This is a genomic window from Actinocorallia sp. API 0066 (assembly GCF_020991275.1).
Taxonomy (GTDB): Bacteria; Actinomycetota; Actinomycetes; order Streptosporangiales; family Streptosporangiaceae; genus Actinocorallia.
Window position 1 is genome coordinate 511,498 of record NZ_JAJLQY010000001.1, and the last position, 113,834, is coordinate 625,331.

The 113,834-nt window shown below is 71.4% G+C and carries 108 protein-coding genes, 2 tRNA genes and 2 pseudogenes (2 of these 112 only partly in view); 63 read left to right on the top strand and 49 right to left on the bottom strand.

All coding sequences use genetic code 11. The features are described 5' to 3' along the window. The 3 genes from LO762_RS02335 to LO762_RS02345 form a co-directional block, all read left to right on the top strand. On the top strand, positions 1-257 hold the final stretch of the coding sequence (locus tag LO762_RS02335; RefSeq protein ID WP_308103181.1) for a DNA-3-methyladenine glycosylase I. It extends 361 nt beyond the left edge of the window; 257 of the gene's 618 nt are visible here — the last part of the coding sequence; its start codon lies beyond the left edge, outside the window; the stop codon is at positions 255-257. Positions 258-378: 121 nt separating this feature from the next. Beyond that, the gene (locus tag LO762_RS02340; RefSeq protein ID WP_230611994.1) at positions 379-546 is read left to right on the top strand and encodes a DUF3117 domain-containing protein; all 168 of its coding nucleotides are present in this window, start codon (positions 379-381) and stop codon (positions 544-546) included. A gap of 125 nt (positions 547-671) precedes the next feature. Next, positions 672-2,060, top strand: coding sequence for a M17 family metallopeptidase (locus tag LO762_RS02345; RefSeq protein WP_230611995.1), 1,389 nt, complete (start codon positions 672-674; stop codon positions 2,058-2,060). Between the two features lie 19 nt (positions 2,061-2,079). Here the strand turns inward: LO762_RS02345 and LO762_RS02350 are convergent, their stop codons facing one another. After that, positions 2,080-2,721 carry a hypothetical protein gene (locus LO762_RS02350; RefSeq protein WP_230611996.1) on the bottom strand — a complete coding sequence of 214 codons (642 nt, stop codon included), beginning with the start codon at positions 2,719-2,721 and terminating at the stop codon, positions 2,080-2,082. Positions 2,722-2,725: 4 nt separating this feature from the next. Beyond that, positions 2,726-3,346 carry an O-methyltransferase gene (locus LO762_RS02355; protein WP_230611997.1) on the bottom strand — a complete coding sequence of 207 codons (621 nt, stop codon included), beginning with the start codon at positions 3,344-3,346 and terminating at the stop codon, positions 2,726-2,728. Positions 3,347-3,482: 136 nt separating this feature from the next. Here LO762_RS02355 and sigE point away from each other — a divergent pair, with 136 nt between their 5' ends. The 4 genes from sigE to LO762_RS02375 all read left to right on the top strand — a co-directional run bounded on the left by sigE (position 3,483) and on the right by LO762_RS02375 (position 6,782). After that, entirely contained in the window at positions 3,483-4,088 is a 606-nt protein-coding gene (gene sigE / locus LO762_RS02360; RefSeq protein ID WP_230612818.1) for an RNA polymerase sigma factor SigE, read from the top strand. Beyond that, positions 4,085-4,642 (top strand): anti-sigma factor, encoded by a 558-nt coding sequence (locus LO762_RS02365; protein WP_230611998.1) that lies wholly within the window; start codon positions 4,085-4,087, stop codon positions 4,640-4,642. The genes sigE and LO762_RS02365 overlap by 4 nt, the downstream gene beginning before the upstream one ends. An 84-nt stretch (positions 4,643-4,726) precedes the next feature. Further along, positions 4,727-6,328, top strand: coding sequence for a S1C family serine protease (locus LO762_RS02370; protein ID WP_230611999.1), 1,602 nt, complete (start codon positions 4,727-4,729; stop codon positions 6,326-6,328). Between the two features lie 106 nt (positions 6,329-6,434). After that, positions 6,435-6,782: a sec-independent translocase gene (locus LO762_RS02375; RefSeq protein WP_308103323.1), complete on the top strand. Its 348-nt coding sequence runs from the start codon at positions 6,435-6,437 to the stop codon at positions 6,780-6,782. A 67-nt stretch (positions 6,783-6,849) separates the two neighbouring features. On the opposite strand, the gene LO762_RS02380 is transcribed toward LO762_RS02375, so the two are convergent. After that, complete coding sequence (locus LO762_RS02380; protein WP_230612001.1) at positions 6,850-7,986, bottom strand: Mrp/NBP35 family ATP-binding protein; 1,137 nt, start codon at positions 7,984-7,986, stop codon at positions 6,850-6,852. 114 nt (positions 7,987-8,100) lie between these two features. Here LO762_RS02380 and LO762_RS02385 point away from each other — a divergent pair, with 114 nt between their 5' ends. After that, the gene (locus tag LO762_RS02385) at positions 8,101-8,583 is read left to right on the top strand and encodes a MarR family winged helix-turn-helix transcriptional regulator (RefSeq protein WP_230612002.1); all 483 of its coding nucleotides are present in this window, start codon (positions 8,101-8,103) and stop codon (positions 8,581-8,583) included. Here LO762_RS02385 and LO762_RS02390 read toward each other — a convergent pair. Genes LO762_RS02390 through LO762_RS02400 form a run of 3 tightly spaced genes read right to left on the bottom strand, consistent with a single transcriptional unit; the run spans position 8,559 to position 10,876 of the window. Further along, on the bottom strand, positions 8,559-9,062 hold the full coding sequence (locus LO762_RS02390; RefSeq protein ID WP_230612003.1) for a DUF1003 domain-containing protein: 504 nt from the start codon (positions 9,060-9,062) through the stop codon (positions 8,559-8,561). The two genes, LO762_RS02385 and LO762_RS02390, sit on opposite strands and share 25 nt — an antisense overlap. Continuing rightward, positions 9,059-10,327 carry a magnesium transporter MgtE N-terminal domain-containing protein gene (locus tag LO762_RS02395; RefSeq protein WP_230612004.1) on the bottom strand — a complete coding sequence of 423 codons (1,269 nt, stop codon included), beginning with the start codon at positions 10,325-10,327 and terminating at the stop codon, positions 9,059-9,061. The genes LO762_RS02390 and LO762_RS02395 overlap by 4 nt, the downstream gene beginning before the upstream one ends. Before the next feature lie 33 nt (positions 10,328-10,360). Beyond that, positions 10,361-10,876, bottom strand: coding sequence for a hypothetical protein (locus LO762_RS02400; RefSeq protein WP_230612005.1), 516 nt, complete (start codon positions 10,874-10,876; stop codon positions 10,361-10,363). 100 nt (positions 10,877-10,976) lie between these two features. Here LO762_RS02400 and LO762_RS02405 point away from each other — a divergent pair, with 100 nt between their 5' ends. Continuing rightward, positions 10,977-11,921 (top strand): CoA ester lyase, encoded by a 945-nt coding sequence (locus LO762_RS02405; protein ID WP_230612006.1) that lies wholly within the window; start codon positions 10,977-10,979, stop codon positions 11,919-11,921. A 55-nt stretch (positions 11,922-11,976) separates the two neighbouring features. Beyond that, positions 11,977-13,938, top strand: a complete 1,962-nt coding sequence (locus LO762_RS33320) for a type II CAAX prenyl endopeptidase Rce1 family protein (RefSeq protein ID WP_308103182.1) — start codon at positions 11,977-11,979, stop codon at positions 13,936-13,938. 4 nt (positions 13,939-13,942) lie between these two features. Here the strand turns inward: LO762_RS33320 and LO762_RS02415 are convergent, their stop codons facing one another. Next, on the bottom strand, positions 13,943-14,638 hold the full coding sequence (locus LO762_RS02415; protein ID WP_230612007.1) for a hypothetical protein: 696 nt from the start codon (positions 14,636-14,638) through the stop codon (positions 13,943-13,945). 43 nt (positions 14,639-14,681) lie between these two features. After that, complete coding sequence (locus tag LO762_RS02420; RefSeq protein WP_230612008.1) at positions 14,682-15,053, bottom strand: NUDIX hydrolase; 372 nt, start codon at positions 15,051-15,053, stop codon at positions 14,682-14,684. Positions 15,054-15,132: 79 nt separating this feature from the next. Here LO762_RS02420 and LO762_RS02425 point away from each other — a divergent pair, with 79 nt between their 5' ends. The 3 genes from LO762_RS02425 to LO762_RS02435 all read left to right on the top strand — a co-directional run bounded on the left by LO762_RS02425 (position 15,133) and on the right by LO762_RS02435 (position 17,466). Then, the gene (locus LO762_RS02425; RefSeq protein WP_255684512.1) at positions 15,133-15,786 is read left to right on the top strand and encodes a DUF6758 family protein; all 654 of its coding nucleotides are present in this window, start codon (positions 15,133-15,135) and stop codon (positions 15,784-15,786) included. Between the two features lie 87 nt (positions 15,787-15,873). Next, positions 15,874-16,572, top strand: coding sequence for an MBL fold metallo-hydrolase (locus tag LO762_RS33325; RefSeq protein ID WP_230612010.1), 699 nt, complete (start codon positions 15,874-15,876; stop codon positions 16,570-16,572). A 3-nt stretch (positions 16,573-16,575) separates the two neighbouring features. Further along, complete coding sequence (locus LO762_RS02435) at positions 16,576-17,466, top strand: PD-(D/E)XK nuclease family protein (RefSeq protein ID WP_230612011.1); 891 nt, start codon at positions 16,576-16,578, stop codon at positions 17,464-17,466. Here the strand turns inward: LO762_RS02435 and LO762_RS02440 are convergent. Further along, entirely contained in the window at positions 17,453-18,352 is a 900-nt protein-coding gene (locus LO762_RS02440) for an oxygenase MpaB family protein (protein WP_230612012.1), read from the bottom strand. The genes LO762_RS02435 and LO762_RS02440 overlap by 14 nt on opposite strands. Before the next feature lie 198 nt (positions 18,353-18,550). On the opposite strand from LO762_RS02440, the gene LO762_RS02445 reads away from it, so the two are divergent. Further along, complete coding sequence (locus LO762_RS02445) at positions 18,551-19,027, top strand: hypothetical protein (protein ID WP_230612013.1); 477 nt, start codon at positions 18,551-18,553, stop codon at positions 19,025-19,027. Positions 19,028-19,116: 89 nt separating this feature from the next. Here the strand turns inward: LO762_RS02445 and LO762_RS02450 are convergent, their stop codons facing one another. From LO762_RS02450 to LO762_RS02465, 4 genes are all read right to left on the bottom strand, one after another. After that, positions 19,117-19,989: an alpha/beta fold hydrolase gene (locus LO762_RS02450; RefSeq protein ID WP_230612014.1), complete on the bottom strand. Its 873-nt coding sequence runs from the start codon at positions 19,987-19,989 to the stop codon at positions 19,117-19,119. A gap of 125 nt (positions 19,990-20,114) precedes the next feature. Next, positions 20,115-21,656 carry a DEAD/DEAH box helicase gene (locus LO762_RS02455; RefSeq protein WP_230612015.1) on the bottom strand — a complete coding sequence of 514 codons (1,542 nt, stop codon included), beginning with the start codon at positions 21,654-21,656 and terminating at the stop codon, positions 20,115-20,117. A gap of 285 nt (positions 21,657-21,941) precedes the next feature. Then, positions 21,942-22,487, bottom strand: a complete 546-nt coding sequence (locus tag LO762_RS02460) for a TetR/AcrR family transcriptional regulator (RefSeq protein ID WP_230612016.1) — start codon at positions 22,485-22,487, stop codon at positions 21,942-21,944. Continuing rightward, positions 22,480-23,307, bottom strand: coding sequence for an alpha/beta fold hydrolase (locus tag LO762_RS02465; protein WP_230612017.1), 828 nt, complete (start codon positions 23,305-23,307; stop codon positions 22,480-22,482). The genes LO762_RS02460 and LO762_RS02465 overlap by 8 nt, the downstream gene beginning before the upstream one ends. Positions 23,308-23,486: 179 nt before the next feature. Between LO762_RS02465 and LO762_RS02470 the strand changes: the two genes are divergently transcribed. Continuing rightward, the gene (locus LO762_RS02470) at positions 23,487-25,163 is read left to right on the top strand and encodes a serine/threonine-protein kinase (protein ID WP_230612018.1); all 1,677 of its coding nucleotides are present in this window, start codon (positions 23,487-23,489) and stop codon (positions 25,161-25,163) included. 39 nt (positions 25,164-25,202) lie between these two features. On the opposite strand, the gene LO762_RS02475 is transcribed toward LO762_RS02470, so the two are convergent. The 5 genes from LO762_RS02475 to ligD (LO762_RS02495) form a co-directional block, all read right to left on the bottom strand. After that, the gene (locus tag LO762_RS02475) at positions 25,203-25,832 is read right to left on the bottom strand and encodes a TetR/AcrR family transcriptional regulator (protein ID WP_230612019.1); all 630 of its coding nucleotides are present in this window, start codon (positions 25,830-25,832) and stop codon (positions 25,203-25,205) included. Positions 25,833-26,015: 183 nt separating this feature from the next. Further along, entirely contained in the window at positions 26,016-26,183 is a 168-nt protein-coding gene (locus tag LO762_RS02480) for a hypothetical protein (protein ID WP_230612020.1), read from the bottom strand. A 24-nt stretch (positions 26,184-26,207) separates the two neighbouring features. Further along, on the bottom strand, positions 26,208-27,443 hold the full coding sequence (locus LO762_RS02485) for an FAD-dependent oxidoreductase (RefSeq protein ID WP_230612021.1): 1,236 nt from the start codon (positions 27,441-27,443) through the stop codon (positions 26,208-26,210). Positions 27,444-27,505: 62 nt separating this feature from the next. Further along, positions 27,506-28,360: a non-homologous end-joining DNA ligase gene (gene ligD / locus LO762_RS02490; protein WP_230612022.1), complete on the bottom strand. Its 855-nt coding sequence runs from the start codon at positions 28,358-28,360 to the stop codon at positions 27,506-27,508. Next, a complete protein-coding gene (gene ligD, locus LO762_RS02495; RefSeq protein WP_230612023.1) occupies positions 28,353-29,309 on the bottom strand; it encodes a non-homologous end-joining DNA ligase in 957 nt (318 codons plus the stop codon). The genes ligD (LO762_RS02490) and ligD (LO762_RS02495) overlap by 8 nt, the downstream gene beginning before the upstream one ends. Before the next feature lie 58 nt (positions 29,310-29,367). Between ligD (LO762_RS02495) and LO762_RS02500 the strand changes: the two genes are divergently transcribed. Beyond that, positions 29,368-30,240, top strand: a complete 873-nt coding sequence (locus tag LO762_RS02500; RefSeq protein WP_230612024.1) for a Ku protein — start codon at positions 29,368-29,370, stop codon at positions 30,238-30,240. 5 nt (positions 30,241-30,245) lie between these two features. Here LO762_RS02500 and LO762_RS02505 read toward each other — a convergent pair whose 3' ends face one another. Further along, entirely contained in the window at positions 30,246-30,974 is a 729-nt protein-coding gene (locus LO762_RS02505) for a TetR/AcrR family transcriptional regulator (RefSeq protein WP_230612025.1), read from the bottom strand. Positions 30,975-31,103: 129 nt separating this feature from the next. Here LO762_RS02505 and LO762_RS02510 point away from each other — a divergent pair, with 129 nt between their 5' ends. After that, positions 31,104-33,239 carry an MMPL family transporter gene (locus tag LO762_RS02510; RefSeq protein WP_230612026.1) on the top strand — a complete coding sequence of 712 codons (2,136 nt, stop codon included), beginning with the start codon at positions 31,104-31,106 and terminating at the stop codon, positions 33,237-33,239. Positions 33,240-33,442: 203 nt separating this feature from the next. Here the strand turns inward: LO762_RS02510 and LO762_RS02515 are convergent, their stop codons facing one another. Then, entirely contained in the window at positions 33,443-34,414 is a 972-nt protein-coding gene (locus LO762_RS02515; RefSeq protein WP_230612027.1) for a serine hydrolase, read from the bottom strand. A 37-nt stretch (positions 34,415-34,451) separates the two neighbouring features. Then, complete coding sequence (locus LO762_RS02520; RefSeq protein ID WP_230612028.1) at positions 34,452-34,805, bottom strand: MGMT family protein; 354 nt, start codon at positions 34,803-34,805, stop codon at positions 34,452-34,454. A 264-nt stretch (positions 34,806-35,069) separates the two neighbouring features. Between LO762_RS02520 and LO762_RS02525 the strand changes: the two genes are divergently transcribed. Continuing rightward, a complete protein-coding gene (locus tag LO762_RS02525) occupies positions 35,070-35,528 on the top strand; it encodes a hypothetical protein (protein ID WP_230612029.1) in 459 nt (152 codons plus the stop codon). Next, the gene (locus tag LO762_RS02530; RefSeq protein ID WP_308103184.1) at positions 35,525-35,848 is read left to right on the top strand and encodes a transcriptional regulator; all 324 of its coding nucleotides are present in this window, start codon (positions 35,525-35,527) and stop codon (positions 35,846-35,848) included. The genes LO762_RS02525 and LO762_RS02530 overlap by 4 nt, the downstream gene beginning before the upstream one ends. Positions 35,849-35,995: 147 nt before the next feature. Here LO762_RS02530 and moeZ read toward each other — a convergent pair whose 3' ends face one another. Together moeZ and LO762_RS02540 are read right to left on the bottom strand one after the other, a co-directional pair. Then, positions 35,996-37,177, bottom strand: a complete 1,182-nt coding sequence (gene moeZ, locus LO762_RS02535; protein WP_230612030.1) for an adenylyltransferase/sulfurtransferase MoeZ — start codon at positions 37,175-37,177, stop codon at positions 35,996-35,998. An 88-nt stretch (positions 37,178-37,265) separates the two neighbouring features. Next, positions 37,266-38,180 carry an ROK family protein gene (locus tag LO762_RS02540; RefSeq protein ID WP_230612031.1) on the bottom strand — a complete coding sequence of 305 codons (915 nt, stop codon included), beginning with the start codon at positions 38,178-38,180 and terminating at the stop codon, positions 37,266-37,268. Between the two features lie 609 nt (positions 38,181-38,789). Between LO762_RS02540 and LO762_RS02545 the strand changes: the two genes are divergently transcribed. The 3 genes from LO762_RS02545 (at position 38,790) to LO762_RS02555 (ending at position 44,178) form a co-directional block, all read left to right on the top strand. Next, the gene (locus tag LO762_RS02545) at positions 38,790-40,430 is read left to right on the top strand and encodes a serine/threonine-protein kinase (protein ID WP_230612032.1); all 1,641 of its coding nucleotides are present in this window, start codon (positions 38,790-38,792) and stop codon (positions 40,428-40,430) included. Positions 40,431-40,521: 91 nt separating this feature from the next. Further along, positions 40,522-43,677, top strand: coding sequence for an ATP-dependent helicase (locus LO762_RS02550; protein WP_374201522.1), 3,156 nt, complete (start codon positions 40,522-40,524; stop codon positions 43,675-43,677). A gap of 240 nt (positions 43,678-43,917) precedes the next feature. After that, the gene (locus tag LO762_RS02555) at positions 43,918-44,178 is read left to right on the top strand and encodes a glutaredoxin domain-containing protein (RefSeq protein WP_230612033.1); all 261 of its coding nucleotides are present in this window, start codon (positions 43,918-43,920) and stop codon (positions 44,176-44,178) included. A 39-nt stretch (positions 44,179-44,217) separates the two neighbouring features. Here the strand turns inward: LO762_RS02555 and nudC are convergent, their stop codons facing one another. After that, positions 44,218-45,120 (bottom strand): NAD(+) diphosphatase, encoded by a 903-nt coding sequence (gene nudC / locus LO762_RS02560; RefSeq protein ID WP_230612034.1) that lies wholly within the window; start codon positions 45,118-45,120, stop codon positions 44,218-44,220. Positions 45,121-45,182: 62 nt separating this feature from the next. Here nudC and LO762_RS02565 point away from each other — a divergent pair, with 62 nt between their 5' ends. After that, positions 45,183-45,461, top strand: a complete 279-nt coding sequence (locus LO762_RS02565; RefSeq protein WP_230612035.1) for a DUF4031 domain-containing protein — start codon at positions 45,183-45,185, stop codon at positions 45,459-45,461. Here LO762_RS02565 and LO762_RS02570 read toward each other — a convergent pair. Then, complete coding sequence (locus tag LO762_RS02570; RefSeq protein ID WP_230612036.1) at positions 45,379-46,032, bottom strand: HD domain-containing protein; 654 nt, start codon at positions 46,030-46,032, stop codon at positions 45,379-45,381. The two genes, LO762_RS02565 and LO762_RS02570, sit on opposite strands and share 83 nt — an antisense overlap. Before the next feature lie 96 nt (positions 46,033-46,128). On the opposite strand from LO762_RS02570, the gene LO762_RS02575 reads away from it, so the two are divergent. The 5 genes from LO762_RS02575 (at position 46,129) to LO762_RS02595 (ending at position 52,473) form a co-directional block, all read left to right on the top strand. Beyond that, complete coding sequence (locus tag LO762_RS02575) at positions 46,129-47,211, top strand: acetyl-CoA carboxylase biotin carboxylase subunit family protein (protein ID WP_230612037.1); 1,083 nt, start codon at positions 46,129-46,131, stop codon at positions 47,209-47,211. Continuing rightward, positions 47,204-48,595 carry an IucA/IucC family protein gene (locus LO762_RS02580; protein ID WP_230612038.1) on the top strand — a complete coding sequence of 464 codons (1,392 nt, stop codon included), beginning with the start codon at positions 47,204-47,206 and terminating at the stop codon, positions 48,593-48,595. Before LO762_RS02575 ends, LO762_RS02580 begins: the two co-directional genes overlap by 8 nt. Further along, a complete protein-coding gene (locus tag LO762_RS02585) occupies positions 48,586-50,100 on the top strand; it encodes an IucA/IucC family siderophore biosynthesis protein (RefSeq protein WP_230612039.1) in 1,515 nt (504 codons plus the stop codon). The genes LO762_RS02580 and LO762_RS02585 overlap by 10 nt, the downstream gene beginning before the upstream one ends. 90 nt (positions 50,101-50,190) lie before the next feature. Beyond that, entirely contained in the window at positions 50,191-51,831 is a 1,641-nt protein-coding gene (locus LO762_RS02590; protein ID WP_230612040.1) for an AMP-binding protein, read from the top strand. A 54-nt stretch (positions 51,832-51,885) separates the two neighbouring features. Further along, positions 51,886-52,473 carry a hypothetical protein gene (locus LO762_RS02595; RefSeq protein ID WP_230612041.1) on the top strand — a complete coding sequence of 196 codons (588 nt, stop codon included), beginning with the start codon at positions 51,886-51,888 and terminating at the stop codon, positions 52,471-52,473. Positions 52,474-52,925: 452 nt separating this feature from the next. Here LO762_RS02595 and LO762_RS02600 read toward each other — a convergent pair whose 3' ends face one another. The 3 genes from LO762_RS02600 to LO762_RS02610 form a co-directional block, all read right to left on the bottom strand. Further along, positions 52,926-53,240 (bottom strand): hypothetical protein, encoded by a 315-nt coding sequence (locus LO762_RS02600; RefSeq protein ID WP_230612042.1) that lies wholly within the window; start codon positions 53,238-53,240, stop codon positions 52,926-52,928. Between the two features lie 52 nt (positions 53,241-53,292). Beyond that, positions 53,293-53,784: a class I SAM-dependent methyltransferase gene (locus LO762_RS02605; RefSeq protein ID WP_230612043.1), complete on the bottom strand. Its 492-nt coding sequence runs from the start codon at positions 53,782-53,784 to the stop codon at positions 53,293-53,295. Positions 53,785-54,049: 265 nt separating this feature from the next. Next, positions 54,050-57,310, bottom strand: coding sequence for an ATP-dependent DNA helicase (locus LO762_RS02610; RefSeq protein ID WP_230612825.1), 3,261 nt, complete (start codon positions 57,308-57,310; stop codon positions 54,050-54,052). A 129-nt stretch (positions 57,311-57,439) separates the two neighbouring features. Between LO762_RS02610 and LO762_RS02615 the strand changes: the two genes are divergently transcribed. From LO762_RS02615 to LO762_RS02630, 4 genes are all read left to right on the top strand, one after another. Continuing rightward, positions 57,440-59,533 carry an ATP-dependent helicase gene (locus LO762_RS02615; RefSeq protein WP_230612044.1) on the top strand — a complete coding sequence of 698 codons (2,094 nt, stop codon included), beginning with the start codon at positions 57,440-57,442 and terminating at the stop codon, positions 59,531-59,533. A 37-nt stretch (positions 59,534-59,570) separates the two neighbouring features. Further along, positions 59,571-60,434, top strand: a complete 864-nt coding sequence (tesB, locus tag LO762_RS02620; protein WP_230612045.1) for an acyl-CoA thioesterase II — start codon at positions 59,571-59,573, stop codon at positions 60,432-60,434. A 547-nt stretch (positions 60,435-60,981) separates the two neighbouring features. Beyond that, positions 60,982-61,260, top strand: coding sequence for a WhiB family transcriptional regulator (locus LO762_RS02625; RefSeq protein ID WP_374201529.1), 279 nt, complete (start codon positions 60,982-60,984; stop codon positions 61,258-61,260). 98 nt (positions 61,261-61,358) lie between these two features. After that, entirely contained in the window at positions 61,359-61,556 is a 198-nt protein-coding gene (locus tag LO762_RS02630) for a hypothetical protein (protein WP_230612047.1), read from the top strand. A 124-nt stretch (positions 61,557-61,680) separates the two neighbouring features. Here LO762_RS02630 and LO762_RS02635 read toward each other — a convergent pair whose 3' ends face one another. Further along, entirely contained in the window at positions 61,681-63,036 is a 1,356-nt protein-coding gene (locus tag LO762_RS02635; protein ID WP_230612048.1) for an AarF/ABC1/UbiB kinase family protein, read from the bottom strand. A gap of 224 nt (positions 63,037-63,260) precedes the next feature. Between LO762_RS02635 and LO762_RS02640 the strand changes: the two genes are divergently transcribed. Next, a complete protein-coding gene (locus tag LO762_RS02640; protein WP_230612049.1) occupies positions 63,261-63,776 on the top strand; it encodes a M48 family metallopeptidase in 516 nt (171 codons plus the stop codon). 31 nt (positions 63,777-63,807) lie between these two features. Here the strand turns inward: LO762_RS02640 and LO762_RS02645 are convergent, their stop codons facing one another. Together LO762_RS02645 and LO762_RS02650 are read right to left on the bottom strand one after the other, a co-directional pair. Next, a complete protein-coding gene (locus tag LO762_RS02645) occupies positions 63,808-64,380 on the bottom strand; it encodes an NUDIX hydrolase (RefSeq protein ID WP_230612050.1) in 573 nt (190 codons plus the stop codon). After that, on the bottom strand, positions 64,377-65,735 hold the full coding sequence (locus tag LO762_RS02650; RefSeq protein ID WP_230612051.1) for a zinc-dependent metalloprotease: 1,359 nt from the start codon (positions 65,733-65,735) through the stop codon (positions 64,377-64,379). The genes LO762_RS02645 and LO762_RS02650 overlap by 4 nt, the downstream gene beginning before the upstream one ends. Positions 65,736-65,825: 90 nt before the next feature. On the opposite strand from LO762_RS02650, the gene LO762_RS02655 reads away from it, so the two are divergent. The 3 genes from LO762_RS02655 to LO762_RS02665 are packed head-to-tail and all read left to right on the top strand — an operon-like array spanning position 65,826 to position 68,450. Further along, complete coding sequence (locus LO762_RS02655; protein ID WP_230612052.1) at positions 65,826-66,884, top strand: NAD-dependent epimerase/dehydratase family protein; 1,059 nt, start codon at positions 65,826-65,828, stop codon at positions 66,882-66,884. Between the two features lie 15 nt (positions 66,885-66,899). Then, positions 66,900-67,340 carry a molybdenum cofactor biosynthesis protein MoaE gene (locus LO762_RS02660; protein WP_230612053.1) on the top strand — a complete coding sequence of 147 codons (441 nt, stop codon included), beginning with the start codon at positions 66,900-66,902 and terminating at the stop codon, positions 67,338-67,340. Positions 67,341-67,361: 21 nt separating this feature from the next. Continuing rightward, positions 67,362-68,450, top strand: coding sequence for a PDZ domain-containing protein (locus LO762_RS02665; RefSeq protein WP_230612054.1), 1,089 nt, complete (start codon positions 67,362-67,364; stop codon positions 68,448-68,450). Positions 68,451-68,477: 27 nt separating this feature from the next. On the opposite strand, the gene LO762_RS02670 is transcribed toward LO762_RS02665, so the two are convergent. Next, positions 68,478-68,966: a PPA1309 family protein gene (locus LO762_RS02670; RefSeq protein WP_230612055.1), complete on the bottom strand. Its 489-nt coding sequence runs from the start codon at positions 68,964-68,966 to the stop codon at positions 68,478-68,480. 176 nt (positions 68,967-69,142) lie between these two features. Here LO762_RS02670 and LO762_RS02675 point away from each other — a divergent pair, with 176 nt between their 5' ends. Next, entirely contained in the window at positions 69,143-72,004 is a 2,862-nt protein-coding gene (locus tag LO762_RS02675) for a UPF0182 family protein (RefSeq protein ID WP_230612056.1), read from the top strand. Positions 72,005-72,049: 45 nt separating this feature from the next. Then, a tRNA-Met gene (locus tag LO762_RS02680) sits at positions 72,050-72,123 on the top strand. Positions 72,124-72,632: 509 nt separating this feature from the next. Here the strand turns inward: LO762_RS02680 and LO762_RS02685 are convergent. Both LO762_RS02685 and LO762_RS02690 read right to left on the bottom strand, forming a co-directional pair. Next, positions 72,633-73,463, bottom strand: a complete 831-nt coding sequence (locus LO762_RS02685) for a siderophore-interacting protein (protein WP_230612057.1) — start codon at positions 73,461-73,463, stop codon at positions 72,633-72,635. A gap of 131 nt (positions 73,464-73,594) precedes the next feature. Continuing rightward, positions 73,595-74,029, bottom strand: a complete 435-nt coding sequence (locus LO762_RS02690) for a nitroreductase family deazaflavin-dependent oxidoreductase (protein ID WP_230612058.1) — start codon at positions 74,027-74,029, stop codon at positions 73,595-73,597. Between the two features lie 120 nt (positions 74,030-74,149). Here LO762_RS02690 and LO762_RS02695 point away from each other — a divergent pair, with 120 nt between their 5' ends. The 5 genes from LO762_RS02695 (at position 74,150) to LO762_RS02715 (ending at position 78,220) form a co-directional block, all read left to right on the top strand. Next, positions 74,150-74,287, top strand: a complete 138-nt coding sequence (locus LO762_RS02695; RefSeq protein WP_230612059.1) for a GPGG-motif small membrane protein — start codon at positions 74,150-74,152, stop codon at positions 74,285-74,287. A gap of 230 nt (positions 74,288-74,517) precedes the next feature. Further along, a complete protein-coding gene (locus tag LO762_RS02700) occupies positions 74,518-75,900 on the top strand; it encodes a glutamine synthetase family protein (protein WP_230612060.1) in 1,383 nt (460 codons plus the stop codon). Between the two features lie 17 nt (positions 75,901-75,917). Next, on the top strand, positions 75,918-77,282 hold the full coding sequence (locus LO762_RS02705; RefSeq protein WP_230612061.1) for an aldehyde dehydrogenase: 1,365 nt from the start codon (positions 75,918-75,920) through the stop codon (positions 77,280-77,282). Between the two features lie 15 nt (positions 77,283-77,297). After that, on the top strand, positions 77,298-78,062 hold the full coding sequence (locus LO762_RS02710; protein WP_230612062.1) for a 3-oxoacyl-ACP reductase: 765 nt from the start codon (positions 77,298-77,300) through the stop codon (positions 78,060-78,062). Positions 78,063-78,146: 84 nt separating this feature from the next. Beyond that, positions 78,147-78,220 (top strand) — tRNA-Met (locus LO762_RS02715). Between the two features lie 395 nt (positions 78,221-78,615). Here LO762_RS02715 and LO762_RS02720 read toward each other — a convergent pair. Together LO762_RS02720 and LO762_RS02725 are read right to left on the bottom strand one after the other, a co-directional pair. Then, on the bottom strand, positions 78,616-79,668 hold the full coding sequence (locus LO762_RS02720) for a glycoside hydrolase family protein (RefSeq protein ID WP_230612063.1): 1,053 nt from the start codon (positions 79,666-79,668) through the stop codon (positions 78,616-78,618). A 13-nt stretch (positions 79,669-79,681) separates the two neighbouring features. After that, positions 79,682-81,058 carry an MFS transporter gene (locus tag LO762_RS02725; protein ID WP_230612064.1) on the bottom strand — a complete coding sequence of 459 codons (1,377 nt, stop codon included), beginning with the start codon at positions 81,056-81,058 and terminating at the stop codon, positions 79,682-79,684. A 50-nt stretch (positions 81,059-81,108) separates the two neighbouring features. Here LO762_RS02725 and LO762_RS02730 point away from each other — a divergent pair, with 50 nt between their 5' ends. From LO762_RS02730 to LO762_RS02760, 7 genes are all read left to right on the top strand, one after another. Then, positions 81,109-82,191, top strand: a complete 1,083-nt coding sequence (locus LO762_RS02730; RefSeq protein ID WP_230612065.1) for a hypothetical protein — start codon at positions 81,109-81,111, stop codon at positions 82,189-82,191. Between the two features lie 381 nt (positions 82,192-82,572). Further along, a complete protein-coding gene (locus LO762_RS02735) occupies positions 82,573-83,799 on the top strand; it encodes a winged helix-turn-helix domain-containing protein (protein ID WP_230612066.1) in 1,227 nt (408 codons plus the stop codon). Positions 83,800-83,896: 97 nt separating this feature from the next. Beyond that, a complete protein-coding gene (locus LO762_RS02740) occupies positions 83,897-85,552 on the top strand; it encodes an AMP-binding protein (RefSeq protein ID WP_230612067.1) in 1,656 nt (551 codons plus the stop codon). Between the two features lie 153 nt (positions 85,553-85,705). Beyond that, positions 85,706-87,049 (top strand): cytochrome P450, encoded by a 1,344-nt coding sequence (locus tag LO762_RS02745; protein WP_230612068.1) that lies wholly within the window; start codon positions 85,706-85,708, stop codon positions 87,047-87,049. Beyond that, complete coding sequence (locus tag LO762_RS02750) at positions 87,046-87,831, top strand: SDR family oxidoreductase (RefSeq protein ID WP_230612069.1); 786 nt, start codon at positions 87,046-87,048, stop codon at positions 87,829-87,831. Before LO762_RS02745 ends, LO762_RS02750 begins: the two co-directional genes overlap by 4 nt. A gap of 284 nt (positions 87,832-88,115) precedes the next feature. Continuing rightward, positions 88,116-88,628 carry a hypothetical protein gene (locus LO762_RS02755; protein WP_230612070.1) on the top strand — a complete coding sequence of 171 codons (513 nt, stop codon included), beginning with the start codon at positions 88,116-88,118 and terminating at the stop codon, positions 88,626-88,628. Next, a complete protein-coding gene (locus tag LO762_RS02760; RefSeq protein ID WP_230612071.1) occupies positions 88,625-92,035 on the top strand; it encodes a polysaccharide deacetylase family protein in 3,411 nt (1,136 codons plus the stop codon). Before LO762_RS02755 ends, LO762_RS02760 begins: the two co-directional genes overlap by 4 nt. A 31-nt stretch (positions 92,036-92,066) precedes the next feature. Here the strand turns inward: LO762_RS02760 and LO762_RS02765 are convergent, their stop codons facing one another. From LO762_RS02765 to hisN, 3 genes are all read right to left on the bottom strand, one after another. Beyond that, positions 92,067-92,834 carry a VOC family protein gene (locus LO762_RS02765; RefSeq protein ID WP_230612072.1) on the bottom strand — a complete coding sequence of 256 codons (768 nt, stop codon included), beginning with the start codon at positions 92,832-92,834 and terminating at the stop codon, positions 92,067-92,069. 101 nt (positions 92,835-92,935) lie between these two features. Then, a complete protein-coding gene (locus LO762_RS02770) occupies positions 92,936-93,127 on the bottom strand; it encodes a hypothetical protein (protein WP_230612073.1) in 192 nt (63 codons plus the stop codon). 62 nt (positions 93,128-93,189) lie between these two features. After that, entirely contained in the window at positions 93,190-93,972 is a 783-nt protein-coding gene (gene hisN / locus LO762_RS02775) for a histidinol-phosphatase (RefSeq protein WP_230612074.1), read from the bottom strand. A gap of 153 nt (positions 93,973-94,125) precedes the next feature. Here hisN and LO762_RS02780 point away from each other — a divergent pair, with 153 nt between their 5' ends. Then, the gene (locus LO762_RS02780) at positions 94,126-94,983 is read left to right on the top strand and encodes a hypothetical protein (RefSeq protein WP_230612075.1); all 858 of its coding nucleotides are present in this window, start codon (positions 94,126-94,128) and stop codon (positions 94,981-94,983) included. 46 nt (positions 94,984-95,029) lie between these two features. Continuing rightward, positions 95,030-95,806 carry an MHYT domain-containing protein gene (locus tag LO762_RS02785; protein WP_230612076.1) on the top strand — a complete coding sequence of 259 codons (777 nt, stop codon included), beginning with the start codon at positions 95,030-95,032 and terminating at the stop codon, positions 95,804-95,806. Here the strand turns inward: LO762_RS02785 and rsgA are convergent. Both rsgA and aroA read right to left on the bottom strand, forming a co-directional pair. Then, on the bottom strand, positions 95,803-96,825 hold the full coding sequence (gene rsgA, locus LO762_RS02790; RefSeq protein ID WP_230612077.1) for a ribosome small subunit-dependent GTPase A: 1,023 nt from the start codon (positions 96,823-96,825) through the stop codon (positions 95,803-95,805). The genes LO762_RS02785 and rsgA overlap by 4 nt on opposite strands. Beyond that, a complete protein-coding gene (gene aroA / locus LO762_RS02795; RefSeq protein ID WP_230612078.1) occupies positions 96,798-98,075 on the bottom strand; it encodes a 3-phosphoshikimate 1-carboxyvinyltransferase in 1,278 nt (425 codons plus the stop codon). Before aroA ends, rsgA begins: the two co-directional genes overlap by 28 nt. Before the next feature lie 157 nt (positions 98,076-98,232). Here aroA and LO762_RS02800 point away from each other — a divergent pair, with 157 nt between their 5' ends. The 5 genes from LO762_RS02800 to LO762_RS02820 are packed head-to-tail and all read left to right on the top strand — an operon-like array spanning position 98,233 to position 104,732. Next, positions 98,233-99,615, top strand: coding sequence for a cytochrome ubiquinol oxidase subunit I (locus LO762_RS02800; protein ID WP_230612079.1), 1,383 nt, complete (start codon positions 98,233-98,235; stop codon positions 99,613-99,615). Between the two features lie 9 nt (positions 99,616-99,624). Next, entirely contained in the window at positions 99,625-100,650 is a 1,026-nt protein-coding gene (cydB, locus tag LO762_RS02805) for a cytochrome d ubiquinol oxidase subunit II (protein ID WP_230612080.1), read from the top strand. Next, positions 100,647-102,332, top strand: a complete 1,686-nt coding sequence (gene cydD / locus LO762_RS02810) for a thiol reductant ABC exporter subunit CydD (RefSeq protein ID WP_230612081.1) — start codon at positions 100,647-100,649, stop codon at positions 102,330-102,332. Before cydB ends, cydD begins: the two co-directional genes overlap by 4 nt. Beyond that, positions 102,329-103,957 (top strand): thiol reductant ABC exporter subunit CydC, encoded by a 1,629-nt coding sequence (cydC, locus tag LO762_RS02815; protein ID WP_230612082.1) that lies wholly within the window; start codon positions 102,329-102,331, stop codon positions 103,955-103,957. The genes cydD and cydC overlap by 4 nt, the downstream gene beginning before the upstream one ends. 10 nt (positions 103,958-103,967) lie before the next feature. Continuing rightward, positions 103,968-104,732, top strand: coding sequence for an SOS response-associated peptidase (locus tag LO762_RS02820; protein ID WP_230612083.1), 765 nt, complete (start codon positions 103,968-103,970; stop codon positions 104,730-104,732). 133 nt (positions 104,733-104,865) lie between these two features. On the opposite strand, the gene LO762_RS02825 is transcribed toward LO762_RS02820, so the two are convergent. Next, positions 104,866-105,186: a hypothetical protein gene (locus LO762_RS02825; protein WP_230612084.1), complete on the bottom strand. Its 321-nt coding sequence runs from the start codon at positions 105,184-105,186 to the stop codon at positions 104,866-104,868. 189 nt (positions 105,187-105,375) lie between these two features. Between LO762_RS02825 and LO762_RS02830 the strand changes: the two genes are divergently transcribed. The 3 genes from LO762_RS02830 to LO762_RS02840 all read left to right on the top strand — a co-directional run bounded on the left by LO762_RS02830 (position 105,376) and on the right by LO762_RS02840 (position 106,639). After that, positions 105,376-106,215: a helix-turn-helix transcriptional regulator gene (locus LO762_RS02830; protein ID WP_230612085.1), complete on the top strand. Its 840-nt coding sequence runs from the start codon at positions 105,376-105,378 to the stop codon at positions 106,213-106,215. Beyond that, on the top strand, positions 106,202-106,387 hold the full coding sequence (locus LO762_RS02835) for a DUF397 domain-containing protein (RefSeq protein WP_230612086.1): 186 nt from the start codon (positions 106,202-106,204) through the stop codon (positions 106,385-106,387). The genes LO762_RS02830 and LO762_RS02835 overlap by 14 nt, the downstream gene beginning before the upstream one ends. A 66-nt stretch (positions 106,388-106,453) precedes the next feature. Beyond that, a complete protein-coding gene (locus tag LO762_RS02840) occupies positions 106,454-106,639 on the top strand; it encodes a DUF397 domain-containing protein (protein WP_230612087.1) in 186 nt (61 codons plus the stop codon). A gap of 682 nt (positions 106,640-107,321) precedes the next feature. Here the strand turns inward: LO762_RS02840 and LO762_RS02845 are convergent. From LO762_RS02845 to LO762_RS02860, 4 genes and pseudogenes are all read right to left on the bottom strand, one after another. Beyond that, positions 107,322-108,098 (bottom strand): annotated as a pseudogene (locus LO762_RS02845) (helix-turn-helix domain-containing protein); the annotation flags it as partial. A gap of 18 nt (positions 108,099-108,116) precedes the next feature. Then, positions 108,117-108,646: pseudogene (locus LO762_RS33835) on the bottom strand (DUF6879 family protein). Further along, entirely contained in the window at positions 108,615-108,812 is a 198-nt protein-coding gene (locus LO762_RS02855; protein ID WP_230612089.1) for a hypothetical protein, read from the bottom strand. Before LO762_RS02855 ends, LO762_RS33835 begins: the two are co-directional and overlap by 32 nt. A 102-nt stretch (positions 108,813-108,914) precedes the next feature. After that, positions 108,915-109,088 carry a hypothetical protein gene (locus tag LO762_RS02860; RefSeq protein ID WP_230612090.1) on the bottom strand — a complete coding sequence of 58 codons (174 nt, stop codon included), beginning with the start codon at positions 109,086-109,088 and terminating at the stop codon, positions 108,915-108,917. Positions 109,089-109,103: 15 nt separating this feature from the next. On the opposite strand from LO762_RS02860, the gene LO762_RS02865 reads away from it, so the two are divergent. Further along, positions 109,104-109,778 carry a hypothetical protein gene (locus LO762_RS02865; protein ID WP_230612091.1) on the top strand — a complete coding sequence of 225 codons (675 nt, stop codon included), beginning with the start codon at positions 109,104-109,106 and terminating at the stop codon, positions 109,776-109,778. A gap of 3 nt (positions 109,779-109,781) precedes the next feature. Here the strand turns inward: LO762_RS02865 and LO762_RS02870 are convergent, their stop codons facing one another. Then, positions 109,782-110,234, bottom strand: coding sequence for a hypothetical protein (locus tag LO762_RS02870; protein WP_230612092.1), 453 nt, complete (start codon positions 110,232-110,234; stop codon positions 109,782-109,784). Positions 110,235-110,394: 160 nt separating this feature from the next. Continuing rightward, positions 110,395-110,967 carry a hypothetical protein gene (locus LO762_RS02875; RefSeq protein ID WP_230612093.1) on the bottom strand — a complete coding sequence of 191 codons (573 nt, stop codon included), beginning with the start codon at positions 110,965-110,967 and terminating at the stop codon, positions 110,395-110,397. 315 nt (positions 110,968-111,282) lie between these two features. Here LO762_RS02875 and LO762_RS02880 point away from each other — a divergent pair, with 315 nt between their 5' ends. Continuing rightward, complete coding sequence (locus LO762_RS02880; protein ID WP_230612094.1) at positions 111,283-111,852, top strand: hypothetical protein; 570 nt, start codon at positions 111,283-111,285, stop codon at positions 111,850-111,852. A 159-nt stretch (positions 111,853-112,011) separates the two neighbouring features. Next, on the top strand, positions 112,012-113,244 hold the full coding sequence (locus LO762_RS02885; protein ID WP_230612095.1) for a hypothetical protein: 1,233 nt from the start codon (positions 112,012-112,014) through the stop codon (positions 113,242-113,244). A 33-nt stretch (positions 113,245-113,277) separates the two neighbouring features. Here the strand turns inward: LO762_RS02885 and LO762_RS02890 are convergent, their stop codons facing one another. Beyond that, a protein-coding gene (locus tag LO762_RS02890) for an HD-GYP domain-containing protein (RefSeq protein WP_230612096.1) crosses the window boundary here: on the bottom strand, positions 113,278-113,834 show its final stretch. 748 nt of this gene lie beyond the right edge of the window; only the last 557 of its 1,305 coding nucleotides appear in the window; its start codon lies beyond the right edge, outside the window; its stop codon occupies positions 113,278-113,280.

Consider the following 113,834-nt stretch of genomic DNA (forward strand, 5'->3'; position numbering starts at 1 on the left):
AACTGCCCGGCGGGCTTTCCTCCCTCATCTGGCGATTCGCCGATCCGAAGGCGCCCGCGCCGAGGACTCCGGCCGATGTCCCGGCATGGACACAGGGCTCCAAGGATTTGGCGAAGGCTTTGCGTAAAGCTGGTTTCCGCTTTGTCGGACCCACCACCGCCTATGCGCTGATGCAGGCGTGCGGGCTGGTCAACGACCATCTGGAAGCCTGTCCGGCAAGGGCTTTCAGCGGTCCGGGAGCGATCGGCCGCGTCTGATCGTTACCACTTCGCGCCCGGAACACGGGATAATGTCAACTACTGAAAGACGCGGAGCTGGAGCGGCCAGGGCCTCCCGAGGCCCGAACGGCCCCTGGGCCGGGAAGGAAGGGATGCACGCATGGCGGCGATGAAGCCGCGGACAGGTGACGGTCCGCTCGAAGTTACCAAGGAGGGGCGCGGCATCGTCATGCGCGTGCCGCTGGAAGGCGGCGGCCGGCTCGTGGTGGAGCTGACCCCCGCCGAGGCCAAGGAGCTGGGCGACGCCCTCGGCGGCGTTGTCGGCTAGCCCCGCGACGCCTGATCGTCTCTAGCGGTCCCGGCCGCGCCCCCCTTTTCCGAGCGGGCCGCCCGGGACCCTTTGCTTGGGGCCCGTCCCGTCCGCCGAAGCGCTTTCCCAGGGAGGAACAAGCCTTGCCCGTCCTGACCGGTGTCCGTATCGCCGAGGGCCCGCTGTCGCGGGTGCCCGGCGCGCAGGTGCTCGCCGTCCCGCAGGGCGGTGATCCCGGCTTCGACACCGGGGCCGACCTCGCCGCGCTGCTGGAGTTCCACGAGGCCAAGGGGGAGGCGGGAGAGGTCGTCTCCGTCCCGGTCAGGGTGGAGGGCGAGTTCCGCGAGCTGCTGCTGTACGGGACGGGCGGCGGCACCCCCGCCGACCTGCGCAAGACCGGCGCGGCCCTGGCCGGACGCGCCAAGGGCAAGGACGTGCTCGCGGTGATCCCGCCGGAGGGCGATCTCGCCGCGTTCACGGAGGCGGTCCTGCTCGCGGGGTACGAGTACAGCCTGAAGACGGGCGACGGCAAGAAGCCCGTCAGGGAGGTCGTCCTGGTAGGGGCGGAGCCTTCGGCCAGGGGCGAGGTGTACGCCCGTGCCGCCGCTCTCGCCCGCGACCTGACGAACACCCCGGCCAGCGAGAAGGGCCCCGCCTGGCTCGCCGACCGTGCCGTCAGCGCCGCCGCGGAGTCCGGCCTGTCCGTCCGCGTCTGGGACGAGGGCGAGCTGCGTGAGCAGGGCTTCGGAGGGATCCTCGCGGTGGGCTCCGGCTCGCCACGCCCGCCCCGGCTGATCCAGCTCTCCTACGCACCGGAGGGCGCGACCCGGCACATCGTGCTGGTGGGCAAGGGCATCACCTTCGACACCGGCGGCATCTCGATCAAGCCGCCGAGCGCGATGACCACCATGAAGACCGACATGGCGGGCGGCGCCGTCGTCATCGGCGTGCTGTCGGCGCTGCGCGACCTGGGCGTCGGCGTGCGGGTCACCGGGCTCGTCGCGGCGGCCGAGAACATGCCGTCGGGCTCGGCGATGCGCCCGTCCGACGTGATCACGCACTACGGCGGCACCACCTCCGAGGTGCTGAACACCGACGCCGAAGGCCGCCTGGTGCTGGCCGACGCGCTCGCCTACGCCGACAGCGAGCTGGCCCCCGACGCCGTCGTGGACATCGCCACCCTCACCGGGGCCGCCAAGGTGGCGCTCGGCCTGAGGTACGGCGCCCTGTTCGCCACGGACGACGCGCTGGCGCGGGAGCTGGAGGCGGCGGCGAAGGGCGCGGACGAGCCGCTCTGGCGGATGCCGCTCACCGACGACTACCGGCAGGCGATCGTCTCCGACGTGGCCGACGTCGCCAACATCGAGAAGCGCGGCTTCGGCGGCGGCTCGATCATGGCCGCGCTGTTCCTGGAAAAGTTCGCGGGCTCACGGCCCTGGGCGCACCTGGACGTCGCGGGCCCCGCCCGCGCGGGTTCGGCGGCGACGGCTTACGGCGTCCGCCTTCTGCTGGACTGGCTCACCGAGTCCTGAAAGCGCGCGTCCCGCCGGTTCAGGAGTCCTCGGCGGGACGCGGCTTCTGCCGCACCACCTTGCGCCTCTTGGGCAGCCCGATCCTGCGGTCCTCGAACGGCGCGTCCGTGCGGCGGCGGACCTCCGCGATCACCTCGTCGGCCTTGACCGTCCACCCCGGCAGCGTCGCGACGTTCCACCGCAGCACCGGCACCCCGGGCAGCCCCTGGGTCTTGACCATGAGCATCTCCGCGCCCGCGGTGTGTCGGGCCTGCGGGCTCTCCTCGACCGGCAGGAACGCCAGCTGGTGCGCGAGGCCCCGGCCCGTCGGGACGCCCTGGCTCCACGCGCACACCGCCGCGATCTCGCTCCAGGGCAGCACCCTGTCCCCGGAGCGGGGGAGCGGCCACCGCGCCGGGATCCGCACCCCGTCGTCCTCCAGGACGAGCAGGGGACGCCGCCCCAGCAGATGCCCGAGGACGACCACGAGGACGGCCCCGAAGGCGACGATCCCGGTGGCGCCGAGGAGCAGGTACACGACGCCGCCGACGCTCCCGGGGTCGGTCAGCCCGCCCAGGAAGAACAGGACGGAGCAGCTCAGCAGGATGACGACTCCGAGGGCCTGCCCCGAGCCCTGAAGGGACGGACGGAGCCTTACCTCGGTGGGGGGAGTGGTGGTCACGGCGTCATCCTCGGAGCTTCTGGGCTATCAGGAGGCCGTCCCCGACGGGGAGCAGCAGGGGGATGAGCGTCTCGTCGTCGGCGATGAGGCGGACCACGGTGTCGACGCCGTGCGCGTCGGCGGGATCCGAGCAGGGCCGTAGGGCGTCGTCGAAAGCCACCACACCCCCGGGCCGCAGGAGGCGGAGCGCGGCGGACAGGTAGTCGGGGTACTCGCGCCGGACGGCGTCGCAGAAGACGAGGTCGTAGGCGGCGTCGGTGAGGCGGGGCAGCACGTCCAGGGCCCGGCCGCTGATCATCCGGGTGCGTCCGGCGGCGAATCCGGCGTCGGCGTAGGCCATCTTGGCCAGGCGCTGGTTCTCGGGTTCCACGTCCACGCTGGTGAGCACGCCCTGCGGGTGCATGCCGCGCAGGAGCCAGATGCCCGACACGCCGCATCCCGAGCCGATCTCCACCACGGTCCTGGCGTTGATCAGGGACGCGACAAGGCGGAGCGCCGCCCCGCCGCCGGGGCCCACCGGGTCGGCGGAGTACTCCTCGCCGACCCTTCTGGCCTCGCGCAGCGGCTCATCCTCCGGGGACAGCCAGTCCCCGTAGGTCCGCACCTCGTTGATGGCCGCCTCCAAGCCCTGACATCTACTCCGCGCTGAAGACGATAGCGCCGTCGGGGAACGAAGGCGCGTTCCGATGCGTTCTAAAAATCATCGGTCCGAGGGAGCACGGTTCCTTGGCGAAGCAGGGGAAAGGGTGATCTGGGACACCATGGCGGTCTCAGCGGTTCCGTACCAGGGTGCGGCGGGGAGGGAGATCGGCAGGGAGAACGCTCCCGCTGCCGAGTGGTCGCCCCCGTCGTGGGAACAGGTCGTGAAGGACCATTCCCTGCGCGTCTACCGGCTCGCCTACCGGCTCACGGGCAACCAGCACGACGCCGAGGACCTCACCCAGGAGGTCTTCGTCCGCGTCTTCCGTTCGCTCGCGAACTACACTCCGGGCACCTTCGAGGGCTGGCTGCACCGGATCACCACGAACCTCTTCCTCGACCAGGCGCGGCGCAAGCAGCGCATCAGGTTCGAGGGGCTCGCCGAGGACGCCGCCGACCGGCTGCCCGGACGTGAGAAGTCCCCCGCCCAGGTGTACGAGGACACCAACTTCGACAACGACGTGCAGGCCGCGCTGGACGCGCTCGCGCCGGACTACCGCGCCGCCGTCGTCCTGTGCGACATCGAGGGCCTGTCGTACGAGGAGATCGCGGCGACGCTCGGGGTGAAGATCGGCACCGTGCGCAGCCGCATCCACCGGGGCCGGGCGCAGTTGCGCGCCGCCCTCGCCCACCGCGCTCCCGCAGAGAAGAAGGGGTCCACTCTGTGAGCTGCCTCGGGGAACGTCTGACCGCGCTGGTCGACGGGGAACTCGACCATGACGAACGGGACCGGGCGCACGCGCACCTGGTGCTGTGCGCGACCTGCCGGGCCGAGGCCGAGGCGCTGCGCGCCGTCAAGCGCCGCCTGAGCGCCCTCGGTGGCACGGCTCCCAGCACCGACCTCATGGTCGGCCTGTACGCGCTCGGCCGGACGCCGTCCGCGCCGGTGCCCGCGCCCGATTTTCTGCAGGCCCTGATGATGACGGGCCAGAGCGACCTTCCGGACAGGTACCGCAGGCCGCGCGACACCCGTCCGGCCCGTAACCCGTCGCCGTTCGGCTCGGGCCCGTACGGGCAGGTGCGCCGCCGGGTGCCGCGGGCGCGTTCGCTGGTGGTGGGCGCCGCGGCGCTGGCCGCGCTCGGCGCGGGCACGGCCTCCAGTGTCGCCCCTACGGCGGCGCGGGTGCCGAACGTCACCCCTTCGTTCACGCAGCAGGTCTCGGGTAGCAACGGGCTGACCCAGGTGCGGCTTCCGCGCCGTCTCGACGAAGTCAAGCGCTGAGTACGGTTTAGGGTGCTTACGGCAAACACATGGTTCTTAGGCGACCATGAAGCCGTACATCTCAGGCTCGTCGAGGAGTGGGTCATGACGGAGGAAAAGGGGTCGCAGGGGGCAGAAGAGGAGATTCCGGCTGAGCCGGTGTTCTCTCCGCCGGACGCTCCCGCCGCGCCGTCTGACAAGCTCGTCGTCTCACGCGCGGCGGCAGCCGCCAACGCCCCCCATCCCACGATGGTCGACGGCGTCGCCGCCGTCCAGCGGCAGGACTCGCCGTGGTCCTCGGGGGCGCAGCGGCTGCCGGAGGCGGCGCCGCCGCAGTACCAGGAGCACCCCCCGCAGTACCAGGACAATCCGCCCCAGTACCAGGACGCGCCCCCGCCGCCGCCCGGGTACGGCGAGGCCCGTCCGGGCTTCGCCCCCGCGCAGCAGGGCGCCTACTGGCCGGGCACCCAGCCCGCCGCCCCGCCGCAGGGGCCGCCGCTGATCCCCGGCATGGCGCCCCCGCCCCCGCCGCCGCGTCCCGGCGGCCAGGCGGGACCGCCCGGCGGCCCCGGCGCGCCCAACTGGGCGCCCGTCCCGCCGACCCCGCCGTCGCGCAGGCGCGGCCCCGGGCTCGGCCTGTTCGCCATCGGCGCGCTGGTCATCGCGCTGTTGGCCGGATCCATCGGCGCGGGCGTCACCGTCCTGCTGACGGACTCCGGCGAGGCCCCGTCGACGGCCGCGCCGGTCTCGCTGGGCGGCGGCAACGAGCAGCAGCAGCCGCGCGACCCCAAGTCCGTCGCCGGAATCGCCCAGAAGGTCCTGCCCAGCGTGGTGACGATCAAGGTGAGCCTCGGCAACGGGCAGGGCGGCTCGGGCACCGGGTTCATCGTCAACGGCGGCTACATCATCACCAACAACCACGTGGTGGAGGCCGGCGGCGGCGGGACCCCGCGCATCAACGTCGTCTTCAGCGACGAGAAGGAGGTCAGCGCCACCGTCGTCGGCACCTCGCCGGAGAACGACGTCGCCGTCCTCAAGACCCAGGGCGCGCACGACCTGCCCGCACTGGAACTCGGCGACTCCGACGTGCTCGCCCCCGGCGACCCGGTGATCGCGATCGGCTCGCCGCTCGGCCTCACCGGCTCGGTGACGACCGGCATCATCTCCGCCAAGGACAGGGTCGTCCCCACCGGCGACGAGGGCGGCAACGACGGCGGCATGATCACCGCGCTCCAGACGGACGCGGCGATCAACCCCGGCAACTCCGGCGGCCCCCTGGTGAACGCGACCAACGGCAAGGTGATCGGGATGAACACCGCGATCGCCAGCCTCGGCCAGGGCTCGGAGACCGGCAGCATCGGCCTCGGCTTCGCCATCCCGATCAACAAGGTGCGCCAGGTCGCCGACGCGCTCATCGCGGGCAAGACGGTCAAGAAGACGATGATCGGCATCAGCATGAACACCCAGTACCAGGGTGACGGCGTGCAGATCCTCGACTCCCCGCAGGGCATCGTCAAGGACGGTCCGGCCGACAAGGCGGGCCTCAAGCCCGGCGACCTCATCCTGAAGGTCGGCGACAGGGCCGTCACCTCGACGGACGCGCTCGTCGCGATCATCTCCTCGCACGCCCCCGGCGACACCGTCAAGGTGACCTACCGTCGCGGCGGCCAGGAGACGACCATCGACGTCACACTCGGCCAGGGCTGATCCGGCCCGCTTCGGGCTGTCCCCGGGACGGCCCGGCGTGGATACTCTAAAGGGGCCGGGACGGCAGGAACCCGGCCCCCGCGGCATGGAGGCGCAGTTGTTCGATGTGGGTCTGTTCGAGGCGCTGGTGCTCGGCGTCATCGCCCTGGTGATCTTCGGAGACAAGCTGCCCACCTACGCCAAGGAGGCGGCGCGGGCGATGCGCCAACTCCGGCAGATGGCGCAGTCCGCGCAGAACGACCTCAAGGCGGGCCTCGGGCCCGAGTTCAACGACTTCGACCCGCGCGACCTCAACCCGAAGAACTTCGTGCGCAAGCACCTGTTCGAGGACGACGACCCGCTGGGCCTGAAGGACTTCGACAAGGACTTCGACGACGCGTCCTCCTACGCGAACGAGTCCTCCAAGCGGCTGCTGGCCGACGAGCGCCCCCCGTTCGACGCCGAAGCCACCTGAGCACAGCCATAACAGAACCGCCCGCCTCCCTCGGGGGAGACGGGCGGTTCTGTGCGTTCCCGGCGCGTCAGCGCCCGGCGGGCGTGACGCTGAGCTGCCTGCCGAGCAGGCCGCGGGTGCGCCCGGCCAGCGACTCGGCGATCCTCTTCAGCTCGGCCGCGGCCGGGGCGTCCGGGTCGGACAGCACCAGCGGCTTGCCCGCGTCGCCGCCCTCACGCAGCCGCACGTCCAGCGGGACCTGGCCGAGCAGCGGCACCCGGGCGCCGAGCGTCTTGGTGAGCTCGTCGGCGACGGTCTGGCCGCCGCCCTCACCGAAGATGTTCTGCCGCTCGCCGCAGTGGTCGCACAGCAGGTAGGACATGTTCTCGATGACGCCCGCCACCTGCTGGTGGGTCTGCGCGGCGATCGCGCCGGCCCGCTCGGCCACCTCGGCGGCGGCCTGCTGCGGCGTCGTCACCACCAGGATCTCCGCGTTCGGCAGGAGCTGCGCGACGGAGATCGCGATGTCGCCGGTGCCCGGAGGCAGGTCCATCAGCAGGACGTCGAGATCGCCCCAGTACACGTCGGCGAGGAACTGCTGGAGCGCGCGGTGCAGCATCGGGCCGCGCCACACGATCGGCTGGTTGCCCGGCGTGAACATGCCGACCGAGATCACCTTCACGTCATGCGCCACCGGCGGCATGATCATGTCCTCGACCTTGGTGGGCCTGTCGTCCACGCCCAGCATGCGCGGCACGGAGTGGCCGTAGATGTCGGCGTCCACCACGCCGACCTTGCGGCCGAGCGCGGCGAAGGCGGCGGCGAGGTTCACCGTCACCGAGGACTTGCCGACGCCGCCCTTGCCGCTGGCCACCGCGTAGACCTTGGTCAGCGAGCTGGGCTTGGCGAACGGGATCTCCTTGGCGGGCTGGCCGCCGCGGAGCGTCGTCTGGAGTTCCTTGCGCTGCTCGTCGCTCATCACGTCGAGCTCGACCCGGACGGACGTCGCACCGATCTTCGTGACGGCGTCCGTCACGTCCTTGGTGATCCTGTCGCGCATGGGGCATCCCGCGACCGTCAGGTAGACGCCTACGGTGACCGCGCCGTCCGCCGCGATGTCGATGCTCTTGACCATGCCGAGGTCGGTGATCGGACGACGGATCTCCGGGTCCTGGACCGTGGCGAGCGCCGCGGTCACCTGTTCAGTCGTCAAAGGGAGGGCCATGCGTCCATGGTATGGAACGTGCGGAGTGCGGGCGAACGCGGGGCGCGCCCGACCGTGTCGCAACCGCAACCGAAGGGCGGCTTGCCGGAGTCGTGCCCGTTTTACGATCACTACGTGACCGATGTCTCAACGCTCCCCGGCGCGACGATCTCCCCGCGCGACCTGGCCGTGTGGCGCACCCTGCTGCGGGCCCAGGTCCACATCTCGCGGCGGCTGCACCAGGACCTGGTGTCGGCCCACGACCTTGCGCTCGGCTCCTACGACGTGCTTCAGCAGCTCGCCGAGCAGCCCGACGGACGGCTGCGGATGAACGACCTCGCGGACAGGGTGCTGCTGTCGCGCAGCGGCCTGACCCGGCTCGCCGACCGACTCCAGCGCGAGGGACTGCTCCGCCGCGAGTCCTGCGCGAGCGACGCGCGCGGGCTGTTCGCGGTGATCACCCTGGCCGGACGCGAGCGGCTCCAGCGGGCCACCGCGACCCATCACCGCGGCGTGCGCGAGCACCTGATCGACAGGCTCGACGCCGCCGAGATGGCCCAGCTTCGGGCGATCCTGGACAAGCTGGCCCCCGACTATCCGGTGGCGTTGTCGGCCTGACGGTCTTCGGACCGGTCCAGTTCCCTGAGCAACTGCTGGATCTCCGAGCGGATGAAGTCGCGCGTGGCGACCTCGCCCAGGCCCATCCGCAGCCCGGCGATCTCCCGGGTGAGGTACTCGGTGTCGGCCATCGTCCGCTCCGTCTGGGCCCTGTCCTGCTCGCCTTGGACGCGGTCCCTGTCGTCCTGCCGGTTCTGCGCGAGCAGGATCAGCGGAGCCGCGTAGGACGCCTGGAGCGAGAGCATCAGGGTCAGGAAGATGAACGGGTACGAGTCGAACCGCCACGCCGCGGGCATCAGGACGTTCCACGCGATCCACACGGCGACGAACACCGTCATGTAGACGAGGAACCGGGCGGTCCCGAGGAACCGGGCGATCCGCTCGGCGGCGACGCCGAACGCCTCGGGGTCGTACCTGGGCCCGCGCAGGCTGCGCCGGGCCTCACGGGGCTGGTCGAGCCGGTAGCGGGGGGTCGTCATGACGGGCTCCGGTGGTCGGCCGACGCCTCGTCCTCCGCCATGAGGGACTCGCGCCAGTCGTCGGGCAGCAGATGGTCGAGCACGTCGTCGATGGTGACGGCGCCGAGCATGTGGCCGTCCTCGTCGACGACGGCGGCCGACACCAGGTTGTAGGTCGCCAGGATGCCTGAGACGGCCGCCAACGACATCGTCGGACGCAGCGGAGACAGCGCCCTGTCCACGATGCCGCCGATCATCGTCGAAGGCGGATCGCGCAGGAGTCGCTGGAAGTGGACGGTCCCCAGGTAGCGTCCGGTGGGCGTCTCGGTGGGGGGCCGCACGACGTACACCTGGGCGGCGAGCGCCGGGTTGAGGTCGGGGTTGCGGATCTGGGCGAGCGCCTCGGCCACGGTGGCGTCCGGCGGGAGGATCACCGCCTCGGTCGTCATGAGGCCGCCCGCGGTGTTGTCGGCGTACCGCAGCAGCCGTCTGACGGGCTCGGCCTCCTGCGGCTCCATAAGGGTGAGGAGTTGCTCACGCTGGTCGGGGGGGAGTTCACCCAGCAGGTCTGCGGCGTCGTCGGGGCCCATCACCTCAAGGACGTCGGCAGCCCTGTCCGCGTCGAGGCTGCCGAGGATCTCCACCTGGTCGTCCTCGGGGAGCTCCTCCAGGACGTCGGCGAGACGCTCGTCGTCGAGGGCGGCGGCCACCTCGCCCCTGCGCTTGGCGGGCAGCTCGTGCATGACGTTGGCGAGGTCGGCCGGTTTCATCCGCTCGAACGCGGCGATGAGCTGGACCGCGCCCTGCTGCTCGTCCGGCACCTCAAGGCCGTGGACCTCCTCCCAGTCGAAGACGAGGGTCTCGGACCTGAGCCTGCGCGGCCCCTTCGCGCGCCGGACGGCGACCTTGGTGATCTCCCAGTCCCGCGTGCGCATCGGCTCCATCGCGAGGTCCACCAGCAGGTACTCGACGTTCTCGGCGACGACCCTGCGGTCGAGCATCTCGCCGATCGCGAGGGTCTCGGCGGGGCGGCGGGCGAACCTGCGCATGTTGAGCTTGCCGTTGAAGATCACCGCGCGGGCGTCGAACGAGGAGATCCGGGTGATCGGCAGGAAGACCGGGCGCCCCGGCGGCACGTCGACGACGAGCCCGAGCACGCGCGGCCGTTCCAGGGACCGCAGCGCCACCACGACGTCGCGGACCCTGCCGACCTGGTCGCCGATCGGGTCGAACACGCCGACCCCGGCGAGCCTGGCCAGGAACACCCTGGACGGCCCCGAGTTCATGGTCCTCGTACTACCCACGGATGCCGGACGCGATCACCGGTCGGCGCGGCGGCGCTTGCCGCCCAGCATGAACGGACGCTTGGTCTTGCTCGTCGCGGGTGTCGGGACGGTCCGGACGGCGGGGGACTCGACGTACCCACCGGGAAGTTCGGGATATCTCCCGTTCGGGGTGAGCTTGAGGAGGTAGGACTCCCTCGCCCAGAAAGAAGGGCCCTTGTCCGGGGCGGCGTTGAGGCGCGCCTTGTACAGGTGCGGCGTCAACTCCTCCCACTCCGCCGAGTCCGGCTCGACCTCGCTTACGTCGGCCGTCCACGTGATGAGCCTTCCGCCCTTGTCCTTGCTGCGCACGGACACGTCGACGGTGGCGGCCTCGGGCAGGCCGGGAAGCGGCTGTTCGCCCTCGCCGCCGGTCAGGACGTATGCCGCGCCGTCCAGCCACACGAACCAGGCGGGGCGCGGCCGGGCGGGCGGCACGCCCACCCACACCAGCGAGGACTTCTTCATCGCCTCGTCGAGCAGCGCCTCGGCGTCCACCTGCGTCTCGGTCATGGGCCCATCATGGCGGGTGCGGGCCGCGCGGGGGAACGCGGGACCGCCGATCGGGCCCTGCCTTGGCCCGCGCCGGGCGGCGCTCGGTAGCCTCCGGTCCATGCAGCGATCGCGACGCACCACCCTCGCCGTGCCCGGGAGCAGCCAGAGGTTCATCGACAAGGCGCGCGGGCTGCCCGCCGACGAGATCTTCCTCGACCTCGAAGACGCGGTGGCGCCCGACGCGAAAGCCGACGCGCGTAAGCAGGTCGTGGAAGCGCTGCGCGAGGGCGGCTGGGACGGCAAGGTCAGGGTCGTCCGCGTCAACGCCCTCGACACCGAATGGACCTACCGCGACGTCATCGAAGTCGTCGAAGGGGCGGGTGACGCGCTCGACTGCGTGATGCTGCCGAAGGTCGGCGAACCCGCTGACGTCCAGTGGCTCGACAAGCTGCTTACCCAGATCGAGCGGGCCAACGGCCTTGAACCCGGCCGGATCGGCATCGAGGCGCAGATCGAGGACGCGCGCGGCCTCATCAACGTGGACGCCATCGCCGCCTCCTCACCCCGCCTGGAAACGCTCGTCTTCGGGCCCGGGGACTTCATGGCCTCCATCAACATGAAGACGCTCGTCGTAGGGGAGCAGCCTCCGGGCTACACCGAAGGCGACGCCTACCACTACATCTACATGCGCATCCTCATGGCGTGCCGCGCCTACGGGCTCCAGGCGATCGACGGGCCTTACTTCAACGTGCGCGACACCGAGGCGTTCATCCGGGCGGCCCGGCGTACTGCGGCGCTCGGCTATGACGGCAAGTGGGTGCTGCACCCGTCGCAGATCGAGGCCGGGAACGACGTGTTCTCGCCGTCCCAGGAGGACTACGACCACGCCGAGCTGATCCTTGAGGCGTACGACTACTACACGACGGTCGAGCGGCGCGGCGCGGCGATGCTCGGCGACGAGATGATCGACGAGGCGTCGCGCAAGATGGCCCTCGTGATCGCCGCCAAGGGCCGGGCCGCCGGACTCGCCAGGACGCGGGCGTTCGAGCGTCCCGGCACCTGAGGGACGGCGCGGTGATCGTTCCGGTTACGCTGCTGGAATGGAGCCACCCGAGGACGTGAGACCCGCAGCAGGCGCCCCGGACGACGAGCCGGCGCCCGACGCGGCCACGTCCTGGGTCCCCGTGGACGCGCGCCCCTCCTTCGGCCCCCCCGAACCACAGGCCACCTGGCCCGCCGAACACACCTACCCCCTCCGCCACGTGGAGCAGCCACCCCCACCCCCCGGCACCGCCCCCGAATCCCCCGGCTACACCCTGCCCACACCCCCCACCCCCGCCACCCCCGGCTACCGCCTCCCCGCCCCCACCCCCACCTTCGCCCCCGTCCAACCACCCCCCTACACCCCCGGCACCCCCAGCCCCTACACCCCACCCCTGGGCCACCCCGGCTGGAGTTCGGTACCGCCGGGCGTCCAGGGCCCGCCCTACGCCCAACCTCCCACCGCCGAAAACGCGCTACCCGGCCCCGCCCAGCCCGGCTACGGCCCGGTGCCTCCCAGCTCGCATGGTTCGCCTTACGAGCAGCCGCCCACCGGCGAACACGCGCCGCCAGGCCCAGGGCAGCCCGCCTGGGGTCCGGTACCGCCGGGCGTTCAGGGCCCGCCCTACGCCCAACCCCCCACCGGCGAACACGCGCTACCGGAGCAGGGCCAGGTGCGCCCCGGCTTCGAGGGGTCGCCTTATCGGCAGCCGCCCACCGGCGAACACGTGCCACCCGCTTATGGGCAGCCTGGCTACGGTCAGCCGCCTACTGGCGAACATGTGCTGCCCGGTTACCGACAGCCCGGCTACGGGCCGGTGCCTTCCGGTGTCTCGGGGTCTCCGTACGGTCAGCCGCCTACCGGTGAACATGTGCTGCCCGGTTATGGGCAGGCGGGTTATGGGACGGGGGCGTATGGGGGGCCGGGGCCCTACGGGGGTGTGCCTTATGCGGGTGGGCCGGGGTATGTGGTGGCGGGGTATGGGCGGCGGGAGCCTTGGGTGGTGGAACCCGAGGCGGGGGTGCCGTTCCATCGGATGGACCGGACTCGGGTGCATCGGTGGTGGCGGCCGCTCCTCGGGACGCTGGCGCTGGCCGGGTTGATCTTCTTTGCCGCGATCATGGTTTTTGTCCTGTGGGCGGCGGGGCACTGGGCCGTCACCGGGGAGCAGCCCAAGCTCGGCGCCGACGGGAACCAGCTGTTCGGCGGCGTTGTGGAGGACCTCGCGGCCCAGCTGGTGATGATCGGGGTCTGGACACCGCTGGTGCTGCTCGTCGTCTGGGGCGTCGCGCGGCGGCCCGCGGGCGGCGTCGTGTCGGTGCTCGGCCGGATGCGCTGGAAGTGGCTCGCGGTGTGCGTGCTGCCCGCGCTGGGCTACGTGGTGCTCTCCTACGCGCTGCTGGTGCTCGTCAGCGCGGTGTTCGGCGCGGACGAACCCGCGGCCGGGCAGGGCGGCTGGGTCGGCTGGTCCGCCCTCATCGCCCCGCTCGTCGTGATCATCCTGTTCGTGCCGTTCCAGTCGGCGGCCGAGGAGTTCGTCTTCCGTGGCTGGCTGCTCCAGGCGATCGGCGGATGCACCCTCGTCCGTCCGGACGGCACCTACCGCAACGGGTTCACCCGCGCGCTGGGCGCCGCCTTCGGGACGCCGTGGCCCGCGATCGTCATCAGCAGCGCGGTCTTCGTCGCCGGGCACGGGTACACCGGCTGGGCGATGCTCGACATCGGCCTGTGGGCCGTCACGTGCGGCTGGCTGACGGTGAAGACGGGCGGCCTGGAGGCGAGCATCGCGCTGCACGTGCTCAACAACCTCGTGGCCTTCGGCGTCCCCGCCGTCATGGGCCAGCTTGACGACGCGCTGGTGCAGGGCGGCGCGCCCGCTTACATCCTGCTCGCCGATCTGCCGCCGCTGGTGTTCTTCGCCGTCGTCGTGCTGTGGCTGCGGCGCAGGATGGACGTCGCGACGCTGACGCCCGGCCCGGCCGGGGAGCCGCCTGCCGACGAGCGTGCGGCCCCCGCCCTACAGCCGTCGGAAGGCTGACCGTTCAGGGGCGCGGCGGTTGCTGGTCGCCGACCCCGAAGACCTGGGTCCACTCGCCGGCGGGCGGCTGCTGCGGCGCGCCGCCCTGCCCGTACTGGGGCTGTCCGTACTGCGGCTGCTGGCCGTAGCCGGGCTGCGCGGGCGGCTGGCCGTACTGCGGCTGGCCCGGCTGCGCGAAAGGCTGCTGGCCGTAGGCGGGCTGCTGAGGCGGCAGGCCCTGCGGCTGGCCGAAGGCGGGCGCCGCCTGCTGGCCGAAGGGCTGGCCGCCCGGCTGCGGCGCCGCGCCCGCGTACTGCGCGTGCCACTGCTGGACGCCCTGCACCTTGAGCGCGAACTGCGGGTCCTTCATGCCGAGCGAGTTGACCGGCGCCCAGGCGCGGCGGCTCGTGCCGTCGGTGAACCTCAGCGTGACGCGGTCGGCGAACCAGAACTTGCCGGACTCGATCGCGGCGATCCGCGCCCACGGGTAGCTGTGCTTCTGCCAGCCGTTCATCGTGATGCCCTGCGGGGAGACGTCCAGCCCGAACTTCGCGAACTGGAGGTAGTAGGCGACGAACACACCGGAGATCAGGAGGAAGAAGACCCCGAGGCTCGGCGCGTTGACGGTGAACTGGAGCAGGCCGAGGATGACGTAGACCCCGGCGAGGATCAGGTAGACCTTCCGCTGTGCGGGCTCCATCCGCAATTCGAGTTGCTGCATGGGTGGTGCCCCCTCGGGTGGACGCTCGGCTGGGCGTCCGATTTTACCCCTCGATGACCCGCCAGAGCCGGAGCGCGTCCAGGAGGCCGTCGGTCAGTGGCAGGTCGGGCAGTTCCTCGGGGCGAGCCCACCGCACGTCGGCGGCGTCGTCGCCCGCGCGCGGTTCGCCCGCGATGACGGTCGCCGCGTAGTCGTGGACGTCGTAGGGCCCGATCACGACGGATCCGAGCAACCGGCCCACCGCGACGACCAGCCCCGTCTCCTCGGCGACCTCGCGGACGACGGCGTCGTCGTCGCTCTCGCCCGGTTCGACGCGTCCGCCGGGAATCGACCACAGCCCCTCGCCCGGCGGCCTGCCCCGTCGGATGAGGAGGAGCGCGCCGTCCCGCTGGATCACCGCCCCCACGCACCGCATACCCCCACGATAAGACTTTCCACGGGCCATATCCCCCCTTTCTTGACTTGTCGCCGTCGAACGGCGACGGTGGGTAATCATGAGTTCTGACCCTGCGCCTCGGTCCCGGGCGGTGTGCCCGCGGTGCGGAGGACCCGTGGCCGCGTCCCCGGACGGGGAGTGGGGCTGCTCGCTGCACGGGCCCGTGCTCCCGCTCGACCCGCCCTGCCCGCCGAGCACGGAGGGCCTCCAGGAGGCGCTGAGAGGCGCGCGGGTGCCGTTCTGGCTGCCCTGGCCCCTCCCGTCCGGCTGGCTCGTCACAGGCTTTCTGAGGGCCGGGGACGAGCGTTCCGGCGTGCGCGGGTCGGGCGTCGCGGTGTCCGGGCCCGGCCTCGCCGCGGGCCCCGCCGACATGCTGCTCGTCGCCGAGGAGGTCGGGGTGGGCCTGGGCGCCCACTACGCGGGCCTGCCCGGCCTCGACCCCGGCCCCGCGGCCGACGACGGCCCCCCGCACGCCAAGGTCACCGCCGACGGACGTCCGGTGCCGTTGTGGGCCGTGCCGGGGCCGTCCGACAGGGCCGTCTACGCGGGCGAGGCGATGGGCCGCTGGCTGTGGGCCGTGCTCTGGCCCGCCGACGCCGGAGTGATGCTCCTCGACCACCTCCAGCTCATCGACCTACGCGCGCCCGGCATGGACCTCGACCTCCCGTATGGGGCTCCGTGTCCCTGGCTGGCACCCTCAGGTGACGCCTGAGGCGGGTGTGCGGAACGCGCGCGAAGACGTCCGGGCCGGTGCGGGGAGACCGTGCGTTTCCGGGCGAAGGGGGGATAGGCTTCCCGGGTGACTGCGCGCATTGAACATGTGGTGACCAGCGGACCGGTGACCGTTGACGACGAGGTCCGCACCGTCGAGGCCAACACCTGGATCGTTGGCGACGAGGAGGCGGTGATCGTCATCGACCCGGCCAACGACGCCGAGGCCGTCCTCAAAGCCGTCGACGGGCGCGAGGTCATGGCCGTGGTGTGCACCCACGGCTGGGAGAACGTGCTGTCCACGGTCCTTGAGGTCTCCGCCGACGAGGAGCGCGGCGACGCGCCGATCATGCTGCACCGGGCCGACCGCCCCCAGTGGCGCGCCTACTTCCGCAAGCTCGCGCAGGAGACCGAGGACGACGACCTGCGCTCGCTGGAGCCGGACCAGTACCTGGAGGAGGGCGGCGCGTTCGAGATCGCCGACCTCCAGCTCGAGGTGCTGCACACCCCCGGCTTCACCCCCGGCAGCATCGCGCTGTACGGCGAGGGCGAGGGCGTGCTCTTCACGGGTAACACCCTGTGGCGGGGCCGTCCGGGCGCTTACGGCGACGACTACCCCGAGCTGCACACCCAGCTGAACTCCATCAGCGCCCAGTTCGGCCAGCTCCCGCGCGAGACCCGCGTGCTGCCCGGGCAGGGCCCGGAGACCACGGTGGGCGAGGAGTCCGACCGCTGGGAGTCCTGGTACGACCTGGCCAGGACCGAGGCCGAGTTCGACGAGTCCTGACGGGTGGAGCAGCTCGGCCTGGAGGGCATGCCCCGGCGGCTGTACCCCTGCACCCCGTCCCGGCTGAACACCTGGCTCGACTGCCCGCGGCGGTACCGGATGACGTATCTGGACCGTCCGCAGCCCGTCAAGGGGCCGCCCTGGGCGCACAACAGCATGGGCGCCGCGGTGCACAACGCCCTGGCGGGCTACTGGCGGCTGCCGGTGGCCGAGCGCACCCCCGAGGCGGCGGGCGCGCTACTGGCGCGTGGTTGGCTCACGGACGGCTTCCGTGACGCCGAGCAGGCCCGCCGGTGGCGCGACCGTGCGCGCGCGATGGTCGAGGAGTACGCGTCGGGGCTCGACCCCCACCAGGAGCCGGCGGGGGTCGAGCGGACGGTCGCGACCCGCACCGACGTGATCGCCGTGTCCGGCCGGATAGACAGGCTGGACGAGCGCGGCGGCGCCCTCGCCGTCGTCGATTACAAGACGGGCCGTCGCCCCCTCACGTCCGACGACGCGCGCGGCTCGCTGGCCCTCGCGCTGTACGCCGTGGCCGCCTCGCGGGTGCTGCGGCGGCCGTGCCGGACGGTCGAGCTGCACCACCTGCCTACGGGCACGGTCGCCGCGTGGGACCACACCGAGGAGTCTCTCGGCAGGCACCTGCGCCGCGCCGAGCGGGTGGCCACCGAGTGCGCGGACGCCGACGAGGCGTACAGGACGGCCATCCCCGCGCCGCGCAGGTCGCCGGAGGGCGGCGTCGAGCACGTCGGGCACGACGAGGTGTTCCCGCCCGCGCCGGGGCCGCTGTGCGCCTGGTGCGACTACTCCCGGCACTGCCCGGAGGGACGGGAGGTCGCGCCGCGCAAGGAGCCGTGGGCGGCCGTGGAGGACACGCCCGTCACGCCGGGGTGAGCTGCGGCCAGCGCCTCGGGTCGCGCAGGCCGATGAGCCCCTTGGACAGGTCGTAGCCTTCGGCCGCGAGGTTCTGCCGGGTGCGCTCCAGCATGTCGCGGGTCGGCTTCATGAACGCGTAGTCGTGGACGCTCTCGGGCAGCGAGTTCAGGGCGAGCCGGAAGGAGCGCAGGGCTGCCGTCACCATCGGCTGCGGCACCTCCGGCAGGGTTCCGTACATCTCCCGCGCCCACTTGGGCAGCGTGTAGTAGCAGAGCGCCCCGAAGGGGAAGTAGGCGGGCTTGCCGGGGGCGAGGAACTTCAGGTTCTCCGGGAGCTTCGGCCACACCAGGAACCTCGCCGTCTCCAGGGCCTCACGGGTGGCGCGTAGGGCGGGCCGCATGTCCTGGAAGTACTCCTCCATCTCCTTGACGCTGCCGGGCACGTCCTCGGCGTGCAGGCCGACGAACGTCGCGGTCTGGCGCTGCTCGTCCAGGTAGCGGTCGGCCATCGCGTCGGTGAGGGGCAGGCCCGCCCTACGCGCGACTTCGAGGTAGGAGTACACCTCCGCGCAGTGCACCCACAGCAGCAGTTCCGGCTGGTCCAGCCGCTCGACCTTGCCCGTGTCGTGGTTGTGGATGCGCAGGCTGCGGTGGATGCCTCGGACCCGCTTGGCGAGCGCGTCTATCTCCTCCCGACTCCCGAACGTCGCCACCCCCACAAAGTCGGCGGTGCGCTGGAGCCGCCCGAAGGGGTCCTCCTGGAAGTTGCTGTTCTGCCACACCCCCCACATCGCCATCGGATGCAGCGCCTGCAACATCAGGCTCCGCACCCCACCCACCCACATCGCCCTGTCGATGTGCACCCGCCACGTCACACTCTCCGGAGCCGCCACCGAAGCCGCCATCCCACACCTCCATGAGACAAAGTCCAGTAAGTGTATCCTTACCCCCCTTCCCAGCGACAGCCCCACCCCGAGTGCCGTGTCCCGCCTGAGTTGACGCAGTCACGGCTTTCCCGACGTATTCACCGTTCGTCCCGCCTCGCCTGACGCGTGATCGCTACCGTGTCGGTCTGTGGAGTCACGGTCGACGGGAGGTCCGCGGTGAGCGAGATCATGGTCAGCAAGACGCACATCGACGCCCTGCTCACGGCAGCGCTCAGGTGGAGTGATCCCGCGGACCCCTATGGCCCGCTCGGAGCGCTCTCGTTCTTTCGGGAAGACGGGGGATCGGTCTACCTGACAGCGGAGAACGCCCACGAGCTGGGCCGTGCGCTCCTGCTCTACCACTTCGACATGTGTGACTGGGACGAAGGCAGGGAGGAGGCCGAGGCGTACACGTTCGAGGCGCTGCCCGGGAAGCCCGACCCGGTCGTGATCTTGCGCGGGATCGAGTTCTACGAGTATCAGACCGCGCCGGAGGTGGTGGAGGAGTGGTCGGAGACCACCACCTACAAGTTCCTGACCGCGTTGCGATTCGCGGCGATCGGCCAGCTTCCCGACATCCGGCGGGTTCCCTGGGGGCTGGACGAGCGTGACGTCTTTCTGGAATGGGCGGCTCGGGCACGGCCGAACGGGTGAGTTCCGCATCCCAGAAGGTGAGGCGGGACGCGACACGCGCGAAGGCCCCGCGCCGTTGGGTGAGGGGCGGGGCCTGGGGGTGTGTTGGGTTAGCGGCGTTCGGCAGAGTTCCAGAAGTCGGTGAGGGCGTGGGCGGTGGTTTCGGGGGCCTCCCAGGCGGGGGAGTGGGCGGCGCCGGGGATGACGACGCGGACGGCGTCGAGGCGGTCGGCCATGGCGGCCTGGACTCGGGGGTCCCAGGCGTCGTCGTCCTCGCCGAACAGGACCATCAGGGGGAGGTCGGCGTCGTCGCAGACCTTGCAGAGGTCCTCGACCTTGTCGGGCGCCGACAGCAGCTCGCCCGCCATCTCGATGAGGCCGCGCGGGCAGGTGCGCACCGAGCGCTCGCGCAGGAACGCGATGACGGGCCCCGGACGGCCCGCGGCGATCGCGTCCGGGCCCAGCTTGATGTCCCAGATGTCGGACATGCTGAGCACGGCGAGCGCGTCCCGCAGCGCGGCGGCCCGCTCGGCCGACGGCCCCGAGATCGCGCCCGGACCCGACGACATGAGCGTGTAGGAGGCGACGGCCGTGGGCTCGGCCAGGACCGTCTCACGGGTCACGAGGCCGCCGAAGGAGTGCCCGACGAGGTGCACGGGCTCCGGGCCGAGTTCGGCCGCCACGGACCTGACGTCGGCGCCCAGGGCGGCCAGCCGGTAGGACTCGGGGTGGTCCGGGCTGCCCGGCGACTCGTACTGGCCGCGCAGGTCCATCGCGACGACCCTGCGGCCCGCCCGGGTCAGCGTCTGCAGAATGCCGAGGAAATCCTCTTTACTCCCGGTGTATCCCGGGACGAGCAGGGCGGGACACCGTTCGGGCTCACCCACCGGGAGCGCTTCGAGCACGGCGAACACGCCGCGCGCCGTGCGAAGCGTCGTACGGCGCACGACGGGGGGCAGGTCCAGAAACCGGGGCGTACTCACGGTGATTCAACCTACCAACCTGCCGGTGTCTTGGGCTGCCCCGCGCGGGACGGGCGTGCGGCGCCCGTCCGGGCGGAAGCCCCGCCGCCGCCCGGAGCGGGCGGCCTGCGGGAGCCGGGGAAGGGTCAGGAGTTCTCCGACACCTGGCCCTCGGCGGCGGTGCGGCGCGTGCGGGTCCTGCGGCGGCGGGGCCGCTTGGCCTCGCCGGACTCGGCGTGCGCCTCGGCGGCGACCTCGGCCTTGGCCTCGGGCGGCGCCGTGGGAGCCTCGCCGGACGCGGACCGCTCCACGCCCACACCCCTGCGGGTGCGCGTCCTGGTGCGGGTGCGCTCCCGGCGCGGGCGGGCGGGCCGTTCGGCGCGCTCGGCGTTGCCCCGCGGGGTGCGGTTGCGGCCGGTCTCGCCGATGTCCTCGAGGGCCTCGGCGTTCAGGCCCTCGCGCTCGCGCTGCTCCTTGGGCAGGGTCCCCTTGACGGTCCTGGGGATGTCCAGCGCCTCGTACAGGTGGTCGGACGTGGAGTACGTCTCCGCGGGGTCGGCGAACTCCAGGCCGAGCGCCTTGTTGATCAGCTTCCAGCGCTGCAGGTCGTTCCAGTCCACGAGGGTGACGGCGATGCCCTCGCGCCCCGCCCGGCCGGTGCGGCCGATCCGGTGCACGTAGGCCTTCTCGTCCTCGGGGCACTCGTAGTTGACCACGTGTGTCACGTCGTCGACGTCGAGGCCGCGGGCCGCGACGTCGGTGGCGATCAGCACGTCGATCTTGCCGTGCCGGAACGCGCGCAGGGCGCGTTCGCGCTGGCCCTGCCCGAGGTCGCCGTGGACGGCCGCGACGGCGAAGCCGCGCTCGGTCATGTCAGTGGCGACCCTGTCGCAGGTGCGCTTGGTCTGGCAGAACACCATGGTCAGGCCACGGCCGTCGGCCTGGAGGATGCGCGAGAGCATCTCCGGCTTGTCCATCTGGTGGGCCTGCCACACGTGCTGGATGACCTTGGGCTGTGCCTCGGACTCGGCGTGCGCCTCGGCCCGCACGTTGGTCGGCCGGGACATGTAGCGCCGCGACAGGCTGAGGATCTCGCCCGGCATCGTCGCGGAGAACAGCATGGTCTGGCGCCGCTCGGGCACCTTGGCGATGATCCGCTCGATGTCGGGCAGGAAGCCCAGGTCGAGCATGCGGTCCGCCTCGTCCAGCACCAGGACCGAGACCTGTGAGAGGTCGAGGTGGCGCTGCTTGACGAGGTCGAGCATCCGGCCCGGGGTGCCCACGACGACGTCGACGCCGTCCCGGAGCGCCTCGATCTGGGGCTCGTAAGCGCGTCCGCCGTAGACGGACAGGACCCGGCTGCCGAGCTTGCCGCCCGCCAGCGTCAGGTCGTCGTGCACCTGGATCGCCAGCTCGCGGGTCGGGACCACGACGAGGCCCTGCGGGGCCTTGCCGCCGTGGGTGATCCGCTGGAGCAGCGGGATGCCGAAGGCGAGGGTCTTGCCGGTGCCCGTACGGGCCTGGCCGATGATGTCCTGTCCGCCGAGCCCGATGGGCAGCGCCAGGGACTGGATGGGGAAGGGCGTGGTGATGCCCTCGGTCGCGAGGGCGTCGGCTATCTCGGGGATGACCCCGAGTTCGGTGAAGGTAGTCAGGGCTTTCAGCCTCCGTAGTAGGACGGCGGTCAATCACCCCGGAAGCACCGTCGATGCGCGGCGCTGCAAAGGCCATGGTTTCCGGCCGCGCGCACGCGCGGGAGGGACCAGCCGTCAGTCTTCGTTTTGTGCGACCGCGTACGCGGGGTGGCGCCGGATTCGCCGGAGCAGGCGTCCGAGGAGGACGTCGGCCATCGGCGGCGACGGGGCGCGCGGTCACACTCCGCAACACAGTGTACCTCTTGCCCCGTGCTCCCCGCCATAGCAGAAAATCACCCCGCCGCGACGGAGATTCCGCTCTCAACTGGTCACTTAACGCTAAGGCAGGCCGTTGATGATCATCTCGGCCAGGAGGGCAAAGCTCTCATCGCTCTTTTCGGGAAGGCCGAAACCGCCCGAGGTCTCCAGGACCCCGAACCCGTGGACGGCGGCGCGCAGGCACCGCGTCGCGTGCACCGCGTCCGAGCCCTCCAGGCCGCGCGACCGGAGGGCGGCGTAGAAGACGCCCACCAGGCGCTCCGCGGCTTCGGCGAGGCCGGGTCCCGGCTGCTGGGCCATGGCGGCGTACCGGTGCGGGTGCTCGCGGATGTAGTCCCGGTAGGCGTGCAGGAGGGCGCGCACGCCGTCGTCGCCGGAGCGGCCCAGGAGGGCCGCCTCGCCGCGCGCCGCCAGCTCGCCCATCACGCGGACGGAGATCAGGACCTTCAGTTCGGCGAGGTTGCGCACGTGCTTGTAGAGGGACGGGGTGGCCACCCCCGCACGTCCGGCGACGGCGGCGAGGGTGAGCGCCTCAGGGCCCTGCTCGTCCAGGAGGCCGAGGGCGACGTCGACGACGGCCTCGGCCGACAGGCCCGCCCTAGGCATCGGCGCGGCGCTTCAGGAGGCGCAGGATCGCGGCGGTGGTCTCCTGCGGGTGCTGGGCGTGCGGGTAGTGCCCCGAGCCCTCGATCACGACGGCCTCGCCCTGCGGGAGGAGGGCGGCGAGGTCGGCGGCCTCGGCGCGCGGGTCGGGGAAGTCGGGGTCCAGGGCGCCCATGACGACGAGCGCGGGGACGGGCACCTTCGACAGGGCCGCGCCGGACTCGGCGGGCGAGGACAGCATCATCTGCGCGAAGGCGTGCATCCGTCCCTTCTCGCCCATCTTCGCGGTGAGCGCCGCGATCTCGGCGGCGTGGTCGGCCTGGCGGGCGCCGGGGTAGGCGTGGTCGAGGTAGCGGCGCCAGATCCGGGTGCTGCGCAGGAGCGTCGCGCCGAAGATCAGCGCGATGCCCTTGGTGAAGCGCCAGCCGATGTCGCGCAGCCTGATCACCGGTGCCCGGGTGCCGGGCCCGATCTGGACGATCGCCGCGACCTCCGCCGGCGCGGCGACGGCCGCCAGGGCCGCCGAGCCCGCCGCGAAGGAGTGCCCGACGAGCACGGCGGGGCCGCCGCCCAGGTGGCGGACCAGGGCGAGGAGGTCGGCCGCGGTGTCGGCGCGGGTGTGGGAGGCGAAGCCGGTGTCGGACTCGCCGTGGCCGCGCAGGTCCGCCGCGGCGACGCGGTGTCCGGCCGCCACCAGCGGGGGGATCATGTGCCGGAACGCCTGCCGCCGGTCTCCGATGCCGTGGCAGAGCACCACAAGGGGGCCCTCGCCGGTGACCTCGTAGGAGATCCGTCCGCCTTCGACGCTGAGGTACTCGGTCATGTCCGCCTCCCTGGCTAAGTCCATTAGCTATAAAGCTAACCGCATTAGCTAGGAGGGTCAACCCCCGACCTACGCACACAGCTCCAGGAGGGTCAACCGCCCATCTCGGCACACAGGTATCGGATTTTCTGGACAATGGACCCCGGCAAGATCCCTACACCCCCCATCCGAGGACGACCATGAGCTGGCAGGTGCCCGGTTACGACGAGATCCGCGAGCTGGGCAGCGGGGCCCACGGGCGCGTCGTGCTCGCGGTGGACAAGATGACGGGGGCGACACGGGCGGTCAAGTACGTCACCCGCAGGCCCGACCTGCTGAAGGCCGAGGCCGAGACCCTCGCGGCCGTCGACGACCCGCACGTCGCGAGGGTCCACCAGGTCCTCGACGGCCCAGGTGACGCCGCCGCCGTCGTCATGGACGCGGTCGAAGGCCACAGCCTCAGGGAGGTGCTCGACGAGCACGGGGCGCTGGAGCCCGCGGCGGCGCTCCTCGTCCTGAAGGGCTCCCTGCTCGGCCTGGGCGCGGCGCACGCGGCGGGGATCGTGCACCGCGACTACAAGCCCGCCAACGTCGTGGTGCAGCCGGACGGCGTCAGCAAACTCGTCGATTTCGGCATCGCCGTCCCGGACGGGGAGACGGGCCGCGCAGGCACGCCGTCCTACATGGCGCCGGAGCAGTGGACCGGAGGCCCGGCCTCACCCGCCACCGACGTGTACGCCGCCACCTGCGTGTTCTTCGAGTGCGTGACGGGCCTGAAACCCTTCGAGGCCGACTCCCTCGCGGACCTCCAGCAGCAGCACCAGAGCACCGCGCCTCCCGTCGAGCGGATGCCGCAGTACCTACGCGAGCTGACCTTGCGCGGCCTCGCGAAGTTCCCCGCCCAGCGCCCGGCCGACGCCCCCGCCTTCATCAGGCAGTTGGAGAAGGTCGCCCGCAAGGCGTACGGACGGCACTGGGAGCGGCGCGGCGTAGCCGCGCTCACGGCCGCGACGGCGGGCCTGGGCGGCGGCCTCCTGCTCGGCGCGGGCGGCGCGACGACGGGCACCGGCACCGCGACGACGTTCGCCAGCCAGATCGGCAGCCGCGGCCTGCTCGGCAAGATCGGCGTCATGCCCGCGGTGATCGTGACGACGGCCGCCGTCATCGCCGCGATCACGGGCGTCGCCGTCTACTCCGCCTCCGGGGACGAACCAAGGCCGCAGGCCGTCTACACCCCGCCCCCGGCGCCCGCGCCCGTCCGGGTCCGGCTCGTCCAGGAGGACACCACGACCGAGCGGGTCACCATCGCCACCGTGACGGGGATCGCCGACCCGATCGTGGCCCAGCGGGTCAACGCGACGCTCAGGGACCCGGTGGACGCGCACCTGGCCGAGGCGCGGCGGCAGCGGACGGGCGAGGACGTCCTGAAGCTCGACGCCAGGGTCGGCCTCCAGTCCAAGGACCTTCTTTCGGTCGCCTACGAGTACTCGATCGACCCGGCCGACCCGGTGAACGGCAACTGGGTGAAGAACTTCTGGACCCGGTTCTCGGTCACCGTCGACCTGCGCAGCGGCGCCCTCCTGGACGCCGCCGACATGTTCCCCGCGTCGTCGCTGCCCGCGCTCGCCGAGCGGCTCACCCGGGCCGCCGACGACCAGGCCGCCTCCTGCCTCGTTGAGGCGCCGCTGCGGCTGGAGCCGGATTCGGTGACGCGGGTGCTGCGACCGGTGCTGCTGAAGACCGGGCTGCGCGCCGACCTGTACCTCGGCACGGAGGAACACTCCCAGGCGTGCCGGATCATCTCCGTCAGGGTGTCCTACAAGGCCGTCGAAAGCCTCATGACGCCCTGGGTGCTGCGCTCGGCCCGGTTCCGCTGAGGTCCGCCCGCGCGGGCCTCAGCGGGACGCTCGGCGGGCTCAGGCGGGCTCGCCGCTGCGCGGGAAGCCGGAGATGCCGCGCCACGCCAGCCGGGCGATGACGTTCTCGGCGGTCTCCTTGGGGATCGACTTGTTCTGCGAGAGCCAGTACCTGGCGCTCACCTCGGCCATGCCGACCAGGCCGATGCCCAGCAGGTACGCCTCGTCGACCGACGCCTTGGTGTCCTCCTGGATGACCTTCGCGATCATCTCGGCGCACTTGTGGTTGGCGCGCTCTACACGCGCGCGCACCTGGGCGACGTTGCGCAGGTCGGACTCGAAGACGAGGCGGTACGCCTCGCCGTCGCCCGCGACGAAGTCGTAGAACGCCTGCATGCTCGCCTGGACGCGCATCTTGTTGTCGGTGGTGGAGGCCAGCGCGTCGCGCACCGTCGTGACCAGGGCCTCGGCGTGCTCGTCGAGCAGCGCCAGGTAGAGCTCGAGCTTGCCGGGGAAGTGCTGGTAGAGCACCGGCTTGCTCACTCCGGCACGCTCCGCGATCTCGTCCATCGCCGCTGCGTGGTAGCCCTGCGCCACGAAGACCTCTTGCGCGGCGCCGAGCAGCTGCCGCCTGCGGGCCATCCGCGGCAGCCGGGTGCCCCGGGGTCGGGCGTCCGGAGTTGCGGTCACGACCATGCTCCTCTTGGTACTGGAACAAACTTGAGCGGCCTTGGTGTGCCGCTGCCCAATCCCATCATCCTACGCGCCGGTAACCTTGTGGGTCACCTATCTGCAATGCTCGCGATGGCCTCCTGTGTCCCACCGGCACCCCGTCAAGGCGTGCGTCAGGACGACGGGAGAGGGCGGCGCGGCTCATCCGGCGGGATATTCGTCCTCGTCGATCTCCACTTCGATGCGCTGTTCCTGCGCGTCGGCGGGGTCGGCCTCCAGGGGGACGGGGCCCTCCTGCTCCTGCTCTTCCTCCTGCAGCTCCGCCGCCTCGTCCTCAGGCGTCGCGTCGAAGATCCGAGGGTCCGGCATCTGTGCCTCCCGTGCGTCGCGTGGTCATCGGGCGAGCTCCCGGAGCGAGGGCTCTATGGCTTCACCGTACGTCGGAACCGCGCGGACCACGTCGGCGAGGGCGGCCACCGGCAGCTCCGCCCTGATCGCCAGGGCGATCTCGGCCATCCAGTCGGGGGCGCCCGGCCCGACGGCGGCGGCGCCCGCGAGCACCCCGCGCCTGGCGTCGGCGTACAGCTCGACCCGGCCGACGACGCCGGGCGACAGCGCGGCCCGCACCGTCGCCGACAGGTCGCGGCCCGCGGTCGTCAGCGCCTCCGACGGCGCCGCGCCGGCCGCCCACACCGGCGGGCTCGTCTGGACGGTCCTGGGCAGCGCCCGGTAGTCGGCGGTGCGGTCCAGGCCGAGCAGGTTGTCCAGGACGACCCGGGACTGCTCCAGGGAGGCGTGGCGGTGCCCGGTGACGCTCCCGGCCGCCCAGACGCCGTCCAGGACCCGGCAGCGCACGTCGGCCTCCAGGGTGGTCACCCCGAGGTGTTCGAGGCCGAGGCCGGACGTCCGGGGGCGGCGCCCGGCCGCGAGGAGGAGGCGGTCGGCGATGAGATCGGTGCCGTCCGACAGGAGGAGCCGCACCCCGAGGTCGGTCAGGTCGGCCTGCGCCGGGCGGACGTCGGTGAGCACCCGCACCCCGGTGCGTCGGAGGATCTCGGCCAGGAGTTCGCCGGTGAAGGGCGCCTCGCGCGGCAGGAGGCGGGGCTCGTCCGTGACGAGCGTGACGTGGCTGCCGTAGGTGGCGTAGATCTGAGCCAGCTCACACCCTTCCGGGTCGTCCCCGAGGACCACGAGACGGCGCGGGACGCCCGCCTGGGCGAGCGCCTCGCCCGTCGTCCACGTGGGGACGTCGAGGAGGCCGGGCACGACGGGGAGCAGCGGTTCGCTCCCGGTGGCCACCACGAGGTCGCGGCAGCCGTGCGCGGCGGCGTCCTCGGGGCCGAAGACCCGGACCACGCCGGGGCCCGCGACCTGGCCGATGCCGTCCAGGACGGTCACCCCGGCGGGCATCCGGGGCGGGTGCCCGGCGAGGTCCCGCAGCGCCACCGCGCGCGACCACGGGTCGCCCCGCTCGGCCGCCTGCTGGAGCGCGGCGCCGCGCTCCCGGATGCGGTCGCCGCCGACCGCCCGGCACTCCACGAGCCCGACCGCCCGGCCCGCCTCGGCGAGTCCCGCCGCGATGCGGGAGCCCGAGGTGCCGCCGCCGAGCACGATCACGTCGAAGTCCATGCGGGTAATGGTGGCGGAGCGTGACAGGCCGTGTGCGGGTTTTCCGTAACAGTGGGTGTGTTCTAGGGGTCGAGGAGCGGGGCGAGGAGATCGCCCATGTCATCCACCCTGCGCAGGACGTCTTCGGCGGTGTAGCGGACGTGCTCTCCCGTCTCGACCTCCGCCCAGGTGAGGGGGGCGGAGACGTAAGGCTCGGGCGCGGCCCGCAGGGAGTAGGGCGCGACGGTCGTCTTCGACATGCTGTTCTGCGACCAGTCGACGAAGACCTTCGCCTTGCGCAGGCTCCGGTCCATCCTGCTGACGACGAGCCCGGGGTGCGCCTCGGCGAGGCGTTCCGCGGCCCGTTTGGCGTAGGCGCTGGTGTCCTCGACGGCGCCCTCCTTGACGGGGACGTAGAGGTGGAGGCCCTTCTTGCCGCTGTTCTTGGGGTAGGCGTCCAGGCCGTCCTCTGCGATGACGTCGCGCAGCAGGAGGGCGACCTCGCAGGCTTCGGTGAAGGTGGCGGGCTCTCCCGGGTCCAGGTCGAAGACGACGAGATCGGGCCCGTGGCCTATCCGCCACTGGGGGACGTGCAGTTCCAGGGCGGCAAGGTTGGCGCACCACACGAGCGTCGCAAGGTCGTCGATCACTACGAAGTCGACGCTTTCGGCGCGTCCGCCGGGCGTGAGGACGTTCTCCGTGCGCACCCACTCCGGGGTGCCCCTGGGCGCGTTCTTCTCGAAGAAGCGAAGGCCGTCCACCCCCTCGGGGAAGCGGAGGCGGGTCGCGCACCTGTCGCGCAGGTGCGGGAGGAGGACGGGCGAGATCCTCGTGTAGTAGTCGATCACCTCGCCCTTGGTGAAGTGCGGGTAGAGCGGCTTGTCGAGGTTGGACAGGCTCAGTTGCCTACCCTCGATCGTGACGGGGACCCTACTCAAGGACGACCTCCTCGGGGTTCTTGTCCGAGCGCAGACCTCGCCACGAAGGGTGCCGCAGCCTGCCGTCCCCGGTCCACTCGCCGAAGGCGACCTCGCCGACGATCAGCGGCTCCACCCAGTGCGCCTCCAGGGTGACGGCCCGGGGGATCTCCCCCTGACAGGGCGTCTTGGAGCGCTCCAGGGGTTTCAGGAGAAGGGCGAGGTCGTCGAGGAAGGCGTCGGTGAAGCCGGTGCCCACGTGGCCCACGTAGCGCAGCTCCCCGTCGATGTGGACGCCGCAGAGCAGCGACCCCACGGCGCCGTGCCTGCGGCCCTGGCCCGGCCGCCACCCGACGATGACGACCTCCTGGGTCCGCACGTTCTTGACCTTGCGCCACGCGGTGCTCCGGCGGCCCGGCGTGTACCGGGAGTCCAGCCGCTTGGCGACGAGGCCCTCCAGGTTCTCCTCGGCCGTGTAGGCGAGCAGCTCGGCCACCTGGTCGCGGTCCTCGGCCGGCAGGTGCGGGGGCACCTCGACGGGCCCGGCGGCCAGCTCCAGCCCCTCCAGGGCCTTCCTGCGCTCGACGTACGGCAGGTCGAGGAGCGACGTCTCGTCGAGCCGGAGGAGGTCGAACACGACGTATCTGATGGGCACCGCGCGCAGCAGCGCCTGCGTGGGGGCGCGCACGTGCATGCGGCGCTGGAGCTTGGCGAAGGACGGCTTGCCGTCGTCGAAGGCGACGATCTCGCCGTCGAGGATCGCCTCGTGCCCGAGCAGGAGGTCGGCGAGCACGCCGAGCTCGGGGTAGGTCGCGGTGATGGGGGTGCCGCGCCGTCCGTACACCAGGACCCTGCCGGGGGTGACGTGCGCCAACGCGCGGACGCCGTCCCACTTGAGTTCCAGGGCCCAGTGGTCGAGGTCGTCCGGCAGTTCTCCGGGGGTGGCGAGCATGGGCTCCAGGACGTCCACGGGATGTTCGTACCCAAACGTCCGAATCGAACGCCTTGCTCTGGGTAGGTGCCCGGTTATGCGGAGTATCTGGAAGGGTGCTATCTCGTTCGGGCTGGTCACCATCCCGGTGAAGCTCTACGCGGCCACCGAGCAGCGCGACGTGAGCTTCCACCAGGTGCACCGCGAGGACGGCGGCCGGATCAAGTACAAGAGGGTCTGCCAGATCGACGGCGAAGAGGTCGCCTACGCGGACATCGCCAAAGGCTTCGACCTGCCTTCGGGGGAGATGGTGGTCCTCACCGATGAGGACTTCGCGGAGCTTCCGCTGACGACGTCGCGCCGCATCGACGTCCTCCAGTTCACGCCCCTGGACCAGGTGGATCCGATCTACTTCAACAAGAGCTACTACCTGGAGCCCGACGGCCTCGGGGCCAAGCCTTACGTCCTGCTGAGGGACGCGTTGGAGGAGTCGGGCCAGGTCGCCGTCGTGAAGGTGGCGCTGCGCTCACGGGAGGCGCTGGCCACCCTGCGCGTCCGGGACGGCGTGTTCGTCCTGGAGACGATGCTCTGGCCGGACGAGGTGCGCGCCGCCGACTTCCCGTTCCAGCACGAGGACGTCGAGGTACGTCCGCAGGAGCTGAAGATGGCCTCCTCGCTGATCGACTCGATGCAGGCGGACTTCGACCCTTCGGAGTACAAGGACGCCTACCGGGAGGCGTTGCAGGCGATGATCGAGGCCAAGGCGGAAGGGCGCGAGGTCGTCCAGCCGGAGGAGCCCGCCGAGCAGGCCGCGGCGACCGATCTGCTGGCCGCCCTACGGGCCAGTGTCGAGGCCGCCAAGAAGAGCCGTACCAAGACGGCCGCGGGCGCCGCCACCACGACGGCCAAGAAGACGACGACGGCCAAGAAGCCCGCCACGCGCAAGCCGCCCCGTCGCAAGAGCGCCTGACGTCACTACCCGTCAGGCGGGTCCGCGAAGGGGTCGGGGCACAGGCCGAGCCGCGCGGCGATCTCCACCACGCCGAGCTCGAAGAACGGCTCGATGTCGGTGAGCGCGAAGTCGAGGTGCCCGAAGACCTCAAGGCTGACCGCGCCGTGCAGGCGCACCCAGCACTGCAGGAAGACGAGGAGGCAGCCCAACGGGAGGTCTGCCTGGATGCGCTCCCGGTAGTCGGCGAGCTGGTCGCGCACCTCGGCCGGGATCTGGTCGTCGGCGGGCACGGGGAAGGGGTGCTTCTCCCACAGGTCGCGGAAGAGGTTGAGGAACGTCATGCCGAAGCGGCGTCCGCACTCGGCCGCGAAGTCCACCTGCTCGGCCTGCCCTACGCCGGGCACGGGCGTGGCGAACAGCAGCGCGTACTCCTTGGCGTGCGCGTGGGCCCAGCCGCGGAAGGCACGGCACGCCGCGTCGAACTTGGCGTACATGTTGTGGTCGGGCACCTCGGCGAGCGCGTCGACGAGCCCGTCGGTGAGGTCGTTGAAGAGCGCGCCCACGACGTGCCTGAGGAGGTCGCCGTGGCTGGGGAAGTAGCGGTAGAGCGCGGGGGCCGTCATGCCCATCTCGCGGGCGATGGCGCGCAGCGAGACGGCGTCGGGGCCGTCCTTGACGAGCAGGCGCCGCGCGGTCTCGGTGATCTCCATGATCGTGGCGGCCCTGACCCGCTCCCGCCTGCCGAGATTCATCCGTTCTGCTCCCTGTGACCTGTATCGCACTTGACCGTACCGCAGTGGGGATGCGATGTTAACACCGTATACGCAGTAAACGCTGTTAGCGAAAGTGACTATTAGTCACACTATGAGGGGATCCGCTGGATGTTCGAGACCTGGGGGCGGCTCGTCTACCGACGACGCAAGCCCATCCTCTGGCTCTCCTTGGCCGCCGTGGTGTTCTTCGGCGTCTGGGGGACCGGGGTGTTCGGCGCGCTGACCACGGCGGGCGGGTTCGACACCCCCGGCAGCGAGAGTTACAAGGCGGCCGAGATCCTCGACGAGGAGTTCGGCCGCGGCGAGCCCGACGTGATCGTGCTCTACCGGGGCGCAGCCGACGACGTCGCCACCGAAGCCGCCGTGACGCTCTCCCTCGACGCCCTGCCCAAGGACAAGGTGGCTGACGTGGCCACCTATTGGAGCACCGGATCGCCGCAGTTCCGCAGCGAAGACGGGAAGTCCACCTACGCCGTCCTGACGCTCACCGGGGAGACACCACAGGAGCGGACCGACCAGTTCCTGGCGATAGAGCCCGCCCTGCGCGACGCCGGGGCCGTGGACGTCAAACTCGGCGGACAGGTCGTCGTGGAGGACTCCATCAACACGCAGGTGTCCGAGGACATCGCGGTGGCCGACGCCATCTCCCTGCCCGTGTTGCTCATCCTCCTCCTCGTCATCTTCGGCGGACTCGTGGCGGCGTCCCTGCCCCTCGTCATCGGTGGCATCGCCATCCTGGGGTCCTTCACCGCCCTGCACGTGCTCACGTACGTCACCGAGGTATCGGTCTTCTCCGTCTCCATCACCACGTTCCTCGGCCTCGGCCTCGCCATCGACTACGGCCTCTTTATGGTCTGGCGCTTCCGCGAGGAACTCACCCGCGCCGACGGCGACGCGGAGACCGCGACCGTCAGGACCATGAACACCGCGGGCCGCACCGTCCTCGTCTCCGGCGTCACCGTCGCGGTGTCCCTCGCCGGACTCCTGGTGTTCGAGCAGAACTTCCTGCGCTCGATGGGCATGGGCGGCATCGCCACCGTCCTCGTCGCGATGGCCGCCGCCGTGGTCGTGCTGCCCGCCCTCATGGCCGTCCTCGGCCCGCGCGTGCACAACCGGCGTACCCGCAAGCGCGGCCCGGCCACAGGCGAGCCCGGCCGCCGCTGGCTCGCCGTCGGCAACGCCGTCATGAGGCGGCCGATCGTGGTCACCGTCTCGATCGTCGCGGTGCTGCTCGTCCTCGGCGCGCCGTTCCTGCGGATCACCTGGGGCGGCGTGGACACCCGCGTGCTGCCCGAGGGCACCGAGGCGCGCGTCGTCACCGAGGCGCTCCAGTCGGACTTCGCCGCCCCGAACGCCGTCAACCCCGTCGAGGTGGTCGTGCGCGGCGCGGGAGGCGAGGCACAGGCTTACCTCGCCCGGCTCAAGGACGTGCCCGGCGTGACCGGAGGCGAGATCGCGCGGACGTCCGGGGACATCACCCACATCCAGCTCACCTACGCCGGAGAGGCTTACGGCGACGAGGCGCGCGCCATCGTCGACCGTGTACGCGACGTGCCCTCACCGGGGACGACCTACGTCGGCGGCGCGGCAGCCATCCTCGAGGACCAGCTGGCGAGCCTCGGAGACCGGCTGCCCCTCCTCGTCGGCATCGTCGGCGTCGCGACGTTCATCCTCTTGTTCCTCGCCTTCGGTTCGGTCGTCCTGCCGCTCAAGGCGATCCTCATGAACCTGTTGTCGCTGACCGCGACGTTCGGCGCGATCGTGCTGATCTTCCAGGACGGCAACCTGTCGGGCTTCCTCGACTTCACCGTCACCGGGGACGTCGCGCCCGCGATGCCGATTCTTATGCTCGCGCTGCTGTTCGGCATCTCGATGGACTACGAGGTGTTCCTCCTGTCGCGCATCCGCGAGCAGTACGACATCACCGGGGACAACACGCTCGCCGTCGCGACCGGCCTCCAGCGCACCGGCTCGATCATCACCAGCGCGGCGCTGCTGTTCCTCATCGTGGTGGGCGCGTTCGCCACGTCCGGCATCACGTTCATGAAGCTGACCGGTGTCGGCATGGTCATCGCGATCATCGTGGACGCGACCATCATCAGGGCGCTGCTCGTCCCGGCCACCATGCGCCTGCTGGGCGAGGCCAACTGGTGGGTCCCCAAGCCCCTCGCCGGGATCTACCGCAAGTACGGCATCCGCGAGGAGGACGAACCCAAGGCCGAACGCGAACCCGCCCCCGTCTGACCCTCCAAGGCAGCGCCCCCCGGGAGCCACCTCGCCTTACAGCCCGAGCACAGCCCGGGGGCGGGCGCTCCCGACGAAGTCGGGAGTTGCCAAGCGCCCGCCTCCGGGCCAATCGAGCACAGCCCGGGGGCGCTCCCCGACGAAGTCGGGCCCGTAAGAGCGCCCTCGGGCTTATCGAACACAGTCCGGACGTGTCGACCGCCCTACGGCGCGTCCGGGCCCGTGGTCGTTGTCGGGCCCTGTGGGGGGACGGCGACGAGGGGGCCTGCGGCGTCCGAGGCGGCGGTCGTCGCGCGGAAGGCGTCGGCGACCCTCGCGACCAGGTGCTGGGCCGTCGTGATGCCGTAGCCGTGCGACGGGTTGTGCCTGGTCATCACCGCGACGAGCAGGTCGTGCCCGTGGCCCTCGATCCTGCCGACGCTGTTGACGGCCCAGCGTTCGCCGTCGCGGGCGTGCGTCATCCAGCCGTTCTTCACGTACAGCGCGTCGCCGTCCAGGGCGCCCGCCTCCAGGCCCCAGCGCTGGTCCTCCTGCACTGCTCCCATCTGCGCGAGGAGGAACGCCCGGTTCCGCTCGTTCAGGGGTCCGGTGAACAGGCGCTGGAGAAGCCGTACCCGGTCGGCGGGCGTTGTTGTGGTGAGGCTCCAGCACAGGAGGTCGAGGCACGACGCGTCGATCGCGGTGGTGCTCCGCAGGCCGAACGAGCGGCGGTTCGCCGTGTTGACCCCGGTCGCGCTGCCCGCCCGGACGAAGCTCCGGTCGGCGGCCTCGTTGTCGGAGTCGCGGATCATGATCTTCACGTCGTCCCGCTCGGCCGCCGAAAGGCCCTGGCCCGCCTTCTGGCGGCGCAGCAGGAGCGTCATGGCGATGTCCAGCTTGGCGACGCTCGCGGTGACGAACTCCTCGTTCGCCCGGAACGCGTAGCGGGCGCCCGTCACCCGGTCCACCGCCATGATCCCGGCGGCGCTCACCCGGCCGGCGAGGTACTTGCTGAGCGCGCGGTCGAGCGCCGCCTTGTCGAGCCTCGCGGGCGGCGGTGCCGTCGCGGTGGGGGCGGGGGCGGGCGCCGCGACGTCCGGCGGCACCGGTTTGGAACGGTCCGGGCGGTCGGCGGCGCAGACCGCGAGGAGCGCGACGGAGAGGACGGCGGCGGCCGCGCGCCGGAGTGTGCTCATGTTCGCGTCCTCACCGGGATCCTGCCGACGGCGGCCGCTACGCCTCGCCGGGGAGTGGTCCGTGCCAGCGCGCGCGCCGCAGGTCAACCCTGTCGTCGCCGCGCAGCGGAGTGCCCTCGCGAGCGTACGCGGCGCGGGCGCGTGCCTCGTGTCCCGGCAGCATCCTGCCGTCCGCGCGGATCACCCGCCACCACGGCGCGGCGCCGCCCTCGGTGGCCATCACCCTGCCGACCTGGCGCGGCCCGCCGACGCCCAGGTACTCGGCGATGTCGCCGTAGGTCATGACCCGGCCGGGCGGGATGCGCTCGACCACGGAGAGGACAAGATCGGCGTAGTCGGAGTGCCCGGCATGGCCGCCGTTTCCGTCGTCTCCAGCGTCGTGCTCGCGCATGTCCGCATCCTGCCACGCGGCACCGCGTCCGCGCCGCCCGTGCCGTCCGCCCGGCCCCGGCTCCGGCTCCGGCTCCGGTTTCGGCTCCGCACTGTCCCGCGCGGCAAGCCGTTTCCGTGTGGCAAGCTGATGCCGTGCGGAAAGTACTTGACGACTTGGAAAGTGAGATGTAGTTTCCGCAGTGGAAAGTGAATGTGGCTCCGGCCGGAGCCCCGGCGGGTGGGTTCCCGCCGGGCCCGGCGTCCCCCTGTGGAGGTGCGTGTGATGAGCGAGTTGTCGCCGGACGAGGCGTTGGCGCAGATCGGGCGGACGCAGCAGCGCGCCTACGCGCGGCAGCAGTTGCCGCTGTGGTACCCGGCGGGCTTCGCCGCGCTGATGACGGTCACCCAGATCGGCCTCGACGCCGAGATCGGCGTGTTGTTCTTCCTGGCGGGACTCGGCGGCATCGCCGGGATGGGCGCGATGATGGCGGCGCTCGGCGCCTGGGCGCGGGTGCGCTGGGCGAAGCAGACCTGGACGCGGTCCGCCCTGGCCGCCTACGCCGGGTGGGCGCTCGTCGCCGTCGTGCTGGCGTTCGGCACCCACAACCTCGTGTTCGACGGGTTCGAGGCGCCCTGGCGCAAGCTCGCCGCGGGCGGCGTCGTCGTGGTGTACTTCCTACTCACCACCCGTCCGGCCGAGGCGCTGATCCTGCGGCTGAGCAGGGGGAAGGTGGTCGCGTGAGCACGCTCGACCCGGTGATCCACGCGCCGGTCCGGCTTCAGGTCATGTCGCTGCTGGCCGCCGCCACCGAGGCGGAGTTCTCCTTCGTCCGCGACTCGGTCGAGGTGAGCGACTCGGTGCTGTCCAAGCACTCGGCCGCGCTGGAGAGCGCGGGCTACGTGCACATCCGCAAGGGCCACGTCGGCAAGCGCTCCCGCACCTGGCTGTCCCTCACCCCCGAGGGCCGCGCCGCCTTCCGCGCCTACGTGGAAACGCTCCAGCGCATCGTCGGCCACCCCCTCACCGAGGCCGCGGGCCCCGGCGACGCCGCCGTCCCTTGAAGAGCACGGGTCGGCTGGCCGTGGCGGGCGGGGCGGGTGGGGTTTGGTCTGCGGGTGGGGGTTCGGGGAAGGCGAAGGCCCCGCGGAAGGGGTTCCGCGGGGCCCGGGTGGCCGGTGGGGCCGGGTGGTGTTACGGCGCCAGTGGCGTCAGTAGGACGGGAGGCTCGGGTCGATCTGGCGGACCCAGGCCAGTACGCCGCCGCCCACGTGCACGGCGTCGGCGAACCCGGCGTTCTTCACCACGGCGAGGGCCTCGGCCGAGCGCACGCCCGACTTGCAGTGCAGCACGATCCGGCGGTCCTGCGGCAGCAGCTCCAGGGCGTTGCCGTTGAGGAACTCGCCCTTGGGGATCAGCGTGGCGCCCGGGATGCTGACGATCTCGTACTCGTTGGGCTCGCGCACGTCCACCAGGAAGATCTTCTCGTCGGCGTCCTGCCACGCCTTGAGCTCGTGGACGGTGATGGTGGAGTCCTGGGCGGCGTCGGCGGCCTCCACCGAGACGGCGCCGCAGAACGCCTCGTAGTCCGGCAGCAGCTCGGTGATGGTCGGGTTCTCGCCGCACAGCGCGCACTCGGGGTCCCTGCGGACCTTGACCGAGCGGTACGTCATCTCCAGTGCGTCGTAGATCATCAGTCGGCCGACCAGCGGCTCGCCGATGCCCGCGAGCAGCTTGATGGCCTCGTTCACCTGGATCGAGCCGATCGAGGCGCACAGCACGCCGAGCACGCCGCCCTCGGCGCACGAGGGCACCATGCCGGGCGGCGGGGGCTCGGGGTAGAGGCAGCGGTAGCAGGGGCCGTGCTCGGCCCAGAACACGCTGGCCTGGCCGTCGAACCGGTAGATGGAGCCCCAGACGTACGGCTTGCCCAGCAGCACCGCCGCGTCGTTCACCATGTACCGGGTCGCGAAGTTGTCGGTCCCGTCGACGATGAGGTCGTACCGGCCGAAGATGTCGAGGATGTTGTCGCGGTCGAGCGCGGTGTTGTGCACCTGCAGCTCGATCAGCGGGTTGATCTCGCGCACCGTGGCGGCGGCGGACTCGGCCTTCGGCAGGCCGAGGGTGGCCTGGCGGTGGATGATCTGACGCTGGAGGTTGGACTCGTCCACCACGTCGAAGTCGATGATGCCGAGCGTGCCTACGCCCGCGGCGGCGAGGTACATCAGCGCGGGCGAGCCGAGGCCGCCGGCGCCGACCACGAGCACCTTGGCGTTCTTCAGGCGCTTCTGCCCGGTCATCCCCACATCGGGGATGATGAGGTGCCGCGAGTAGCGGTTCACCTCGTCACGGGTCAGGTCGGCCGCGGGCTCGACCAGCGGTGGCAGGGACACGTTTCACTCCAATGCCGGGATGGGGCGCGCTGTTCGTCCAGCCATAACTGTGTCATGGGGCGGGACATTCCCCAATCTACCGGGGAGGTCAGGCCGCGCCGCCGATCAGGGCGGCCCCCAGCAGGCCGGCCCTGTCGCCGAGCGAGGCGCGCACGATCTCCACGGGCCGGTGGTAGGTGGTGCGGGCCGTCACCAGGTCGCGCAGCGGGCTCAGCAGCGTCTCGCCGCTCTGCGCGAGGCCGCCCCCGATCACCACCCGGGCCGGGGCGCAGATCGTCATGTAGGCGAGGATCGCGGTGGCCAGGGCCTCCACCGCCTCGTGCCAGACGGCGCGGGCGGTCGGGTCGCCCGCCTCGACGAGCGCGGCCACCTCGTGCGCGGGCGCCTGGCGTCCGGCGCGCTCGGAGTAGCGGCGGCCCACGGCCGAGGCGGAGGCCACGGTCTCCAGGCAGCCGCGCGAGCCGCAGCCGCACGGGTAGCCGCCCGGCTCGACGAGCATGTGGCCGATCTCTCCGCCGTAGCCGCCGCCGCTGAACGGCCGCCCCTCAAGGATCATCGCGCCCGCGATGCCGGTGCCGAGGGCGAGGAAGAGCAGGTCCGTCTCGCCCTTGCCGGCGCCGAGCACCGATTCGGCGAGCCCGCCGGCGCGCACGTCGTGGCCGATCGCCACCGGCAGCCCGGCGTGCCGGGCCAGGTGGGCGCGTAGCGGGAAGTCGCGCCAGCCGATGTTGGCCGAGGAGCGCACCACCCCGTGGTCCTCGTCGATGATGCCGGGGATCACCACGCCCGCTCCCGAGGGGCGCAGCTCCCGCTCGTCGGCGAACGCGGCGAGCTCGCGGACGACGCCGACGAGCCGGTCGGTGACGGCGTCGGGCCCGTCGGCCCGCCCGGTGTCGTACAGCCGCTCGAAGATGACCTCCGCGCCCGTCCCGACGAGCCCGGCTTTCATCCGGGTGCCGCCCACGTCAAGCGCGACGACGCACGACCCCAGCGACTCCGGCATCAAGGACTCCCCCTCTCCTTTGGGGCAAACCCCCAGCGCATCATGCCCTGTCCCCGATGACCCCTGGTAATCGACCCGGTCAGCCAGCCCCACGGCCTTTAGCCAACCCCCCGAAAAGCCTACGCAAATCACCAAACCAGACATCCGACGGGCTGCCCCCGCAAGATGTCCGAGGGCGGTCAAGCGCACCCCCGGCCTTCGCTCCCGGTGTGGTGTGTCGCCGGGTGGGCCCGCCCGGGGCGCAGAAGGCGATCAGGGGATCTGCTCCGGGGCCGTTGCTTGCGGTGCGGTGTGCCATCGGGTGGGGTTCGCCGGGGTGGGAGGGCGGTCAGGGATCTGCTCCGGGGCTGTTGCTTGTGGTGCGGTGTGCCATCGGGTGGGGTTCGCCGGGGTGGGAGGGCGGTCAGGGATCTGTTCCGGGGCTGTTGCTTGCGGTGTGGGGTGCTAGGGGCGCGGGTTCGTTGGGTGGTGGGTTTGGGGGGAGGTTGGGGCGATCTTTGGGTGGGGTTGGGGCGTCGAAAGGGGGTGGGTCGGGTGAAGTGTCGGATTGGTGGCCTGTGGTGGCGCGAGGGTGCGATCATGCGTCGGAGCCTCGGGGAGGAGAGTGCGATGACGGACGGGGTGGTTCTCGGGGGCCGGTACCGGCTCGGGGAACAGATCGGCAAGGGCGGGATGGGCCAGGTCTTCAAGGCCGTGGACACCCGGCTGGAACGCGAGGTGGCGGTCAAGGTGCTGCCCCAGGCGCCCGACCAGGACTCCGTCGGCGTCGCCAGGTTCCTGCGCGAGGCGCGCCTGGCCGCCACCCTGCAGCACCCCGGCATCACCGTCGTGCACGACATCGACGTCGACGAGGGCGTGCTCTACCTCGTCATGGAGCTGCTCAACGGCAGGGACCTGCACAAGCTGCTGGAGTCCCGGCCCGGCGGGCTGCCGCTGGACCAGGGGGTCGACCTCGCCGTCCAGATCACCGAGGCGCTCGGCGCGGCGCACGCGCGCGGCGTTGTGCACCGCGACCTCAAGCCCGCCAACGTCATGATCGTCGAGGGCGGCCGGGCGAAGCTGTGCGACTTCGGCATCGCCAAGCACCTGTCGTCGGCGACCGGCCTGACCGGCAGCGGGGTGCTCGGCACGCCCGTCTACATGGCGCCCGAACAGTTCCTCGGCCGCGAGATCGACGCCCGCACCGACGTGTACCTGCTCGGCGGCATGTTCCACGAGCTGTTCTGCGGCAAGCCGCCGTTCCCCATCGACGAGGGCCTTGAGGAGCTCGTCCAGGGGCATCTGCGGCACCAGCCGAAGGGCCCCCGCCACCACAACCCGTCGGTGCCGCCCGAGATCGACAGGCTCGTCCTCGACATGCTCGCCAAGGAGCCCGCCGACCGGCCCGCCGACGCGGCCGAGATCGTCCGCAGGCTGAAGGCGCTCGGCCCCGTCCAGGCCGCCTCGCCCGCCCCGGCCCCCGCCCCCGCCGTCCCGGCCGCCGGGCACCGCGCCCCGTCGGCGCCGTCGCTGCCGCCGGTCTCGCCGCACACGCCGCCGCCGACCCCGGCCGCCGAGTACGACCAGCTGCACAGCCGCGCCGCGCGCTACTGCCACGAGGGCAGGTACGCCGACGCGATCACCGCGGCCGAGCAAGCGTCCAACGGGCGCGCGCGGCTGCTCGGCCCCGAGCACCCCGACACGCTGAGCAGCCGCAACATCCTCGCGTCCGCGCTGTACCTCGCCGGGCGCGGCATGGAGGCCGAGGCCGTCGCCAGGACCGTCGCGCAGTCCCGCGCCCGGATCTTCGGAGGTGAGCACCCGCGCACGCTGCGTAGCTGGCTGCTCGTCGCCAAGATCCTCTACACCGTCGGCAGGTCGGCCGAGGCGCTGCCGATCGCGCAGGGCGTCGCCCGCGACCGCAGCCGCACCTTCGGCCCGGAGAACGCCGAGACGCAGGAGGCGCGCAACACCGAGGGCTGGGCGCTGCACGCGCTCGGCAGGCACCCCGAGGCGCTCGGTGTGGCGTTCGACACGGCGACCGCGCGCGGCAGGCTGCTCGGCAACGAGCACCCCGACACGCTGGAGACCCGCCTCCTGCTCGGCCTCGCCAACCAGGCGGTCGGCCAGTTCCCGCGCGCCCACGCGATCGCCACCGCGCTCAAGACCGACTGCCACAAGGTCCTCGGGCCCGCCCACCCGCTGACCGCGCGCGCCGAGGCGCTGTGGACGTCGCTCAACACCCCCTCACCGACGCCCTACTACCGCTGACCCCATCCGACGCCGGGTGCGCGGGGTCTTTCCGGTATCTCTTGCGGCACGTTGGCCTGAGAAGCCTTGATCTTCTGCTTGAGTTTCCAGGGTGGTCTCCTCTCCCTACCGGCTCGTGCGTCGCGGTGGCACCGGCGCGGATCCGGCACGGGTCGCGGCGCCCGCCCTGGACCCGGCGCAGCATGCCGTCGTCGCGCATCCGGGCGGGCCGCTGCTGGTCCTCGCGGGCCCCGGCACGGGCAAGACCACAACGATCGTCGAGGCGGTCGTGGACCGGATTGAGCGGCGCGGCGCGGACGCCGAACGGCTGCTCGTCCTCACCTTCAGCCGCCGCGCCGCCGAGGACCTGCGGCGGCGCGTCACGAGCAGGCTGGGCGCGACGACCCGCTCGCCGCTGGCGCTGACGTTCCACTCCTACGCGTGGGCGCTGCTGCGCCGTCAGGCCGTCCTGGACGGCCTTGAGCCGCCCCGGCTGCTCACCGGCCCCGAACAGCTCCTGGAGGTGCGCAGGCTGCTGGAGGGTGAGGTCGAGGACGGGGCGCGCGGCTGGCCGGACAGGCTGCGGCCCGCCCTGGCCACCCGAGGGTTCGCCGAAGAGCTGCGCGACCTGCTCTCCCGGGCCAAGGAACGCGGCTTCGATCCCGAGCGCCTGTACGAGCTGGGCGCGGCCAACGGGCGGGACGACTGGATGGCGGCCGCGGGGTTCATGGACCGCTACGAGCAGCGGTTCGCGCTCGACCCTGTCCCGTCCTACGACTACGTCGAGGTGATGGGAGAGGCCGCGGCCCTGCTGACGCACGACGAGGACGTCAGGCAGAAGGAGCGCGCGGCCTACGACGCCGTCTTCGTTGACGAGTACCAGGACGCCGACCCCGCGCAGGAGGCGCTGCTGCACGGCCTCGCCGGGGACGGCAGGGACCTCGTCGCGGTCGGCGACCCCGACCAGTCGATCTACGGCTTCCGTGGCGCCGACGTGCGCGGCATCCTCGACTTCCCGGTGCGGTTCCCCCGGCTGGACGGGTCGCCCGCGCCCGTCGTCGCGCTCACCGCCTCCCGCCGGATGCCTCCGGCCCTGCTGGCGGCGTCCCGTAGGGTCGCCCGCCGCCTTCCAGGCCCCGCCGAGCACCGCGCGCTCACCCCCGTGGAGGACGGCGAGGCCGAAGGCGAGGTGCGCGTCGTCGTCGCCGACAGCGCGAGCCAGGAGGCGGCGCTGGTCGCTGACGAGCTGCGTAGGGCGCATCTGCTGGAGGGTGTGCCGTGGTCGCGGTGCGCGGTGCTGGTGCGCGGCGCCCACCAGATCGCCGCGCTGCGCCGGTCGCTCGTGCAGTCCGGGGTGCCGGTGGGTGTCGCGGCCGAGGACGTCCCGCTGGCCGGGGAGCCCGCGGTGCGGCCCCTGCTCCAGGTGCTGCGGGCGGCGCTGCGGCCCGGCCACCTCACCGAGCAGGTCGCCGAGGAGCTGCTCACCGGGCCGCTGGGCGGCGCGGACACGCTCGCCATGCGCAGGCTGCGGCGCGCGTTGCGCGAACTGGAGGAGCTCGCGGGCGGCACGCGCGGTACGGCCGAGCTGCTTGTCGCGGCGCTCAACGACCCGCGCGAGCTGATCTTCGTGCACGAAAAGGTCAGGGCGTCCGCCGAGCGGGTCGCCGCGCTCGTCAGGACGGCCCGCGAGACCGCCGGGACGGCCGAGGACGTGCTGTGGGCCGTCTGGCAGGAGTGCGGCCTGGCCGAGCGGTGGCTCGCCGACAGCCAGCGCGGCGGGGCGCGCGGCCTGGCCGCCGACCGCGACCTCGACGCCGTCGTCGCGCTGTTCGACCGGGCCGCCCGGTTCGTCGACCGGCTGCCCAAGGGCGGCCCGCTCGTGTTCATCGAGGACCTCGCCGCCCAGGAGATCTCCGGCGACACCCTCGCCGACCGCGCCCCGGACGGCGAGACCGTCAAGATCCTCACCGCGCACCGGGCCAAGGGCCTGGAGTGGGACGTCGTCGCCGTCACCGGGGTGCAGGAGGGGTTGTGGCCCGACCTGCGGCTGCGCGGGTCGCTGCTGGGCGTGGAGGAGCTGGTGGAGGGGTCGGACATCCTCGACCCCGTCTCCGGCGCGACCCTGGCCGCCAAGATGATGGCCGAAGAGCGGCGGCTGTTCTACGTCGCCGTGACGCGGGCCCGTAAGCGGCTCGTCGTGACGGCCGTCGGAGGCGAGGACACCGAGGAGAGGCCGTCCAGGTTCCTCAACGAACTCGTCCCCGGAGGCGTGGAACAGGTACGGCCGGAGGAGCGGACGCGGTGGCTCGCGCTGCCCGCCCTCGTCGCCGACCTGCGCGCCTCGGTGGCCGACGCCGCGCAGCCGATGCCGGTGCGCCGCGCCGCCGCCGGGCACCTCGCCCGGCTCGCCCGCGCCGGGGTGCGCGGCGCGGGCCCCGACGGCTGGTACGCGATCACGCCGCTGTCAGATCCGGGCCCCGCCTTCCCGTCGCACGAGCAGATCGCCGTGTCCCCGTCCCAGGTGGAGACGTTCACCACCTGCGGGCTGCGCTGGCTGCTCACCTCCGCCGTGGGCGCGCAGGAGGGCACGCCCGGCGAGTACAGCACCATGGGCAAGGTCATCCACGCCGTCGCGGAGCTGGCGGGCTCCGTCCCCGAGGTCAGCGAACGGCACCTCGCGCAGCGCCTCGACGAGATCTGGTCGGACCTGGACTTCCGCAGCGCCTGGTACGGGGAGAAGCAGCGCGCGCAGGCCGCCGAGATGGTCGACAAGTTCCTCGCCTGGCACCGGGACAACCCCAACGAGATCGTCGTGCTGGAGGAGTCCTTCAAGGTCGACCTCGGTCGTGTGGTGATCCGGGGCCGGATCGACCGCGCCGAGCGTGACGCGCACGGCCGCGGCGTCATCATCGACATCAAGACCGGCGGCCAGCCCGTGCCCGCCGACCAACTCGCCCGCAACCCCCAGCTCGGGGTGTACCAGTACGCGGTGATGCTCGGCGCGTTCGCGCGGCACGGGCTGCTGGAGCCGGGCGGCGCCAAGCTCGTCCAGGTCGGCAAGGCGGCGTTCGCGCGCAAGGCGCGCGAGCAGGCGCAGCCGCCGCCGTCCGACGACGGGGACCCGGCGTGGCCGAAAAAGCTGGTCGAGATCGTCGCCGAGGGCATGTCCTCGCCGGTGTTCCGGGCGACGCTCAACGACAAGTGCAGGACCTGCCCCGTCCAGTCGTGCTGCCCCGTGCACGAGAACGGCGGCGAGGTCGGCTCCTAGCGCGCTGGCAGGCCGCTCAGGGCACACGGGTTTTGTCGGTGGCGCGGTGTTGACTGCGTCCGTGCCCAGCTCAGGCGCCGCCTGTGGATAACTCTCGGCGCGGGTGGTGTGCGGGTGGTGAGTTGGCGGACAGATCACCGGAATGCGGACGGACTTCACCGCGTTGGTTTCTGCGGGTCGAGTCCTCTGGCAGGATTTGCCGGGCCCGTCCCCACGTCGTCGACCAGCGGAAGGAACTCCATGAGCGCGACCGGTCAGCTGACCATGTACACCACCCAGTGGTGCGGTTTCTGCAAGCGGCTGAAGGCCCAGCTGGCCCGTGACGGCATCCCCATGCTGGAGATCGACATCGAGCGCGACCCGAAGGCCGCGGAGTTCGTCGCCAGCGTCAACGGCGGCAACATGACCGTGCCGACCGTGGTCGCGGTCACGCCCGACGGTGAGGAGCACGTCCTCACCAACCCGAGCGCGAAGACCCTGAAGGGCCTCATCGGGGCCTAGGGCCGCCGCCTGTGACGGGACGCGCCGGGGCCCGTCCCGTCACAGGCCCCAGCCGCCGGGCAGGTCCGCGCCGTACCAGTACTCGATGAGCTGGCGGGCGATCGAGACACGGCCGGGCAGCAGCACGTCCCCGTTGAGCGCGGCCGCCTTGAGCTCGTCGCGCGTGTACCAGCGGGCCTCGACGAGCTCGGTCTGGTCGGTGATGAGCCGCTGGCCCGCCTCGGCCCGGCAGGTGAACCCGAGCATGAGGCTCTGCGGCAGCGGCCACGGCTGGCTCCCGCAGTACTGGACGTCGTGCACCGCGAGGCCGACCTCCTCCTTGACCTCCCTGACGACGGCCTGCTCGATCGACTCCCCCGGCTCGATGAACCCGGCGAGCACCGACTGGCGCCGCTCCGGCCACGTCGTTCCGCGCGCGAGCAGCACCCTGTCCTCGGTGTCGGCCACCAGCATGATCACGGCGGGGTCGAGCCTCGGGTACTGCTCGGTGCCGTCGTGCAGGCACACCCGCACGTGGCCCGCCGCGATCGCCTTCGTCGCGCCGCCGCAGCGCGGGCAGAACCCGTGCGCGCCGTGCCAGGCGGCCATCGCGACGGCCTGGGTGAGCAGCGTCGAGTGCAGGTCGTCGAGCAGCGCCCCGATCCGGCGCAGGCCCGCGGGCTCGGCGTCGTGCAGGTCGTCGGGGATCGGCGCGCGCACCGCGAAGTAGGCGATCTTGTCCTCGTCCACGCCGAGCAGGATGCGCTGCCCCTTGGGCGCCCTCCGCGACGGCGTGAAGACCAGCTCCGGGCGGTCGGTGAGGCGGACCGGGACCCTGCCCTGCTCGTCCACCACCAGCACTCTGGAGCCCGCCCAGGCCGCCGCCACCCAGTCCTCGTCGCGGCGCCGCTCGGCCATCCGGTCGATCGTCCCCCGGGCCAGTGCCAGCCACCCCAGCGTCATGTCCCCAACTCCTTAAAGCCGTCACCAACCTAGCGGGAACCCCGGGTGTCTACGCTGGCCGTGTGGCGCTTTACATCGACCCCCCGATCTGGCAGGCCAAGGGCCTGCTCTGGTCGCACCTCATCAGCGACGTCTCCTTCACCGAGCTGCACACGTTCGCCGCCCGGCTGGGGGCGCCGCCACGGGCGTTCGAGCGCGACCACTACGACGTCCCGGAGGAGGCGTACGAGGCCGCCGTCGTGCTGGGCGCGCGGGAGGTCAGCTGCCAGGAGCTGCTGGGGCACCTCCGCCGCTCGGGGCTGCGGCGGCCGAAGTTCGCAGCGCGGCCAGCTCCGCGGTGAGGTTGGCGCGCGCCTTGGCGTCGAACCGTGCGCGCGCGGAGGCCGTGTGGAACAGCGCGGGTAGGCCGAGAAGCTGCTCCAGGACGTCCGCACGGCCGATGACGAAGTACTCGTCCGGGACGAAGGAGTACTCGGCCCTGACGGCGGTGGTGTACGCCGTGTAGGTGGGGCCGTCCGCCGCGAGGATGGCGAGGTCGGCGTCGCACAGGACCCTTCCGTCGGCGTCCTGCGGGTCGTGCGTCTTGGTCATCCTGACGAGCGCGGCGACGTGCGCGGCGCGGGCGGCGGCCAGCGTGGTGTCGGCCAGCATCCGCTCGGCGAGCCGGGCGCTGCGCTCCTCGTTGTCGTCGCGCCGCGGGTCGTAGACGGCGTCGTGGAACCAGGCGGCGAGCCTTACGGCGTCGGGGTCGGCGGCCTCGTCCGCGAGTTCGTCCACAAGATCGAGGACGGCCACCAGGTGGGCCGTCGTGTGGTAGTGGCGGTGGGGTTCGGCGTAGCGCTCCAGCAGGTCCGCGCCGAGTCGGCGGGTGTCGGGGCCGGTGAGGGCTGCCCAGCGCTCCAGGAGGTCCATCCCGTCAATATCCCACGACGGGCAAGATCGCTTCGTTAGTATTAGGCAAGGCTTACCTAACGAGCTGAGACCACTTCGGGGAACGCGGGGGCACGGGTGCGGCTGTTCGTGGTGTCGGGCAAGGCCACCGACTCGGTTCTCTCGGGCTTCCTTCCCGCCGCGGAACGGCTCGGCCTCGACGTCACCGTCCTGACCGACCGGCCTGAACAGTACCCGGAGCACCGCACCCTGCGCTGCGACGTGTCGGACTTCAGGGAGATCGTGCAGGCGGGCCGCCCGGACGCGTACTTCTCCAACGGCGACTTCCTCCAGACGCCCACGGCCCTCGCCGCCGAGTTCTACGGGCTGCCAGGCAAGGACTGGAAGGCGACGCTGCGCTGTAAGAACAAGAGCCTGATGCGCCGCCATCTCGGTGACGTGTGGGCGTCGCCCTTCCCCGTCCCGGACGACGCGCCCTATCCGCTCGTCGTGAAGCCGCGCGAAGGGGTGGCGAGCGAGGACGTCGTCCTGGTGCGCTCCCCCTCGGAGCTGGCGGCGCTGCCGGACACCGGGCGGCCGATGGTGGCGGAGGAGTACCTGCGCGGCCCCCTGCACACGCTGGAGACGCTCAACGGCGAGATCCTGGGCTCGTTCACCACCACGCTCTCGCCCGAGCCGCACTTCATCGAGGAGCGCCTGGACTGGGCGCCCCCGCCACCCGAGACGCCACAGGTGCTCGCCGCGCTGGAGCGGCTCGGCGTCGGGTTCGGCGCCTGCCACACCGAGTTCGTGGCGCACGAGGGCAGGGCGCGGATCATCGAGGTGAACTACCGGATCATCGGCGACCATTGCGACTTCCTTCTCGCCGAACTCCTCGGCCGCGACCTCTTCGCCGACGTCCTCCTGACCCATCTCGGCCAGCCCCCGGTGTTCGTCCCTTCCCCGCGCGGGGCGGCGACCGTGGAGTACCTGGTCGCGGACCGGTCCGGGACGCTGACGGCCGCGCCGACCCCGGGGACTTTTGTGGACAACGGTGTGTCGGTTACTTACCGCCCGCAGCGGAATATTGGTGATGTGATCGTCCAGACCCATACAAACCGGGACTATCTCGGGACGGTTCAGGTGGTCGGCCCCGACCGGCCGTCCGTGGCCGCCGCCCTCGCGCGCTTCCGCCGCCGCCGGGCGTGGGCCGTTGACTGAGGAGGAGTTCGCGGCCCGGGTGCTGTCCGCGCTCGACCGCGAGGGGTACGTCCGCGCGCCCGCGCACGCCGCGCTGCGGCCCGACGGCTTCCTCGCCGACCACCGCGTCGGCGGGGGCGTCACCCTCGCCGAGGTGGCCGACCTCGTGCGGCGCGGGGCCGCCTCGGACGACGACGTCGAAGGGTTCCTCGCCGAGTGCGGTGAGGCGTACGCGGCGGAGACAGCCGACCTGCCTCCGGTGCGTCCGGGGCCGACCAGGTACGACGCGCTCGCGGCACGGCTGGGGCATCCCGTCCACCCGCTCGGCAGGGCGAAGGCCGGGCTGACGGAAGCGGAGGTACGGGCTTACGCGCCGGAGTACCAGCCGTCGTTCCCGCTCGCCTGGACGGGGGTCGCCTCGCCCGTCCAGGCCGGGGAGTTGCCTTCGTGGTGGCCGGATGCGGCGTCCCTGGGGCTGCCTGCGGGCGTTGTGCCCTTTCCCGTCCACCCTTTGACGGCCGACCGTGGGCTCGTCCCCGTCGTCCCGGAACGGCGTCTCGCTGTGACGCCGACCCTTTCCATGCGGACCCTCGCCGTCACGGAAGCCGAGCACGTCAAGGTGCCGCTGCCGACCGCGACGCTCGGACGCAGGAACGTCAGGTCGATCAAACCGGGGACCCTCGTGGACGGGGCACGGGTGCAGGCCCTCCTGTCCGGGATCGCGCAGGCCGAGGGGCTGCCCGTACTGCTCGCCGACGAACAGACCTACGGGCACGCCCACGACCCGGACCTCGCCTTCCTCGTCAGGCGGCTGCCCGTCTCCGACGCCGTCCCGGTGGCCGCCCTCCTGGCCCGGACACCCGAGGGGCCCTACGTCATCGAAGAGGTCTCCTCCGGGGACGTCGCAGGCTTCTTCGACGCCTATCTACGGACGCTGTTCGGATGGAACGTCACGCTCTTCGAACGGCACGGGATCGCCCTGGAGGCGCACCAGCAGAACGTCGCGGTGACACCGCGCGCGGAACTCCTGCTCAAGGACAACGACGGGGCGATGCTCGCCTCCGGCGACTTCGAGGACCCCCGGATGGTCGGCGGACCCGAGGCGCGCGCCCGCGTCTTCGTCACGATCACCCTGCACCTGTGCGCCGGGGCGCTCGCCTTCGGGCTCGCCGAACGCGGCCTGCTTCCGCTGCCCACAGCGCTCGGCCTGGTACGGGACCGGCTGGACGAGGCAGTCACCGACCCGTTCCTACGCGCCCGCACCCTCGACGCCCCCCGGCTGCCGACCAAGGCCATGCTCACCGCCGGAACCCTCGTGCCCAAGGCGCGGACCGGCGCCGCCGACATCAACAAACACTACGGCCCGCCGGGCCCCAACTACCTCAGGGAGCTTCCGTGCCGCTGACCGCCGCCGCACCCGCCCCGACGACCCAGGCGGACGCGGACGAGGCGACCGCCGCCGCCCTGCTCAACTGCCTGATCCGCGAGGTCAGCGGCCCGCTCGGCCGGGTCTCGCGGGACGCGGGCCGGATCGTCGTCAGGCTCGCGCGGGCCACCCTCACGGCGCGGCTGCCCAGACCCGTCCACGGGCCCTCCCTGCGGCTGTCGGGGCCGTTCCTGCGGGACGGCGAGGAGATCGGCTGGTACGAGGTCGCCGAGGCCGTCGCGGCGGAACTGGCGCTGCGCACGGGCACCCCGAACCCCGAGTTCCTCGGCCAGGTCGTCAACAGCCACGAGGCGATGACCGCGATCGTGCGCGAGCGGGCCGCCGCGCCAGCGAGCCCCCTGCTCGCCTCGGAGCAGTCGCTCATCCTTGGCCACCGGTACCACCCGTCGCCCAAGTCCCGGCAGGGCCTCCCCTCCACCTGGCTGCCCTACGCGCCGGAGGCGGGGGCGCGCTTCCGGCTCGGCCTCCTCGCCGTGGACCCCGCCCTCCTGTGCGGCGAAGGCGACTTCTCGCCCCTCGCGGGCGACGGGCTCCTTCCCGTCCATCCCTGGCAGTGGCGCCTGCTACGGGGCAACCCGGTGCTGCGCAAGGCGATCAGCTCAGGGGCGTTGCTGGACGCGGGGCCGGGGCCCGAGGCCGCGCCCACGTCGTCGGTGCGCACCGTGCTCACCGCCGACGAGCGGGTGTTCGCCAAGTTCAGCCTCGACGTGCGGATCACCAACTGCGTGCGCAAGAACGCCTGGTACGAACTGGCCTCCGCGCCCGCGCTCACCCGGCTCCTCAAGCCGCTGCTGGGCGCCGACCTGCTGGGCGAGCCCGCCTACCGGACCGTCGCGCTCGCCGACCGCGGCCTGTACGAGGGCCTCGGGGTCATCCTCCGGGAGGCGGCCCCCTCGGAGTCGGTCGTGGCCGCCGCCCTGGCTGAACCCCGCGCGGGGTTCCTTCCCGAGGACGTCGATCCGCTGAAGTACTGGACGGCGTACACGCGGGCCGTGGCGCTGCCCGTGCTCCGGCTCTTCTTCGACCACGGTGTCGTGCTGGAACCGCATCTCCAGAACGTGCTCGTGCTGCACGACTCTTCGGGGCTGCCGTCACGGGCCGTCTTCCGGGATCTGGAGGGCACCAAGCTGCTTCCGGGGCCCGCCTTGGACGCGCTGGAGCCTGCGGTAAGGCAGTCCGTCACCTACGACGAGGAGAGGGGCTGGAACCGCGTCGCGTACTGCCTGTTCGTCAACCACCTCGCGGAGATCGCCGCGGCGCTCGCCGACCGGGACCCGTCCTGCGAGCCCGACCTGTGGCGCGACCTGCGCGGACTGCTCTCGGAGCTGCCCCGGCACCCGCGCCTGGACGGGCTGCTCTCGGGCCGTCCACTGCCCGGCAAGGCGAACCTGCTGACTCGCTGGACGCGCTCCCCCGACAGGGCCGCCCGCTATGTCGAGATCCCCAATCCCATGGCCGGATAGATCGGATTGGCGGGACAACCCGTGATGTGAGGCATTCGTCCCGGTGTGACATGGTGGATCGGGAGACATCGTCTACCGAGGGACCGATCCGTGTTCGCACAGTTCCGTCCGTTCGCCCTGCCGTTCACCGAGGAGCCCACCCTCCGCGAGGCGCTCGACCTCGTCGTCGGCACCGCGCGCCTCGTCCGTGACAGCGGGCTGCTCCACCCCGTCGGGCCGCGCAACCTCGCCCGGCTGCCCCTCCAGGCCGCGAGGTTCGGCGCGACCCCCGCGCTCGCCGGGGCCGCCGCCGCGCTGCGCTTCCCCGCCAGGATCGCCGTCGTGGACGACCGGGGCGCGATCACCTTCGGCGAGCTCGAAGAGCGCTCCGCCGCCCAGGCGACAGCCCTGCGCGACCTCCTGGAACCCGGCGCGAGCGTCGGCGTCCTGTGCCGCAACCACCGGGGCTTCGTCGAGGCCGTGCTCGCCGGATCCCGGCTCGGCCACGACGTCGTGCTCCTGAACACCGACTTCTCCGGGCCGCAGCTCGGCCGGGTCCTAGCCGCCGAACGGGTCGGCGTCCTCGTGCACGACGCCGAGTTCACCGACGCCGTCGCCACCTCCGGGTACACCGGCGCCACGATCACCGCCTGGCACGAAGGCCCCGCTTCCGGGACGACACTCGACGACCTCGCCGAAACCCCGGCAGAACCGCTCGTCACCGAACGGACCGGACGGATCGTGCTGCTCACGTCCGGGACGACCGGGCCGCCCAAGGGCGCCGCGCACAAGATCGGCGCCGCGGCCCTGCTCAGCCAGGGATTCGGCCACCTGCTGCGGGTGCCGCTGCGCTCAGGCGAGCCCATCCTCGTCGCGCCGCCCCTCTTCCACGGGCTCGGCTTCACCTACCTCACCGTCGCGCTCGCCCTAGGCTCGCCGCTCGTGCTGCGCCGCAGGTTCGACCCCGCCGACGTGCTCAAGACCCTCGACCGGCGCGGCGTCGGCGTGCTCGTCGCGGTGCCCCTCATGCTCCAGCGGCTCCTCGACGCGCCCCAGCGGCGGCGCCGCCCGGCCGCGCTGCGCGTCGTCCTGAGCGGCGGCGCGGCCCTGCACCCCAGCCTCGCCCGCCGCTTCCTCAACGCGTTCGGCGACGTCCTCTACAACGCCTACGGGGCCAGCGAGACCGGGTGGGCCGCCATCGCCACCCCCGCCGACCTGCGGGCCGCGCCCGGCACCGTCGGACGGCCCACGCTCGGCGTCCGGGCCCGCCTCCTCGGCCCGGACGGCCACGAGGTGCCGCCCGGCGAGATCGGCACCCTCTACCTGAACGCCGGGCTGGACTTCCACGGCTACACCGGAGGCGGCGGCAAGGACCACGTCGACGGCCTCGTCAGCACCGGCGACCTCGGCCACCTCGACGCCGAAGGCCGCCTGTTCATCGACGGCCGGGCCGACGACATGATCGTCTCCGGCGGGGAGAACGTGTTCCCCGGTGAGGTCGAAGACGTCCTTGAGGCCCATCCGGGCGTCGCGGAGGCCGCCGTCAGGGGTGTGCCGGACGAGGAGTTCGGGCAGCGCCTCGCCGCCTGGGTGGTGCCCGCGCCCGGCGTCTCGCTGACCGTCGAGGAGATCAAGGGGTACGTCAAGGCCGAACTCGCCCGCTACAAGGTGCCGCGGGATGTGCGTCTTGTCACGGAACTTCCACGGACCACCACCGGAAAGGTCAGGCACGGCGCGCTCAGCGATGGGTGACAAGGATGGGTGATCCGGTGGCGCTTTGCCGTCACTTGCGGTAGATCAGAGGGCATGAGCGAGGTCAGCGAGGCAGCCACCCCCGAGTCCGAGGCGAGCACGGCGAACGCGGAGGCGAGTCCCGCGGAGTCGGCCGCGCCGTTCCCCGAGGACGTGTTGGAGGCGGGCGCCGAGCTGGGCGAACCCGTCGCCGACGAGGAGGATCCGCGCCGCCGCACCCTGCTGCTCCTGATCGGCGTGGACCTGCTCGGCGTCGCGGTGCTCGCGGTCGGCGCCGCCTTCGCGCCCACCCTGCACCCGGCCGTGGCCGCCGCGTGGGCGGTGCTGCTGCTCGCGCTGCTCGCCCACGCGGGCGTCCAGCTCGCGCGCCGCCGCGCCCTCGCCGTCTCCTCCGTCGTCCTCTTCGACGACGGCCTGGTCCACGCCACCGAGTCCGGCCTCCAGCCCGTCCCCTGGACCTCGGTGAAGCTCGCCTACCTCACCCCGGGCAAGCGCGTCATCCTCCACCTGGAAGACAACACCACCTTCACCCTCAAGTCCCCCGTCCGCAACCTGGCCCGCCTCGAAGCCGCCATCCGCACCAACGTCCCCCGCGACCAGATCCGCCGAGGCACCCCACCCCGAACCCCCGCCGCCCTCTAACCCCCACTCCACAGCACCTACGCCAGCGCCCTCAGGCCGAGCCCACCCCGGCGTTCGGGGCAGCCCGGCCGGATCTCGCGCCGTGACGTCCGTCGCAGCGCAACCACCGAACTCCCCACGACGCCCGCACCGGTGCCCTCAGGCACAACCTGCGGCAGCGCTCGGGGCCGGGCGGACCCCATGCCACGACGCCGTCGCGCGCGAACCCGAACACGGCGCCTACGCCGGTGCCCTCAGGCGCAGCGGCGCACGGGTCGGCCGGGCGGATCTCGCGCCGCGACGTCCGTCGCCTTCTCCTGACGGGACGGTCGGGGCTGGACGTGCCGCTCGCTGACGTCCCGGCGGAGGCCCTGTGCACGCGGGTCGTGCGTAAGGGTGGCCAGCGCGCCCGTCAGCGGCTCTGCGGCGCCTCCTCGGCCGTGGTGGGGCGGGCGGGGGGCGGGGGCTGTTTGTCAGGCGACGAGGGAGGAGGTTCGGGCGGCTCGGCAGAGGCGGGCCAGGTCGATGAGGGCCTGGGAGCGGCGTTCCTCCAGGGGGCGGGGGTCGCCGGGGGCGGGGGCGGCGAGGGTGTCGAGGACGAGGGAGAAGACCGGCCAGTCCTCGGCGGAGATGAAGCCGCGCAGGTCGTAGCCCTCTTCGGCGGCCTGCTCGAAGTCGACGTTGTGCAGGAGCGTGCTCAGGGCGCGTTCGGCGGCGACGACGCCGATGCGCAGCGCGAGCGCGGCAGGGCTCTCCTGCGTGAGCGGGGAGGTCTCGGTAGAACCCACGTTCGAGAGGTTATCGAACACGGGTTCGTCCTTTCAACAGTACGTTCGAACTCTACGGCGCGGTCGCGTGGACGAACGCCCGCGAAAGGGACGTCGCGGAGCGCTTGATCTCGGCGCCCGTGGCGAGCACGAGCGCGCGCAGGTCGGCCTCGGTGAGGCCGGGGTCGGAGACGACGATGCCCGCGCCCGGCCGCGCGACCCGGACGAGCTCCCGCAGCACCGCGCCGGGGTCGATCGCGGTGCTGAGCGCGTCGTGGCAGAGCAGCAGCGTGAACGTCCGGTCCAGGTAGGGCAGCGCCGCCGCGTCGCCCCGCTGGAACGTGATGTTGGTGAGCGCCTCGCGGTCGGCCTTGCGCTTGCCCGTGAGCAGCGCGTCGGCGGCCTCGTCCAGCGCCGTGATGTGCCTGACCCGCCGGGCCAGCGTGCGCGCCACGTCGGCGGCGCCCGCCCGCACCTCAAGGCAGACGTCCTCAAGGTCGAGCTCCGGCTCGGCGAACCCGCAGAACTCCCGTACGGTCGCCGCCGCCGTTTCCTCGCCCGTCACCGTCACGCCGCCTCCCGGATCGCTGTTCAGAGGAATATGCCCCGAACCCCCCTCCGAAAGCTACCCGCGTGATCAGGATCACCCCACCCAAACCCCCTCCCCCACCCCAAACCGCCCCTTCCCCACCGGCGAAACACCGTACGGGCGGCAGCCGACAGGCGCGGTGCGTCATCGGGCGGCGTCCGCGGAAGGCATGCGTAGCGGGAGCCTCATGGGCGAGCTGTGTACGGCCCGGCGGGAGGCCCTGGTCGTTGGGGTGCGGTGGTCAGGTGGGGGTTTGGGGGAGGGCGGTGAAGAGGGTGGCGAGGGCGGTGGCGTCGGGGAGGTCGGTGGGGCGGAGGGTGACGTTGGCGCGGACGTAGTGGAAGGCGGCGGAGACGCGGTCGAGGGGGACGTCGGCGAGGGCGGCCCAGGCGAGGCGGTAGGCGGCGAGCTGGACGGACAGGTGGGCGCGGGCCTCGGGCGGTGGCGGCGAGCCCGTCTTCCAGTCGACGACCTCGTAGCCGTCCTCGGTGCGGAAGACGGCGTCCATCCGGCCCCGGACGAGCCGGTCGCCGATGCGGGTCTCGAACGGGATCTCGATGTCCACGGGCTCCCGTTCGGCCCACTCCGACTCCTCGAACCGGGTCTTGAGCAGCTCCAGGCGGGCGTCGCCGTCCAGCGCCGCGTCCTCGGCGTCGTCGTCGGCGGCGCCGAAGAGGTCGTCGGGGTCGATGAGGCGCTGCTGGCCCCAGCGCGTCTCCAGCCAGCGGTGGAACGACGTGCCGCGCCTGGCGAACGGCGCGGGCGGCTGCGGCATCGGACGGCGGATGCGCGCCGCGAGCTCGGCCGGATCGGCGGCGAGCGCCACCAGCGACGTCACCGTGAGCTTGTCCGGCAGCTCCACGGTGAGGCCGTTGGCCCCGCGCCCCTTGTCGCGCTCGGCCAGCAGCAGCTCCACGTCACGGGCCCACGCGCCGAGCCTGGCCCGCCGCCCGGCCTCCAGCCCCTCCGTGGACGCCCAGGGCGCGGGCCGCCCCACCATCGCGTCACGGACGAGCCGCGCGCCCTCCACCAACGGGCCCTCGCCCAGCGGCGGCGCGGGCCAGCTCCCGGTCTTGGGTTCGGCGAGCAGCGGGTTGTGCGCGTCCTCGGCGGGCTCGGGCGCCCACTCCCACACCGTGTCGGCCTCCTCCCTGATCTCGGTGAGGAACGGCGACGCGCCGAGCGGCTTGGCCGAGGAGCCCCAGCGGTAGCCGGTGGCGACGAGCAGCTCGCTCGCCCTGGTCACCGCGACGTAGGCGAGCCGCCGCTCCTCGCGGAAGTCCCGTTCGGCGCACGCCTCCTCGAACGCGGCAAGCTCCTCCTTCGCCAGCCCGGGCAGCGCGGGCAGGTCGGCGCGGTCGCCGCGCAGCGGGAACGGGATGAGACGCGGGTTGGCCGTCCAGCGGGTGGGGTTGGCGGGCGGCGTGGGGAAGACCGAGCCCTTGCCCGGCGCCCCGCTCTTCTGCGGCGTGAAGGCGAGGCCGGGGACGAACACGACGGGCCACTCCAGCCCCTTGGAGGCGTGCACCGTGAGCAGCTTGACGCTCTCGGCCTCGCTCACCCGGCCCGCCTCCAGGCCGAACTCCTCGGACTCGGCGGCGGCCAGGTAGGCGAGGAACGCGCCCGCCGTCGGGTTCTCGTTGTCGCCCGCGAACGCGGCGGCGGCGTCCACGAACGCGTCGAGATCGGCCCGCGCGGTGACGGGGTCGAGGCCGGAGCGGGCCGCCACCTCGATGTCGAGGCCGAGCACCCGCTCGATCTCCGCCACCAGATCCGGGAGCGGCAGGTGGATCTGGCGCCGGAGGTAACGCAGCTCGTCGCGCAGCCGCAGCAGCCGCCGCAGCCCGTCGGACGAGTAGGACTCCGTGGGGCCGGGGTCGTCCAGCGCGTCGACCAGGCTGCCCTGCTCCTCGCCGAGCTCCCGGACGAGCTGGGCCAGCGGATCGGCCTCCGGCGGCGGCGCCTCGGGCTCGGGGACGTCCTCGCGGGTGATGTCGCGCCGCGCCTCGCGGGCCAGATCCCGGGCGCGGCGGCCGAGCGCCACCAGGTCGCGTGGGCCGATCCGCCAGCGCGGCCCGGTGAGCAGCCGGGCCAGCGACGCCCCCGCCGTGGGGTCCTGCATGACGCGCAGGGTCGCCACGACGTCCTGCACCTCCGGTACCGACAGCAGCCCGCCGAGCCCGACCACCTCGACCTTGATGTCCCGCTCGACGAGCCGCTGGCGGAGCAGCGGGAACTGCACACGTTTGCGGGCGAGGATCGCGATGTCCGAGGGCCGCAGGCGCTCACCCGTCTCCGGGTCCTCGGTGCCGAGCAGGGCCGCGATCCGCTCGGCGATCCGCTCGGCCTCGTCCTGGACCGTCTCCAGCAGGGCGCATTCGACCCTGCCCCTGCCGATCCGCCCGGCGCCGGGCCGCAGCGGCGACACCCGCCGCATCTCCGCGCGCAGCTCGGCCTGCACCCGCGCGGCGGCGCCCAGGATGCGCTCGCCGTTGCGGAAGCTGCGCGTCAGCTCCCGCATCGGCGCCTCGCGCCCGCCGGGGCCGGGGAAGTCGCGCGGGAACCCCAGCAGGTTGCCCGCCGACGCGCCGCGCCAGCCGTAGATCGACTGGCAGGGGTCGCCGACGGCGGTGACGGGGTGGCCGCCGCCGAACAGCGATCTGAGCAGGACGAGCTGGGCGTGCCCGGTGTCCTGGTACTCGTCGAGCAGCACCACCGGGTAGCGGGAGCGCTCGATCGCGCCCACCTCGGGGTGGCGGGCGGCGATCCGGGCGGCGAAGGACATCTGGTCGCCGTGGTCGATCACCTCACGGCGCGCCTTGGCCCGCGCGTACTCCTCGATCAGCGGGAGTAGCTGCTCACGCGTCTCCTGCTTGGCCAGCACCTCGCGCTGCTTCGCCAGCGGCTTGGCGAGCGCCGCGAACCGCTCGCCGAGCCACTCCCCCACCGCCCGCACGTCCGCTGGGCCGCGCAGGTGCTCGGCCAGATCGCCGGACAGCTCGATGACGGCCCTGGTGACGGTGTCGGGCGTCCAGTCGATCCGGTCCATCGGGCCGTCGTGCGCGTCGACGACACGGGTGGCGATCTGCCACGCGACGGCCGGGGAGATCAGCCGCAGTGTGGGTTCCAGGCCGTCGCGCAGCGCGTGGTCGCCGAACAGCCGGGCCGCGTAGGAGTGGTAGGTGGACACGGTCGGTTCGCCGTCGAGGATCTCCGGTTCCACAAGATCGGGGTGCTCGCGCAGCCCGTCGAGCCGTTTGCGGACGCGCGCCGCGAGCTCCGCGGCGGCCTTGCGGGTGAAGGTGAGCCCGAGGACGCGTTCGGGCCGCACCAGCCGGTTGGCGACGAGCCACACCACCCGCGCCGCCATCGTCTCGGACTTTCCGGACCCGGCCCCGGCGACCACCGCGAGCGGGCCGAGCGGCGCCCGGATCACCGCCGCCTGCTCGTCCGTCGGCTCCGGCAGGCCCAGCCGCCGCGCCAGCTCCTCCGGTGTGATCACACCGCTCACCCCCCTTTCCCGTCTCGCGCTCGTGCGCCGTTTCCGATTCAACACCCGCGCGGCGACCACCGCGGAAAGTTATCCACAGGCCGACCCGTTCTGTCGGTCGGTGCTGCGAGGATGGGGCCCATGGACGCGCGACGGGTGCTGGAAGGGCTCGACCCCGAGCAGCGGGCGGTCGCCGAGGCCGTCCGCGGGCCGGTGTGCGTGCTGGCGGGCGCGGGCACCGGCAAGACGAGGGCGATCACCCACCGGATCGCCTACGCCGTGCTCACCGGCGCCCTGCAGCCGCAGAACGTGCTCGCCGTGACGTTCACCGCACGCGCCGCCGGGGAGCTGCGCGGCAGGCTGCGGGCGCTCGGCGCGCCGGGCGTCCAGGCCCGCACCTTCCACGCCGCCGCCTACAAGCAGCTGCTCTACTTCTGGCCGCGCCTGGTCGGGGGCGAGCCGCCGCGCCTGATCGAGTCCAAGTTCGCGCTGCTGGGCGACGCGGCGCGGGCCTGCGGGCTGTCGCTGGGCCGCACCGAGCTGCGCGAGGCGGCGGGCGAGATCGAGTGGGCCAAGGTCACCCAGACCCGCCCGGAGGACTACCCGGCGGCCGTCGCGAAGAGCGTCCGCCGCCCCGGCGGCGACGTTGTGGACATCGCCCGGCTCTACGTGATGTACGAGGAGCTGCGGCGCGAGCGCAACCTCCTCGACTTCGAGGGCATGCTGGAGCTCACCGCGGCGATGCTGGCGGAGTTCCCCGAGATGCAGCGCGAGGTCAGGGGCCAGTACCGCGCGTTCGTCGTGGACGAGTACCAGGACGTCAACCCGCTGCAGAAGCTGCTGCTGGCCCAGTGGCTGGGCGACCGCCGCGAGCTGTGCGTGGTGGGCGACCCCAGCCAGACCATCTACTCCTTCACCGGCGCCACCCCCGACTACCTGCTCGGCTTCACCCGCGAGTTCCCCGAGGCGGTCGTGGTGAAGCTGGTCCGCGACTACCGGTCCACGCCCCAGGTCGTGGGCCTGGCCAACGAGGTGCTGAAGGACGCGCCGGGAAGGCTGGAGCTGCTGGCCCAGCGCCCGGCCGGGCCCGTCCCGGTGTTCACCGGGCACGACAACGAGCTCGACGAGGCGCAGGACGTGGCGCGCCGGGCCGCCAAGCTGGTCGAGGCGGGCGTCCCGGCCCGCGAGATCGCCGTGCTGTTCCGGATCAACGCCCAGTCCGAGGCGTTCGAGCAGGCGTTCGCCGACGCGGGGGTGCCGTACGTGCTGCGCGGCGCCGAGCGGTTCTTCGAGCGGCCCGCCGTCCGCGAGGCGGTGGTGCGGCTGCGCGGCGCGGCCCGCTCCGGCGGCGACGCCGAACTCGACGGCCTCGGGTTGATCAGGCAGGTCCGCGCGGTGCTGGCCGGATGCGGGTTCACCGACCGGCCGCCGGAGGGGCGCGGCCCCGTCCGGGAGAAGTGGGAGTCGCTGGCGGCGCTGGCCCAGCTCGCCGAGGACATGGCGATCGCCGAGCCGGAGGCGGGCCTGGCCCGGTTCGTCGCCGAGCTGGAGGAGCGGGCCGCCGCCCAGCACGCCCCGCCCCTGGAGGGTGTGACCCTCGCCTCCCTGCACGCCGCCAAGGGCCTGGAGTGGGACGCGGTGTTCCTCGCCGGGCTCGCGGACGGCACCCTGCCGATCGTCTACGCCGAGACGCCCGAGCAGGTCGAGGAGGAGCGGCGGCTGCTGTACGTGGGCATCACCCGCGCTCGCGAGCACCTGTTCCTGTCCTGGGCGGCGGCCCGCTCGCCGGGCCAGCGCGCGACGCGCGGCATCAGCCGTTTCCTGGACGGCGTCGCGCCCGGCTCGGCCACCCCGCTGCCGCCCCGGATGGAGCGCCCGGCCAAGCTCGTCCGCGCGCGCGGCCCGCAGCCCTGCCGGGTCTGCGGCAGGTCGCTGCTGCGCGCGGTGGAGAAGAAGCTGGGCCGCTGCGAGACGTGCCCGGCCGAGGTGGACGAGGCGCTGCTGGAAGCGCTGAAGGAGTGGCGGGCGGATGCCGCCGAGGTCCAGCGGGTCCCGGCGTACGTGGTGTTCACCGACGCCACGCTCCAGGCGATCGCCGAGCGCAAGCCCGCGAACCGGGCGGAACTCGCCGCGATCGGGGGTGTCGGGGCGGTGAAGCTGGAGCGCTACGAGGGCGCCGTGCTGGCGCTCTGCCGGGGCGAGACGCCGGGTGAGATCTACGTCGCGCCCCCTTGAGCGCGAGGCCCGCCGCGGGGTTTGCCACACTGGCCGGGTGAACACCGCTTTGAAGAACCTGCTGGACATCCTCGACCTTGAGCAGATCGAGGACGACATCTTCCGCGGCAACAGCCCCGACGACCGCCAGCAGCGGGTGTTCGGCGGCCAGGTCGCGGGCCAGGCGCTGGTCGCGGCGACCCGTACGGTCCCGGTGGCCAGGCAGGTGCACTCGCTGCACGCCTACTTCATCCGGCCGGGCGATCCGCTCGTCCCCATCGTCTACACGGTGGACAGGGTGCGGGACGGCAGGTCGTTCTCGACCCGCCGGGTCGTCGCCGTCCAGCACGGCAAGGCGATCTTCACGCTGTCGGCGAGCTTCCAGGTGCCCGAGACGGGCCCCGACCACCACGCGCCGATGCCGGACGTGCCCGCGCCCGAGACGCTCGCGACGGGGTTTGAGCGGTTCGAGAAGCTGTTCGGCCGGAAGGTGGCCGAGCAGTGGCAGGCGCACCGTCCGTTCGACCTGCGGCATGCCACCCCGCTCACCTGGGAGGCCAAGGGCAAGCCGGAACTGGCCACCCCGGAGTCGATCGTCTGGCTGAAGACGGTCGACAAGCTGCCGGACGATCCCACCCTGCACGTCTGCCTCATGACGTACGCCTCGGACATGACGCTGCTGGACACCGTGCTCCTCAACCACGGCCTGGCCTGGGGCGACAACCGGACCGTCGGCGCGAGCCTGGACCACGCGATGTGGTTCCACCGGCCGTTCCGCGCCGACGAGTGGCTCCTGTACGTCCAGGAGACGCCGTCGGCCAGCGGGGCGCGGGGCTTCGCGCGCGGCCAGGTGTTCACCCAGACGGGCGACCTCGTGGTCAGCGTTGCCCAGGAGGGCCTGGTCCGCGTCAGCGACCTCTGAGGCATCAGGCGGCGCATCCGTCGAGGAAAAGCACAAAACCCCAGCTCAAAAATAGGTTGAAGAGTTTCGGCGAAGTCTCGTAGGCTCTTCGCAGCACTGAAGAACGGCCCGCGCCCGAAGATCACTGATCTCGGGGGTGAGGGCCCGGACCCATCGAAGGAGGTGGCGAGCGTCATGTGGAGCATCAACAAAGCACCCATCGGCGATGCCGTCTTCCCGGGTGGAGTCTGCGCCCTCCCGGTCACCCAAGGTGACCGGTTCGGCTACGGACCCGCCTTGCCCGGCGGCGAAGCCGTCCGGCGCGGCGCGCACGCCCTGAAGGGCGAATCCGTGCTGACGCGCGTTCGTATGCACAACTTCGGTGCACTGGCTCCGTACAGCTGGAGGCCACCGGTCTAGCCGACCGAGTGTGAGCTTTCAGGCCGCGGATCCGAGCACCGGATCCGCGGCCTTTTTTGTGTGCGAGCTCACACCGCCAGGGAACGGCCGCCCGAACCCCCGACGACAAAGACGTTGAGATCCAACGAGAGGACTGAGGGTGAACCTCATCCAGGGGCTTGAGCCGAACTTCGCGGCCATCGACGACCTGCCCTGCCGCACCGACCCGGAACTGTTCTTCGCCGAGGCGCCCGCCGACGTGGAGCTGGCCAAGGAGCTGTGCGTGGACTGCCCGGTCCGCAAGAGCTGCCTCGCCGGCGCCGTCGAGCGGCGTGAGCCGTGGGGCGTCTGGGGCGGCGAGCTGTTCGTCCGCGGCGAGATCGTCGCGCGCAAGCGTCCCCGTGGGCGTCCGCGCAAGAACCCCGCGCAGACCGAAGTGGCCGCGTGATGCATCCCGGCCACGACACCGACCTCCGCGCCGCCAGGCGCACCGACCGGCAGGTGCCGGGTTTCGGCCCGGCACCGGCCCCCCGTACGGGAGTCCAGATGACCTTGCTTCATGAAGAACTCGCCCATGAGCGAATACGCCTCCTCCAGGAGGAGGTCGCCGCGCTCCAGTGGGCCGCCGAGGTGCGGCGCAGCCGCCGCGAGGCGCTGCGGGCAGCGGCCCGCGACACCGGCCGCGCCACCCGCCAGGAGGCGCGGATCCGCCTGCGCGGCCTGCGCTCCCTGCTCACCCGCTGACGCGGAAGCCGGGGCCGGACGCCGAAGTCCGGCCCCTGCGGATCATGGGAAAGGGGCGCCCGTCACCACGACGGGCGCCCCTTCGACGTCTCACGGCGCGGGCCGGGTCAGGCGCCGGGACCGGTCAGTCCTCGGGGGCGGGGCCGCTGGTGGCGGCGTCCTCGCCGGTGGGCTCGCCGGGCGCGAACCCCTTGACCCACCGGATCGCCTCGGCCCGGAAGGGCCCCTCGCACTCCAGTTGGCACAGCACCCCGGTGCCCAGGCCGATCGTCCGGTGCACCAGCACGTAGTCGTTCGGCAGGTTGAGGTAGCGGACGACGTTGTCGGGCCGCAGGTCGGTGACCCGGGCGGCCTGGTCGCGCAGCCACTCGCGGCTGAACTTGAACGTGTCGGCGCGCATCGGCACGGCGAGCGGTTCGATGAACGCGGCGAGCGCCGCGGCGTCCACCTCGACGCCGTCGCGGATGATCCCCTCGGCGCGGCAGGCGGCGACGATCTCGGCGGGGTCGCCGAGCGCGCCGATCCGCATGAGGGTGCCGATCTCCTCCTGCATGCCGCCTTCGAGCCTGTCGACGGCGCCGAAGTCGATGACGCCGAGCCGTCCGTCCTCCATCAGCCGGAAGTTGCCGGGGTGCGGGTCGGCGTGCAGGTGGCCGCAGCGCGGCGGCGCGGAGAACAGGAACCTGGCGAACAGCAGGCCCGCCCTGTCCCGCTGCTCCTGGGTGCCGTCCGTGATGATCTTGGCGAGGGGGATGCCGTAGATCCACTCGGTGACCAGGACGGTGCCGGACTGGGCGACGACCTCGGGCACGAGGAAGTCGGGGTCGTCGGCGTACGCCTTGGCGAAGGCGCTCTGTGAGGCGGCCTCGACGGTGTAGTCGAGCTCCTCGCGGACGCGGTGCTTCAGCTCGTCGAGGATGCTGCGGATGTCGGCGCCGGGGAACAGCACTCCGACGAGCTTGCCGACGCGGGCGAGCTGGTTGAAGTCGCTGATCAGCGCCTTGCCCGCGCCCGGGTACTGGACCTTGACGGCGACCTCGCGCCCGTCCTTCCAGACCGCCTTGTGCACCTGCCCGATCGACGCGGCGGCGGCCGGTTTGTCGTTGAAGGACCGGAAGTTCTCCCGCCAGTCGGGCCCGAGGTTCTCGGCGAGGACCCGGTGCACGGTGGCGACGGGCATCGGGGGCGCGGACTCCTGGAGCTTGGTGAGGGTGGCGCGGTAGGGCCCGGCGATCTCGGGGGGCAGCGCCGCCTCGAAGATCGACAGGACCTGGCCGAACTTCATGGCCCCGCCCTTGAGTTCGCCGAGGACCTTGAAGAGCTGCTCGGCGGTGCGGGTCTGGATCTCGTTCGCGACGGCCTCGGCCGAGCGTCCGATGGTCTTTTTGCCGAGGCCCAGAGCGGTGCGGCCGGCGAAGCCCAGGGGGAGGGCTGCCAGCTTGGCGGTTCGCGTCACGGCGCGCAGGGGTAGGTCGCTCACGGCTTCATTCTCCGCGATCCTCCTTCGTTCCCGCCACAACCAGACGGTCCCGATGTAAGTATTCGTTTACCGCACCCGGTCGGGTGTCTTATATCACGTTTAGTCGACAGGCGTCCCAATGCTGGGGAGAAGTTCTGGGCGAGACGTGGTGTTTGTCAGGTTTTACCTGGTCAACCGCACGCGGGGCCTGGGGAAAACGGAAAGTTTCGGCTACGGTTCTGCATGTGCCCCCCAACGTCGAGGTCCGCCGAAGCGCCCGACGCCGGAGAACAGTCTCGGCTTATCGCGACGGCAACAAGACCATCGTGCTGCTGCCCTCCCGCCTGACCAAGGCCGAGGAGGAATACGAGATCGCGCGCATCCTCCAACGCCTGGAGGGCCGTGAGCGCAGGTCACGGCCGCCGTCCGAGGACGGTGAGCTGCTGGACCGTGCCAGGGAGCTGTCCCGGCGCTACCTGGACGGCAGGGCCCAGCCGCGGAGCGTCCGCTGGGCCGCCAACCAGCGCAGCCGCTGGGGCTCCTGCACCCCCGACGACGCGTCGATCAGGATCTCCACCATGCTGCGCGGCATGCCGAGCTGGGTGGTGGACTACGTGATCGTGCACGAGCTGGCCCACCTGCTCGAACCCTCCCACAACGCCTACTTCTGGGACCTCGTCGGCCGCTACCCCAAGACCGAGCGGGCCCGCGGCTACCTGGAGGGCGTGGCGGCGGCGCCGCACCTGGAGGCCACCGGCTGACGGTGGCCGCACCCGGCCACTTTCCGCGCCGTTATCGGCGGCCCGGACGCGGCAGCACCGCCGGATCGACGGCAGCCGCCCGCGCCACCAGCGCCCGCAACGCGTCGTCGGTGAGGCCGGGCAGCGCGTCCACCGGGAACCAGCGCAGGTCGTCGGACTCGTCGCTGATCGTGTGCCGCGCGCCCTCCGGCGCGACCGCCAGATACTGGACGTCCAGGTGCCACGAGCCGCCGGGATGGCACGGCACCGCGTGCCGGTCGAGCTGCACGGGCTCCGCCGACAGGACGAGCCCCTCGATCCCGGACTCCTCGGTCGCCTCCCGCAGCGCCGCTTCCGCGAGCGACGGATCGCCCGCCTCACAGTGGCCGCCCATCTGGAGCCACAGTTTGACCTTGCCGTGCAGCGTCAGCAGGACGGCCGACCTGTCCGCGCTCAACACGAGGGCGCTCGCCGTCAGATGGCCCGCCGCGCACTCCCGCCACATCCCGTCCGGATGCGCGTCGAGATGGGCGAGGAAGTCACGCCGCACCGCCTCCTGGGCCCGTGAGGGCGCCCGCCAGCCCTTGAGGACGCGGACGGCGTCGGCGTGCAGCCCGCCGATCACGCGTCCGGACGGCCCCCGGCGCCGTCACCGCCCTGGTCTTCGGACGGGGGAAGTTCGTCCAGTTGGGACAGGTCGAAGTCCGCGTCCGAGGAGTGCAGGAACGCGTCGGGGTTCGCCAGGTCGTCGGCGGTCGGGATGAGGTCGGGGTGTGCCCACAGGCCGTCCCTGCCGTCGACGCCCTTGAGCGCCGTCACCGACTGCCACAGCGCCTCGGCCTCACGCAGCCTGCGCGGCCGCAGTTCGAGCCCGACCAGCGCGGCGAACGTGTGCTCGGCCGGGCCGCCGGTGGCGCGGCGCCGCCGGATCGCCTCGGCCAGCCGGTCCGCGCTGGGCAGCCGCCCCGCGGCCGCCGCCGCCACGACCACCCCGACCCAGCCCTCGACCAGCGCCAGCAGCGTCTCCAGCCGGGCCAGCGCCGCCTTCTGCTCGGGCGTCTCCTCCGGCGTCAACTGGATCTCGCCGCCGAGCGCCTCCTGGAGCGCCTGCGGGTCGCTGAGGTCGAGGCCGGAGATCTTGTCCTCCAGGCCCGAGAGGTCGACGCTGATGCCGCGCGCGTAGTCGCCGACCGCGTTCAGCAGCGCCGACCGCAGCCACGGCACGTGCGCGAACAGCCGCTGGTGGGCGGCCTCGCGCAGCGCCAGGTACAGCCTGACCTCGTCCAGCGGGATCTCCAGGCCCTCGGCGAACGCGTCGACGCCCGCCGGCAGCAGCGCCGCGACGCCCTCGGGCGCCAGCGGCAGGCCGACGTCCGCCGAACCGATGATCTCCTTGGCCAGGGTGCCGAGCGCCTGCCCGGCCTGGCCCGCGACCATCGCCCCCGCCATCTGCTTGACCATGCCGATCAGCGGCCCCGCCATCGCCGCCATCTCCGGCGGGATCTGCCCGCCGGGGCCGTTCATCGCGCCGCCCATCGCGCTGACCATGCGCTCGGCGATCGGATCCACCACCTGCTCCCACACCGGGAGCGTCGCCTCCAGCCACTCCGAGCGGCTCCACGCCTTGGCCGAGCGCACGCCCGCAGGCAGCACGGTGCCCTCGTCGAGCCACAGGTCGGCCAGCCGTAGCGCGTCCTCGACCTGGCGGCGCTGGGCGTCCACCACCGACGGGTCGCCCGCCTCCACCACGAGGTGCCGCGCGATGTTGCGCACCATCTCCCAGTTGACGGGTCCGGAGCCGCCCGCGCCCATGCCGCTCAGCATGTCGGCGAACTGGTGCAGCATGTCCGCGAACTGCCGCATGTCGCCGCCGCCGGGGCCGCCGGGGCCGAAGCCCATGCCGAAGGGGTCGCCGGGCTTGCCGTCGCCCTCGCCGTCGTCGTCGGAGGACCGGTTGAAGCCGAAAGGAGTGTCGCCCATCAGAATCGCCTTAGGCTGCGGGGAAAGGCCATAACCTCAAAGGTAGTCGCTTTCCGGAGCGAGCCGCGGCCGCAGAGGGGGGCGTTCGCCATGAGCACAGGGGACCGCAGGGTCGTCGCCGTCACCGGCGCCGCGTCCGGAATCGGACAGGCGCTCACCGCCAGACTCGCCGCGTCGGGCAGGTTCGCGCGGGTCATCGCGCTGGACACCGCCCGAGGCGAGGCGCCCGGCGCCGTCTGGCGGGTCGTCGACATCCGCGACCCGGTCCTGGCCGGACGCCTCTCCGACGTGGACGTCCTCGTGCACGTCGACGTGGATCGGTCGCCCGAAACCGACCCGAAAGAGCGCCGCACCTACAACGTGCGCGGCGCCCAGACGGTGATCGCCTGCGCGGCCGGGGCCGGCGTGCGCAGCGTCGTGCTCCTCAGCTCGGCCTCCGTCTACGGGGCGACGGCCGACAACCCCGTCCCGCTGGCCGAGGACGCGCCGCTCCGGGCCGAACCGGACACCTCCGTGGCCGGGGACTTCCTGGAGATCGAGGAACTGGCCGCCAGCAGGCTCCACCCGGGCGTGCGGATCACCATGGTGCGTCCGGCGGCCCTGGTCGGGCCCGGCGTGGACACCGTCGTCACCCGGCACTTCGAGGCGCCGCGCCTGCTCAAGGCCAAGGGCGTCGAACCCCGCTGGCAGTTCTGCCACACCGACGACCTCGTGACGGCCCTGGAGCTCGCCGCGCACGGCGACGTCACCGGCGCGGTCGCGGTCGGATGTGACGGGTTCCTCACCGGCCCGGAGGTCGAGCGGATCACCGGCAAGGCGGGGTTCGAGCTGCCCGCGTCCCTCACCTTCGGCACCGCGCAGCGCCTGCACCGCCTCGGCCTGACGCCCGCGCCCGCCACCGACCTGCACTACGTCGTCTACCCGTGGGTGGTGGACTGCGCCCGGCTGCGCGCGGCCGGATGGAAGCCCGTGCACGACAACGAGTCCGCGTTGCAGGCGCTGCTGGAGGAGTCGGCGGGCCGCCACGCCGTCGTCGGCCGCAGGGTCGGCGGCAAGGAGGCGACCATGGCGACGGCGGCGGGCGCGACGGTCGCGGTGATCGGCGCCGCCGCGGCGGTCCGCCGCGCCCGCAGACGGCGCAGGCTCTAGCGGTATTTTCTCCCCGTGAGCGTAATCCGACTGCTGGACATCCGCGAGACACCGCTGTCCGTCGACGAGGTCGTCGCCGCGGTCCAGGACGCCGTGGCCGGGGGCACCGCCTTCTTCGCAGGCACGGTGCGCGACCACGACCGCGCCCACGACGGCTCGGGCAGCAAGGCCGTCACCGCGCTGTCCTACAGCGCCCACCCGAGCGCGCGCGACAGGCTCCGCGAAGTGATGGAGAAGGTCGCCGCCGACCTCCCCGTGACGGCCCTGGCCGCCGTGCACCGGGTCGGCGACCTTGTGGTCGGCGACCACGCGGTGGTCGTCGCGGCCGCCGCGCCGCACCGGGGCGAGGCGTTCGAGGCGTGCCGCCGCCTCATCGACGACCTCAAGCGGGACGTGCCGATCTGGAAGCACCAGCACTTCGCCGACGGCACCGCCGAGTGGGTCGGCGCCTGTTGAAGTGCCCCTAGGCTTGCGGACATGGTCTCCGATGTCTCGCGGCGCCTGCGCGGGCGCCTCCCGAACCGGCGGGCGCTGACCCTCACCGTCGTCGCGGTGCTCGTGCTGCTCCTGGCGCTGGCCGGGGCCGTCATGCCGGTGCCGTACGTGTCGCTGCGGCCGGGGCCGACGCTGAACACGCTCGGCGTGAACCCGCAGACGGACAAGCCGCTCATCGAGATCACCGGCGAGCAGACCTACGCCGACAACGGCCACCTCAACTTCACCACCGTCGCCTACACCGGCGACCCCGACCGGCCGCTCACCCTCTACGGGGCGCTGCGCGACTGGCTCGACCCCGACCGCGCCGTCGTCCCGCAGGAGACGATCTTCCCCAAGGGCGAGACGGCCGAGGAGGTCGAGCAGGAGAACACCGCGCTCATGGCCGACTCCCAGCAGACGTCGGTGGCGGCCGCGCTCACCCAGATGGGCGAGAAGCTCACCACCGAGTCCGTCGTCGTCGGCGTCGAGAAGGGCATGCCCGCCGAGGGCACGCTGGAGACGGGCGACAAGATCACCGCGGTGGACGGCACCCCGGCCACCCAGACCGCGCAGATCACCGGAAAGCTCCGGGAGTACAAGGCGGGCCAGCAGGTCACGCTGACCGTGGTGCGCGACGGCAAGGAGCGCACCGAGACGCTGACCATGGCCGCCCACCCCAAGGAGCCCGACAAAGCCGTCGTCGGCGTGAAACTCGCCGACAGGTACGTGCTGCCGATCGACGTCAAGATGAACGTCGGCGACATCGGCGGGCCCAGCGCCGGGCTGATGTTCGCGCTCGGCATCTACGAGCTGCTCACCCCCGGCAGCCTCACCGGCGGCAAGTTCATCGCGGGCACCGGCACCATCACCATGGACGGCCAGGTCGGCGCGATCGGCGGCATCCAGCAGAAGATGATCGCCGCCCGCGACGCCGGAGCCACCGTGTTCCTCGTCCCGCCCGGCAACTGCCCGGCCGCCCTCGACGCCGCCCCCGACGGCCTGCGCCTCGTCAAGGCGGAGACCCTCGACAGCGCCGTCAAGAGCCTCCAGGCGCTCCAGGACGGCAAGGGCCAGGTCCCCGCCTGCTGACGGGATGTGACGGCGTCACCAGCGCGCTCAGTCCGGCAGGAGGGTCTGTGCCAGCGCGTCCGTGACGTCCGGCACGAGGTCGGCCGCCGACAGGAGATCCTCCTCGTGGTTGCGGATCCGCAGGACCGCGTGCCTGTCGCCGTCCCGCAACACCCCCACGACGATCTTCAGCTCCTCGTGCCGGGGATGCGCCAGCGCCCACGCCACCGCGTCGCCGTCCTCCGGGATCTCCTCCTCGACCTCCGGCGGCAGCGTCACCCGGACCATCGCCAGCGCCGCGCCCGTCACCGTCGGCGGCCACACGATGCCCGGAAGCAACGCGCCCACGTCGCCGTCGTCGAGATCGCCCTGGTCCACCGCGGTCAGCGCGTCGTCGGCCGACAGGCCAAGCTGCGCCGCGAGTTCCGGCTGGACACGCAGCAGTTCCCCGGTCTCCACCAGCGCGAACAGGCGCGGCGGCCCGTCCCAGCCGGTCTGCGCCTCAATGCTGCGTACGGTCTCTTCGAGAGGGCTCATGCCGTCATTCTTCCGTTGCCGACCTGATGCTCGCAGTCGGGAACCGCGCGGGATGTCGGTAAGTTGCTCCTAGTGCCGACAGGAACTTGAGGAATCGGAGGGAAGCCGTGAGCTTCCGAACCCCGCGCCCGGGCGGGCGTCGCGTCCCCGAAGGGAGACCGCGGCTACTCGCCCCGGTGCTGATCACGCTGGCGGTGGTGGTCGCGCTGTTCTTCATCGCGACCGGCTTCTGGACGGATCTGCTGTGGTACCGGTCCCTCGGAGACGGATTCTCCAAGGTCTTCACCACCCAACTACGCACCCGGGTGATGCTGTTCTTCCTCGGCGGCCTGCTCATGGCCGCCGCCGTCGGCGTCAACATGGTGATCGCCTACCGGCTGCGGCCCGCCTACCGGCCCGTCTCGGTCGAACAGCAGGGCCTGGAGCGCTACCGCGCCGCCATCGACCCGCACCGCAGGATGGTCTTCGTCGCCCTGCTCGCCGCGATCGGCCTGTTCACCGGGCTGTCGTCGGCCGGGCAGGTGGGCACCTGGCTCGCCTTCACCAACCGCACGAGCTTCGGTGAGAAGGACGCCCAGTTCGGCATGGACGTGTCGTTCTTCGTGTTCACCTACCCGTTCCTGCGACTCATCCTCGGCTTCCTGTTCGTGCTGGTGGTGCTGTCCATCATCACCGCGGTCGCCGTCCACTACCTCTACGGAGGGCTCAGGCTGCAGGGCGCGGGCGACAAGGCGTCGCCCTCGGCACGCGCCCACCTGTCCGTCCTCGTCGGCCTCTTCGTGCTGCTCAAGGCGATCGCCTACTGGTGCGACCGGTGGGGCCTGGCCTACTCCGAGCGCGGCAAGGTGACGGGCCCCGGCTACACCGACGTCAACGCCGTGCTGCCCGCCAAGACGATCCTCGCGTCGATCGCCCTGATCTGCGCGATCCTCTTCTTCGTCAACATCTGGCGGCGCGGCATGATGCTGCCCGGCGTCGGCTTCGGCCTCATGGTCCTGTCGGCGATCCTCATCGGCGGCGTCTACCCGCTGCTCATCCAGCAGTTCCAGGTGAAGCCGAACGAGCTCGCCAAGGAACGCCCCTACATCGAGCGCAACATCGACGCGACCCGTGACGCGTTCGGCGTCGCCGGCGTCGACGAGCAGAACTACGCGCCGACCAAACAGCCCGACGCCAAGGAGGTCGAGAAGTACTCCGCGACCATCCCCAACGTCCGGCTGCTCGACCCGACGCTGCTGTCCCCGACGTTCCGGCAGAACCAGCAGCTCCAGGGCTTCTACACCTTCTCCGACCCGCTGGACATCGACCGCTACCCCGACGCGAACGGCGACATGCAGGACACCCTGGTCGCCGTCCGCGAGCTGACCGGGCCGCCGCCCAGCGCGTCCGGCTGGGTCAACGAGCGGCTCACCTACACGCACGGCTACGGCTTCGTCGCCGCCCCCGGCAACAGGGTCGACGCGCAGAGCAAGGGCCCCGTCTACACCGCCTCCGACATGCCGCAGTCCTGCGAGGTCGCGGCCAAGGACGGCGAATGCCAGTTCGCCATCGACAAGCCGCAGGTGTACTTCGGCGAGCAGTCGCCCGCCTACTCCATCGTCGGCGTCCAGGAAGAACTCGACTTCCCCAACGGCCCCCGCACCGTCTACAGCGGCACCGGCGGCGTCCGGATGGACTCCTTCTTCAACCGCGTCGCCTACGCGATGAAGTTCCGCGACCGCAACATCCTGCTGTCCGGCAACATCAAGGAGCAGTCGCGCATCCTGTACGACCGCAACCCGCGTGAACGCGTCCAGAAGGCCGCGCCCTGGCTCACCGTCGACGGCAACGCCTACCCCGTCGTCGCGGGCGGCCGGATCGTCTGGGTCGTCGACGGATACACCACCTCCAGCGGCTACCCCTACTCCGAGCGGATCAACCTCCAGGACACCACGTTCGACAGCAACAGCGAACGGCCCGCCGTCGGCAGGCAGCCCGGCGCGGAGGTCAACTACATCCGCAACTCCGTGAAGGCCACCGTCGACGCCTACGACGGCACCGTCACGCTCTACGCCTGGGACGAGAACGACCCCGTCCTCAAGACCTGGCGCAAGGCGTTCCCCGGCACCGTCAAGGCCAAGAACGAGCTCCAGAAGGCGTTCGGCGGCGAGGTGTTCGACCACATCCGGTACCCCGAGGACCTGTTCAAGGTGCAGCGCAGCGTCCTGCGCAGCTACCACGTGACCGACCCGTCGTCCTTCTACGACGGCCAGGACACCTGGCAGGTGCCCGTCGACCCGACCGAGACCGGCGTCACCGAGCCGCCGTTCTACCTGACGCTCCAGATGCCGTCACGGGACGACGAATCGGAGCCGGAGAAGCCCGCGTTCTCCCTCACGTCCACCTATGTGGCGCGAAACGGGACGAACCTCACCGGCTTCCTCGCCGCGAACAGCGACCCCAAATCCGAGAACTTCGGCGAACTACGGCTCCTCCAGGTGCCACGCGAAGTGTCCATCCTCGGACCAGGACAGATGCAGAACGCCTTCAAGGGCAACGACAAGGTCGCACCCGTCCTCAACCGGCCCGCCGGAAGCACCACCCAGGTCGTGTACGGCAACCTGCTGACACTCCCGTTCGGCGGCGGCTTCATGTACGTCCAACCCGTCTACCAGCAGTCCGCGACCGGAGCGAAGTTCCCCGTGCTCGGCTGGGTCCTCGTCAGCTTCGGCGACCAGATCGGATTCGACACCACCTTCGAAGGCGCCCTCAAGCAGGTCCTCCAACCCGGCACCAAAGTGCCCGAGACCGGCCAGGACACCGACACGCCCACCACACCCGGCACCGGCTCGTCCCCATCCGTCCAACAGGCCATCGACGCCGTCAAACAGGCGTTCCAGGAATCCCAGGACGCCCTCAAGAGCGGCGACCTCAAGAAGTACGCCGAAGCCCAGGACAAACTCAGCCAGGCCATCAACAACCTGGTCGAAGTCCAAAGCCGCGTCGAAGACGAGCCCGCCACACCCGCACCCACCCCCAGCCCCACACCCACCAACTAACCAAATTGCCTAAGCCCGCTCCACCCCGTAGACTAAACCTACCGACGCGGGGTGGAGCAGCTCGGTAGCTCGCTGGGCTCATAACCCAGAGGTCGCAGGTTCAAATCCTGTCCCCGCTACGAGACTGTGGCCCCCTGGTCGCTTCCTTCGGAAGCTTCCAGGGGGTCTCTTCGCGTTTGTCGGGGGGGCGACCCCCCGAGCCCCCCGGTGTGGGGGCTGCCGCCCCCACGCCCCCGCCGCGCACCTTGCGCTTGGCGCTTGGCTGGGCTGGAAACTGCCTAGTGGCCCTCTGCCTTTGGCTCTGGCTGGGCTGGAAAGTGCCTGGTGGCCCTCTGCCTTTGGCCTCAGCTGAGGTGGAATCTGCCCGGTGCCCGGTGCCCGGTGCCCGGTGCCCGGTGCCCGGTGCCCCTGGCTGGGGTGGAAAGTGCCTGGTGGTGCTTTGGCCTTGGCCTTGGTTGGGGTGGGAGCTTGCGTCGGTGCGTCGGTGCGTCGGTGCGTCGGTGCGTCGGTGCGTCGGTGCGTCGGTGCGTCGGTGCGTCGGTGCGTCGGTGCGTCGGTGCGTCGGTGCGTCGGTGCGTTGTTTTGGTGGGGGTTGGGATTGGGGGGTGTTCTTGGGGGTTGGGTGGGGTTAGGGGAGGGTGGTGGCTTCTTCGGCTTCTACTTCGGCGGTCCAGGTGGGTTTTGAGGATTGCCAGGTTTCTTCGGTGGAGCCTTGGCGCCAGTAGCCGGAGATGGAGAGGTGGGAGAGGGGGATTTTTCGGGTTTGGCGGAGGTTGCGGCGTAGGGATTTGACTAGGGTGGCTTCGCCGTGGATGAAGGCTTGGAGGTTGTTGGTGGGGAAGTTCAGGGCTTCTATGGCGGCGGTCAGAGGGGTGCCGATGGGGGAGTTGTGGCGGTGTAGCCAGGTGACGGTGAGGCCGGGGTGGGTGGGGAGGGGGATCTCGTCGGCGGGGGTTTCCACCTCTATGAGGGCTTGGGCGGTGGTGTTGGCTGGGAGGTGTTCCAGGGAGGCGGCTATGGCGGGGAGGGCGCTTTCGTCGCCGGCCAGGAGGTGCCAGTCGGCGGTGGGGGAGGGGCGGTAGGAGCCGCCGGGGCCGGTTAGCCAGAGGTCGTCGCCTGGGTTGGCGTGGGCGGCCCAGGGGGCGGCGATGCCCTCGTCGCCGTGGACTACGAAGTCGAGGGTGAGTTCCTGGGCTTTGGGGTTCCAGGTTCGGACGGTGTAGGTGCGGGTGATGGGCCAGTCGGCTCTGGGGAGGTCTCGGCGGATGGCGGCCGGGTCGAAGGGGACGGGGGAGTCGGGGCGGGGGAACTGGAGTTTGACGTAGTGGTCGGTGAACTCGCCCGCGTGGAAGCGGGCCAGGTCGTCGCCGCCGACTACCACGCGGACTAGGTGTGGGGTCAGCCATTCGGTGCGGATCACGGCGGTGTGGTACGGGGCGGGGGTGCGGCGTTCGGCCATCTTTTGGGCTCCTTGGTCGCGATGGGCGATAGCTCGACGATGTCTTTTCGATATATCGAATGTATCTGACATGTCAAGCACCTGGGGGCCGTCGGGCGGCGCCCCGACGGCCGGTCGGCCCGTGTGCGGCGTCAGGCGGGTTCGAGCACGAAGACCGGGATCTTGCGTTCGGTCTTCTTCTGGTACTCGGCGTAGTCGGGCCACGCCTCGACCGCGAGCTGCCACCACTGGTCGCGTTCCAGGCCCTCGGCGATCCGCGCGGTGTACTCCTTCGGCTCGGGGCCGTCCTGGAGCAGGACGCGGGGCTCGGCGACGACGTTGTGGTACCAGACGGGGTTCTTGGGGGCGCCGCCCAGGGAGGCGACGACGGCGTAGCGGGTGCCGTCCGTCACACGCATCAGCGGGGTTTTGCGGATCTTGCCGGTCTTGGCGCCGCGCGTCGTCAGGATGACGACGGGCTTGCCGCGCATCGTGTTGCCCTCCTTGCCGCCGGTCCGCTCGTAGAGCTCGACCTGCTCGGCGGCCTGGGCGTGGGGGCTCGGCGTGTACTCGCCTTGGAGAGCCATGGGTCGTTCCTTCCTCTCGGCTCCCTCCACGTTTTCATGCCGCACCGACAGTCCGAACCGGTGGGGTGCCCGAGGTTTGGCATATCTCTGACTGGTAACGATAGGTCTATGATTACCCTTTTGTGGCTGATCGCCGTCGTTCTCGTAATTTACGGTATTTACGTGCTGATCGCCCAGCGCAATGTCCTCCTGGGCATCGTGCTCATCGTCCTGGGCCTGATCATCGGCCCCGGCGGCGTGAGCATCTTCAACCCGTAGGGACACAAATCCCCGCCCGGCCGGAGCTCCGCTCTTCGGCCGGGCCAACCCCTGCCCGGAATTCAATCTCCTGAATTAATCGGATTTTTCCGTCCATTCACCGCCCCGTGCGCCTGCTCCGCACCGGGCCGTCCCGGCGAAGATCACGCCCGCCCGGCACGTCCGATCCGGCGGGCGGGTGGTTACGTCGTTGTTTCCGTGCTTGACCTGGTGGCTCTGCTCGCTCGTTAATGGTCTTGCACCACACCCGTCGCCGAGTGGAGGACCGCGTGACCCTTGAGGAGCTGCGGGTCGCCGCGGACACCGGCCGGATCGACACGGTCGTCATCGCGTTCACCGACGTGCAGGGGCGGCTCCAGGGCAAGCGGCTGTCAGCGCGCTACTTCCTGGAGGAGGTCGCCGGGCACGGGTCGGAGGGCTGCAACTACCTGCTGGCCGTGGATGTCGAGATGAACACCGTCGACGGCTACGCGATGTCGTCCTGGGAGCGCGGCTACGGCGACTTCGTGATGCGCCCGGATCTCAGCACCCTGCGCCCGGTGCCCTGGCAGGAGGGGACGGCCCTCGTCCTGGCCGACCTGTTCTGGGAGGACGGCACCGAGGTCGTCGCCTCGCCCCGGCAGATCCTGCGTAAGCAGCTCGACCGGCTTGCGGCGCTCGGCCTACGCGCCTTCGTGGGGACGGAACTGGAGTTCATCCTCTACGCCGACACCTACGAGGCCGCCTGGAACCGCCGCTACCGCGACCTCACCCCCGCCAACCAGTACAACGTCGACTACTCCCTCCTCGGCACGTCCCGGGTGGAGCCCCTCCTGCGGCGCATCCGCAACGCCATGACGGGCGCGGGCATGTACGTCGAGTCCGCCAAGGGCGAGTGCAACCTCGGCCAGCACGAGATCGCCTTCCGCTACGCCGAGGCGCTCACCACGTGCGACAACCACACCCTGTACAAGACGGGCGCCAAGGAGATCGCCGCGCAGGAGGGCATGGCGCTCACGTTCATGGCCAAACCCAACGAGCGTGAAGGCAACTCCTGCCACATCCACATCTCCCTACGCGACGAGTACGGCGTCCCCGTCCTGGCGGGCGACGGGCCGTACGGGCTGTCGGAGATCGGCGAGCGGTTCATCGCAGGGCAGCTCGCCTGCCTCCGCGACCTCACCCTCCTGTACGCGCCCAACATCAACTCCTACAAGCGCTACCAGCCCGGATCCTTCGCGCCGACCGCCCTGCACTGGGGCATCGACAACCGGACCTGCGCGCTCCGCCTCGTCGGCTACGGCCACTCGCTCCGCCTGGAGAACCGGGTGCCCGGCGGCGACGTCAACCCCTACCTCGCCGTCGCCGCGCTCGTCGCCGCCGGCCTGCACGGGATCGACGAGGAACTGGAGTTGCCCGAGCCGTATCGGGGGAACGCCTATGCCAGCGGCGCGCCCACCGTCGTGCGGAGCCTGCGGGAGGCCGCCGCCGACTGGACGGCGAGCCCGCTCACGGCCGGGATGTTCGGCGGCGAGGCCGTCGCGCACTACGCGAACGCCGCGCGCGTCGAACTCGACGCCTACGACAGGGCGATCACCGACTGGGAGCTCGTCAGGGGCTTCGAGCGGCTCTAACGGAAGGGGCGGATCCGGTGCACCTCGACGTGCTCAACCCGGCGACAGAGGAGATCGTCGCCACCGTCCCCGCCGCGTCGGCGCAGGAGGTGGACGCCGCCGTCGCGCGGGCACGGGCCGCCTTCCCCGCCTGGCGGGACGTCGCACCGGGCGACAGGGCGCGGCTGCTGCGGGCGTTCGCGGAGAAAGTCGATGTGCACGCCGAGGAACTCGCCGTCCTCGAAGTCCGGGAGGCGGGCCACCCGATCGCTCAGGCCCGCTGGGAGGCCGCCAACCTCCGGGACGTCCTCCACTACTACGCCGGGGCCCCCGAGCGCCTCACGGGCCTCCAGATCCCCGTCCCGGGGGGTGTGGACGTCACCTTCAAGGAGCCGCTCGGCGTCGTCGCGGTGATCGTGCCGTGGAACTTCCCCATGCCGGTGCTCGGCTGGGGCGTCGCGCCCGCGCTCGCGGCCGGGAACACCGTGATCGTCAAACCCGCCGAATGGACGCCGCTGACCGCCCTGCGGGTCGCCGAACTCGCGCTGGAGGCCGGGCTGCCCGAAGGTGTGCTCCAGGTCGTCCCCGGAGAGGGGCCCGTGGCGGGACGGCGGCTCGCCGACCACCCGGACGTGCGCAAGATCGTCTTCACCGGCTCGACCCGGGTAGGGAAGGAGCTGATGGCCGCCTGCGCGCCCGACGTCAAACGGCTCACCCTCGAACTCGGCGGCAAGAGCGCCAACATCGTCTACGCCGACGCCGACCTGGAACGCGCGGCGGCCACCGCCCCCTACGCCGTCTTCGAGAACGCCGGACAGGACTGCTGCGCCCGCTCGCGCATCCTCGTCCAACGCGACGTCTACGACAGGTTCCTCGCCCTGCTCGAACCCGCCGTCAGCGGCCTCGTCGTCGGCGACCCCGGCGACGAGAAGACCGAGATCGGGCCGCTCATCAGCGCCGCCCACCTCGCCAGGGTCCGGTCCTACGTGCCCGACGACGCGCCCGTCGCCTTCCGCGGCGAGGCACCCGACGGGCCCGGCTTCTGGTACCCGCCGACCGTCCTCGCGACCCCCGACTTCCGCTCCGTGCGGGCCTGGCACGAAGAGGTGTTCGGACCCGTCGTCACCGTCGCGCCCTTCACCGACGAAAGCGAAGCGATCGCCTTGGCCAACGACACCCCGTACGGGCTGTCCGGCTCCATCTGGACCCGCGACATCGGCCGCGCCCTGCGCACCGCCCGGGCCGTCCAGGCCGGCAACCTCTCCGTCAACTCCCACTCGTCGGTGCGGTACTGGACGCCGTTCGGCGGATACAAACAGTCAGGGCTCGGCCGTGAACTCGGCCCCGACGCCCTCGACGCCTTCACCGAAACCAAGAACGTCTTCCTCAACACCGAACCCTAGGGAGCACCCGCGCCCATGCAGCGCCTCGCAGACCGCGTCGCCGTCATCACCGGCGCCGCCTCCGGCATCGGACTCGCCTCCGCCCGGCGCTTCGCCGCCGAAGGCGCCCGCGTCGTCGTCGCCGACCTCGACGAGACCGGCGGCAAAGCGGCCGCCGCCGAGATCGACGGCCTGTACGTGCCCGTCGACGTCACCGACGAAGAAGCCGTCCGCGCCCTCTACCAGACCGCATGGGACACCTACGGGCGCCTCGACATCGCCTTCAACAACGCGGGGATCTCCCCGCCCGACGACGACTCCATCCTCGACACCGGCATCGACGCCTGGCGCCGCGTCCAGGAAGTCAACCTCACCAGCGTCTACCTGTGCTGCAAGTACGCCATCCCGCACATGCGCGCCCAAGGACGCGGCTCCATCATCAACACCGCCTCCTTCGTCGCCCGCATGGGCGCCGCCACCAGCCAGATCTCCTACACCGCCTCCAAGGGCGGCGTCCTCGCCCTCTCCCGCGAACTCGGCGTCCAGTTCGCCCGCGAAGGCATCCGCGTCAACGCCCTCAGCCCGGGACCCGTCAACACACCCCTCCTCCAGGAACTCTTCGCCAAAGACCCCGAACGCGCCGCCCGCCGCCTCATCCACATCCCCGTAGGCCGCTTCGCCCAACCCGAAGAGATCGCCGCCGCAGCCGCCTTCCTCGCCTCCGACGACGCGAGCTTCATCACAGCCACCGAATTCCTGGTCGACGGCGGCATCTCCAGCGCCTACGTCACCCCCCTCTAACCAACCCCCACCCCCACCCCCACCAGGCACTCCACCCCCGATTTGCCTAACCCACCCCCACCCCATAGCCTTTAACCACACCGACGCGGGGTGGAGCAGCTCGGTAGCTCGCTGGGCTCATAACCCAGAGGTCGCAGGTTCAAATCCTGTCCCCGCTACGAGTCTGAGGCCCCCTGGTCGCTTCCTCCGGAAGCTTCCAGGGGGCCTCTTCGCCGTGTTTGCCCGGGGGGCGACCCCCGGACCCCCGATGTGGGGGCTGCCGCCCCCACGCCCCCGCCGCCCCACTCACCCTTGGTCCTCGGCCAGGCTGGAAAACTGCCCGGTGACCCTTTGCCCTTGGCCTTGGCTGAGCTGGAAACTGCCTGGTGGCCCTTTGCCCTGGTTGAGCTGGAAAAATACCGTGGGTTTTTGGTCTTGGCTGGGGTGGAAGTTGGCTGGTGGGGCTTGGGGTGGGGTGGGGGGCTCTTGGGGGCTTGTTTGGTGGGGGAATGGCGGTGGCCGCATGGAGAACCATGCGGCCACTGGGCTTTTTGGGGGGTGGGGGTGCTGTGGGTTACTTGTAGGTGGGGCGGGTGGAGAAGGTGGTGCCGGCGGGGGTGGGGGTGCTGTTGGGGTAGAAGAGGCCGGTTTGGGATTGGGTGGTGGGCATGGCGAACCAGGCGTAGCGTTTGATGTATTTTTCTTTGGCTAGCATTTTGGTTGCTTCGCGGAGGAAGGCGGCCTGTTGCTTGAGGGTGGGGTAGCGGGGGGCGCCTTGGGTGAAGTCCGTGAGGGCGAATTCGGTTAGCCAGATGGGCTTTTTGTAGCGCTTGTGGACGGCGCGGAGGTACTGGCGGAGTTGGAGCGCGGCGGGTTTGGCTCGGAAGTCGGCGCCGTACCAGTGCAGGGTGATGAAGTGCACGGGCATGTTGCGGGACTTGGCGCCCTTCATGAAGCGGTCCAGCCAGCCGCCCGGCGTGGCGCCGCCGGTGGCGACCGAGGGGCTGCCCAGGGTCTTGCCGGTCGCGACGAGGCGCGGCCACAACTCCAGGGCCTGCTCCACCGACATGTTGGCCTGGTCGCCCAGGTCCGGCTCGTTGAAGCCCAGGAGGTACCTGCTCTTGGCCTTCTTGGCCTTGGCGACGTCGCCGATGGTGGCGGCGCGGTGGATCATCGGGACGAACTCGACGCCCTTGGGGGCCTTCACCCCGGCGCGGTCGGCGCCCCAGCTGTAGAACCAGCAGGCGCGCGACTTCTTCATCGACTTCGCCGAGTTCGCGACGGCCCAGGTGGCGACGCCCTTGAAGCACGCCTTCTTGGCCTTCTCCTGGACCTGCTGCTGCGGCGCCTTCTTCGCGACCGGAACCGGCACCTCCATCAGCGGCGCGGAGGCCGTCGGGGTGACGGGCTGGGGCGCGGCGATGGACGGCGGCGGCGCCGCGGTCTTCGGCAGGCCCTCGGGCACCGGCGGCGGCTGCGCCGCGACGGGCGGGGGCGTCACCCAGCCGGCGGGCTGGGGATCGCGATGATCGATGTAGGCGTATCCGGCCAGCCCGACCACCGAGGCGGTGCACAATCCGACGGCGACGGCCTCGACGGCCCGGCGATTCCTGCGCGAGGGGGTCACGGCAGGCACTCTCTCACGGATCGGGGCGATCCGTCTTCCGCCTACGGATTCCGAAGAAAGAGACGAGTCCGCCGATGACGCAGAGTACCGCCGAAGTCACCATCGCCCGGGGAAAGCCGTCTTCTAGTGACTTGTCGGCGCCGGAGACGAGCGGCAGCACCGCGACCGCGAGCAGCCCCGCGATCCTGGAGACCGCGTTGTTCGTGCCGGAGGCGATCCCCGCGAAGTCGGTGGGGACCGCGCCCATGACGGTCGCCGTGAGCGGCGCGACGGTGAAGGACATGCCGAGCGCGAACACCAGCATCCCCGGCAGCACACCTGTCACGTAGGTCGCGCCGGGCTGTGCCAGCGCGAGCAGCCCCACGCCCACCCCCGCGAGGACGGGCCCGATGGTCAGGGGAAAACGCGGCCCCACCTTCTGTGAGAGCGCCCCCATCCGGGACGACAGAAGCAGGATCACGATGGTGAGCGGCAAGGTGGCGAGGCCCGCTTCCAGCGGCGAGTACCCCATCGTGTTCTGGAGTTGCAGGGTGAGCAGGAACAGCGCGCCGGAGAGCGCGGCGTAGACGGCGAGCGTCGTGATGTTCACGCTGACGAACGTGGCGGAGCGCAGGAGGCGGGGCGGGAACAGCGGGTCGGGGTGGCTCCGTTCGATGAGCCCGAACGCCACGAGCGCCAGCACCCCGATGACGCCCGCCGCGATCGTCAGCGGATGCCATCCCCTTCCGGGGCCTTCGATGAGCGCGTAGATGGTGCCGCCCAGGCCCAGCGTCACCGCGACGGCCCCGGGGTAGTCCAGGCGGCGGTCCCGCGTGGACGTCTCGGGCACGCCCTTCAGGGTGACGGCGAGCGCGACGGCCGCGATCGGCACGTTGATGAAGAAGACCCAGCGCCAGGACGCCACCTCGACGAGCCAGCCGCCCAGGAACGGCCCGAGCGCGGTGGAGACGCCGGACAGGCCCGCCCACCGGCCGATGGCGCGGCCCCTGTCCTCGTCGCACATGGTCGCCTCGATGATGGCGAGGCTGCCGGGCACCATGAGGGCCCCGCCGACGCCCTGCGCGAGCCGGGCCAGCACGAGGGACGTCCCGTTCCAGGCGAACCCGCACAGGCACGAGGCGACGGTGAAGGCGACGAGGCCGATCGCGAACACCTTCCGGTGCCCGTAGCGGTCGCCGAGGGCGCCGCCCAGGAGGAGGAGCGCGCCGAGGGTGAGCAGGTAGCCGTCCAGGACCCACTGGAGGGTGGCGAGGCCGCCGCCGAGTTCGCGGCCGATGGCCGGGAGCGCCACGTTCACCACGGTGCCGTCGAGGAAGGCGATGCCGCTGCCGAGGACCGTCGCGAGGATGATGGACCGGCCCGTGGCCGAATCGAGCCGGACCCCGTTCACGCGTGTAGGTTACCCACCGGGAACAGCGGAGGAGGGGACGCGGAGTGCGGGTGTCGGTACCCGCCGCCATCGGAGTGGCGGCGCTGCTCACGCTCTCGGTGGGGGTCGCCGTTGTGGCGGGTGAGTGGGACAAGGAGCGGTACGCCGATCTTGAGGTGTCCCAGGAGGTCGCGCACGTCCCCGGCGAGGAGACCAAGATCATCACGGTGGCGCCGCTGAAGAAGCGGTACACGCCGCACCTCCTCATCGCCGGGACGAAGCCGCTGCCGGAGGGCGTGGCGGTCAGGGTGCGCAGGCTGAAGGGCGTCAAGGTCGCCGAGGTGGTGGACGGGGCGCGCACCCAGGTGGCGGGCCGCCAGGTGGGCCTGCTCGGGGTGGACCCGTCCACGTTCCGGAACCTCGCGCCGAAGGAGTCGGCGAAGCTCGACGGGCTGTGGCGCAACGTCGCGGGCGGCGACGTGGTCATCTCCTTCACGGGGCCCGCGCTGGGCACCGTCGTCAAGGCGGGCGCGAGCGGTCTCGGGGCCAGCGCGCGGATCGGCGCGGTCGCGCCGATCGGCGTGCCGGGGGTGCAGGCGATCGTCTCGCGGGAGCAGGCGCAGCGGCTCGGCCTGGCGACGGGCAACGCGATGGTCGTGAGCGCGCCGGGCGCCGACCTGAAGGGGCTCAGGACGCGGCTGCGCAAGGTGCTGCCGAAGGACGTCAAGGTGACGGTGCTGCCGCAGCAGCGGTCGGGCACCGTGCAGGTGGCGAACACGGCGCGGTCGCCGCTCAGCGGGACGGCGGGCTGCACCATCCACATGCAGGCGGTGCGCAACGAGCTGGACGCGCTGTTCGGCCCGTTCCCGGTGATCGGCTGCATGCGTCCCGGCGACCCGCAGGACCACGGCATAGGCAACGCGACCGACTACATGCTGAGCGCCGGCGGCCGGATGCCGACCGACGCGTGGATGGCCGTGGGCGACCGCGTCTCCAACTACGCGATCACCAACTGGCAGCGGCTGGGCGTCAAGTACGTCATCTGGCGCCAGCACATCTGGAACCCGAGCGTCTGCCAGTGCTGGCGCGTCATGGGCGACCGTGGCTCCCTCACCCAGAACCACTTCGACCACGTCCACATCTCGGTCCACTGACCCCCGGAACCCCCCAACCCCAGAACACCCTTTGACGGCAGGTCAGCCCCACTCCACCGGAAGATGCCCTTTACCGGTGTTTGCTGGGTTGCTATCTTCCGTGGATTTCCGGCGGGGAACGTCAGAGGTATGACAGTTCCGCCCATTCCTCCTGGCCCGCTGCCCGAGCCGGAGCCGACCCCGCTTCCGCCGCCGATGCCGGTGCGTCCGCCGAGGCCGCCGGGCCCGCCGATCCCGCAGCCGCCGCAGCCCACCCCGGCGCCGGGGCCGCCCTGCCCGGAGCCGGAACCCGAACCGGAACCGGCGTGAGCACCCCGCCCCCGCCCGGCGCGGGCGCGGGCGCGCGCCGATTCTGTCGGTGCCGGTGTCTAGGGTCGGCGCATGGAACAGATGTCGGCGGATCAGGCGCGGCGGGTCGCGTTGCGGGCGCAGGGGCTGCTGGGCGCGCCGGATCGGCGGGGCGGGGTGTCGGGGGTGCTGCGGTCGCTGGGCGCGGTCCAGCTCGACACGATCTCGGTGCTGGCGAGGTCGCACGAGCTGATCCCGTACGCGCGGCTGGGGTCGGTCGGGCGGGCGGCGGTGGAACGCGCCTACTGGGACGGGCGGGCGTTCGAGTACTGGTCGCACGCGGCGTGTGTGATCCCGATCGAGCGCTGGCCGCTGTTCGCGTTCCGGCGCCGTGCCTATCTGGCGCGCGGCCACCGCTGGCACAAGCTGGACGGTCTGGACGCCGCGGCGAAGAAGGTGCTGGCGAGGCTGCGCGACGAGGGCCCGCTGACGTCTGGCGATATCGGTGGCGCCAGGAACGGCGGGGCGGATGCGAGCAAGGGCCCGACCTCGTCGGGGAGCGCCCCCGGAGAGTGGTGGGACTGGTCGGAGTCGAAGATCGCGATCGAGTGGCTGTTGGACATCGGGGAGGTGGCCTGTGTCGAGCGCCGGGGCTGGAAGCGCGTCTACGACCTGGCGTCCCGGGCCGTCCCGGCGGAGCTGCGGGAGGCCGAGCCGGACGACGCGACGTGCCTGGCCGAGTTGGTGGGGGAGGCGGGCCGGGCGCTGGGCGTCGCCACGGTCAGGGATCTCGCCGACTACCACCGGTTGCGCGTCGCCGAGGTGAAGGCGGCGCTGGGTCCCGCCGGTCTGGTGCCGGTGAAGGTCGAGGGCTGGGCGGATCCGGCGTGGGCGGATCCGGCGGCGCTGGCGTCCGAGCCGCGCGGCAGGCACCGCACCACGCTGCTGTCGCCGTTCGACTCGCTGGTGTGGGACAGGGCGCGCACCGAGCGGATCTTCGGGTTCTTCCACCGGCTGGAGGCGTACACCCCGAAGGAGCGCAGGGTGCACGGCTATTTCGCGATGCCGCTGCTGTCCGGCGGAAGGCTCGTCGGCAGGGTCGATCCGGCGCGCGAGGGCCGCACGCTGGTCGTCCGGAAGATCTCGCTGGACGGCCCGCGCCATGTCGAGGCGGCGGCGGTGGCGCTGCGCGAGGCGGCGTCCTGGGTGGGGTGCGACGAGGTCAGGGTGGAGCTGGCGGCGCCCGAGATCCGCACGCCGCTCTTGAACTCCTTGTCAAACAACAACGAACCAACCTGGGGCAATATGCACCGTTCGTGAGTAACAACGCACCTATCGGACTCGTTACCCTACGGTCCGGTAAGTACGCGACGCACCGCGTGGACACCGCTCCCCGCACCTTCGGAAGGACCTGTCGATGACCTCGTGGCTCCGGGACTGGCTGGACAAGCCCCACCCCGATCGCGGCGTGTACCTCGCGAACGAGGACGGCGGCTGGGACTACCGCGCCTACCCGGAGATCGCCGCGTCCGCCAAGCGGGTGTCCGCCGCCCTGGCCGCCGAGGGTGTGGGCCCCGGTGACGTCGTCTGCGCCATCATCCCGACGGACTACCAGCTCATCTCCACCTATTTCGGCGTCTGGGCGTCCGGCGCCGTCATGTGCCTGATCACTCCGCCGCTGTTCCAGCAGGGCGAGGAGTACGTCACGCACGTCGCGGCGATCCTGCGGCAGGCCAAGCCGAAGCTGACGATCGCGTCCGCCGATCTCGCCCCGCTCACCCAGGCGTGCCTGGACCGGGCCGGGATCGCGGGTGAGCCGTGGCTGCCGCGCGAGGCCGAGCACGAGGCCCCGCTGGCGCCCGCCTCGGATCTGGCGCTGCTCCAGTTCACCTCGGGCTCCAGCGGCGAGCCGCGCGGTGTGCGGGTCACCTGGGAGAACCTGGAGGCCAACACCGATCTCATCGCGCGTTTCGCCGAGTTCCAGGACGGCGACGAGGTCAACTCCTGGCTGCCGCTCTACCACGACATGGGCCTGATCGGCGCGTTCCTCACCCCGGTCACCCGGCAGGGCACGCTGCACCTGATGCGCCCCGACCAGTGGATCCGCGACCCCAAGCGCTGGCTTGAGCGGTTCACCCGCGCCCAGTTCGCGGGCTGCCCGCCGTTCGCGTTCACCTACATGGCGCGGCGGCTGAAGAAGGAGCAGATCGAGGATCTCGACCTGTCCGGCTGGAAGAGCGTCATCGTGGGCGCCGAGCCGGTGGACCCGGCGGGCCTGGCCGCTTTCGCCGAGCTGCTCAAGGACACCGGCTTCCGGCCGACTGTTTTCCGTCCGGCCTACGGCATGGCCGAGACGACGCTGTGCGTGACGATGTTCGACGGTTCCGCCTCCCCGCTCGCGGTGAAGCCCGACCCGGAGTCGCTGAACTTCGGCGAGCAGGTGCGGATCGAGGCGCAGCACCTGGTCGGCCCGGACTCGCTGGGCGACAAGGCGGGCTGGATGGTCGGCTGCGGCGCGCCGGACAAGGAGCTGCCGGTCCGGATCTGCGACGAGCACGGCAGGCCGCTCCCGGACGGGCACCTGGGCGAGATCGTCGCGGGCGGCGCGTCGGCGTGCGACGGCTACTACGCGGGCGCGGAGGGCAAGTCCACCCGTTTTGTCGACGGCGAGGTCTGGACGGGCGACGCGGGCTTCCTGCACGAGGGCCAGTTGTTCGTGCTGGGCCGGATGGGCGACAGCCTCAAGGTGCGCGGCCGCTCGGTCTACGTGGAGGACCTGGAGGCCAAGCTCTCGGAGGTCACCGGCCTGCACAAGGGCCGGATCACCGTGGTGGCCGTGCCGGGTGTCGGCAGCCGTGGCGTCGCCCTGTTCGTCGAGGCCGACGAGGGCGCCTGGACGTCGGAGGCGCGCCGGTTCCTGTCCCGCCGCCTGGACGACGCGGACCTCACGATCGTCACCGGCCCGCGTGGCCTGATCGAGCGGACGTCGTCGGGTAAGCCGCGCCGCCGCTACATGTACGAGCGGCTGCGGGCGGGCACGCTCGACGGCGTCCGGGTCCTCGACCCGGCCTGACCGAACGCACCGAGGGCGTCGCGCGACAGCGCGGCGCCCTCTGCCGTTTTCCGGGGATCGGGGGAAGGATGTCGGGTAGGGCACTTGACCGGGCGCCCCAGTAAGTCAAGACTTACGACGTACACCGTACGTCACGCAAGGGGGAAGTGAACCATGGCCACGCTCGCGCCCGCACCCGAGGGCACCGGCCTCAAGCCCGTGCCAGGCGACCCCGGACTCCCGTACCTCGGCTTCATCCTCCAGCAGACCCGTGACCCCATCGGGTTCGCGCGCGCCCGCAGGGCCAAGCACGGCGACGTCTCCTGGAACAACTTCCTGGGCAAGAAGGTCGTCAACCTGATGGGCCCGGACGCCGTCCGCGAGGTCCTCACCAACAAGGACAAGGCGTTCGCCAACGGCCCGGCCTGGGGTTTTTTCATCGGCCCGTTCTTCGAGCGCGGCATCATGCTGCTCGACTTCGAGGAGCACCTCCACCACCGGCGCATCATGCAGCAGGCGTTCACCAAGAGCCGCCTCGTGATGTACCTGGACATGATGTCCGACGAGACGGCCAAGGGCGTCGCCGGATGGCGTCCCGGCCGCTTCGAGGTGCTGCCGGAGATGAAGAAACTGACCCTTGACCTCGCCCTTGAGGTGTTCGTCGGCGTCTCCCTCGACCCGCGTGAGCGCGACGAGGTGAACACCGCCTTTGTCGACGCGGTGCGCGCGGGCCTGTCCATCGTCCGGTTCCCCGTCCCCGGACTGCGCTGGAGCCGTGGCCTGAAGGCGCGCAAGCGGCTCGAACGGTTCTTCCACGACAACATCGCGGCCAAGCGCGCGCACGGCGGCGACGACCTGTTCGCCGCGCTCTGCCAGGCCGAGACCGACGACGGCCACCGCTTCACCGACGAGGACGTCGTCAACCACATGATCTTCGCCCTGATGGCGGCGCACGACACCACCACCATCACGATGACGTCGATGGCCTACTACCTGGCCAAGAACCCGGAGTGGCAGGAGCGCTGCCGCGAGCAGTCACGCGCGCTAGGCAAGGACCGCGTGGAGTTCGCCGACCTCGACGCGCTCACCGACCTGGACATGGTGATGAAGGAGGCCCTTCGGCTGTGCTCGCCGGTGCCTGGCCTGCCCCGGGTCGCGGTGAAGGACACCCAGGTCCTCGGCTTCCACATCCCCGAGGGCACCATGGTGAACCTCGCGACGTTCACCAACCACTACCGGGAGGACTTCTGGCCGGACCCGGAGAGGTTCGACCCCGAGCGGTTCTCTCCCGAACGCCGTGAGGACAGGGTGCACCAGTACGCCTGGTTCCCGTTCGGCGGCGGCGTCCACAAGTGCATCGGCCTGCACTTCGCCGGGATGCAGGTGAAGGCGATCCTGCACCAGGTGCTCCTGAACTACTCCTGGAGCGTCCCGGACGGCTACACCTGGCCGCTCGACATGACCACACTCCCCGTCCCCAAGGACGGCCTGCCCGTCACCCTGGAGCGGATCTCATGATCGTCGCCATCACCGGAGCCGCCCGTGGGATCGGCCTCGCCACCGCGCGGGCGTTCCTCGACAGGGGCGCCCAGGTCGTCATCGGCGACGTCGACGCGGAGGCCGTCGCCCGAGCCGCCGCCGAGACGGGCGCGCGGGGCGTCCACCTCGACGTCACCGACCCCGCCTCGTTCGCCGCGTTCCTCACCGAGGCGGGCGAGTACGACGTGCTGGTGAACAACGCGGGCATCATGCCGATCGGCCCCGTGCTGGGCGAGTCCGACGCGGACGCGCGCCGCTGCGTGGACGTCAACCTGCACGGCGTCATGACCGGCACCAGGCTCGCGCTCGCCAGATTCCTGCCGCGCGGGCGCGGCCACGTCGTCAACGTCGCGTCCGTCGCGGGCGTCCTCCCGACGCCGGGCCTGGCCCTCTACAACGGGACGAAGGCCGGTGTTGTGGCGTTCACCGAGGCCGTTCGGCTGGAGGTGGCGGGGCGCGGCGTGCACGTCGGCGCGGTGCTGCCGACGTTCACCAACACCGAGCTGGTCGCGGGGACGCGCAGCCCGAGGGGGCAGCGCAACATCGAGCCGGGGGAGGTCGCCGCCGCCGTGGTGGGCATGGTGGCGCGGCCGACGCCGAAGGTCGTGGTGCCGAAGCGGCTCGGCAGGCAGATCGCGTTCGGCGCGCTGCTGCCGCGCCGGGTCCAGCGGGCGCTGAACGCGCGGCTCGGCCTCGACAGCATCTTCCTGGACTTCGACGCCGACGCCCGCAAGTCCTACGACGCCCGGATCAGGGGATAGCGCGGGCCGGGGGACCCGCCGGACGGCGGGTCCCCGCCCGCCGTCCGGATGCGGTCGGCGGCGATTGTTACCACAGCTTTATGCGCGCCCGAACACAGCGGCGATCTTCGCGTGACGTGCGGTGGTTTCACCCGGAAGACGCCGCTTCTGGCGGCTCTACCGTCCCCCAGGGTCCGCGCATGCTGACCAACAGTTCCGAACCGGGAAGATCGTCCCAGGGGGTAACACGTGTTTCATCTGGATACGGAGTCTGATTGGGTAGGGATTCGCCCTAAACTCGCAACGTGAGTGAAGATCGGCCGGTTTTCGTTGACGGCACCGGGCGCCGTCGGCGACTGCTGCGCCTCGGGGGCATCGTGCTCGCCGTACTCGTGTGCGGCTACGTCGCTGTCCTCGCGGTGAGCGTCGCCGTGGGCTCCGACGTGCCGATGAAGACGTGGGTGCTGCCCGAAGAGCCCTCCAGGACCCCGCACAGCGACAAGGGCCCGAGCACGGAGCCGGAGCCCAGCCAGCAGGCGCGCCGTGTGCCGCAGCAGGGCGGGCTCGACGCGCCGCCCTCCTCCGTCCGGCCGCCCGCCACCAGCCCCGACGACGACGAGACCGAGACCGCGCCGGACCCCGAGCCGACCGCGCAGACGCCGAAGCCGGGCAGCACGCCGAAGCCGACCACTCCCAAGCCGTCCGTGCCCGAGCCGGAACCCGAGCCAGAACCGGAGCCCGAGCCCGAGCCGGAACCCGACCCCGTCGACCCGGTCCCGCCGGTCGATCCCGTGCTACCGGTGGGCGCCCCGAGATGAAGCACCGCGAACCCCGAGCCCACTGGTTCCTCATCGGGCTCGGCTCCTTCCTGCTCGTCCTGCTCCTGGTGTTCGACGGCTTCGTCCAGGGCGTCGTCGGCGAGGCCAAGAGCACAACACCGGCGGGCAGCGGCCCGATCGGCCCGGCCGAGGTCACCGAGGGCGGCCCCGTCGTCAACACCGGCCAGGGCGAGACGCGCTCCGCCCGGATGCCGGAGAAGACGATCGCGCTGACCTTCGACGACGGCCCCGACCCGCTCTGGACGCCGCGGATCCTCGACGTGCTCGCCGAGTACGACGCCAAGGCCAGCTTCTTCATGATCGGCGGCAACGTCGCCGCGCATCCCACCCTCGTCCAGCGGGTCCTGGACGAGGGCCACGAGATCGGCAACCACTCCTACTCGCACGTTGACCTCGCGACGGCGCCCGACTGGCGGATCCGGCTCGAACTCAGCCTCACCCAGCGGGCCCTGGCCGGCTCGGTCGGGGTGAAGACGTGGCTGATGCGGATGCCGTACTCCGGCACCCCCGACGGCGCGACCGAGGGGCAGTGGCGGGCCGCGCAGGTCGCCGGCGAGGAAGGCTACATCGTGGTCTTCACCGACCGTGACACCCGCGACTGGGAGCGTCCCGGCGTCGACTTCATGGTCGAGGAGGCGCTGAAGGACACCGACGACGGCGCGGGCGCCATCATCATGCTGCACGACTCGGGCGGCGACCGCTCCCAGACGGTGCAGGCGCTCCGCGAGTTCATCCCGCAGCTCCAGGCCAAGGGTTACCGGTTCACCACGCTCGCCGAGGCGCTGGAACTGCCGCGCGCCGAGGTGCCCGCCTCGTTCCGCAGCCAGGTGTCCGGCAAGCTCGTCGTCACCACCCAGCGCGCCGCCGCCTTCGCCGTGGACGTGCTCGGCATCCTCTTCCTCATCGGTGGCGCCCTCGGCCTCATCCGTGTGGTGTTCCTCATGGTCGTGGCCGTCCGGCACGCCCGCGTCACCCGCCGCGCGCGCAAGGCGCCCGGCATGGACGACGATCCACCCTCGTTGACGGTGATCGTGCCCGCCTTCAACGAGGAGGTCGGGATCGCCGCCACGATCTCCTCGCTACGCGACACCGACTTCACCGGCGACCTGCGGATCATCGTCGTGGACGACGGCTCGACCGACCGGACCGCCGAGATCGTCCGTGGCCTGGCCGACTCGGCGCTGACGCTCGTCACCAAACCGAACGGCGGCAAGGCGTCCGCGCTGAACGAGGGCATCCGGTACGCCGTCAGCGAGATCGTCGTCATGGTGGACGGCGACACGGTCTTCCAGCGCGACACCCTGCGCAAGATCGTCCGCCCGTTCCGTGACCCGAAGGTCGGCGCGGTCAGCGGCAACGCCAAGGTCGCCAACCGCAAGGGCGTGCTCGGCCGCTGGCAGCACATCGAGTACGTCATCGGGTTCAACCTCGACCGGCGCATGTTCGACGTGTTCGACTGCATGGCGACGGTTCCGGGCGCCATCGGAGCGTTCCGACGGATCGCGCTCCAGCGGGTCGGCGGCGTCAGCGAGGACACCCTCGCCGAGGACACCGACCTCACCATCGCCATCAACCGGGCCGGGTACCGGGTCGCCTACGAGGAGTCGGCGATCGCCTGGACCGAGGCGCCCGCGTCGCTCAAACAGCTGTGGCGGCAACGGTACCGGTGGTGCTACGGCACCATGCAGGCGATGTGGAAGCACAAGCCGTGGTTCTACGAGAAGAACGGCAGGCGGTGCCTGACCTACCTGACCGTCTTCCAGGTGCTCTTCCCGCTGCTGGCGCCCGCCGTCGACGTCTTCGCGCTGTACGCGCTGATCTTCAGCGACCGCAAGGAGTTCGCGCTCTTCTGGCTGGTGTTCGTCGGCGTCCAGATGATCGGCGGGGCGCTCGCGCTCGTGCTGGACAAGGAGCGGCTGACGCCGCTGTGGACGGTGCCGCTCCAGCAGTTCGTCTACCGGCAGCTGATGTACCTGATCGTCATCCAGTCGCTCGTCACCGCGGTGCTGGGCTCCCGGATGCGCTGGCAGACGATCCGCCGCGAGGGCACCTTCAACGCGCCGAACGCCGTCACCCCGATGGTCGTGACGGACACCGGCCCGATCGCGCTGCCGACCGCCTTCCGCCAGCCGCGCGGCGCCGAGCAGGAGTCCGTCCGCGTCGCGGGCGCGCCGACCGGCCCGCAGCCCCTCCCGAGGCACCCCGTGCCGGAGGAGGAGTTCCGGCCCCTGCCCGAGCTGTCCCCGGCCGAGACGACGATGCTCATGCCCGTCGTCGACCTCACCGCCGACCCGCCGCCCGCCTTCACCCTCAGGGACGACTACGCCGACGACGTCGCCTTCCCGCGCCGCTACGCCCCCGAACCGGTGGACGAGCCCAGGCCCGCCGACCCGGACGAGGCATACGAGGCAGACGAGGCGTACCCGGCCTATGGGCCCGAGGCCGGGTTCGAGAGCCCCTACGGGGCGGGTGCCGAGGTCGAGGACGAGCCTTCCGTGGCGGCCGACGCGGACGCCCCGTTCGACGCGTCCGTCACCAAGCCGTGGTGGGCCGACGACCCGGCCGACGAGCCCGAGGACAAGCCGTGGTGGGAGCGTGACGACGCCGACCGCGAGCCCACCTTCGAGGAGCGCCTGGACAGCCTCCGCGTCGCCGACCCCGACGACGCCACCTTCCTGTCCGGCGCCTACCGCGACGACCCGGTCCCCGACGTCGAGACGACCCTCACCCTCGCCATCCTCACCGAGGACGACCTCGCCACCCCCGACCCCGTCGCGGACCGGCCCCTGGAGACGCTCACCGACCTCGACGCCTTCGCGGACACCGAAGATCCCAGCCCCGTCGCCGAGATCACCGAAGCCGATGAGGCCGAGGCGAAGCCCGAAGCTGACCTCGCCGACCTTGCCGAACCCGTCGAAGAACCCGAAGCCGACGTGGACGAGCCCGAGGCCGTCACCGAGGTCGAAGAGGTCGAGCCCAAGCCTGACGAGGGCTTCGCTGACCTTGATGAGGTCGAAGCCGACACCGTCGAGCCGCTCGTGGGCCTGGACGATGCGGATGAGCCCGTCGAAGAGGCCGCGCCGAAGCCCGTCGAGCCGCTTGTGGACCTTGAGGACGTCGCCGAGGTCGAGGAAGAGGTCGAGGAAGCGGCCGAGGCGAGGTCCGGTGAGGACTTCGTGGGCGTGGACGAGATCGAGGCGAAGCCGGTGGAGACGGTGGTGGACGCCGACGAGTGGGTGCCGTTCCGGGGGACGGGGGAGGTGCCCGTGGTGCCCCGTCAGGGCTCGGTGGTGATGGCGGCGGCCAGGCCCGCGCGCCCGCCCGAGCCCGTGGACGACGGCGAACCCGACGACGACCTCGACCCCGACGCGGCCACCGCCCGCTGAGGAGCACCGGGCGCCCCGGGAGGGCCCGGGGTCAGTGGCGTTCCTGGAGGCCCGAGATCAGGGCGAACACGGCGCCCTGGGGGTCGCGGAGCACGGTGAGGCGGCCCGCGGGGCTGTCCACGAAGGGGCTGGTCTGCTCGCCGCCGAGTTCGACGGCGAGTTTGGCCGACGCGTCCACGTCGTCCACCGCGAAGTAGACGAGCCAGTGCGGCGGCACGTCGGGCGGCAGTTCGGGCGGGATCGGCATCATCCCGCCAATCGTCCTGTCGTCGATCTTCCACTCGGTGTAGAAGGCGTCGCCGCCCGCGTCCCAGCCGAAGACCTTCGGGTAGAACTCCTGCGCGGCGGCGGGGTCGCGGGTGTTGAGCTCGTTCCAGGACCAGGCGCCGGGCTCGTTGACGAGTTCGGCGCCCTTGTGCTCCAGGGGCTGCCAGGCCATGAAGTAGGCGCCTTCGCGGTCGAGGTATCCGGCGAGTCTGCCCGCCTGGAGCACCTGCATGGGCTCAACGAGGACCTGCCCGCCCGCCTCCCGGACGCGGGCGGTGGTCGCGTCGATGTCGTCGGTGGCGATGTAGGTGGTCCACGCGGGCGGGTGTGACGGGTCCATGAGCGGCCCGATCCCGGCGACCCTCTTCCCGTTCAGGTGGAACTGCCCGTATCCGCCGGATTCGGGACCGGCGTCGAACCCGGCCCGCCAGCCGAGGAGGCCGTCGTAGAACCGGGCGGCGGCGTCGGTGTCGGGCACCGAGACGTCCACCCAGCAGGGCGTGCCGGGGACGAATCCATCACGTAGCGACATACAGGGTTCGTCGCACCGGGAGCGGTCGCCGAAACCGCCGCCGACCAACCCTTTACCGCCCCGGAACCCGACGGCGGCGAGCGCCGGGGGCTCCGGGACCGTCAGGGTCCGAGGCGCCTGCGGCCCCGGTCGCGCAGCCTGCGCTTCTGGGACGGGTCGAGCATGAGGTAGGCGGCGACGGGCACGGCGATCACCCCGAGGATGATCAGCGCGGTGAACCAGCCGGGCAGGATCCAGAAGAGGATGATCGCCGCGGCGCCGCCGATGAGGACGGCCTTGGTACGGGGTGACATGGGCTCCGCCTTTCCGAAGGAGGTGCTTCCACGATATGTCGCTGACCGGGGTACGTCCTCCTTCAGGAGAGGTAGCCGAGGACCTCCTCGTGGAGGAGGCCGTTGGAGCAGACCACGCTGCCGCCGTCGGCGGTGGCCTCCCCGGAGAGCGAGGTGAACACCCCGCCCGCCTCCTCGACGATCACCTTGAGGGGCGCGATGTCCCACAGGCTGACCTCGGGTTCGGCGGAGAACTCCACGGCCCCTTCGGCGACCATCATGTGCGACCAGAAGTCGCCGAACGCGCGGGTCCGCCAGACCTGGCGGGACAGGTCGAGGAAGCCGTCCAGGGAGCCGCGCTCCTCCCAGCCGCTGAGGCTGGAGTAGGAGAAGGACGCGTCGGCCAGCGCGGACACCTGGGAGACCTGGAGCCGCTGCGCCTTGGCGAGGCTCCGGCCGGTCCACGCGCCGCCGCCCTTGGCGGCCCACCAGCGCTTGCCGAGGGCGGGCGCGGACACCAGCCCGACGACGACCTCGCCGTCCTCGACGAGCGCGATGAGGGTCGCCCAGGCGGGCACTCCGCGTACGAAGTTCTTGGTCGCGTCGATCGGGTCGATCACCCAGACGCGCTGGCTGTAGCCGCTCTTGCCGAACTCCTCGCCGATGACGGCGTCGCGGGGGCGGGCCCGCTTGAGGGTGCCGCGGATCTGTTCCTCCACGGCGCGGTCGGCGTCGCTCACCGGGGTGAGGTCGGGTTTGGTCTCCACGCGCAGGTCGAGCGCCCGGAACCGGCGCGTTGTCAGGTCGTCGGCCGCGTCCGCCAGGACGTGGGCGAGGCGGAGGTCATCTGAGTATCCATCGGCCACGCCTGGCAAATCTACTGTATCGCCGGGCTTGGACGGCTGTGCGGGCCGCTGACTCTCGGTCAAGTGGTCAGACATAGCAGTACTTGTAACGCAACCGCTGTCTACTTGTGAGTAACGGGGTGCGTGTCGGGTGTCGGTGGGACGATGGGCGGCATGCCGCACGTTTTTCCCGACTGGGTCGCCGAGCTGACCGATCCGCGCCGCGCGGGCAACCTCGAGGAGCTCGCCGACCGGCTGGTGCCGCTCGCCGAGCGCGCCGTGGACGTCTCACGGCGGCTCCAGGAGCAGTTGACGGAGGTGAACGCGCCGTTCGAGCCGGGTAGGCCGCGCGCCCTCGTGGACGGCCTCCAGCGCCGGGCGGAGGAGGCGTTCGCCGAGGTCAACGGTGAGATCGAGAGCACCACGCGGGCCCGGATGGAGCGGCTGCTCACGCGGGTCGGCGCGCGGGACGCGGCGGCGCTGCGGGCGGCGCTCGCGCCGGAGCTGTCGGCGCAGCGGCGGCTGGTGGCCGAGCGGCTCGGGACGCGCACGGGCGAGGCGGTGCAGGAGGCGGCCAAGCTGCTGCTGGACCGGACGGGGTTGTTGGCCAGGTCGGTCGCCGGGCTCGTCACGGGCACGCTGCCCGCGGCGCAGGAGGGGCTGGCGCTGGCCGGGCGGATCTCGGCGCTGGCCGGGAAGGTGCGCGCGGAGGGCAGGGGCCCGGTGCCCGCCGAGCTGCGCGCGCACGCCGCCGCGCTGGCCTCGGACGCGGACGCGACGCTGGCCCGGCTGGAGTTGGAGTGGTCGGTGGTCGGGGCGCACGCGGCGGCCGTCAGGTCGGCGATGCGGGCGGCGGAGGAGGCGGCGGTGAGCGCCGTGACGTCGGCGCTGGCGGAGGCCGTCGCGGAGTTGGCGCCCGCGCACATCCGGGTGCTGGCCGATCTCGAACACCGTGCGCTGGCACGGTGCGACGCTGTGGATTCGGCGGCGAAGTCGGCAACGACGGGCGATTTGCCGGAATCGATCCTCTAAGAGACCATAGTCCAGATTCTCTGGCTAAGGTCTGGTGCTCCACCCCGTGCATGATCACGTCACCCACTTCACGTACGGGCCGGTCACGCCCGTCCTCGGCTACCTCTTCTCCGTCCTCGGCTCCATGCTCGGCCTCCAGTGCACCGCCCGTGCGCGCGCGGTCGAGACGGTGCGGCGGCGCTGCGTCTGGCTCACCGGAGCGGCGGTCGCCATCGGCGGCACCGGCGTGTGGGTGATGCACTTCGTCGGCATGCTGGGCTTCAGCATCCCCGGCACCAGCGTCGGCTACGACGTGCCGCTCACCCTGTTCAGCGCGGTGTTCGCGGTCGTCGTCGTCGGCGCGGGGCTGTTCCTCGTCGGGTTCGACATGCCGCTGCTGCCCGGCGGGATCCTGGCCGGGGGCGGCGTCGCGGCGATGCACTACACCGGCATGGCCGCGATGAACACCGGCGCGACCATCGAGTACGCGCTCGACCTCGTCGTCGTCTCCGTCGTCATCGCGATCGCCGCCGCGACCGCCGCGCTGTGGTGCGCGCTGCGGCTGGACGGCTGGCTGCCGATCCTCGGCGCGTCCCTCATCATGGGCGTCGCGGTGAGCGGCATGCACTACACCGGGATGTTCGCGCTGCGCGTCTCCGACGTGCACGCCACGCCCGTCGAGGGCGCCAGCGCCACCCACGTGATCCTGCCGCTGATCGCCGTCGTCGGCCTGGTGACGGCGGTGCTCGTCGTCCTCGTCGGCGGCTCCGCCAGCAAGCGGGAGCGCGACCGGGAGAAGGAGTTCCTGGACCGGCTCGACCGCCAGATGCGGCTGCTGGACTAGGACTCCTCGTCGCCCCGGTTGGTGAGCAGACGGCGCAGCGACTCCAACCGCGCGGGGGAGGTGTGCCCCTCCGCCACCCAGGCGTCCAGCGCGCACGTCTCCTCCAGATGGGAGCAGTGCGACGGGCAGCGGGTCGCGCCCTCGACGAGGTCGGGGAACCCGAGGATGAGGTCCTCAGGCGGGATGTGCGCGAGGCCGAAGCTCCGCACGCCCGGTGTGTCGATGATCCAGCCGCCCTCGGGCAGCTCCAGCGCCAGCGCCGACGACGACGTGTGCCTGCCCCGCCCGGTGACGGCGTTGACCCGTCCGACGGCCCGCCCGGCGTCCGGCACCAGCGCGTTGACCAGGGTGGACTTTCCGACGCCCGAGTGGCCGACGAGCACGCTCATCCGGTCGGTGAGCAGCTCGCGCAGCTCCTTGAGGTCGCCGCCCCTGCGGGTGCTGAACGCGGGAACCTCCAGCGGCCCGTAGATCCCGAGGAGCTTCTCAGGGGAGGCGAGGTCGGCTTTGGTGAGGCACAGCAGCGCGTCCATCCCGGCGTCCCGGGCCGCGACGAGGCAGCGGTCGATCATGCCGGTGCGCGGCTCCGGGTCGGCCAGCGCGGTGACGATCACGAGCTGGTCGGCGTTGGCGACGACGATCCGCTCGACGTCCTCGGTGTCGTCGGCGGTGCGGCGCAGCACCGAGGTGCGCGGCTCCACCCGGACGACCCTGGCCAGCGCGTCCGGCTGCCCGGAGACGTCACCGACCAAAGCCACCTGATCGCCTACGACGACGCCCTTACGGCCCAGCTCGCGCGCGCGCATCGCGGTGACAAGGATCTCCTTGCGCTTCGACTGGCGGACGAGGACCCGGTAGCGGCCCCTGTCCACGGCGACGACGAGGCCGGAGACCGCGTCCTCGTGCGCGGGCCGCTGCCGCGTGCGGGGACGGGACCCGCGTCCGGGCCGTACCCGGACGTCGTCCTCGTCGAGGTGCTTCCAGTCGCGCGCTATGACCGCTCCAACATGCCGGTCCACAGCTCGCGGAAGGTCGGCAGGGTCTTGCCCACCGTGCCGGGGTTCTCGATCTTGATCCCGGGGACGGCGAGGCCGAGCGTGGCGGCGGCCATCACCATCCGGTGGTCGTCGTAGGTGTGGAACAGGCCGCCGCGCAGCGGGCGCGGCCGGATGACGAGCCCGTCGGGCAGCTCCTCGGCGTCCCCGCCCAGCCGGGTGATCTCGGTGACGAGCGCGGCGAGCCGGTCGGTCTCGTGGCCCCGGATGTGCGCGATGCCGGTGAACCGGGACGGGGAGTCGGCCAGGGCGGCGAGCATCGCCAGCACCTGGGCGAGTTCCGGCGCGTCGGAGAGGTCCACGTTGATGCCGTGGATCGCGCCGGTGCCCCGGACGGTGAGGCCCTCTGCCGTCAGGGAGACCTCGCCGCCCATCAGGGGGAGGAGTTCGCGCAGTTTGTCGCCCGGCTGGGTCGTCTTTGTGGGCCAGCCCGGCACCGTCACCTGGCCGCCGGTGACGAGCGCGGCGGCGAGGAACTGCGCGGCGTTGGAGAGGTCCGGTTCGATCCGCCACACGCCGCCGCGCAGCGCGCCGGGCCCGACCCGCCACACGTCCGGCTCCGTCTCGACCGACGCGCCCGCCTCGCGCAGCATCCGCACCGTCATCTCCAGATGCGGCGCGGACGGCACCGGCGGCCCCTCGTGCCTGACCTCGATGCCCTTGCCGTAGCCGGGCGCGTTCAACAGCAGCCCCGACACCAGTTGCGACGAGCTGGACGCGTCCAGCACCACGGTGCCGCCCGCGACGGCTCCCGTGCCGCGCAGCGTGAACGGAAGCAGGCCGCGCCCCCCGTCCTCGACCGTGACGCCGAGATCACGCAGCGCCCCCAGCAGCGGCCCCATCGGACGGGTGCGGGCGTGCGGGTCGCCGTCGAAGGAGACGGGCCCGTCGGCGAGCGCGGCGAGCGGCGGCACGAACCGCATGACGTTGCCCGACAGCCCGCAGTCGATCGACGCGGGCGCGGCGGGCCCGCCGGGGCCGATCCGCCAGGTGGTGCCCTCCTCCGCCACCGGGTAGCCGAGCGCGCGCAGCGCCCCGGCCATGAGCAGCGTGTCGCGCGAGCGCAGCGCCCCTTCCAGGACGGCCTCCGCGCCCGCGTGCGCGGCGAGGATCAGGGCCCGGTTGGTCATCGACTTGGAACCGGGCAGTTCCACCACCGCCGAGACCGGGCCCGAGGCCGTCGGCGCGGCCCAGGGGGAGGTGCTGAGGGTCATGCGCCAAGCCTATCGGGGTGAACCACCGGGGTGGATCAGCGGCGGGAAAGGACCAATGTAGGGTCGAAGACAACGTTAGTCCCCCGGTTCCCGGGAACGGTCCGGTAAATGCTTGTCCTGACCTCTTACGTGGAAATGTCTGTGGGAAGGTGCCCTCATGGATGAGCTTCTCCTCGCGCGCCTTCAATTCGGCGTGACGACGGTGTACCACTTCCTCTTCGTGCCGGTCACGATCGGGTTGTCGCTGTTGGTCGCGGTGTTGCAGACGGCCTGGGTACGCACCGGCCGCGAACACTACAAAAAAGCGACGAAATTCTGGGGAAAGCTCTTTCTCATCAACTTCGCGCTCGGCCTCGTCACCGGCATCGTGCAGGAGTTCCAGTTCGGCATGAACTGGAGCGACTACTCGCGATTCGTCGGCGATATCTTCGGGGCGCCGCTCGCCATCGAGGCGTTGCTGGCGTTCTTCCTTGAGTCCACGTTCCTCGGCATCTGGATCTTCGGCTGGGGACGGCTGCCCAAACTCGTCCACCTCGCCTGCATCTGGATCGTCGCCATCGGAACGGTCCTGTCGGCCTACTTCATCCTGGCCGCGAACTCCTGGATGCAGAACCCCGTCGGCTACACCTTCAACGAGCAGGCACAGCGCGCCGAACTGGAGAGCTTCGGCGCCGTCCTCACCAACAAGGTGCTGATCTGGGCGTTCCCGCACACGTTCTTCGGCTGCCTCGTGACGGGCGGGCTGCTCATGGCCGCCGTCGCGTCCTGGCACCTCAAGCGCGACCGCAACCACGACACCATGCGCGCGTCGCTGCGGCTCGGCCTCGTCGCCACCCTCATCGGCTCGGTCGGCTTCTTCCTCAGCGGCGACCAGCTCGGCAAGGTGATGACCGAGACCCAGCCGATGAAGATGGCGGCCGCCGAGGCGCTCTACGAGACGAGCCAACCCGCCTCGTTCTCCCTGTTCACCATCGGCACCCTCGACGGCACAGCCCCCACCTTCGCCATCGAGATCCCCGATTTGCTGTCGTTCCTCGCCACCGGCTCGCTGGACGGCGAGGTCAAGGGCATCAACGACCTCCAGGCCCAGTACGAGGCGCAGTTCGGGCCCGGCGACTACCGCCCCTACATCCCGATCACCTACTGGGGCTTCCGCATCATGGTGACTGCGGGCATGCTCATCGGCCTCGTCTCTGTCGTCGGCCTGTGGCTCACCCGGCGCGGCCGCCTACCGAAGAAGAAGTGGGTGTGGACCCTCGCCATCTGGTCGGTGGTGCTGCCCTTCATCGGCAACTCCTTCGGCTGGATCTTCACCGAGATGGGCCGCCAGCCCTGGCTGGTGTTCGGCCTGCTCAAGACCGAGGACGGCGTCTCCCCGACGGTCCCCGCCGGAACGGTCCTCACGTCGCTGCTCGTCTTCACAGCCCTCTACGGCATCCTCGCCGTCGTCGAACTCGGCCTCATGATCAGGTTCGCCCGCAAGGACCCGCCAGAGGAACCGAAGACCCCCGACGGCTCCAAGCTCGAATTCGCGTACTAGGACGGGATCATGCACCTCTACGACGTGTGGTTCATCGCCATCGCGGTGCTGTGGACCGGCTACTTCTTCCTTGAGGGCTTCGACTTCGGCGTCGGCGTCCTCACCCGGTTCCTCGCGCGTGACGACCGGGAACGCCGTGTGATGATCAACACCATCGGGCCCGTCTGGGACGGGAACGAGGTGTGGCTGATCACCGCGGGCGGCGCGACCTTCGCCGCGTTCCCCGAGTGGTACGCCACCCTCTTCTCCGGGTTCTACATCCCGCTGCTGCTCATCCTCATCGCGCTCATCCTGCGCGCCGTCGCCTTCGACTACCGGGGCAAGGGCGACACGCGGCGCTGGAAGGACAACTGGGACCGCTGCATCTTCTACGGCTCGCTCATCCCGGCCATCCTGTGGGGCGTCGCCTTCGGCAACATCGTGCGCGGCGTCAAGCTCAACGCCGACCACGACTACGTCGGCACGCTCTTCGACCTGCTCAACCCGTACGCCCTGCTCGGCGGCCTCGTCACGCTGACCGTGTTCACCTACCACGGGTCCGTGTACATCGCCCTCAAGACGGACGGCGAGATCAGGGCGCGCGCCAACCGGTTCTCGCTCGTGCTCGGCGCGGCCGCCCTCGTCGTCGCCGCCGGGTTCCTGGTGTGGACGCTGCTGCTGCGCGGCGACACCTGGTCGCTCGGCACCGCCGTGCTGGCGGCCGTGCTGCTCGCCGCGTCCGTCGCGGTGTCGGCGAAGGTCCGCGAGGGCTGGGCGTTCGCCCTGTCGGGGCTGGCCATCGTCGCGTTCGTCGCGACGCTGTTCCTCTCGCTGTTCCCCTACGTCATGCCCTCGACGATCGCGGACGCCAACAGCCTGACCGTCGAGAACGCCTCGTCCACCGCGAAGACGCTCGGCATCATGACCTGGGTCGCCGTCATCTTCCTGCCCATCGTGCTGCTCTACCAGAGCTGGACGTACTGGGTCTTCCGCAAGCGGATCAGCGTCCACCACATCCCCGACGCCGAGGCCGCGCCTTCGCCCGCCGCGCCATGAGGCCCTTCGACCCCCGGCTCGCCCGGTACGCCCGCGCGACCGTCCCCTACCTGCTCGCCTGCGTGCTCCTGGGGACGGCCGCGGCCGCCCTCGTCATCGCCCAGTCGTGGCTGCTCGCGCACGCGATCGCCGCGCTGACCGTGCCGTGGGCGCTGCTCGCCGTCTTCGCGGCCCGCGCCGCCCTGGCCTGGCTCCAGGAGGTCGCGGCGCACCGCGCGTCGGCGGGGGTCAAGGCCCAACTCCGCGCCACCGTCCTCCACGCCGTCACCGGACACGCCGAACGCTCCAGCCCGGGGGTGGCCGCTCCCGACGAAGTCGGGGTCGCGAAGCGGCCAGCCCCCGGGCCAATGCAACACAGCCCCGTCGAACACACCCCGTCGGGTGGGCTCGCCGCGTTGGTGACGCGCGGGGTGGACGCGCTCGACCCGTACTTCGCCCGCTACCTGCCGCAGCTCGTGCTGTCGCTGATCGTGCCGGTCGTGGTGCTCGTCGCGCTGTTCTCGCTCGACCCGGCCTCGGCCGTCATCGTCGCGGTGACGCTGCCGCTCATCCCGATGTTCGGCGTCCTCATCGGCACGTACACGGCCGCGCGGACCCGCCGCCAGTGGCGGACCCTCAGCCTGCTCGCCGGGCACTTCTCCGACGTCGTCAGCGGCCTGGCGACGCTCAAGGTGTTCGGCCGGGCCCGCGCTCAGCTCGACCAGGTCGAACGGGTCTCCGAGGACCACCGCAAGGCCACGATGTCGTCCCTGCGGATCGCGTTCCTCTCCGCCCTGGCCCTGGAACTCGCCGCGACGCTCTCCGTGGCCGTCGTCGCCGTCTCGGTCGGGCTGCGCCTCGTCCACGGCGGCCTCCCCTTCGAGACCGCCCTGTTCGTCCTCATCCTGGCCCCCGAGGCGTACCTCCCGCTCCGCCAGGTCGGCACCCAGTTCCACGCCGCCCAGGAGGGCCTCGCCGCCGCCGAGGAGATCTTCGCCACCCTCCCGCCCGCCACAGCCAGGGACGCGCAGGCCGCGCCCGGCCTTGTGCGGCGGAAGGGCACACCGGAGGTCGTGTTCGACGGTCTGGTGGCGCGGCCGGGGCTGCTGCCGCTGGACCTGACCCTGGAGGCCGGGACGAGCACGGCGCTCATGGGCCCGTCCGGGTCCGGCAAGTCCAGCGTCGCCGCCGTCCTGCTCGGCCTCGTCGAGCCCGCCTCGGGGCGCGTCCTCGTGGACGGGACGCCACTCGGCGAGGGCACCGACTGGGAGTCCTGGCGCCGCGCGGTCGCCTGGATGCCGCAGCGGCCCTACCTGTTCCCCGGCACCGTCGCGGAGAACATCGCCCTTGCCGTCCCCGGCGCACCCGAGGACGCCGTCCGAGAAGCGGCCGCCGCCACCGGCACCAACCCCGACCTAGTCCTGGGCGAACACGGCCACGGCCTCTCCGCAGGCCAGCGCCAACGCGTCGCCCTGGCCCGCGTCCACCTACGCTGCGCCCTCCTCCCGGTGACCGTCCTCCTCCTGGACGAACCCACCGCCCACCTGGACGCCACCACCGAACTCGACCTGGCCCACGGCATCACCCGCCTAGCCGCCACCCGCACCACCCTCGTCATCACCCACCGCCCCTCCCTCGCCCACCAGACCACCCACACCACCCACTGGCCCACCCCGAACACCCCAAAGGAGGCCCTCCTATGAACACAGTGAAGGGAAGGCTGTTGTTGGGGGCCGGGTTGGGCGCGTTGGCGTTGATCTGTGGGGTCGGGCTGATGGCGACGTCCGGGTGGTTGATCTCGCGGGCGAGTCAGCAGCCGCCCGTGCTGTATCTGATGGTGGCGATCACCGCGGTGCGGACGTTCGGGCTGGGGCGCGGTGTGTTCCGGTACGCGGAGCGGCTGGCGTCGCACGACGCGGCGTTGCGGCTGCTGACGCAGACTCGGGTCGCCGTCTTCGCCCGGCTCGCCGAACTCGCGCCGGGACGGCTCGGCGCGTCCCGCACGCTCGGGCTTGTCGTCTCCGGTGTGGACGGGGTCGCCGACCGGTGGTTGCGCGGACGGCTCCCGATGATCTCGGCCGGGGCCGCCGCCCTCGCCGCCGTCGTGTTGCAGACCTGGCTGCTGCCGTCCGCCGGGCTCGTGCTGCTGGCCGGGCTGCTGCTCGGGGGAGTGGCCGCCCCGCTCGTCGCCGGGGCCGCCGCGCGCCGGGCCGCCGAGCGGGAGGCGCGCGGCCGTGACCGCATGGTCGAGGTCACCACCCGCACCCTGCACGGCCTGCCTGAACTCGTCGCCTACGGCGCCGTCCCGAGCCGCCTGGACGAACTCGCCCGGGCCGACGCGGAGCTGAACCGGGCAAGCGCCCGTTCCGCCTGGTCCCTGGGCGCCGCCGACGCCCTCACCGTGCTCTCCTGCGGCGCCGCCGTCTTCGCCTCCCTCGCTTTGGCCGTCCCGGCCGCCCGCGCCGGAACCCTGGACCCCCTGCTCGTCGCCGTCCTCACCCTCACCCCGCTCGCCGCCTTCGAGGCCGTCGCCGCCCTCTCCGCCGCCGCCCAACAACTCCTCCGCTCCCGCGCCGACGACGCCCTCCTCCGCCGCGTCCTGGCCGCCACCCCACCCGTCCAAGACCCCGCCCAGCCCGCCACCCCGCCCACGACCGAGCGGTTCATTCCGGCGGTGTCGGTGCGGGGGCTGCGGGTGCGGTGGCCCGGCGCGGCGCGGGACGCGCTCGACGGGTTCGATCTTGAGCTGCCGCCCGGCCGCAAGGTCGCGGTGTTCGGGGCGAGCGGCGCCGGGAAATCGACGCTCGCGGCGGCGCTGCTCCGGTTCGTCGAGTACGAGGGGTCGATCACCGTCGGCGGCGTTGAGCTCGCGGAGCTGCGCGGCGACGACGCGCGCCGGATCGTCGGGCTGTGCGCGCAGGACGCGCACGTCTTCGACACCACGGTCGCCGAGAACGTCAGGCTCGCGAAGCCCGGCGCGTCCGACGCGGAGGTCGCCGCCGTGCTGCGCCGCGCGGGCCTCACGCTGCCCCTGGACCGCAGGGTAGGCGAGCACGGCGCGGCCGTCTCGGGCGGCGAGCGGCAGCGGATCGCGCTCGCCCGCGCGCTGCTCGCCGACTTCCCCGTGCTCATCCTGGACGAACCGGACGCCCACCTGGACGAGGACACCGCCGACCGTGTCCTCACCGACCTGCTGCGCGCGGCGGGCGACCGCACGGTCCTGCTCATCACCCACCGGCCCGGCGTGCCCGGCGCCGATTCCGTGCTGCGGCACGTGGACGAGGTCGTCACCGTGCTCGCCCCGGATTCTGTCGGCGCCGCCGCGTAGGGTGGCCCGCATGTGCGGGCGATACGCGACGGCGCGGGCGCGCCAGGAGCTCCTCGACGAGTTCCGGATCGAGCTTGACGAGACGGTGGCGGCGGACGGGGCCGATCTCCTCCAGCCGGATTACAACGCCGCCCCCACCAAGGACGTGCCCGCCGTCCTGGTCCGTCCACCGCACGGCGCCGACACCCCGGAGGAGGCCGTGCGCACCCTTCGTATGGTCCGCTGGGGCCTCGTCCCGTCCTGGGCCAAGGATCTCTCCATCGGCAACCGCATGATCAACGCCCGCGCCGAGACCCTCGCGGAGAAACCGGCCTTCCGCCGCGCCTTCGCCCGCCGCCGCTGCCTGCTCCCGGCCGACGGCTACTACGAGTGGTACAAGGGCGAGGACGGCAAGAAGCAGCCTTTCTTCATCCACCCGAAGAACGGCGAGCTACTCCCGATGGCTGGTTTGTACGAACTGTGGAAGTCCCCGGAAGACGCCTGGGTGTGGACGTGCACCGTCATCACCGCCCAGGCCGCCGACGAACTCGGCCACATCCACGACCGCATGCCGATGACCGTCACCGACCCCGACACCTGGCTGGACCCGTCCCTCACCGACACCTCCGCCGCCGCCTCCCTCCTGGTCCCCGCCGCCGCCAGGGGCCTGGAGGCGTACCCCGTCACCAAGGCCGTGGGCAACGTCCGCAACAACGGCCCCCACCTGGTCGCCCCCCTCCCGGCCGACCCGCCCGCCCCCTCCGACACCCCCGACGAGGAGGGCACCCTGTTCTGAACCGTCGGACTCTCACGACCTCTCCGCCGGGCGCAGTGAGGCGCGTGGGCCGCCTGCCGCTGGAGGCCCAGTCGGGGATAGAGAGCGGGGCGCCCACGGGGAAGCGGGCGCCCCTCGGTTCCGTCTCCGTCGGTCATCGGGGCCGGGCGGCGGCGTGGCCGGTGAGCGCGAGGAACTCCTCAAGCATGTCCCGGAGCGTGACGACCTGGTCCGGCGTGATGACGAAGGGCTCGCCCGTGGGCACCAGCCATCCGGGCGTCTTGGTCGTGAACCTGAGCAGGTCCCGTCCGTCGTAGTCGGCGTCCAGCGACATGAGCAGCGGCGTGCCCCGGACCCCGGTCACGTTGAGGTCGGCGCAGGGCCCGAAGTGCGGCTCGTCCGCTCCATGCGGGTCCGCGCACCACACCGGGCAGCCCGGCTGCGGCCCGGACGACGCGATGGCTGAGGTAGACAAGGCTTATGTCCTTTCTAGAGCGATAAGCGGGGTTTGTTCCGCGCGAGATCCGGCGCCGTTCCGTTTCCGTCAGAAATTCTCGCCGGATTCCCGTTATCAGGATCGCGAAGAGCGGCTATTTTGACGAGGGCGCCCGCGCACCCCGAAAGCCCCCCGACAGGCCCCCTGAAGCCCCCAAGAGGACCCCAGATGGCTTATGGCGACACCACAAGAGACCCCCTCCTCCGCACGTTCGGCCGGGTCCTCCGTCTCCACCGGGAAGCCGCAGGCCTGACCCGCCCCCAACTAGCCGCCGCCCTGGGCTGCGGCTACCAGTGGATAGAAAAACTGGAAACAGCCCAACGAGCCCCCTCCGAACCAACCGCCATCGACTTCGACACCTACTTCGAAACCCCAGGCACCTTCCACGCCATGTGGCTAGAGATCCGCCGCACCGGCCGCTACGCCGAACTCCCCCCAGGCTTCACCGGGTTCCTCGATATCGAAACCAAGGCGTCGGCCATGTGGATCTTCGAACTCGCGGTCGTGACCGGCCTGTTCCAGACCCGCCGCTATGCCTATGAAGTACTAAAAAACGGCAGAAAACCGGCGATCGTCGAACGGCTCGTGGACAAGCGGATAAAACGTGCTGAGATCCTTGAACGGGAAGACCCTCCCGAGATCACGCTCGTCATAGAGGAACGCGCCCTCCACCTGGAGATGGACCCGGCGATCCAGAAAGAGCAGATCGAGCACCTGATCGAGCTGGCCGAACGCTACAACATCACTGTGCAGATCGTCCCGTCCAACGTCGGGTCGTACCCCGGCATCCTCGGAGCGTTCACCATATTGGAGTACGTGGAGGAACCGGGAGGCGGCACCGCCCAGGCCGTCTACGTGGAGGGCCACGCGGAAGGCCAGCTGACCGACGTTCCGGACGTGGTGAAGGCCCATACAATGGGTTTCGGCCAGATCAGGGCGGCTGCCCTCTCAGCTGGCGAGTCCCTGAAGCTGCTGCACACCCTGAGGGAGAACTATGCACACCCCTGACATATCGGCCGCGAAGTGGCGAAAGAGCAGCTACAGCGGACCCAACGGCGGCCAGTGCGTGGAACTAGCAGACCTGCCCCACGTGATCGCCGTCCGAGATTCCAAGAACCGTGACCACCCCGCCCTAACCTTCAACCGCACCACCTTCACCACCCTCCTCCGCGCCCTGTAGCCCACCCAACCCCCGGCCGCCCAACCGCCCCGGGGGCCTCGAACCCGCCACACCCGAGGGAGACCCATGGACACCCCCGACATGACACCCACAAAGTGGCGCAAGAGCAGCTACAGCGGAGACACGGGCGGCCAGTGCGTGGAACTAGCAGCCCAGTCCCGCGTAGTCGCCGTCCGTGACTCCAAGAACCAAGACCAGCCCGCCCTGGTCTTCCCCCGAGCCGCCTTCGGCGCCCTCCTCCACACCCTGTAGCCCACCCGGGCCCGTCACCCAACCCCGTGCCCACAACCGGCACGGGGTCTGTCGTAGGGGGCGCATGTTGGAAGAGACGCTTGATCTCCGTGAGCGGGTGCCGGACGACGTCGTCGCGCACGTGGAACGTGCCCTGGACCTCACCTTGGATCTGCGTACCGTGGCGTTCGGGAACGGCGGCACGACGGTGGGTTGTGCGTCGAGCGCGCGGACATGGGTGCGGATGCAGTGGCGGCGGCGGTGGCGTCTGCACGAGCAGTCCTGGACGGGGGCCGAGGCCGCGTCGGTCCTGCGCGGGGTGGCGCGGCCGGAGCTGCTGCGGTCCGCGCGTTGGGTGGACGGCGCGCGGGAGGTCGTCTGGCGCGCGGAGGAGCTGACCTTGGTGCGGTCCAAGGCGGTCGCGTCCTCGGGCAGCGTGCGGACGTCTCCCGACCTGCCGGACGCCCAACTCCAGCATGTTCATGTGCGCATCTCCTTCGCGCGGTCCTGGACCATCGCCCAGCCGCCGTACGTTGAGGATCAGGTCAGTGGGCATGACTTGATCCTGCGGCGTCGCGTTCCCCGGGGTAAAGGTAAGTGCAGAGAAATGCAGCAGGTGGTCAAGGTCGGACAGCGCCGTGAGGATGAGGGCGCGGGCCTGGGCTCCGTACACGGCCATCTCGGCGAGTGCCGTGAACGCCCGCGCGTAGACGTCGATCTCGCCCGGTTGGGTGATGGTCACCTCGGCGGTCAGCAGTTCGGTGATGACCCGGTCGGAGTCGTAGATCCAGAACCCGTTGAGTTGCCACATTCCCGACCGCTCCGCGCTCGCCGGGATGATCCCGAGGGACACGTTCGGCCAGGTCATCGCGGTCAGGAGGCGGCCGAGCTGCCCGGCCATGATCGCCGCGTCGCCATGCCGGGTCCGCAGCGCCTGTTCCTCAAGGACGATCGCGAAGGTCCGGCCGCCCTCGCGCATGAGGTTCTGACGGCTCAGCCGCGCCCGCACGGCGTCTTCCAGATCGTCGGGGATGCGGTTGAAAGTGATGATGGTGCGCATGAGGGCGGCGATGTAGCCGCCCGTCTGGAGCGCTCCCGGGACAACGGCGGGCTCGTAGATCCGGAATCGGGTGGTCCGCTCCCACAGCGGGACGTAAGACTCCTGGGCCTGCTTCAGGCCGTGGCGTTGGCGGCGCCGCCATTCCATGTAGGCGGAGTTCACCGCCCGCGCCGAGGCGATCAGATCGTTGACCTGCTCGTCCGCACCGCACAGCCGACACCACACCCGGATGTCGTCAGCGGAAGGGGAGGTGACCAGGTGCTCCAGTTTGGACACCTTGGTCGGGTGCCAACCGGCGGCCTCGGCCAGTTCCTTGCTGGTCAGCTCAGCGGTCTCGCGGATCTCCCGGAGCCGGTCGGCGAGAGCCTGGCGGGCCACTTGGACGTTGGAGAAAGGTGACGGGCGGGACGACGACGGCATTGTCGAGAAAGTCCTGGATCAGGCGATGGCGAACGCGGCGTGGTCGACGGCCCTCTCCCAGACGGCCTCGAACGAGACGGCGGCGGATCTGACGACGCCGGGGTCGTCGGTGAGCTGCTTGGCGATCGGTGTCCCGGCGCCGTCGAACAGGTTGAACAGCACCCGCTGTCCGTCGACCAGCCAGAAGTCGTTACCGGGAAGCAGCAGATCCGAGGCGTGTGCCCTGTCCAGCCACCGCACGGACTCCCCGGCCTCCACGTTCTGCCAGGAGCAGGCGTGCTCGAAGGCGATGTAGTCGGTGACCGGTACCGACACCACCCGAGCCCGTCGCATCCGCACCCCCGTGCGACCGTCGCGGCCGTCAGGTCCCACCAGGAATGGGCTTCACGCGGCACCTCCGTGCGATGCTCCCGCCACCACCGGTACCGCTCGTCCTCGGTGTCCAGGGCATAGGAGTCACGCGACTCCAGGTGTTCGAGGCTGACCTGCGCCGAACCGAACAGCTCAGCCCAGCCGTCAGCTCCCAGCAGCGCCGGAAGCGCCGTCATCTCCTTCACCCAACTCCTCCAACCTCTCCAGCGCCCGGCGCAGAAACGGGGCCATCCGGTCGAGCGGGATACGCACCACCGTCTCGTCATTTCGGATTCCGCCGAACGTGCGGCATTCGCCGACCGTGGCCTCATCGGCCGTCCAACCCAGCACCACGGCTTCCAAGGCGTCAGGGTCGATCCAGATCGTGGGTGACTCGCCCTGGTCTGGCCGCTGTCTCCTCCCGACAAACCCCGATGACCAGGAACGGCCGTCGAGCGGGTGGGGTCAGCGGAGGATTCGGCGGTCTAGGACTCGGGCCAGGGATTCGACTACGGCGGGGTCGTACTGGTATTCGGAGTCGGCGCGGAGGCGGTCGAGGACGGCGGCGCCCAGGTCGGCGATGCGGCGTTGGTCCTCCGGAGAGGAGAGCACGGTGGCGCCGCCGGGGGCGATGGCCAATGAGAGGGTGGGGGCATGGACCTCGGCTCGCGGCTCAGGCCGCTCACGGACATGTCGCCCGGTGGCTGGATTGTTGAGCGGACCGGGGCGTTCGGCTCGGGCGTGGGTGCGCTGGTGCCTGCCGGTTTCGAGGCTTACGCACGGATTCTGCATCCGGCATGGGGGGCGGGGGACGTGCCGGTCCGCTGGGCGGAGGTGGCGCGCTGGTCGGGGGGCGTGCTGCACGCGAGGGCGCAGTTCGCGGCCTTGGCCCGGAGCGCTGATGGCCGGGACCGGCCATGGCAGGAGGCTCCGTGGGTGGGGGAGTTGCCGCTGCCGGATCGGGAGGCGCTGTACGGAGTGCTGAGGCGGCACACCGGCTCTGAGCGAGGCCTGATCGCGTTCTGGGACGGCCACGGCGCGCTGGGGGAGATATCGGAGATGCCCCGGCTGCGGCTGCCGCATCGAGACTACCTCCTGTACGAAGGCGAGCTTGAAGCGGCGGTGGCCGGAGTGGAGGGGCTGGCCCCCGACCTCTGGTGGCCTGCGGACCGTTCCTGGTATGTGGCAGCCGATATCGATCTCGACTCCACTTACCTGGGGGGCACGGCCGCGTTGGTCGCTGAGCTGGTCGGGGACCCCAAGTTGGAGGTGCTCCAGGTGTCGTTCGATGATCCGATCACCAGGGACGGCGACCAGATCAACCGCTGACGGTCACTTGCAGGTGATCTTGCGCTTCTTGCTGACGCGGTTCGCGGTGCCGACCCGAGGGGTGTAGCCGGGAGGTGCGGTGATCCGAACGTCGGCGACGCCATAGTAGGTGCCCTTCTTGCAGCCCACGGAGGCGTTGCCCTTCAGGAACTTGGTGTTGTGCTTGGTGAAGGTCTTGGACTTGACGCGCTTGCCGTTGCGGTAGAGGCGCACGACCAGCGTGATCGTGACGACGCCGTGGTCGCAGCTCACCGGGGAGATGACATTGATGTTCTTGGGCTGGTGGTGCGAGTTGTGCGGGTCGGAGATGTTCAGCTTGCACTTGATGACCGTGGCCGCTTTGGCGCTCACGGCGCGGGTGGCACCGGTCGTGTCGGCTTGGGCCGAGGCGGTGCCAGCCGTCAGCATCGTCGCGGAGACGGCGGTGGCGAGCAGCATTCCCAGAGTCCGTCGCAAGGTGAGTCCTCCTTCTTGAGTTCGCGCCGAAAAGTACGGCCGCGAACCTCTCATCGCGCTCGGCTCACGGTCAATCAGGCTGCGACCTGCGGGGACGCCCTTTTCGGCCTGGTCAAAGAGTCGCGTTGAGATCTGTCTGTTACTGGTCCAGTGAGATGGATCACCCGGGAGAACGGCAGCGGACCCCCGCCGTGAGGGCAGGCGGGACCGAGGCGGGCCGACCGGCGATGACCTGCCGTCGCTGCTGGCCGGGCTGCTCGCCAAGGCCGAGCTGCAGGCCGCGACGCGCGTCCAGCCGATGACCGGCGGGGAGGATGCCGCGCAGGCGATCGCGGGGTACCTGGCCGGATGGCACGACGTGGTCCTCGGCGATCTCAGGGGCGGTGGTGTGGGCCAGGCCGCCACGGTGCGGGTAGCACGGCACGTCCGCCGAGCCCTGGGCACAGGCGAGGTCGATCAGGTGCGTCACGTCGCCTTCGAACAGGACGTGGTCGGGTTGCCGGTCCGCGTGCGCCCACCCCGCCGCATGCAACTCCGCGACGGCTCGCGCGGCCCGCCCGGCCGCCGAGCGGATCCGGGCCCGCGCCGCCCGGCCGCCGCCGTCCCGCCGCACGGCCTCCAGTTCCTGGCCCAGGGACGTCCCGTCGATCCAACGGGCCAGCATCCAGGACCGGCCGTCGTCGGTCCCGGGCTCGCCCTCCCAGCCGTGGCCCCGATAGAAGTCAGCGCCCAAGATGCGAAGGATCGTGCCTTCGCGCCCGGCCATCAACCCGCGGGGTCGATCCAGATCTCCCGGGACTGCTGGAAAGGGCCCATTCGTGTGATTTTCGCCACCCCGGGGTGGTGTCGTCCTCTTGGATTTTGAATTTGCTTTAAGCCGTTTCGGCGCTGGCCGATTGAGGACAATACCATGAGCGACCTCGGGTGAATGGTAATCTGCTGAGATCGGATCGCACGGAATCTATCGGCGATAAGCCATCCCTGCCACCCTGTGGAAAGGACGGTGTCACTCGTGTGCGCACGCCATTTCCCCCAGGTACGTGAATTCATGAGGCTGGTCGGCCTGCTCTCCGCAGCCGTGGCCTTCCTTCTGGCCTCGCCCGGTGTCGCGTCAGCCGCGCCCTCCGCGCCGACGCCGGGTTCCGGCAGAAGCGACAATCCGAATTGTAGGAAAGTGCTGCTCGGCCAGCCTCGGCATAAGGGTGACATCTTCTACTCCGCTTCCTCCACGTACGGGGTGTCTCATGGGCACATCGGGCTCTTCTCCTCGAAGACCCGGGTCACCGAGGCCCGGGGTAAGGGTAACGCCAGCGACAACTTCCTGATCAGTGGCCGCAGATACTGCTCCAAGATCGATAAAATGCAGGTGAGCACCACCCAGGCGAAGCGTGACAAGGCTGCCGACTATGCGGCCAAGTACCTGATCAAGAAGCCCTACAGCGGAAATTTCTCCTGGAACAAGGGCGGTGGTATCAGCAGCCTCAACTGCTCGGAGCTCGTGTACAAGGCGTACAAGCGCTCGGTGAAAATCGACCTCGACGGCGACGGTGGCCTGGGTGTCTATCCCAAGGACATCAGGAATTCGCCCAGGACGAAGATCTACCAGACGGTCGTCTGAGGACTCATCGTGAAGGGTCGAGCTGTTCGCCGGGACGGCCGGATGGGGTCGCGTAGCGGCTTGGGAGCTGAGTCGGCTTCTGGGTTGTTGTTTGGAGGAGGGGAAGTGGAGCGGGTGTGGGAGAGAAGGGGGTTTAGGGGTGTTCTGGTGGGGGTGGTGGTGGCGGTGGTTGTCTCGGGGTGTGGTTCCTCGGATCTGCTGCGGAGGTCGCCGTCGGAGGCGCAGCGGTTCTTTGAACGGGCGACGGTTCCGGAATCGGAACTCAGGCTGGGCGGCGCCGTGATGGCGTTCTTTCTCGGGCCGCTCAGTGACGAGATGTTCTCCGCCGTCGGTGAGGTCCACGAGCCTGGATATCTCGTGCTCGTGAACGGCGACGGGAGTTTCCGCACCGTGCGGACCAAACGCATGGACATGCTGACCCCGGCCTGGTCCGACCACGGCCTGTACTTCGCCGACGAGGAAAGCGACGCGCGCCTGACGGAATCGGGCCTGACAAAGATCACCAACCGCAAGGCCACCGCCCAGAACCTGATGTTCGCGCTGCCCGACGGAAACGCGGTCGGCGTCTACAACGGCGGATTCGACAGCGGCGACGCCGACACCGACACCGGCTACCAGAACCAGGTCGCTTTCACCACCGGCGACAAAGCCCACCTGCACACCGTCCAGGGCAACTACTTCCACGGAGCCCTCTGCGACGACCAGGTCTTCGGCCTCACCGACGACCCTGGCGCCCACGCCAAGGAGGCCGTCGGCCTACCCGGCATGAGCTCCAACGCCGACCCGGAAGCCCGACCCCAGATGCTCGCCCGGCTCCACCCGCTGTCGGCCGACGGCGGGGCGAAGGTCATCGCCTGGCGCCCGGTCTCCGGCGGCGCGCACCCCGGCCAGCAGCTCCCCTGCCGCGACGGCGTCATCACCTCCCTGTCCTGGGACACCGACGCCGACGGCCGCGAAAAGCCCACCGTCCTGTCCTGGAACACGAGAACCGGCGAGCACCGGACCCACCCCCTCACCTTTGACGACGGCACGACCCTGGACTCCGAGGACTTCGGCTACGCCGTCCAGAGCCTGCGGCGGGACCACCTCCAATGGGTCTACGCCGACGGCCGCGTCTTCGCCACCGACACCACCACCGGAAAGACCACCCTCCTCTTCGACACCACCCTCGAAGCCGGCGCCGGACGCCCGACCCAGACCCTTTTCGCCTTCTCCCGGACCCGCCTGCACGCCCTCACCGTCCGCGAAGACAAGAAGGGCGACATCGCCTACACCGTCTTCGACCGCACCACAGGCGAACTCATCGAACAGATCCCCATTCCGATCCCCAACGCGAACATCAACGTCTCCCACCTCATCCTCGCCCGCATGGCCGTCCGCCCCACCCTCTGACCGCGCGCCTTCTCGCCGGTTCCGTGGGTGGGGTCAGCGGAGGATTCGGCGGTCTAGGACTCGGGCCAGGGATTCGACTACGGCGGGGTCGTACTGGTATTCGGAGTCGGCGCGGAGGCGGTCGAGGACGGCGGCGGCTCGGTCTCGGTCTCGGGAGTCGCCCATGAGGTCGTCGTAGGCGTTGGCGGCTTTGATGACTCGGCTGGCGAGAGGGGGGCCGGGGCGGCTTCCCGCCGGGTCGCGGTAGGGGTCGGACTGGCCTCGGACGATCCGGGCGACCATGTCCAGGACGCCGGTCTGTTCGATGACGGCGGCGCCCAGGTCGGCGATGCGGCGCTGGTCCTCCGGAGAGGAGAGCACGGTGGCGCCGCCGGGGATCGGATCCGGGAGGGAGAGCTGGCCGATGTCGTGCATCAAAGCCGCGTACTCCAGTTCCAACAACTCCGCCTCAGTCATCCCGAGTTCGCGGCCCATCGCGACTGAAAGCCGACTGACCCGCAGCGAGTGGCCCGTCTCGACGTAGCCGCCTACCTCCGTCACCCTGGAGAGGGCCCGCACGGTCTGTAGGTAGGTGGTGCGTACCGCGGCGT

Coding starts and splice junctions, on each gene's coding strand:
- LO762_RS02520 (WP_230612028.1), bottom strand. CDS start 34,805: ATGCGCGAGCACGACGCTGGAGACGACGGAAACGGCGGCCATGCCGGG.
- LO762_RS02820 (WP_230612083.1), top strand. CDS start 103,968: ATGTGCGGGCGATACGCGACGGCGCGGGCGCGCCAGGAGCTCCTCGAC.
- LO762_RS02380 (WP_230612001.1), bottom strand. CDS start 7,986: ATGGCCCTCCCTTTGACGACTGAACAGGTGACCGCGGCGCTCGCCACG.
- LO762_RS02460 (WP_230612016.1), bottom strand. CDS start 22,487: ATGCCTAGGGCGGGCCTGTCGGCCGAGGCCGTCGTCGACGTCGCCCTC.
- LO762_RS02840 (WP_230612087.1), top strand. CDS start 106,454: ATGGACACCCCCGACATGACACCCACAAAGTGGCGCAAGAGCAGCTAC.
- LO762_RS02655 (WP_230612052.1), top strand. CDS start 65,826: ATGAGCACAGGGGACCGCAGGGTCGTCGCCGTCACCGGCGCCGCGTCC.
- LO762_RS02510 (WP_230612026.1), top strand. CDS start 31,104: ATGTTCGAGACCTGGGGGCGGCTCGTCTACCGACGACGCAAGCCCATC.
- LO762_RS02440 (WP_230612012.1), bottom strand. CDS start 18,352: ATGGCGGCTTCGGTGGCGGCTCCGGAGAGTGTGACGTGGCGGGTGCAC.
- LO762_RS02420 (WP_230612008.1), bottom strand. CDS start 15,053: ATGCGGTGCGTGGGGGCGGTGATCCAGCGGGACGGCGCGCTCCTCCTC.
- LO762_RS02880 (WP_230612094.1), top strand. CDS start 111,283: ATGAGGCTGGTCGGCCTGCTCTCCGCAGCCGTGGCCTTCCTTCTGGCC.
- LO762_RS02700 (WP_230612060.1), top strand. CDS start 74,518: ATGGTCTTGCACCACACCCGTCGCCGAGTGGAGGACCGCGTGACCCTT.
- LO762_RS02750 (WP_230612069.1), top strand. CDS start 87,046: ATGATCGTCGCCATCACCGGAGCCGCCCGTGGGATCGGCCTCGCCACC.
- cydB (WP_230612080.1), top strand. CDS start 99,625: ATGCACCTCTACGACGTGTGGTTCATCGCCATCGCGGTGCTGTGGACC.
- LO762_RS02765 (WP_230612072.1), bottom strand. CDS start 92,834: ATGTCGCTACGTGATGGATTCGTCCCCGGCACGCCCTGCTGGGTGGAC.
- LO762_RS02770 (WP_230612073.1), bottom strand. CDS start 93,127: ATGTCACCCCGTACCAAGGCCGTCCTCATCGGCGGCGCCGCGGCGATC.
- LO762_RS02630 (WP_230612047.1), top strand. CDS start 61,359: ATGACCTTGCTTCATGAAGAACTCGCCCATGAGCGAATACGCCTCCTC.
- LO762_RS02745 (WP_230612068.1), top strand. CDS start 85,706: ATGGCCACGCTCGCGCCCGCACCCGAGGGCACCGGCCTCAAGCCCGTG.
- LO762_RS02395 (WP_230612004.1), bottom strand. CDS start 10,327: ATGAACTCGGGGCCGTCCAGGGTGTTCCTGGCCAGGCTCGCCGGGGTC.
- LO762_RS02505 (WP_230612025.1), bottom strand. CDS start 30,974: ATGAATCTCGGCAGGCGGGAGCGGGTCAGGGCCGCCACGATCATGGAG.
- LO762_RS02540 (WP_230612031.1), bottom strand. CDS start 38,180: ATGCCGGAGTCGCTGGGGTCGTGCGTCGTCGCGCTTGACGTGGGCGGC.
- LO762_RS02555 (WP_230612033.1), top strand. CDS start 43,918: ATGAGCGCGACCGGTCAGCTGACCATGTACACCACCCAGTGGTGCGGT.
- LO762_RS02480 (WP_230612020.1), bottom strand. CDS start 26,183: ATGCCGGACCCTCGGATCTTCGACGCGACGCCTGAGGACGAGGCGGCG.
- LO762_RS02500 (WP_230612024.1), top strand. CDS start 29,368: ATGCGGAGTATCTGGAAGGGTGCTATCTCGTTCGGGCTGGTCACCATC.
- LO762_RS02570 (WP_230612036.1), bottom strand. CDS start 46,032: ATGGACCTCCTGGAGCGCTGGGCAGCCCTCACCGGCCCCGACACCCGC.
- LO762_RS02465 (WP_230612017.1), bottom strand. CDS start 23,307: ATGACCGAGTACCTCAGCGTCGAAGGCGGACGGATCTCCTACGAGGTC.
- LO762_RS02515 (WP_230612027.1), bottom strand. CDS start 34,414: ATGAGCACACTCCGGCGCGCGGCCGCCGCCGTCCTCTCCGTCGCGCTC.
- LO762_RS02545 (WP_230612032.1), top strand. CDS start 38,790: ATGACGGACGGGGTGGTTCTCGGGGGCCGGTACCGGCTCGGGGAACAG.
- LO762_RS02690 (WP_230612058.1), bottom strand. CDS start 74,029: ATGGCTCTCCAAGGCGAGTACACGCCGAGCCCCCACGCCCAGGCCGCC.
- LO762_RS02650 (WP_230612051.1), bottom strand. CDS start 65,735: ATGGGCGACACTCCTTTCGGCTTCAACCGGTCCTCCGACGACGACGGC.
- LO762_RS02525 (WP_230612029.1), top strand. CDS start 35,070: ATGAGCGAGTTGTCGCCGGACGAGGCGTTGGCGCAGATCGGGCGGACG.
- sigE (WP_230612818.1), top strand. CDS start 3,483: ATGGCGGTCTCAGCGGTTCCGTACCAGGGTGCGGCGGGGAGGGAGATC.
- LO762_RS02485 (WP_230612021.1), bottom strand. CDS start 27,443: ATGGACTTCGACGTGATCGTGCTCGGCGGCGGCACCTCGGGCTCCCGC.
- LO762_RS02780 (WP_230612075.1), top strand. CDS start 94,126: ATGCCGCACGTTTTTCCCGACTGGGTCGCCGAGCTGACCGATCCGCGC.
- LO762_RS02670 (WP_230612055.1), bottom strand. CDS start 68,966: ATGAGCCCTCTCGAAGAGACCGTACGCAGCATTGAGGCGCAGACCGGC.
- LO762_RS02415 (WP_230612007.1), bottom strand. CDS start 14,638: ATGCAGCAACTCGAATTGCGGATGGAGCCCGCACAGCGGAAGGTCTAC.
- LO762_RS02340 (WP_230611994.1), top strand. CDS start 379: ATGGCGGCGATGAAGCCGCGGACAGGTGACGGTCCGCTCGAAGTTACC.
- LO762_RS02830 (WP_230612085.1), top strand. CDS start 105,376: ATGGCTTATGGCGACACCACAAGAGACCCCCTCCTCCGCACGTTCGGC.
- LO762_RS02865 (WP_230612091.1), top strand. CDS start 109,104: ATGGACCTCGGCTCGCGGCTCAGGCCGCTCACGGACATGTCGCCCGGT.
- cydC (WP_230612082.1), top strand. CDS start 102,329: ATGAACACAGTGAAGGGAAGGCTGTTGTTGGGGGCCGGGTTGGGCGCG.
- LO762_RS02615 (WP_230612044.1), top strand. CDS start 57,440: ATGGACGCGCGACGGGTGCTGGAAGGGCTCGACCCCGAGCAGCGGGCG.
- LO762_RS02470 (WP_230612018.1), top strand. CDS start 23,487: ATGAGCTGGCAGGTGCCCGGTTACGACGAGATCCGCGAGCTGGGCAGC.
- LO762_RS02740 (WP_230612067.1), top strand. CDS start 83,897: ATGACCTCGTGGCTCCGGGACTGGCTGGACAAGCCCCACCCCGATCGC.
- LO762_RS02735 (WP_230612066.1), top strand. CDS start 82,573: ATGGAACAGATGTCGGCGGATCAGGCGCGGCGGGTCGCGTTGCGGGCG.
- LO762_RS02665 (WP_230612054.1), top strand. CDS start 67,362: ATGGTCTCCGATGTCTCGCGGCGCCTGCGCGGGCGCCTCCCGAACCGG.
- LO762_RS02760 (WP_230612071.1), top strand. CDS start 88,625: ATGAAGCACCGCGAACCCCGAGCCCACTGGTTCCTCATCGGGCTCGGC.
- aroA (WP_230612078.1), bottom strand. CDS start 98,075: ATGACCCTCAGCACCTCCCCCTGGGCCGCGCCGACGGCCTCGGGCCCG.
- nudC (WP_230612034.1), bottom strand. CDS start 45,120: ATGACGCTGGGGTGGCTGGCACTGGCCCGGGGGACGATCGACCGGATG.
- LO762_RS02835 (WP_230612086.1), top strand. CDS start 106,202: ATGCACACCCCTGACATATCGGCCGCGAAGTGGCGAAAGAGCAGCTAC.
- LO762_RS02710 (WP_230612062.1), top strand. CDS start 77,298: ATGCAGCGCCTCGCAGACCGCGTCGCCGTCATCACCGGCGCCGCCTCC.
- LO762_RS02595 (WP_230612041.1), top strand. CDS start 51,886: ATGAGCGAGGTCAGCGAGGCAGCCACCCCCGAGTCCGAGGCGAGCACG.
- LO762_RS02425 (WP_255684512.1), top strand. CDS start 15,133: ATGAGTTCTGACCCTGCGCCTCGGTCCCGGGCGGTGTGCCCGCGGTGC.
- LO762_RS02390 (WP_230612003.1), bottom strand. CDS start 9,062: ATGACGACCCCCCGCTACCGGCTCGACCAGCCCCGTGAGGCCCGGCGC.
- LO762_RS02405 (WP_230612006.1), top strand. CDS start 10,977: ATGCAGCGATCGCGACGCACCACCCTCGCCGTGCCCGGGAGCAGCCAG.
- LO762_RS02400 (WP_230612005.1), bottom strand. CDS start 10,876: ATGACCGAGACGCAGGTGGACGCCGAGGCGCTGCTCGACGAGGCGATG.
- LO762_RS02370 (WP_230611999.1), top strand. CDS start 4,727: ATGACGGAGGAAAAGGGGTCGCAGGGGGCAGAAGAGGAGATTCCGGCT.
- LO762_RS02685 (WP_230612057.1), bottom strand. CDS start 73,463: ATGGCCGAACGCCGCACCCCCGCCCCGTACCACACCGCCGTGATCCGC.
- LO762_RS02800 (WP_230612079.1), top strand. CDS start 98,233: ATGGATGAGCTTCTCCTCGCGCGCCTTCAATTCGGCGTGACGACGGTG.
- cydD (WP_230612081.1), top strand. CDS start 100,647: ATGAGGCCCTTCGACCCCCGGCTCGCCCGGTACGCCCGCGCGACCGTC.